The sequence below is a fragment of the Marinomonas aquiplantarum genome (assembly GCF_003314975.1).
In the GTDB taxonomy this organism is placed as follows: domain Bacteria; phylum Pseudomonadota; class Gammaproteobacteria; order Pseudomonadales; family Marinomonadaceae; genus Marinomonas; species Marinomonas aquiplantarum.
In genome coordinates, this window is sequence record NZ_QNRF01000002.1 from 1 (window position 1) to 115,343 (window position 115,343).

At 44.8% G+C, this 115,343-nt stretch carries 110 protein-coding genes, 1 rRNA gene and 2 pseudogenes (1 of these 113 running past the window's edge); 57 read left to right on the forward strand and 56 right to left on the reverse strand.

The window, feature by feature from the left end:
* The 10 genes from rrf to DFP76_RS03380 form a co-directional block, all read left to right on the forward strand.
* A 5S ribosomal RNA gene (gene rrf, locus DFP76_RS03335) occupies positions 1-89 on the forward strand; the annotation flags it as partial.
* A gap of 820 nt (positions 90-909) precedes the next feature.
* Positions 910-4,080, forward strand: coding sequence for an ATP-binding protein (locus DFP76_RS03340; protein ID WP_245931861.1), 3,171 nt, complete (start codon positions 910-912; stop codon positions 4,078-4,080).
* 11 nt (positions 4,081-4,091) lie between these two features.
* Positions 4,092-4,439, forward strand: a complete 348-nt coding sequence (locus tag DFP76_RS03345; protein WP_245931862.1) for an Hpt domain-containing protein — start codon at positions 4,092-4,094, stop codon at positions 4,437-4,439.
* A 237-nt stretch (positions 4,440-4,676) separates the two neighbouring features.
* The gene (ugpB, locus tag DFP76_RS03350) at positions 4,677-5,978 is read left to right on the forward strand and encodes a sn-glycerol-3-phosphate ABC transporter substrate-binding protein UgpB (RefSeq protein WP_113873267.1); all 1,302 of its coding nucleotides are present in this window, start codon (positions 4,677-4,679) and stop codon (positions 5,976-5,978) included.
* Positions 5,979-6,061: 83 nt separating this feature from the next.
* On the forward strand, positions 6,062-6,937 hold the full coding sequence (ugpA, locus tag DFP76_RS03355; RefSeq protein WP_113873268.1) for a sn-glycerol-3-phosphate ABC transporter permease UgpA: 876 nt from the start codon (positions 6,062-6,064) through the stop codon (positions 6,935-6,937).
* Positions 6,937-7,785, forward strand: coding sequence for a sn-glycerol-3-phosphate ABC transporter permease UgpE (gene ugpE, locus DFP76_RS03360; RefSeq protein WP_113873269.1), 849 nt, complete (start codon positions 6,937-6,939; stop codon positions 7,783-7,785). Before ugpA ends, ugpE begins: the two co-directional genes overlap by 1 nt.
* Positions 7,786-7,789: 4 nt before the next feature.
* Positions 7,790-8,854 carry a sn-glycerol-3-phosphate ABC transporter ATP-binding protein UgpC gene (gene ugpC / locus DFP76_RS03365; RefSeq protein ID WP_113873270.1) on the forward strand — a complete coding sequence of 355 codons (1,065 nt, stop codon included), beginning with the start codon at positions 7,790-7,792 and terminating at the stop codon, positions 8,852-8,854.
* 7 nt (positions 8,855-8,861) lie between these two features.
* Complete coding sequence (locus DFP76_RS03370) at positions 8,862-9,608, forward strand: glycerophosphoryl diester phosphodiesterase (RefSeq protein WP_113873271.1); 747 nt, start codon at positions 8,862-8,864, stop codon at positions 9,606-9,608.
* A gap of 9 nt (positions 9,609-9,617) precedes the next feature.
* Entirely contained in the window at positions 9,618-10,376 is a 759-nt protein-coding gene (locus DFP76_RS03375; RefSeq protein ID WP_113873272.1) for a DeoR/GlpR family DNA-binding transcription regulator, read from the forward strand.
* A gap of 6 nt (positions 10,377-10,382) precedes the next feature.
* Complete coding sequence (locus DFP76_RS03380; protein WP_113873273.1) at positions 10,383-11,186, forward strand: HAD-IIB family hydrolase; 804 nt, start codon at positions 10,383-10,385, stop codon at positions 11,184-11,186.
* Positions 11,187-11,190: 4 nt separating this feature from the next.
* Here DFP76_RS03380 and DFP76_RS03385 read toward each other — a convergent pair whose 3' ends face one another.
* On the reverse strand, positions 11,191-11,973 hold the full coding sequence (locus tag DFP76_RS03385; RefSeq protein ID WP_113873274.1) for an IclR family transcriptional regulator: 783 nt from the start codon (positions 11,971-11,973) through the stop codon (positions 11,191-11,193).
* A 131-nt stretch (positions 11,974-12,104) separates the two neighbouring features.
* Here DFP76_RS03385 and DFP76_RS03390 point away from each other — a divergent pair, with 131 nt between their 5' ends.
* From DFP76_RS03390 to DFP76_RS03400, 3 genes are all read left to right on the forward strand, one after another.
* Positions 12,105-13,289 carry a GAK system CofD-like protein gene (locus tag DFP76_RS03390; RefSeq protein ID WP_113873275.1) on the forward strand — a complete coding sequence of 395 codons (1,185 nt, stop codon included), beginning with the start codon at positions 12,105-12,107 and terminating at the stop codon, positions 13,287-13,289.
* Positions 13,290-13,466: 177 nt separating this feature from the next.
* Positions 13,467-14,480 (forward strand): response regulator, encoded by a 1,014-nt coding sequence (locus tag DFP76_RS03395; RefSeq protein ID WP_113873276.1) that lies wholly within the window; start codon positions 13,467-13,469, stop codon positions 14,478-14,480.
* Positions 14,477-14,944: a nitrogen regulation protein NR(II) gene (locus tag DFP76_RS03400; protein WP_113873277.1), complete on the forward strand. Its 468-nt coding sequence runs from the start codon at positions 14,477-14,479 to the stop codon at positions 14,942-14,944. The genes DFP76_RS03395 and DFP76_RS03400 overlap by 4 nt, the downstream gene beginning before the upstream one ends.
* Positions 14,945-15,030: 86 nt before the next feature.
* Here the strand turns inward: DFP76_RS03400 and rimK are convergent, their stop codons facing one another.
* Both rimK and DFP76_RS18235 read right to left on the reverse strand, forming a co-directional pair.
* Positions 15,031-15,933 (reverse strand): 30S ribosomal protein S6--L-glutamate ligase, encoded by a 903-nt coding sequence (gene rimK, locus DFP76_RS03405; RefSeq protein WP_245931880.1) that lies wholly within the window; start codon positions 15,931-15,933, stop codon positions 15,031-15,033.
* Positions 15,934-16,008: 75 nt separating this feature from the next.
* Positions 16,009-16,413, reverse strand: a pseudogene (locus DFP76_RS18235) (ATP-dependent zinc protease family protein); the annotation flags it as partial.
* Positions 16,414-16,642: 229 nt separating this feature from the next.
* Here DFP76_RS18235 and DFP76_RS03410 point away from each other — a divergent pair.
* Positions 16,643-17,563, forward strand: coding sequence for a D-hexose-6-phosphate mutarotase (locus tag DFP76_RS03410; protein ID WP_113873278.1), 921 nt, complete (start codon positions 16,643-16,645; stop codon positions 17,561-17,563).
* 79 nt (positions 17,564-17,642) lie between these two features.
* Here the strand turns inward: DFP76_RS03410 and DFP76_RS03415 are convergent, their stop codons facing one another.
* Entirely contained in the window at positions 17,643-18,419 is a 777-nt protein-coding gene (locus DFP76_RS03415) for an exodeoxyribonuclease III (RefSeq protein ID WP_063332431.1), read from the reverse strand.
* A 117-nt stretch (positions 18,420-18,536) separates the two neighbouring features.
* Here DFP76_RS03415 and pyrE point away from each other — a divergent pair, with 117 nt between their 5' ends.
* Entirely contained in the window at positions 18,537-19,184 is a 648-nt protein-coding gene (gene pyrE, locus DFP76_RS03420; RefSeq protein ID WP_113873279.1) for an orotate phosphoribosyltransferase, read from the forward strand.
* Between the two features lie 31 nt (positions 19,185-19,215).
* Here the strand turns inward: pyrE and slmA are convergent, their stop codons facing one another.
* From slmA to coaBC, 4 genes are all read right to left on the reverse strand, one after another.
* A complete protein-coding gene (slmA, locus tag DFP76_RS03425) occupies positions 19,216-19,809 on the reverse strand; it encodes a nucleoid occlusion factor SlmA (protein ID WP_113873280.1) in 594 nt (197 codons plus the stop codon).
* A gap of 56 nt (positions 19,810-19,865) precedes the next feature.
* A complete protein-coding gene (gene argB / locus DFP76_RS03430) occupies positions 19,866-20,774 on the reverse strand; it encodes an acetylglutamate kinase (protein ID WP_113873281.1) in 909 nt (302 codons plus the stop codon).
* A 321-nt stretch (positions 20,775-21,095) separates the two neighbouring features.
* Positions 21,096-21,554, reverse strand: a complete 459-nt coding sequence (gene dut, locus DFP76_RS03435; RefSeq protein ID WP_113873282.1) for a dUTP diphosphatase — start codon at positions 21,552-21,554, stop codon at positions 21,096-21,098.
* Positions 21,555-21,563: 9 nt separating this feature from the next.
* On the reverse strand, positions 21,564-22,793 hold the full coding sequence (gene coaBC / locus DFP76_RS03440; RefSeq protein WP_113873283.1) for a bifunctional phosphopantothenoylcysteine decarboxylase/phosphopantothenate--cysteine ligase CoaBC: 1,230 nt from the start codon (positions 22,791-22,793) through the stop codon (positions 21,564-21,566).
* A 94-nt stretch (positions 22,794-22,887) separates the two neighbouring features.
* Between coaBC and radC the strand changes: the two genes are divergently transcribed.
* The 9 genes from radC to DFP76_RS03485 all read left to right on the forward strand — a co-directional run bounded on the left by radC (position 22,888) and on the right by DFP76_RS03485 (position 30,596).
* Complete coding sequence (gene radC, locus DFP76_RS03445) at positions 22,888-23,562, forward strand: RadC family protein (protein WP_113873284.1); 675 nt, start codon at positions 22,888-22,890, stop codon at positions 23,560-23,562.
* A 209-nt stretch (positions 23,563-23,771) separates the two neighbouring features.
* Complete coding sequence (gene rpmB, locus DFP76_RS03450; RefSeq protein ID WP_013659714.1) at positions 23,772-24,008, forward strand: 50S ribosomal protein L28; 237 nt, start codon at positions 23,772-23,774, stop codon at positions 24,006-24,008.
* 11 nt (positions 24,009-24,019) lie between these two features.
* Entirely contained in the window at positions 24,020-24,190 is a 171-nt protein-coding gene (gene rpmG / locus DFP76_RS03455) for a 50S ribosomal protein L33 (RefSeq protein WP_011978459.1), read from the forward strand.
* A gap of 112 nt (positions 24,191-24,302) precedes the next feature.
* Positions 24,303-25,121, forward strand: a complete 819-nt coding sequence (gene mutM, locus DFP76_RS03460; RefSeq protein ID WP_113873285.1) for a bifunctional DNA-formamidopyrimidine glycosylase/DNA-(apurinic or apyrimidinic site) lyase — start codon at positions 24,303-24,305, stop codon at positions 25,119-25,121.
* 209 nt (positions 25,122-25,330) lie between these two features.
* The gene (locus DFP76_RS03465) at positions 25,331-26,320 is read left to right on the forward strand and encodes a BMP family lipoprotein (protein WP_113873286.1); all 990 of its coding nucleotides are present in this window, start codon (positions 25,331-25,333) and stop codon (positions 26,318-26,320) included.
* A gap of 237 nt (positions 26,321-26,557) precedes the next feature.
* The gene (locus DFP76_RS03470) at positions 26,558-28,114 is read left to right on the forward strand and encodes an ABC transporter ATP-binding protein (RefSeq protein ID WP_113873287.1); all 1,557 of its coding nucleotides are present in this window, start codon (positions 26,558-26,560) and stop codon (positions 28,112-28,114) included.
* A complete protein-coding gene (locus DFP76_RS03475; protein WP_063332443.1) occupies positions 28,111-29,208 on the forward strand; it encodes an ABC transporter permease in 1,098 nt (365 codons plus the stop codon). Before DFP76_RS03470 ends, DFP76_RS03475 begins: the two co-directional genes overlap by 4 nt.
* Before the next feature lie 10 nt (positions 29,209-29,218).
* A complete protein-coding gene (locus tag DFP76_RS03480; protein ID WP_113873288.1) occupies positions 29,219-30,187 on the forward strand; it encodes an ABC transporter permease in 969 nt (322 codons plus the stop codon).
* A gap of 1 nt (position 30,188) precedes the next feature.
* The gene (locus DFP76_RS03485) at positions 30,189-30,596 is read left to right on the forward strand and encodes a cytidine deaminase (RefSeq protein WP_113873289.1); all 408 of its coding nucleotides are present in this window, start codon (positions 30,189-30,191) and stop codon (positions 30,594-30,596) included.
* A gap of 78 nt (positions 30,597-30,674) precedes the next feature.
* Here DFP76_RS03485 and ppk1 read toward each other — a convergent pair whose 3' ends face one another.
* The 3 genes from ppk1 to DFP76_RS03500 all read right to left on the reverse strand — a co-directional run bounded on the left by ppk1 (position 30,675) and on the right by DFP76_RS03500 (position 36,122).
* A complete protein-coding gene (gene ppk1, locus DFP76_RS03490; protein ID WP_113873290.1) occupies positions 30,675-32,900 on the reverse strand; it encodes a polyphosphate kinase 1 in 2,226 nt (741 codons plus the stop codon).
* A gap of 179 nt (positions 32,901-33,079) precedes the next feature.
* Positions 33,080-34,069 (reverse strand): porphobilinogen synthase, encoded by a 990-nt coding sequence (gene hemB / locus DFP76_RS03495; RefSeq protein WP_181799783.1) that lies wholly within the window; start codon positions 34,067-34,069, stop codon positions 33,080-33,082.
* A gap of 130 nt (positions 34,070-34,199) precedes the next feature.
* A complete protein-coding gene (locus DFP76_RS03500; protein ID WP_113873292.1) occupies positions 34,200-36,122 on the reverse strand; it encodes an ABC-F family ATP-binding cassette domain-containing protein in 1,923 nt (640 codons plus the stop codon).
* A 200-nt stretch (positions 36,123-36,322) separates the two neighbouring features.
* Between DFP76_RS03500 and hslO the strand changes: the two genes are divergently transcribed.
* The gene (gene hslO, locus DFP76_RS03505; protein WP_113873293.1) at positions 36,323-37,198 is read left to right on the forward strand and encodes an Hsp33 family molecular chaperone HslO; all 876 of its coding nucleotides are present in this window, start codon (positions 36,323-36,325) and stop codon (positions 37,196-37,198) included.
* Between the two features lie 18 nt (positions 37,199-37,216).
* Here hslO and DFP76_RS03510 read toward each other — a convergent pair whose 3' ends face one another.
* Positions 37,217-37,618, reverse strand: a complete 402-nt coding sequence (locus tag DFP76_RS03510; protein WP_113873294.1) for a CBS domain-containing protein — start codon at positions 37,616-37,618, stop codon at positions 37,217-37,219.
* A gap of 405 nt (positions 37,619-38,023) precedes the next feature.
* Between DFP76_RS03510 and mqo the strand changes: the two genes are divergently transcribed.
* The gene (mqo, locus tag DFP76_RS03515; protein ID WP_113873295.1) at positions 38,024-39,520 is read left to right on the forward strand and encodes a malate dehydrogenase (quinone); all 1,497 of its coding nucleotides are present in this window, start codon (positions 38,024-38,026) and stop codon (positions 39,518-39,520) included.
* A gap of 76 nt (positions 39,521-39,596) precedes the next feature.
* Complete coding sequence (locus DFP76_RS03520; RefSeq protein ID WP_113873296.1) at positions 39,597-39,860, forward strand: hypothetical protein; 264 nt, start codon at positions 39,597-39,599, stop codon at positions 39,858-39,860.
* A gap of 95 nt (positions 39,861-39,955) precedes the next feature.
* Here DFP76_RS03520 and DFP76_RS03525 read toward each other — a convergent pair whose 3' ends face one another.
* Both DFP76_RS03525 and rho read right to left on the reverse strand, forming a co-directional pair.
* On the reverse strand, positions 39,956-40,684 hold the full coding sequence (locus DFP76_RS03525; protein ID WP_113873297.1) for an NAD(P)H-flavin reductase: 729 nt from the start codon (positions 40,682-40,684) through the stop codon (positions 39,956-39,958).
* Positions 40,685-40,793: 109 nt separating this feature from the next.
* Entirely contained in the window at positions 40,794-42,059 is a 1,266-nt protein-coding gene (gene rho / locus DFP76_RS03530; protein WP_063332452.1) for a transcription termination factor Rho, read from the reverse strand.
* Between the two features lie 520 nt (positions 42,060-42,579).
* On the opposite strand from rho, the gene DFP76_RS03535 reads away from it, so the two are divergent.
* Positions 42,580-44,097, forward strand: a complete 1,518-nt coding sequence (locus DFP76_RS03535) for a Ppx/GppA phosphatase family protein (RefSeq protein WP_113873298.1) — start codon at positions 42,580-42,582, stop codon at positions 44,095-44,097.
* Between the two features lie 40 nt (positions 44,098-44,137).
* Here DFP76_RS03535 and DFP76_RS03540 read toward each other — a convergent pair whose 3' ends face one another.
* Entirely contained in the window at positions 44,138-44,446 is a 309-nt protein-coding gene (locus tag DFP76_RS03540) for a hypothetical protein (protein WP_147084166.1), read from the reverse strand.
* A 372-nt stretch (positions 44,447-44,818) separates the two neighbouring features.
* Here DFP76_RS03540 and DFP76_RS03545 point away from each other — a divergent pair, with 372 nt between their 5' ends.
* Positions 44,819-46,849, forward strand: a complete 2,031-nt coding sequence (locus tag DFP76_RS03545; protein ID WP_113873300.1) for a hypothetical protein — start codon at positions 44,819-44,821, stop codon at positions 46,847-46,849.
* A gap of 128 nt (positions 46,850-46,977) precedes the next feature.
* On the opposite strand, the gene DFP76_RS03550 is transcribed toward DFP76_RS03545, so the two are convergent.
* The 3 genes and pseudogenes from DFP76_RS03550 to DFP76_RS03560 form a co-directional block, all read right to left on the reverse strand.
* Positions 46,978-47,361, reverse strand: a complete 384-nt coding sequence (locus DFP76_RS03550) for a septal ring lytic transglycosylase RlpA family protein (RefSeq protein WP_113873301.1) — start codon at positions 47,359-47,361, stop codon at positions 46,978-46,980.
* A 296-nt stretch (positions 47,362-47,657) separates the two neighbouring features.
* Positions 47,658-47,933 carry a helix-turn-helix domain-containing protein gene (locus DFP76_RS03555; RefSeq protein ID WP_113873302.1) on the reverse strand — a complete coding sequence of 92 codons (276 nt, stop codon included), beginning with the start codon at positions 47,931-47,933 and terminating at the stop codon, positions 47,658-47,660.
* Positions 47,930-48,253 (reverse strand): annotated as a pseudogene (locus DFP76_RS03560) (type II toxin-antitoxin system RelE/ParE family toxin). Before DFP76_RS03560 ends, DFP76_RS03555 begins: the two are co-directional and overlap by 4 nt.
* A gap of 123 nt (positions 48,254-48,376) precedes the next feature.
* Here DFP76_RS03560 and DFP76_RS03565 point away from each other — a divergent pair.
* The 5 genes from DFP76_RS03565 (at position 48,377) to DFP76_RS03585 (ending at position 51,457) form a co-directional block, all read left to right on the forward strand.
* Positions 48,377-48,613, forward strand: a complete 237-nt coding sequence (locus DFP76_RS03565; RefSeq protein WP_113873303.1) for a Trp family transcriptional regulator — start codon at positions 48,377-48,379, stop codon at positions 48,611-48,613.
* Positions 48,603-50,006: an anthranilate synthase component I family protein gene (locus DFP76_RS03570; protein ID WP_113873304.1), complete on the forward strand. Its 1,404-nt coding sequence runs from the start codon at positions 48,603-48,605 to the stop codon at positions 50,004-50,006. The genes DFP76_RS03565 and DFP76_RS03570 overlap by 11 nt, the downstream gene beginning before the upstream one ends.
* Complete coding sequence (locus DFP76_RS03575) at positions 50,003-50,665, forward strand: anthranilate synthase component II (RefSeq protein ID WP_113873305.1); 663 nt, start codon at positions 50,003-50,005, stop codon at positions 50,663-50,665. The genes DFP76_RS03570 and DFP76_RS03575 overlap by 4 nt, the downstream gene beginning before the upstream one ends.
* Before the next feature lie 133 nt (positions 50,666-50,798).
* Entirely contained in the window at positions 50,799-51,155 is a 357-nt protein-coding gene (locus DFP76_RS03580) for a type II toxin-antitoxin system RelE/ParE family toxin (protein ID WP_113873306.1), read from the forward strand.
* Positions 51,155-51,457 (forward strand): helix-turn-helix domain-containing protein, encoded by a 303-nt coding sequence (locus DFP76_RS03585; RefSeq protein WP_113873307.1) that lies wholly within the window; start codon positions 51,155-51,157, stop codon positions 51,455-51,457. The genes DFP76_RS03580 and DFP76_RS03585 overlap by 1 nt, the downstream gene beginning before the upstream one ends.
* Before the next feature lie 374 nt (positions 51,458-51,831).
* Here DFP76_RS03585 and DFP76_RS18195 read toward each other — a convergent pair whose 3' ends face one another.
* From DFP76_RS18195 to DFP76_RS03595, 3 genes are read right to left on the reverse strand one after another with little or no spacing between them, the layout of a single operon-like run.
* Positions 51,832-51,945 carry a type II toxin-antitoxin system RelE/ParE family toxin gene (locus DFP76_RS18195; protein ID WP_220150977.1) on the reverse strand — a complete coding sequence of 38 codons (114 nt, stop codon included), beginning with the start codon at positions 51,943-51,945 and terminating at the stop codon, positions 51,832-51,834.
* Positions 51,946-52,086: a hypothetical protein gene (locus DFP76_RS18075; protein ID WP_181799784.1), complete on the reverse strand. Its 141-nt coding sequence runs from the start codon at positions 52,084-52,086 to the stop codon at positions 51,946-51,948. It abuts the gene before it with no gap.
* 13 nt (positions 52,087-52,099) lie between these two features.
* The gene (locus tag DFP76_RS03595) at positions 52,100-52,312 is read right to left on the reverse strand and encodes a hypothetical protein (RefSeq protein ID WP_147084169.1); all 213 of its coding nucleotides are present in this window, start codon (positions 52,310-52,312) and stop codon (positions 52,100-52,102) included.
* Between the two features lie 197 nt (positions 52,313-52,509).
* On the opposite strand from DFP76_RS03595, the gene DFP76_RS03600 reads away from it, so the two are divergent.
* The 3 genes from DFP76_RS03600 to DFP76_RS03610 are packed head-to-tail and all read left to right on the forward strand — an operon-like array spanning position 52,510 to position 54,879.
* On the forward strand, positions 52,510-53,160 hold the full coding sequence (locus DFP76_RS03600) for a GDSL-type esterase/lipase family protein (protein WP_245931864.1): 651 nt from the start codon (positions 52,510-52,512) through the stop codon (positions 53,158-53,160).
* Positions 53,161-53,181: 21 nt separating this feature from the next.
* Positions 53,182-54,030, forward strand: a complete 849-nt coding sequence (gene dapF / locus DFP76_RS03605; RefSeq protein WP_113873310.1) for a diaminopimelate epimerase — start codon at positions 53,182-53,184, stop codon at positions 54,028-54,030.
* Positions 54,031-54,054: 24 nt separating this feature from the next.
* Positions 54,055-54,879 (forward strand): AraC family transcriptional regulator, encoded by an 825-nt coding sequence (locus DFP76_RS03610; protein WP_113873311.1) that lies wholly within the window; start codon positions 54,055-54,057, stop codon positions 54,877-54,879.
* 21 nt (positions 54,880-54,900) lie between these two features.
* On the opposite strand, the gene DFP76_RS03615 is transcribed toward DFP76_RS03610, so the two are convergent.
* Positions 54,901-55,491, reverse strand: a complete 591-nt coding sequence (locus DFP76_RS03615; protein WP_113873312.1) for a LysE family translocator — start codon at positions 55,489-55,491, stop codon at positions 54,901-54,903.
* 177 nt (positions 55,492-55,668) lie between these two features.
* On the opposite strand from DFP76_RS03615, the gene DFP76_RS03620 reads away from it, so the two are divergent.
* Both DFP76_RS03620 and DFP76_RS03625 read left to right on the forward strand, forming a co-directional pair.
* Positions 55,669-56,007, forward strand: a complete 339-nt coding sequence (locus DFP76_RS03620; RefSeq protein ID WP_113873313.1) for a hypothetical protein — start codon at positions 55,669-55,671, stop codon at positions 56,005-56,007.
* 5 nt (positions 56,008-56,012) lie between these two features.
* A complete protein-coding gene (locus DFP76_RS03625) occupies positions 56,013-56,588 on the forward strand; it encodes a cysteine hydrolase family protein (RefSeq protein ID WP_113873314.1) in 576 nt (191 codons plus the stop codon).
* 44 nt (positions 56,589-56,632) lie between these two features.
* On the opposite strand, the gene DFP76_RS03630 is transcribed toward DFP76_RS03625, so the two are convergent.
* From DFP76_RS03630 to DFP76_RS03685, 12 genes are all read right to left on the reverse strand, one after another.
* Complete coding sequence (locus DFP76_RS03630) at positions 56,633-59,062, reverse strand: TonB-dependent receptor (protein WP_113873315.1); 2,430 nt, start codon at positions 59,060-59,062, stop codon at positions 56,633-56,635.
* Between the two features lie 94 nt (positions 59,063-59,156).
* Positions 59,157-60,122 carry a FecR domain-containing protein gene (locus tag DFP76_RS03635; protein WP_113873316.1) on the reverse strand — a complete coding sequence of 322 codons (966 nt, stop codon included), beginning with the start codon at positions 60,120-60,122 and terminating at the stop codon, positions 59,157-59,159.
* Positions 60,109-60,642, reverse strand: a complete 534-nt coding sequence (locus tag DFP76_RS03640; RefSeq protein ID WP_113873317.1) for a sigma-70 family RNA polymerase sigma factor — start codon at positions 60,640-60,642, stop codon at positions 60,109-60,111. The genes DFP76_RS03635 and DFP76_RS03640 overlap by 14 nt, the downstream gene beginning before the upstream one ends.
* Before the next feature lie 104 nt (positions 60,643-60,746).
* Positions 60,747-61,514, reverse strand: coding sequence for a Fe(3+) dicitrate ABC transporter ATP-binding protein FecE (gene fecE / locus DFP76_RS03645; protein WP_113873318.1), 768 nt, complete (start codon positions 61,512-61,514; stop codon positions 60,747-60,749).
* Positions 61,515-61,517: 3 nt separating this feature from the next.
* Positions 61,518-62,480 (reverse strand): Fe(3+) dicitrate ABC transporter permease subunit FecD, encoded by a 963-nt coding sequence (gene fecD / locus DFP76_RS03650; RefSeq protein ID WP_113873319.1) that lies wholly within the window; start codon positions 62,478-62,480, stop codon positions 61,518-61,520.
* Positions 62,477-63,424, reverse strand: a complete 948-nt coding sequence (locus DFP76_RS03655; protein ID WP_245931865.1) for an iron chelate uptake ABC transporter family permease subunit — start codon at positions 63,422-63,424, stop codon at positions 62,477-62,479. Before DFP76_RS03655 ends, fecD begins: the two co-directional genes overlap by 4 nt.
* A gap of 54 nt (positions 63,425-63,478) precedes the next feature.
* The gene (locus DFP76_RS03660; RefSeq protein WP_113873321.1) at positions 63,479-64,366 is read right to left on the reverse strand and encodes a Fe(3+) dicitrate ABC transporter substrate-binding protein; all 888 of its coding nucleotides are present in this window, start codon (positions 64,364-64,366) and stop codon (positions 63,479-63,481) included.
* Between the two features lie 116 nt (positions 64,367-64,482).
* A complete protein-coding gene (gene gntR, locus DFP76_RS03665; RefSeq protein WP_220150978.1) occupies positions 64,483-65,478 on the reverse strand; it encodes a gluconate operon transcriptional repressor GntR in 996 nt (331 codons plus the stop codon).
* 78 nt (positions 65,479-65,556) lie between these two features.
* On the reverse strand, positions 65,557-66,060 hold the full coding sequence (locus tag DFP76_RS03670) for a gluconokinase (RefSeq protein WP_113873322.1): 504 nt from the start codon (positions 66,058-66,060) through the stop codon (positions 65,557-65,559).
* A 78-nt stretch (positions 66,061-66,138) separates the two neighbouring features.
* Positions 66,139-67,455, reverse strand: coding sequence for a TRAP transporter large permease (locus DFP76_RS03675; RefSeq protein WP_113873323.1), 1,317 nt, complete (start codon positions 67,453-67,455; stop codon positions 66,139-66,141).
* Entirely contained in the window at positions 67,448-68,005 is a 558-nt protein-coding gene (locus tag DFP76_RS03680; RefSeq protein ID WP_113873324.1) for a TRAP transporter small permease subunit, read from the reverse strand. The genes DFP76_RS03675 and DFP76_RS03680 overlap by 8 nt, the downstream gene beginning before the upstream one ends.
* A gap of 82 nt (positions 68,006-68,087) precedes the next feature.
* A complete protein-coding gene (locus tag DFP76_RS03685; RefSeq protein WP_063332479.1) occupies positions 68,088-69,104 on the reverse strand; it encodes a TRAP transporter substrate-binding protein in 1,017 nt (338 codons plus the stop codon).
* Positions 69,105-69,387: 283 nt separating this feature from the next.
* On the opposite strand from DFP76_RS03685, the gene DFP76_RS03690 reads away from it, so the two are divergent.
* Positions 69,388-71,253, forward strand: a complete 1,866-nt coding sequence (locus DFP76_RS03690; protein WP_113873325.1) for a DUF294 nucleotidyltransferase-like domain-containing protein — start codon at positions 69,388-69,390, stop codon at positions 71,251-71,253.
* The gene (locus tag DFP76_RS03695; protein WP_113873326.1) at positions 71,253-71,915 is read left to right on the forward strand and encodes a 3'-5' exonuclease; all 663 of its coding nucleotides are present in this window, start codon (positions 71,253-71,255) and stop codon (positions 71,913-71,915) included. The genes DFP76_RS03690 and DFP76_RS03695 overlap by 1 nt, the downstream gene beginning before the upstream one ends.
* 47 nt (positions 71,916-71,962) lie before the next feature.
* On the opposite strand, the gene DFP76_RS03700 is transcribed toward DFP76_RS03695, so the two are convergent.
* From DFP76_RS03700 to DFP76_RS03715, 4 genes are all read right to left on the reverse strand, one after another.
* On the reverse strand, positions 71,963-72,772 hold the full coding sequence (locus DFP76_RS03700) for a UDP-2,3-diacylglucosamine diphosphatase (protein ID WP_113873327.1): 810 nt from the start codon (positions 72,770-72,772) through the stop codon (positions 71,963-71,965).
* 87 nt (positions 72,773-72,859) lie between these two features.
* On the reverse strand, positions 72,860-74,629 hold the full coding sequence (locus DFP76_RS03705; RefSeq protein ID WP_113873328.1) for a GGDEF domain-containing protein: 1,770 nt from the start codon (positions 74,627-74,629) through the stop codon (positions 72,860-72,862).
* Positions 74,630-74,846: 217 nt separating this feature from the next.
* The gene (locus tag DFP76_RS03710; protein WP_113873329.1) at positions 74,847-75,029 is read right to left on the reverse strand and encodes an RSP_7527 family protein; all 183 of its coding nucleotides are present in this window, start codon (positions 75,027-75,029) and stop codon (positions 74,847-74,849) included.
* Positions 75,030-75,136: 107 nt separating this feature from the next.
* Entirely contained in the window at positions 75,137-76,030 is an 894-nt protein-coding gene (locus DFP76_RS03715) for a helix-turn-helix domain-containing protein (RefSeq protein ID WP_113873330.1), read from the reverse strand.
* Positions 76,031-76,294: 264 nt separating this feature from the next.
* Between DFP76_RS03715 and pobA the strand changes: the two genes are divergently transcribed.
* Positions 76,295-77,491, forward strand: coding sequence for a 4-hydroxybenzoate 3-monooxygenase (gene pobA / locus DFP76_RS03720; RefSeq protein ID WP_113873331.1), 1,197 nt, complete (start codon positions 76,295-76,297; stop codon positions 77,489-77,491).
* Between the two features lie 90 nt (positions 77,492-77,581).
* Here pobA and DFP76_RS03725 read toward each other — a convergent pair whose 3' ends face one another.
* The 8 genes from DFP76_RS03725 to DFP76_RS03760 form a co-directional block, all read right to left on the reverse strand.
* Entirely contained in the window at positions 77,582-78,601 is a 1,020-nt protein-coding gene (locus DFP76_RS03725; protein ID WP_113873332.1) for an LPP20 family lipoprotein, read from the reverse strand.
* On the reverse strand, positions 78,601-79,230 hold the full coding sequence (locus tag DFP76_RS03730; RefSeq protein ID WP_181799785.1) for a penicillin-binding protein activator LpoB: 630 nt from the start codon (positions 79,228-79,230) through the stop codon (positions 78,601-78,603). The genes DFP76_RS03725 and DFP76_RS03730 overlap by 1 nt, the downstream gene beginning before the upstream one ends.
* Before the next feature lie 63 nt (positions 79,231-79,293).
* Complete coding sequence (locus tag DFP76_RS03735) at positions 79,294-80,967, reverse strand: COG3014 family protein (protein WP_113873333.1); 1,674 nt, start codon at positions 80,965-80,967, stop codon at positions 79,294-79,296.
* Between the two features lie 246 nt (positions 80,968-81,213).
* Positions 81,214-81,687, reverse strand: a complete 474-nt coding sequence (secB, locus tag DFP76_RS03740; RefSeq protein ID WP_113873334.1) for a protein-export chaperone SecB — start codon at positions 81,685-81,687, stop codon at positions 81,214-81,216.
* Between the two features lie 72 nt (positions 81,688-81,759).
* Complete coding sequence (gene grxC, locus DFP76_RS03745) at positions 81,760-82,014, reverse strand: glutaredoxin 3 (protein WP_113873335.1); 255 nt, start codon at positions 82,012-82,014, stop codon at positions 81,760-81,762.
* Between the two features lie 8 nt (positions 82,015-82,022).
* Positions 82,023-82,442 carry a rhodanese-like domain-containing protein gene (locus DFP76_RS03750; RefSeq protein ID WP_245931866.1) on the reverse strand — a complete coding sequence of 140 codons (420 nt, stop codon included), beginning with the start codon at positions 82,440-82,442 and terminating at the stop codon, positions 82,023-82,025.
* Positions 82,443-82,618: 176 nt separating this feature from the next.
* Positions 82,619-83,422: a DUF1338 domain-containing protein gene (locus DFP76_RS03755; protein WP_113873336.1), complete on the reverse strand. Its 804-nt coding sequence runs from the start codon at positions 83,420-83,422 to the stop codon at positions 82,619-82,621.
* Between the two features lie 107 nt (positions 83,423-83,529).
* Entirely contained in the window at positions 83,530-84,420 is an 891-nt protein-coding gene (locus DFP76_RS03760; protein WP_113873337.1) for a LysR family transcriptional regulator, read from the reverse strand.
* A 162-nt stretch (positions 84,421-84,582) separates the two neighbouring features.
* Between DFP76_RS03760 and amaB the strand changes: the two genes are divergently transcribed.
* The 12 genes from amaB (at position 84,583) to DFP76_RS03820 (ending at position 99,079) form a co-directional block, all read left to right on the forward strand.
* Positions 84,583-86,127 carry an L-piperidine-6-carboxylate dehydrogenase gene (amaB, locus tag DFP76_RS03765; protein WP_113873338.1) on the forward strand — a complete coding sequence of 515 codons (1,545 nt, stop codon included), beginning with the start codon at positions 84,583-84,585 and terminating at the stop codon, positions 86,125-86,127.
* Between the two features lie 29 nt (positions 86,128-86,156).
* On the forward strand, positions 86,157-87,428 hold the full coding sequence (locus tag DFP76_RS03770) for an NAD(P)/FAD-dependent oxidoreductase (protein ID WP_113873339.1): 1,272 nt from the start codon (positions 86,157-86,159) through the stop codon (positions 87,426-87,428).
* A gap of 128 nt (positions 87,429-87,556) precedes the next feature.
* Entirely contained in the window at positions 87,557-88,465 is a 909-nt protein-coding gene (locus DFP76_RS03775; protein ID WP_113873340.1) for a LysR substrate-binding domain-containing protein, read from the forward strand.
* Positions 88,466-88,556: 91 nt separating this feature from the next.
* Positions 88,557-90,086, forward strand: a complete 1,530-nt coding sequence (gene gpmI, locus DFP76_RS03780) for a 2,3-bisphosphoglycerate-independent phosphoglycerate mutase (RefSeq protein WP_113873341.1) — start codon at positions 88,557-88,559, stop codon at positions 90,084-90,086.
* A 7-nt stretch (positions 90,087-90,093) separates the two neighbouring features.
* Positions 90,094-91,230, forward strand: a complete 1,137-nt coding sequence (locus DFP76_RS03785) for a murein hydrolase activator EnvC family protein (RefSeq protein WP_113873342.1) — start codon at positions 90,094-90,096, stop codon at positions 91,228-91,230.
* Positions 91,231-91,252: 22 nt separating this feature from the next.
* Complete coding sequence (locus DFP76_RS03790) at positions 91,253-92,524, forward strand: S41 family peptidase (RefSeq protein ID WP_113873343.1); 1,272 nt, start codon at positions 91,253-91,255, stop codon at positions 92,522-92,524.
* Positions 92,525-92,529: 5 nt separating this feature from the next.
* Positions 92,530-93,657, forward strand: a complete 1,128-nt coding sequence (locus DFP76_RS03795; RefSeq protein WP_113873344.1) for a divergent polysaccharide deacetylase family protein — start codon at positions 92,530-92,532, stop codon at positions 93,655-93,657.
* A gap of 444 nt (positions 93,658-94,101) precedes the next feature.
* Entirely contained in the window at positions 94,102-95,217 is a 1,116-nt protein-coding gene (locus DFP76_RS03800) for a branched-chain amino acid ABC transporter substrate-binding protein (RefSeq protein ID WP_113873345.1), read from the forward strand.
* Positions 95,218-95,299: 82 nt separating this feature from the next.
* Complete coding sequence (locus tag DFP76_RS03805) at positions 95,300-96,211, forward strand: ABC transporter permease subunit (RefSeq protein WP_063332502.1); 912 nt, start codon at positions 95,300-95,302, stop codon at positions 96,209-96,211.
* Positions 96,211-97,491 carry a high-affinity branched-chain amino acid ABC transporter permease LivM gene (gene livM, locus DFP76_RS03810; RefSeq protein ID WP_113873346.1) on the forward strand — a complete coding sequence of 427 codons (1,281 nt, stop codon included), beginning with the start codon at positions 96,211-96,213 and terminating at the stop codon, positions 97,489-97,491. The genes DFP76_RS03805 and livM overlap by 1 nt, the downstream gene beginning before the upstream one ends.
* On the forward strand, positions 97,488-98,369 hold the full coding sequence (locus tag DFP76_RS03815) for an ABC transporter ATP-binding protein (protein ID WP_113873347.1): 882 nt from the start codon (positions 97,488-97,490) through the stop codon (positions 98,367-98,369). The genes livM and DFP76_RS03815 overlap by 4 nt, the downstream gene beginning before the upstream one ends.
* Entirely contained in the window at positions 98,366-99,079 is a 714-nt protein-coding gene (locus DFP76_RS03820) for an ABC transporter ATP-binding protein (RefSeq protein WP_113873348.1), read from the forward strand. The genes DFP76_RS03815 and DFP76_RS03820 overlap by 4 nt, the downstream gene beginning before the upstream one ends.
* A 109-nt stretch (positions 99,080-99,188) precedes the next feature.
* On the opposite strand, the gene tsaC is transcribed toward DFP76_RS03820, so the two are convergent.
* The 5 genes from tsaC to glnA form a co-directional block, all read right to left on the reverse strand.
* Complete coding sequence (tsaC, locus tag DFP76_RS03825) at positions 99,189-99,746, reverse strand: L-threonylcarbamoyladenylate synthase type 1 TsaC (RefSeq protein ID WP_113873349.1); 558 nt, start codon at positions 99,744-99,746, stop codon at positions 99,189-99,191.
* A 120-nt stretch (positions 99,747-99,866) separates the two neighbouring features.
* Positions 99,867-100,247: a DUF3461 family protein gene (locus DFP76_RS03830; RefSeq protein ID WP_113873350.1), complete on the reverse strand. Its 381-nt coding sequence runs from the start codon at positions 100,245-100,247 to the stop codon at positions 99,867-99,869.
* Positions 100,248-100,389: 142 nt separating this feature from the next.
* A complete protein-coding gene (ntrC, locus tag DFP76_RS03835; RefSeq protein ID WP_013797468.1) occupies positions 100,390-101,823 on the reverse strand; it encodes a nitrogen regulation protein NR(I) in 1,434 nt (477 codons plus the stop codon).
* Positions 101,820-102,905, reverse strand: coding sequence for a nitrogen regulation protein NR(II) (glnL, locus tag DFP76_RS03840; RefSeq protein ID WP_113873714.1), 1,086 nt, complete (start codon positions 102,903-102,905; stop codon positions 101,820-101,822). The genes ntrC and glnL overlap by 4 nt, the downstream gene beginning before the upstream one ends.
* A 205-nt stretch (positions 102,906-103,110) precedes the next feature.
* Complete coding sequence (gene glnA, locus DFP76_RS03845) at positions 103,111-104,517, reverse strand: glutamate--ammonia ligase (RefSeq protein WP_113873351.1); 1,407 nt, start codon at positions 104,515-104,517, stop codon at positions 103,111-103,113.
* 332 nt (positions 104,518-104,849) lie between these two features.
* Between glnA and thiI the strand changes: the two genes are divergently transcribed.
* Positions 104,850-106,301, forward strand: a complete 1,452-nt coding sequence (gene thiI, locus DFP76_RS03850; protein ID WP_113873352.1) for a tRNA uracil 4-sulfurtransferase ThiI — start codon at positions 104,850-104,852, stop codon at positions 106,299-106,301.
* Positions 106,302-106,366: 65 nt separating this feature from the next.
* On the opposite strand, the gene modF is transcribed toward thiI, so the two are convergent.
* Positions 106,367-107,818 carry a molybdate ABC transporter ATP-binding protein ModF gene (modF, locus tag DFP76_RS03855; protein ID WP_113873353.1) on the reverse strand — a complete coding sequence of 484 codons (1,452 nt, stop codon included), beginning with the start codon at positions 107,816-107,818 and terminating at the stop codon, positions 106,367-106,369.
* Positions 107,819-107,945: 127 nt separating this feature from the next.
* Positions 107,946-109,418 carry a ketol-acid reductoisomerase gene (gene ilvC, locus DFP76_RS03860; RefSeq protein ID WP_113873354.1) on the reverse strand — a complete coding sequence of 491 codons (1,473 nt, stop codon included), beginning with the start codon at positions 109,416-109,418 and terminating at the stop codon, positions 107,946-107,948.
* A gap of 225 nt (positions 109,419-109,643) precedes the next feature.
* Between ilvC and ilvY the strand changes: the two genes are divergently transcribed.
* Together ilvY and DFP76_RS03870 are read left to right on the forward strand one after the other, a co-directional pair.
* Complete coding sequence (gene ilvY / locus DFP76_RS03865; protein ID WP_113873355.1) at positions 109,644-110,537, forward strand: HTH-type transcriptional activator IlvY; 894 nt, start codon at positions 109,644-109,646, stop codon at positions 110,535-110,537.
* Between the two features lie 143 nt (positions 110,538-110,680).
* Entirely contained in the window at positions 110,681-111,883 is a 1,203-nt protein-coding gene (locus DFP76_RS03870) for a sugar transporter (RefSeq protein ID WP_113873356.1), read from the forward strand.
* Here DFP76_RS03870 and DFP76_RS03875 read toward each other — a convergent pair.
* The 3 genes from DFP76_RS03875 to gshA form a co-directional block, all read right to left on the reverse strand.
* Positions 111,880-113,502 carry a GGDEF domain-containing protein gene (locus DFP76_RS03875; RefSeq protein WP_181799786.1) on the reverse strand — a complete coding sequence of 541 codons (1,623 nt, stop codon included), beginning with the start codon at positions 113,500-113,502 and terminating at the stop codon, positions 111,880-111,882. The two genes, DFP76_RS03870 and DFP76_RS03875, sit on opposite strands and share 4 nt — an antisense overlap.
* Before the next feature lie 19 nt (positions 113,503-113,521).
* Positions 113,522-114,913: a bifunctional metallophosphatase/5'-nucleotidase gene (locus DFP76_RS03880; RefSeq protein WP_181799787.1), complete on the reverse strand. Its 1,392-nt coding sequence runs from the start codon at positions 114,911-114,913 to the stop codon at positions 113,522-113,524.
* A 405-nt stretch (positions 114,914-115,318) separates the two neighbouring features.
* Positions 115,319-115,343, reverse strand: partial view of a glutamate--cysteine ligase gene (gene gshA / locus DFP76_RS03885; RefSeq protein ID WP_113873359.1) — the 3' portion only. Its footprint extends 1,568 nt past the window's final position; the window shows 25 of its 1,593 coding nt (coding positions 1,569-1,593); its start codon lies beyond the right edge, outside the window; its stop codon occupies positions 115,319-115,321.

Sequence of the window (115,343 nt, forward strand, 5' to 3'; positions counted from 1 at the left end):
ACCTGATCCCATCCCGAACTCAGAAGTGAAAAGCGCCATCGCCGATGGTAGTGTGGGGGATCCCATGTGAGAGTAGGTCGTCGTCAAGCTTTAAATTAAGAAGCCCTGATAGGTTATCCTGTCAGGGCTTTTTTACGTCTGTCGGAAAGTCAAACCTAGGATCTTGCAAAGGGTTATACCCCTAAGTCGTTGGCAGTAGCAAGAACCTGATGTAGGTACAGGGATCTGCTCCCTGAGATACCATCGCCGATGGTAGTGTGGGCCTCATGATGAAAGGAAAGCATGTGAGAGTAGGTCGTCGTCAAGCTTTATATTAAGAAGCCCTGATAGGTTATCCTGTCAGGGCTTTTTTACGTCTGTAGGAAGGGCAAAGGTACGATCTTACAAGGGGTCAGACCCCTAAGCCGCTTGCACAGACAAGAACCAGATGATCCCAACCAGCGACGCCTTGCGTCACTGCCGTCGTCAGCGGCTTACGCTGCTTGGGATCTTGCTCATCTAGTCACATGCATAAGTCTTATGGGCTCAAGCTATCCGATATGATGCTTTGTCGACAAACCAAGTCTCTTGTTCCTTCCCCTTATGTCTTCAAGGGGAAGGTTAGGATGGGGTTAGTCCAGCAACCTCAATCCAATCAGATTAACTTCAAGACTCGGTTACTTTGATAGCCTAGCCCGTTTTGTTCTTTCCCAACCAGCGATGCCTTGCGTCACTGCCGTCGTCAGCGGCTTACGCTGCTTGGGATCTGCCCCCTGAAATAATTAAGATGGGGTTAGCGACTTAAGCTACTTTGGATTGAGTATCTCTATCTATTTGTAAGCTTCTTTATTACATAACATAACTAATATCTTACTTATGCCTTGATCCAGCTTGTCTATGCTTAGATGACTTATGACAAGGGATAGGATTATGATAAAAATCGTTAAGATTATTTTGCTGACTGCACTGGGTTATTCCGTGCTGGGAGCACTTGGTCTGGCGGTTGCCATATCTCCAGGTTATTCCACGATTATCTGGCCTGCCTCTGGATTAGCACTGGTTGCTGTAGTCTTTTTTCCTAAATTTGCCCCATTAGGCGTCTTCCTAGGCTCTTTGTTCATCAATGTTTCCGCTACTTGGCTAAATCATCAAGAGTTTGCTCTGGCGTTACTTGCTTGTATCGCCACGGGAGCCGTATTGCAATCTTGTGTAGGTGGCTATTTAGTACGTCGTTTTGTTGATGTCTCTCGTTTGTTTCATCGTAGTCGTCAGGCTCTGCGTTTTGTGGTTCTGGGGGGAGTTTTATCCACCTTAATAGGGGCAAGTGTAGGGGCTTCATCGTTATTATTGTTTGGGGCTATAGATTACGCTCAATATTGGACAAACTGGAGTGTTTGGTGGGCTGGAGACATGATTGGTGTCATCTTTATCGTGCCTTGGTTAGCGGTATTTTTACCTTCTTTGTTTGGTGAATATTTTGATCGTCCAATGCGCTTAATGAGTGGTCTCGTTGTGGTTTTGTTGATGATCGCTATTTTGTCCTGGGGAGGGAGTTACGCAGAATGGAATCGGCAAGTTAAGGAGTTTCAGTCCAACGCAGAACTGTTAGAGGTCTCTATTTCAAATCGTATTAAAAATGCAGTGGATATGCTTTACGGTTTTGTTGCTTTTATTGATAGCAGTGAAGAAATTAATGCGGAAGAGTTTGCTTTTTTTTCTGACCGAGTAATGCAAAGAGATGATTCAATTGTTGGAGTTTCGTTGAACTTTTCTGTGCCGGGTGACGATATTTTGAACTTTGAAAAAAGTATTCAAAACTTTTATCCGGGTCGAGAGTTTAGGGTAAAAGAAAGGTCTTCCACTGGCGCTTTAGTTCCTGTTACTCCTAGAGATCGGCATATTGTAGTGACCTTTATTTCGCCGCTTGAGCGTAATAGTGCTGCCCTTGGATATGACGTCTATTCTCAAGCAGACAGACAGTTTGCTTTGGATCAGGCGATTCAAAGCAAACAGGTTTACCCTACGTCTCCTTTACGGCTTGTACAGGATACGAAAGGGGTTTTGTTGTTTTTACCTTTCTTTGATCAACAAACAGATACTTTCTTAGGCGTGGCTGCGTCAGTCATCGCTTTATCTACGTTAACAGACACCATTGTTCAAAAAGGTCGTTTATCAAATACGGATTTGTATTTAGTAGATGAGTTTGGTCACAGCGGTTCGCCTGTGTTAGTGGCTAAAAATAGAGAGGCGGGTTTAGCTGTTTCTGATTTGGTGCTGGCTTATGAGCAGGGCGATTTTCAACACGCTGTAAAAGTTGACATTCGTGTTGGTGCGAAGACTTGGCACCTTTATCAAGTGAGTCGAAGTTATTTCTTTAAACAGCCTTGGATTGTCCAGTTAGTTATAGCGTTTAGCCTATTTGTGGCGGGCTTATTTGGCTGGTTTTTATTGATTGTAAGCAGTCATGCTGCCGATGTTGAGAATAAGGTTCGGCGGCGTACCAAAGACCTTCAGTTAGCGAATGATAATCTTAAGCTGTCTGAACTTAAGCAGAGCAAAGCTAAAGAAGAAGCGGAACAAGCAAACCGAGCGAAAAGTGAATTTTTAGCAAATATGAGCCATGAAATTCGTACGCCATTAAACGGTGTGATTGGTAGTTTAACCTTGTTGTTGAATGGCAAACTGAGAGCGGATCAAATTCATCTGGCAAGGTTGTCAAAACAAAGCGCTGAATCTTTGTTGGATATTATAAATGATATTTTAGACCTTTCTAAAATTGAAGCTGGCGCGATGGATATTGAAAAAGCACCATTTTCATTAAGCGCTTTAGTCGAAGAAGTGGCTAACATTGCTAGCCTCAAAGCGGAAGATAAAGGTATAGCATTAAATGTACCGGCTAACTTGGTGCCCAATCTAGTATTGCAGGGGGATCGTGTAAGGCTAAAACAGGTCATGATGAATTTGGTGGGCAATGCGGTTAAATTTACCCAGGTTGGCGAGGTGAATTTAACGGTCACTATTGACCGTCAAGCAGGTGACGAGCATGTTTTATCGTTTAAGGTTGAAGACACTGGGGTTGGTATTGCGGAGGACGCGCAATCGCAATTATTTCAGCGTTTCAAACAGGCCGATGGCTCTACGACCAGACGCTTTGGTGGGACAGGTTTAGGGTTGGCCATCAGCAAGGACATTGTGGCGGCGATGGGAGGGGAGATTCGTTTAGAGTCTCAGAAAGGGGTAGGGTCAAGTTTTTATGTGCAAATCCCTATCCAAGTAAACTCAATTGAGGCGCCACAGACAGTGAGCTACGATGCTAGCGTAACGCTCATTTATCAAAATGATACAGGACGCTCTTATGTTGCCAGTTTGCTTGATTCATTAGATTGTAAGGTGACGACTTTCGCGGATTTAAGTGAGGCTTTAGGCAGTGGAAATATGCTGGAAAGGCTGCTTTTGTTAGATTCTGATGTCTTAAAGGATGCCTCATCTGATGAGATTTATGAGTTGGAAAAAGTGTGTCTAGAGAAGCAAATTCAACCCGTTTTATTGCGATCTCGCTCCATGTTTAAATTTAGTGATAAAATGACGGCAATGTCTGTAATGAAGCCTATACTTAGCAAGCCGTTATTAGATGTTTTAGAAAGTTTAAAACCACCCGTTTTAGGAGAAGTTATGGCGACCAGTAGCAATAACTCAGCGCCAGATAATCGCCCTGTTTTTAATGTCAAAGTGTTGTTGGCGGAAGATAATTTGACGAATCAGATAGTCGCGCGGGGGTTATTAAACCTGTATGGCGTCGAGGTAGTGATTGCTGAGGATGGTGAGCGTGCAGTGAGTTTGGCTAAGCAAACCAAGTTTGATTTGGTCTTGATGGATTGTCAAATGCCGGTGATGGATGGCTATGAGGCAACGCGTCATATTAGGCTGTTTGATGGTGCGGAAACACCAGCGAATGTGCCTATCATCGCATTAAGTGCCAACGCAATGAAAGGGGATCAGGATGAGTGCTTTGCTGCAGGTATGGATGACCATATTGCTAAGCCTGTATCCCAGGATAAGCTAGTGGAAGTTCTAACGAAATGGCTTAAATCAACAGACTAGGTAGTAAGACTATGTTGGATGTAATCATATTTGATAGTTCAGACTTTGAAAGTCGCCTTGCTCGTAATGAAGAGCTGATGACTCTCGTGGCGGCGGAGTTCCTGAAAGAGGCGACGGGTCTGTTAGCCTTACTAGATACATATATCATGGAGCGAGACTGGCATAATCTAGGGGTGGTCACAAACCGCTTGAGAGGCGCAGGTTTAGAGGTATCTGGTTACCAGTTTTGCGAAAAGCTTAATGATTTGCAACGTATTATCGACAAGCAAGCGGCACCTCAATTAAATACAGTAATGTCGGCTTTAAATACCGAATTTGATCGTCTCTCTTTGGCTTTAAAACACGAAATTCTAAAATAATTTGTTCACTCGCTATTTTTAGCCTCTTATTTTCTTCCTATTAAGCCCTTTCAAATTAATAGTAAACAAGGTGTAAGCATCTGTTTATCCTCTGTTTTATGGTTTCAATCTTCGTTTTCAATTTCATTTGAGTGTATTTGTGTTTCAAATGAAACTTATCTATCATCAAATTGAAATATTTAGTTTCTATAGTCGTTCTTTCTTTTCTAAAAACAACTCATTGTGAGGAACACGGAAATGTATAAATTGAAATTGGCGTCAGCGGTGATTGGACTCTCTATTGCAAGCTCCGGCTTTGCGGCAACCGATATTGAATGGTGGCATGCAATGGGTGGTGCGAATGGTGAAAAAGTAAATGAGATCGCCAAAGCATTTAATGACTCTCAAGATGCCTATACCGTTAAGCCTGTTTATAAAGGAAATTATACGGAAACCATGACGTCCGCTATTGCGGCTTTCCGTGCCAAAAAACAACCACACATAGTACAAGTATTCGAAGTGGGTACGGCCAGCATGATGTCCGCAAAAGGGGCCATTTACCCTGTTTACGAATTAATGCGTGAGTCTGGTCAATCATTCGATCAAAGTGGTTTTCTAAGTGCCGTTACGGGTTACTACTCTGATCAAGAAGGCAACATGTTGTCTATGCCATTTAATAGTTCAACGCCAGTTCTGTATTACAACAAAGACCTATTTGCTAAGGCTGGTATTCAGAATCCACCAACGACTTGGGAAGAAATGGAAAGTGTTTCTCAGAAGTTGTTGGACAATGGCGTTAAATGTGGCTTCACCACTGCGTGGCAGTCTTGGGTTCAGCTAGAGAATTTCAGCGCTCGTCATAATGTACCTTTTGCAAGTGAAGCAAACGGTTTCGGTGGCTTGGATACGAAACTGACATTCAATGGTCCATCGCAGGTCGCTCACATTGAAAAAATGAGTGAATGGCAACAGAACGGCATCTTTAGTTATGGTGGCCGTCGCAGTGACTCCGCACCAAAATTCTACAGTGAAGAGTGTGCGATGTTCATGAACTCTTCAGCGGGTTACGCTGGTATTAAGAAAAACGCCAAGTTTGATTTTGGTGTGTCACAGCTTCCTTATCAAGGCAGTGCGATCTCTGAGCCGAAGAATACCATCATTGGTGGTGCGTCTCTTTGGGTGCTGCAGGGTCATAAAAAAGAAGAGTACAAAGGCGTTGCGTCTTTCCTAAGCTTCTTGTCTCGTGCAGAGGTGCAAGCAGATTGGCACCAGTTCTCAGGCTACTTGCCAATTACTCGTGCTGCCTACGACCTAACCAAAGGGCAAGGTTTCTATGCCCAAAATGTTGGTACAGAAACTGGTGTGTTGCAGATGACTTCAGGTACACCAACACCAAACTCTAAAGGTTTACGTTTAGGTAACTTTGTACAAATTCGTGACATCATTAATGAAGAGTTAGAAGGTGTTTGGGCAGGACAAAAATCTGCTCAGGCTGCACTAGACGAAGCGGTTAAGCGCGGTAACGTGTTGCTGCGTAAGTTTGAAAGAGCCAATAAGTAATTAGCGTTAGTTAATTACGGTGTGACCCTCGCTCATAATGAGCGAGGGTTTTGTATTTGAACTTATAGCAAGGCGCGGTATTAATGTCTGTGTATTTTCCTCATAAAAAATTACCCTATCTGTTGGTTTTACCTCAGCTTGTTATCACTCTTATCTTTTTTTTATGGCCAGCAGAGCAAGCGTTTGAACAAGCTTTCTATCAAGAAGACGCGTTTGGCTTAAGCCGAGAATTTGTTGGCTTCGATAACTTTGTTTATCTGTTTAATGATCCACAGTATTACAAGTCTATTTGGGTCACTTTAGTGTTTAGTTTCTCCGTTGCCTTCTCTGGTTTGGCTATCGCGCTTTGGCTAGCGGTAATGGCGGACAGAGTCATTCGCGGCAAACTGACTTATCAAACTTTACTGGTTTGGCCTTATGCAGTCGCGCCCGCTTTGGCTGGTGTACTTTGGTGGCTGTTATTTGATCCTAGTATGGGGCCGGTTGCTCTTTGGTTGCAGTACTTTGGTGTCGATTGGAACCATTTCTTAAACGGTGACCAAGCAATGACCTTGGTGGTCATTTCGGCCACATGGAAGCAAATCAGTTATAACTTTCTGTTCTTTTTGGCTGGCTTACAAGCTGTGCCTCGTTCTCTTATTGAAGCAGCATCGATTGATGGTGCTAGCCCGTTTAAACGCTTTTGGACCATTGTTTTCCCATTGCTTTCACCGACGACCTTCTTTTTGTTGGTGATTAATCTAGTGTACGCCTTTTTTGATACCTTCGGGGTAATTGACGCGACCACTCAAGGTGGCCCTGGTGTGAGCACAGCCACCATGGTGTACAAAGTCTTTAATGATGGTTTTATCGGTTTAGACATGGGCAGTTCAGCGGCTCAGTCTGTGGTGTTGATGTTTTTGGTTGGCGTTATGACGGTGATTCAATTCCGTTACATTGAACGTAAGGTGGAATACTAATGATAGAAAATCGTCCTTGGCTTACCTTCATCAGTCATTTTTCATTATTGCTCGGAATTGGTGTCGTCGCTTTGCCTGTTTGGGTGGCGTTGGTGGCATCGACTCACCCCAGCTCAGCATTTGGTGCCGGTGAAATTCCATTGTGGTTTGGTGATCAAGCGCTTGAGAACTGGCGATCTGTGTTTTTAGGGGAAGCCAGCTCCGGTGTGGATGTGCCTGTTTGGTATATGATGCTGAATTCTTTCATCATGGCGCTTGGTATTACCGTTGGTAAGTTGTTTATTTCATTGCTATCGGCTTACGCCATTGTGTTCTTTCGTTTTCCCTTTCGCGGGGCGTGTTTTTGGGTGATTTTTATTACCCTGATGCTACCCGTAGAAGTACGTATAGTACCGACTTACGAGGTGGTGGCGAATTTGGACATGTTGAACAGTTATTCGGGTTTGATCTTGCCTTTGATTGCCAGTGCGACGGCGACTTTCTTATTCCGACAATGCTTTATGACCATGCCAGGAGAGTTGATTGAGGCGGCGCGAATTGATGGTGCGGGCCCGATTCGATTCTTTTTCGATATCCTGCTGCCTATGTCTCGTACCAACATCGCTGCCTTGTTTGTGATTATGTTTATTTACGGTTGGAATCAGTATTTATGGCCTGTGATCATCACCACAGACGATGCTTACTACACCTTAGTTATGAGTATTAAACGTATGTTGGCAGTGGATCAGGGCGATATCGAATGGAACCATGTCATGGTCACGACGCTGCTCGCCATGATTCCACCAGTCGCCGTCGTGATTGGTATGCAGAAATTGTTTGTGAAAGGCTTAGTGGACGCGGAGAAATAAGAAAATGTCAGATGTAGTATTAAACAATATTGGTAAAACCTACCCCAATGGGTATCACGCGATTCCAAGTATCGATCTGACGATAGAAGAAGGTGAGTTCATTGTTCTGGTTGGTCCGTCAGGTTGTGGTAAGTCAACTTTACTGCGAATGGTGGCAGGGCTTGAGACCATTTCTCAAGGTGATTTGATGATCAAAGGGGCAAAGGTTAACGATAAAGAGCCCGCGGATCGTGACATTGCCATGGTGTTCCAGAACTACGCCCTTTACCCTCATATGACAGTGTATGCCAATATGGCTTACGGCTTGAAGAATCGAGGTGAAAGTAAAGAGGTCATTGCTGAAAAAGTCACTTCTGTAGCGAACATGCTGGGGCTAGAAGAGCTGTTAGAGCGTAAACCTAAGCAGTTATCAGGTGGTCAACGTCAACGTGTTGCTATGGGGCGTGCGATGGTGCGAGATCCCAAGGTGTTTTTGTTTGATGAACCGTTATCGAACCTAGACGCTAAATTGCGAGTGCAGATGCGAGTCGAGATTCGCCAGTTACAAAGAAAATTGGGTACGACCACTTTGTATGTCACCCATGATCAGGTAGAAGCCATGACGCTGGCTGATCGACTGGTGGTGCTGAACAAAGGCAAAGCTGAGCAAATTGGCACGCCGATGGACTTGTATAATAAACCTGCCACGCCTTTTGTCGCTGCCTTTATAGGCTCACCTTCAATGAATTTGATTGGTGCCAATTTAGATGAGCAAGGTATCCGTTTATCACAAGACCTTCACTTACCTTTGGTGCATCAGCATAGAGGAAGTGTGGTATGGGGCATTCGCCCTGAGCATTTGGACGTCGTGGATGAGCAAAATGCGGATTTCGCTTTGCGCATTCAGGCGGTAGAATCGTTGGGAGCTGAAACCTTAATACACGGCACTGTGGATCTGGGCGTCAAGCAAGAGCCTATTGTGGTCCGATTATCCGGTCCTCATTGGCCAGAAATAAATTCGTTATTGTGGTTGAAAGCACCAATGGAACATTGGCATGTTTTTGATGCAGTAACTCAACAACGTTTGTGAGAAATATATGACGACCAATACCGTCTTAGACACCAAAGTTATGGGGCATCGTGGTGCGGCTCTATTAGCACCAGAGAATACCTTATCTTCTATCCGCGCAGCAGCAAAAGCAGGCGCGACTTGGGTAGAGATAGATGTGTACTTGATCGCCGAAGGCGGTTTGGTGATATTCCATGATGATACCTTAGAGCGTTGTACTGATGGCGCGGGTGAAACTCGTTTGGCCTTGCCTGCTGAGGTGGCAAAACTGGATGCCGGTGGGTATTTTTCAGCGGAGTTTGCTGGCGAAAAAGTCCCAACCTTATTGGAAGCATTGGAATGTATTCAGTCATTGGGTCTTGGTTTGAATTTGGAAATCAAACACGATGGAGCAGACGTTGAAAACATTGTGCCTGCTGTTATGGCGGCTCTGCGCGAGCATTGGCAAGACAATGATAAGCTGATCATTTCAAGCTTTAATCATTCAGCCTTGTTGCTGTGTTATGAGATTGCTGATGGCCGTCATCTTGCGCAACTGTATGAAGCCATTCCTGAAAACTGGCAGACGGAGCTTGCCAACATTGGCGCCTATAGTTTGAACTGTGATTACTCCTTATTAACCAAAGAACAGGCGCAAGCCGTGAAAGCGGCGGGCTACAAGTTATTGTGTTATACCGCGAACGATGCCGATTCTGTTACCGATCACTGGGATTGGGGAATGGATGCGGTGATCACAGATGACCCTAATAAGTTTGCTGCCATGATGGTTGGGTAAGGGGTGATTGTGGCTTTAAGCGACCGTCAAAACCAGATTCTTAATTGGGTTCAGCAAGAAGATGCTTTATTGGTGGAAGACATGGTGGCGCACTTTAATGTGTCATCACAAACCATTCGTAAAGACATTAACTTGCTGGCGGAGCGTCATTTAGTTCGCCGAACGCACGGCGGTATCGCACCCTTATCCAGTTCCGAAAATTTACCATTTGATCATCGCCAACTGCTAAACGGTGATGCTAAAAATAGGATCGCTGCCGCGGTCGCTGATGTTATACCTGATGGGGCTTCGGTCTTTTTGGGGATAGGGACAACCGTGGAGTATGTGGCGAAAGCATTGATTCGACACCAGAATTTGCAAGTTTTTACCAACAACCTGACGGTCGCAAGTATATTTGGTGGGCAGCCAAATATTCGAGTGCGTGTTTTCGCAGGTAAATTGCGTCATCAACACTATGATTTAGTAGGAGAAGAAACGCTTTCTGGTCTGAGACAATACTATTTTGATTATGGTGTGTTGGGTTGCGGAGGGTTAGATGAAGCGCAAGGAATCTTAGACTTTGACCCAGAAGAGGCCGCCGTGAGTCGAGTGTTGGTGGAGCAAAGTCGACACAGCTTATTGGTGGTGGATAAACATAAGTGGGGACGAAAAGCTTCGGCTAGAGTGCACAACTTCTCCTCGATTGATCAAATTTACACAGATGCACTGACAGAAAAACAAAGTCAGTTACTCACCCTTCATGGTGTGAAGATAACCCTTTGTCATTAGGAGACTATGCCTATTACTTCTCTATCTGCGCTGACAAAGCAGGATTGTCAGCAGGTACGCTTCGTATTAACTGATTTTGATGACACCCTGACGTGGCAAGGGCAATTGCCGGTAGCGACATTACAAGCATTGTCTGAATTGGCTGCACATGGCATTAAGGTGATACCGGTTACCGGAGGCTGTGCCGGTTGGTCAGACATGATTGCCCGCGCTTTACCTGTGGAAGGCGTGATTACCGAAGGTGGTGCTTGTTTTATTGGTCGTGATGCAAACCAAGCATTGCGCTATCAATTCTGGCGTGATGAAGCGCTCATGAAGGCTAATAAAGAAGAGATTCTACAGCAAGTGGAAGAGGTGTTGATCGCTTTTCCATCGTTACGTTTAGCGCAAGATCAGGCGTATCGTTTAACCGATGTGGCGATTGATTATGCGCAAGATGTCCAGCCGCCAGCGCTAGCAGAAAAAGAGGCCTGTCTTACCAAATTGCTTGAGCTTGGCTTAAATGCACGTGCCAGTTCAATTCATATCAATGTTTGTTCACCAGGATACGACAAGTTTTCCATGGCACAACGTGTACTCAGTGACATCTACGGCTTGAGTCAATCCGAACAGCAACATCAAGTTTTATACGTAGGAGACGCACCAAATGATGAAAGCATGTTTGCGCGTTTTCCATTGAGTGTGGGAGTGGCAAACATTGCACACCATCTGCCGCAAATGACACATCACCCCAAGTACCAGACAAGCCAACCCGGCGGTTTGGGGTTTGCTGAACTCGCCCAGGTCGTTTTGGCATCTCGTTCAATTTGAGTACTTACTCTTCATCAGAATAGTCACATGCCCCGAGGTGTTTTGAAATCACTTCGGCGGCCAACTTTACCGATTTTTTCATCTCTTCATAAACATCATCATGAGTACGAAATGCAGGGGCAGTCACACTGATGGCTGCAACAACTTCATGACGTGAGTTAAAAATAGGGGCCGCGGCACACTTGATGCCTATTTCGTGCTCTTCAAGGTCAAGTGAAATACCAGTGTCTTTTATTTGTTGTAAATTGTCTTGCAGCGCTTCTGGTGTGGTGAGTGTATGCTCAGTATGGCGGATAAAGGCCTGTTCACTAATGATTTGTTGTTGTGTTTGTGTTGGTAAAAACGCCAACATCGCTTTGCCGACACCAGTGCAATAAACAGGGCCTTTTTTGCCAACAGCGGAATACAGTCTGAGGCTTTTAGGGCTTTCTAATTTATCAATGTAGATGACATCAGCACCATCAAGAACCGCCAAATGAATGGTTTCTTGAGTGCTAGACCATAAATCACGCATTGGTGAGGCGGCCACATCGCGGATATCTAAGTTAGCCCAAGTGCGATGGGCTAAAGCCAGCAATCCATACCCTGGATAATAAGCTTGCTTGTGTTCATCAAAGCGCACTAAGCCATGCTCCAATAACGTATTGAGCTGGCGATGGGCTGTGGCTTTAGGTAGTTCAGACAGGTCAACCAGTTCGGCAAAGCGTAACGGCACTGGAGAAGTACACACATGATTTAGCATAGTGAGTGCTTTGCTAAGAGAAGAACCAGTTGGTTTTTTTTCCATGATCTTTCCTGTCTGTAAAACATGTTATGGTTAGAATGCGTTTTATCTTAACATTGTCAGTTAAGAGAATATATTTTAAAACGCTTTTTCGTTTTCGGTAGGGTCAAGAGTCAATAGACGGAGTGGTTAATATGGCGGATGCTTTACGTATCTGGCGACGCATGGTGATGCCAGATCTTGTTCGTGTGCATCGTTATCAGAGTTTGCCTGAGCAAGGGCCAAAGGTGCTGTTTTTTAGTGGTGGTTCTGCGCTGAATAAAATCAGTCGAGTCTTTAAAGAATACACCCATCATTCTATACATTTGGTGACCCCATTTGATTCTGGTGGCAGCTCTGCGAGGTTGCGAGCGGCGTTTGATATTCCTGCGGTAGGAGATTTGCGAAGTCGCTTGATGGCATTAGCGGATGAAACCGTTCTGGGACAACCAGAAGTGTATGCGTTGTTCACCCATCGTTTAAGTCATACGGGCTCCATGGCTGAGCTAAGTGCGCAATTAGATGCCTTGGTGAAAGGTGAGCATGAACTAATCGTTAATATACCAAATCCGATGAAGGCTTTGATTCAAACCCAATTGGCTGTGACTCAGGCTGAAATCGATGAAGCGTTTGATTTACGTGGAGCAAGCATTGGAAATCTGATTATGGCGGGTGGCTTTTTAAACAATCAGCATCAGCTTGACCCAATCGTATTCTTGTTTTCTCGTTTGATCAAAGCGCTTGGGGAAGTGAAAACCACTCTGGATGCTGATTTGCACTTGGGTGTTGAGTTGGAAAATGGCGATGTGGTGTTAGGGCAACACAATATAACGGGCAAAGAAACGTCGGCGCTGGCCAGTCCGATCAAACGTATGTGGCTGAACAAGGGATTGAAGCAACCGCAACCAACCAATTGTCAGATTGCCGATGATCGAAAAGATGCCATCGAAACAGCGGACTTGATTTGTTATCCTCCCGGTAGCTTTTACAGCAGCTTATTGGCTAATTTAATGCCGCAGGGCGTTGGTCAGGCCATTTGTCAAAATCCCAACCCAAAAGTTTATGTACCGAATTTAGGGATGGATCCTGAGCAGTTGGGTTTGTCTCTTACGGAGCGGGTTGAGCGTCTCATCGCGGCCATCATAAAAGATGTGCCAGAACATGCGAACTATTCTGCATTAGATTACGTATTACTTGACGATCGCTACGACTATGGCGAATTGGATTTTGATAAACTCGCCCGACTCAATGTGGCGGTGATTAAAACCCCTCTTATCACTCACAAACCTGAAAAGTACGATGAAAGGCTGGTAACTAAGGCCTTGTTGTCTCTTGTGTAAAAGCGACTGTTAACAACTTGTGCTACTTTTTAGTAGGAAGAGAATAAATATTAGTAAAAAGGCAACGACACCAGATTGAAGTGGGATAAAAAAAATTACGAGACGTAACACTTTTGTGTTTTTCGAAACATCACCTTAGCTGCCATAGTAGAGATACTAGATAACAAGAGAACTGTCATGAGTACAAAGGTACTGATATGTGATGATTCAAAAATTGCAAGGAAGCAGCTGGCAAAGGTTTTGCCAAATGACTGGAGTGTCGAAATTGAATTTGCTGAGAATGGTCAGGATGCGCTGGAGCAAATAGCAGCGAATGCGTTTGATGTCTTATTCTTAGATCTGAATATGCCGGTAAAAGACGGCTACGAAACCCTCGAAGCGCTTCAAGAGGTTGCTGATGCACCTGTGGTGATTGTGGTGTCTGGTGACGTCCAGCCAAAAGCCATTGAGCGAGTAAAAACCATGGGCGCCGCCGCGTTCCATAAAAAACCCGCGGCAGCAGAAGACATACGCACATTACTGTTAGCGCTAAAGCTGTTCTCGCCAAACGCTCAAGCGAGTGAGACGCCAAATGACGTGGTCACCGCAGCAGAAAGCTTTACTCTGCAAGAAACGCTACAGGAAGTGTCTAATATTGCCATGGGGCGCGCTGCCAGTGTATTAGCGGAAATGCTCAATGTGTTCATTAAGTTGCCTGTGCCTAGAGTCAATATTCTAGAAGTGGGTGAACTGCAAATGGCACTAGAATACAGTGTGAAAGAGGACAGTTGCTCTGCCGTATCACAGGGCTTTGTAGGCTCTGGCATTGCGTTTGAAGCTTTGTTAATTTTTAACGATTCCAGTTTTCCTGACATGGCCACGCTACTGGGAATGACGGATGCAATTTCTCGTGAACATGAAACGGAACTCTTAATGGATGTGTCTTCTGTGCTTGTTGGGCCTTTTATGGCCGCAGTGGGTAAACAGTTGAACATTGATTTTAGTCATGGCCACCCAACCTTGCTTGGTCAGCATGTCAGAATTGCGGATTTAATTAATGTGAAAAAAGCGTCGTGGAAACGTACCTTAGCGGTCGAGATTGTTTATGAAGTGGAGAACTACCAGATCAATTGTGATTTGATGTTATTGTTCACAGAAGATTCTGTACCAACATTAGAGCACTTGTTGTCATTTCTGGCGGAGGACGAATGAGTATGCAGTCTGATGGCTTAGCCGATTTTCACTGGATGTTTGATCTACTACACCATATTGACGTGGGGCTGGTGGTATTAGATCGACAATATAAAATACAGTTGTGGAATAGCTTTATGGAGAATCACAGTGGTGTGAGTTCTTCTATTGCTAAGCAGCAATCTTTATTTACGGTATTTTCTGACCTTGAACAAAGTTGGCTGCAACAAAAATTGGATAATGTGTTTGGTTTGAAAACTCCCATCTACATTTCTTGGGAACAGCGACCTCATTTATTCAAATTTAAGTGTTATCGCCCACTGACTAGTATTGCAGATTATATGTACCAAAATATCGCAATACGTCCTATCTCTGGCCCTAATGGGGCGATTAATCAAGTCTGTTTAGTGGTGTATGACGTCACAGATGTGGCGACTAACAAGATGGCCTTCGAGGCCATTCGTCAAGGTTCAAGCAAGGCCTAACGAAAAAAGCCACCTTAAGGTGGCTTTTTTTATGATACGGCACAGGCAATAAACTTAGCCTTGTTGGTGAACTTGGCTGGTTAGGATTATTTCTTGTGCAACAGTTGCTTCTCAATCGCCATAATCATTCGGCTTGCAATGTCTTCATTCGTCGCGGTTTCTATGCCCTGTAAACCTGGAGACGAGTTTACTTCTAACAGCAATGGGCCTTTATTGGAGCGAATGATATCGACCCCAGCTACTCGTAAGTCCATCGCTTTTGCGGCCTTGATGGCGATGCGCTTTTCATCTGGCGTGATTTTAACCAGCTCAGCATGACCACCTTGATGGATATTGGCACGGAACTCTCCCGGTGCGGCGACTCGCTGAATGGACGCCACGACTCGACCATCAATAACAAAGCAGCGTAAGTCTTTACCACTGGCTTCTTTGATAAACTCTTGGACTAGAATATTGGCGTTTAAACTCTTAAACGCATTAATCACACTGTCTGCCGCTTTGCGGGTTTCAGCCAGTACCACGCCTTTACCTTGAGTGCCTTCTAAGAGTTTGATGATAAGCGGTGCACCGCCAACCATATCGATCAAGTCGCCTGTGTCTAATGGTGAGTTAGCGAACCCTGTTGTGGGGATGTCTAAACCGTTATCCAGTAGCAGTTGTAGGGAACGAAGCTTGTCTCTTGATTGCGAAATAGCAATAGAAGTATTCAGGCAATAAATGCCTAAGGATTCAAACTGACGAAGTAAGGTGCAAGCGTAAAATGTCATGCTTGGACGAATGCGTGGGATGACGGCATCCAGATCATTCAATACTCGACCGCCTCGGTAGTGAATTTCCGGTGTGGTTGCATCCAATTTCATATAGCAGTTTTTGATGTTTAAAAACTGGATCTCATGACCACGAGCTTCGGCGGCTTCAATAATACGACGATTACTGTATAAGTCCGGGTTGCTAGCCAATAGCCCGATTTTTAGACCGCCGGTACGAATATCTGGTGACTTGTATAACTCTGCAAGCACGTCTTGAGAGCGTTCACCTAGTAGACATTGACCTTCTGGATCGACCAAAATGCGTCCTGTCATGGCCTCTCGGCCCAACAGCATGCGATATCCCATGCTGTCGCGATCAGTCAGAGTTACTTCCACTGACCAAGATTTTTCCCCCAAAGAGATAGGGACGCGAATAACATGACGTTTTTCTTTGTCACCGTTGGAGCTCTTGATAAAGCGTTGGTCAATGATCTGAGCTTCGCAGTGGACTTTTGTCTTGCGATTGTCTTGTAGTGGGTGGACATCAAAGCTCACCCACTGCTCGCCATTGCGCGGAAAACTTTGAATGTTCACGGCATGTAATGACGAGGTTTTGGCTCCTGAATCCACCTTGGCTTTGATGGCGGGAATATTAAGTGACGGAAAGGCACACCATTCATCACTGCCAACAACCATTTTGGCTTCGTTCATTTGGTTCATAAACTTTTAACTCTATAGGAAATAAGGAAGAGACAGGAAGCCTAAAATGACCCTTATGGCCATCTATTCTTCCCGTGCTTTATAGCCTAAAAGGTGTGTCAGGTTAAGCGTTTTTTCATTCCTTTTGTAATAATTTTGAGGTTCGAATTTTCGTTATAAACACAAACTATTGTAATCGTCATTTGTGGGGTTACTATGTGCGTATAAGAAATAGCAACTGGGGTGATAAATGAATGGCCAACTAATGAAAGAGTTGGAAGAGCTGGGTGGGGAAATACGTCCAGCCAGCTTAAAAAAGTGTGATGAAATCATCATAGATCAACCAGGCTTTAGCGCCGTTATTGCTCTATGGGGCGGGCACTTGGTGAGCTTTACGCCATCAGGTCAGCCTGATCTCTTGTTTCAATCAGAAAATAAAGGCGGTGAAGGTCGCTTTGGGCGTCGCCATTTTGGGGTGCCTGTGTGCTGGCCTTGGTTCGGTGCCAATGAAGAACAGGAAGATTTTCCCGCGCACGGATTGGCGCGTTATTTTCGTTGGGAATTTATTGAAGCAGGGCGCTTTAAAAACGGCGATGTAAAAATTGTCATCCGTCTGGCGTCAGAAGACCACCCATTGATTGAAGAAATGTGGCCTTATGCCTTTGAGCTGCGTCAGGTGTTTCGTTTCTCTAGCAAAGGTTTTCGCATTAACTTTACCGCGGCCAATCTATCCGATAAGCCAATGCCGGTAAGCGAAGCCCTGCATACTTATTTCCATGTAGCGGATAACAAAACAGCGCAAGTGCATGGTCTAGATCAAGTTACTTATATTGATAAGTTTGATGAAGGGCGTGAGTTTCAGCAGCAAGGCGTGGTGACGCCTTGTAACCACATGGATCGAGTATATGTCTCTTCACCAGAAGAATGCGAGATACATGATCCAGACTTGCAGCGCCGCTTGATAATTCAAACGGAAGGCAGTGGCAGTACGATTCTTTGGAATCCAGGCGGGAAATTAGCAAAGAAACGAGCGGATATGGACAAAGAGGACTATCGTCGCTTTGTGTGTGTTGAAGCCGGTAATGCTTTGTCTGATGCTTATGTGATTGCGCCAGGTGACATTCACCAATTGAAGCTAAAGGTGAAACATAAGCCGTTAACGGAAGACTAGACTTTCTGTTGGCTGTCCCATTAAAAAAACCGCTGGATACTTTATGCATTCAGCGGTTTTTTTGTGATCTCTTAAACACTTAGTCTAAGTTGTATTCCATAATCAATGGCGCGTGGTCAGAAAAGCGCTGACCTTTGTAGATGGTGCCGCCTTGAATTAAGTTTTTCAGACCTGGTGTGGCGATTTGATAATCCAAACGACCACCTTCATCTAACTTCCAAGCGCGCTCATAGTCAGGCCACCAAGTGTATTGCTTGTCTTGCTTATTCACTTGACGGAAAGCATCGATGTATTCCAGCTCGTTAAAGATTTCATTAATCCATTTGCGCTCTTCTGGTAAGAAACCAGAGTTACGCTGATTCACAAACCAGCTACTGACGTCGATCGGAGAGCGAGCCACATTCGCTGTGCCGCAGAAAATAAATTCGCGACGCTTACGGCGAGTTTTAATCAAATGATTCTTAAAACCTTCCATAAAGCGATATTTGTGTTCTTGCAGCGCTTCTTCGTGATTCGATCCGTGCGGTGTTAAAAAAGCACCAATGCTCACCTTATCAAAATCTGCCTGAATGAAACGACCTTCAAAGTCACATTCAGGAAAGCCCATGCCAGTCATAATGGCTTTTGGCATGCTCTTACAGTAAATGGCAACCCCAGCTTGATCTGGGTTTTCCATCGAATCAAAGAAATATGTGTTGTATTCAGGTGGAAAGAAAACGCTGTCATTTAGGCTGCGTTCATCGACCTGTATGTCTTGTAGACACACAACATCTGGGTTCTGACGAACCATCCATTCAAAAAAGCCGCGATCGGCTGCTTGTTTTATACCGTTTACATTAAGGCTGATGACCTTCATTTCTGGTCCCTACAATTCCTAGCCGTGTGTTATATTAGCGCCTATCCTAAGTTAGCATGGCTTTTTATACCATCTTGGTGACGCTGTGTTGTGAATTTTTATCTTTCTGGAGCCGGTATGAAACCTTACCAAAGAGACTTTATCGAATTCGCTATTGAGCAAAACGTTTTGCGCTTTGGCGAATTTACACTTAAATCAGGCCGCGTAAGTCCTTACTTTTTTAATGCAGGCTTATTTAGCTCAGGCCAAGCATTAGCGAAGTTAGGCCGTTTTTACGCTGCCTCTCTCATGGAAGCAAATGTTCCATTTGATGTTCTTTTTGGCCCTGCTTACAAGGGCATTCCATTGGCTACGACCACAGCCGTTGCCTTGTATGATCATCATAATCTAGATACACCATACGTATTCAACCGCAAAGAAGCAAAAACTCACGGTGAAGGCGGCTCTCTAGTTGGCGCTGCTCTTGCTGGTCGCGTCATGATCATTGATGACGTGATTACCGCAGGAACCGCCATCCGTGAAGTCATGGCCATTATCCAACAAGCGAACGCGTCGCCTGCTGGTGTTCTTATCGCATTGGATCGTCAAGAACGAGGCCAAGGCGAATTATCTGCCATTCAAGAAGTTGAACGAGACTTTGGTATGCCGGTTATCAGCATCGTGTCGCTCAACGACATCATGACTTATTTGGCTGAGCAGGACTCTCCAGAGTTTGCCCAGCATTTGGACGCGGTAAAAGCTTACCGAGACCAGTACGGAATCTAACTATAGTGCTAAGGCTCAGCGTGGCTGAGTCTTAGCGATTCTGCATCAAGTTTTGTGCCAAGATAGGCCATTGCTCTTGCCAAGCTTCCATAGGCTTAGTTTTGAACTCACTGCGTACGTAATGACGCACTTTGCCTTCAATCACGGCCAATAAAAAATCTGCCGTTGGTGCGACCCCCATTTTAGATCGTAAGCCTTGCTTCAAGTCGGCTTCGCGAATCACCTGCTTCAGCTGTGTTTCGATGCGATCAAACAATTGTGCAATACGCACTCTGAGGCGTTCCGTCTCACCAGACAAAGCGTCTGCTGTGAGCAATCGACACATGCCTGGGTTCTGCTGAGCAAATCCGAGAATCAAGGTCATCATCATTTCAATACGAGACACTACGTCACTTTCTTCTTGAATAATACGGTTGATACGAGAAAAAAGAGATTCTTCAATAAATTCGATCAAGCCTTCAAACATCTTCGCCTTACTTGGAAAGTGGCGATATAGCGCAGCTTCTGAAACACCGACTTGCTTGGCAAGTGCAGCCGTTGTGATGCGAGCACCTGGGCTGCTTTCTAGCATTTGTGCTAATGCTTGCAAGATTTGAGTGCGGCGATCGATTTTTTTATTGCTCATGGTCTCGTACCCAGTAATAACCTATTGTCGACATTTTGTTAATGATGTGAGCCTGACTAAACGCTTGCTTTGGTATTCGAGATCAATGTACCCACACCTGTGTCGGTAAAGATTTCCAATAGCGTAGCATGTGGTACTCGACCATCAATAATGTGTGCACTTGTCACACCAGAATTCACCGCCGATAACGCACAACTGATCTTTGGTAGCATGCCACCATAGATGGTGCCGTCAGCAATCAGAGCATCAACTTGTGCTGTACTTAACCCAGTTAACACATTGCCTTGCTTGTCCTGAACACCAGAAATATTTGTCAGCAACATCAGTTTTTCAGCTCCGACAGCTTCTGCGACCTTGCCGGCGACTAAATCCGCGTTGATGTTGTAGGCATGACCTTCTTCATCTACGCCAATAGGCGCAATGACAGGGATCAAATCACTGCTTTCAAACAGCTTAAGGAATTTGGTATCAACACTGGCGACTTCACCAACATGACCGATGTCTACTTGTTCTGGCGCGCTTGCGCCTTCGACTTGTTGTTTCACAAAAAGTTTTTTTGCTTTGATGAAACGGCTGTCTTTACCTGTGATACCAATGGCTTTACCACCGGCTTCACAAATTAGGTTAACGATTTCTTTGTTAACTTGGCCGCCAAGAATCATCTCCACGACGTCCATTGTCGCGGTATCGGTAACGCGCATGCCATTGATGAATTTTGATTCAATGTTTAGTTTTGCCAGCATATCACCAATTTGTGGACCACCGCCGTGCACCACAATTGGGTTGATGCCGATGGCTTTCATTAAAACGATGTCTCGAGCAAATCCGGCTTGTAGTGTTTCATCCGTCATAGCGTTGCCGCCGTATTTAATGACCAATGTTTTACCAGCAAAGCGTTGAATATAAGGCAGAGATTCACTCAACACCTTAGCAACATCTAAAGCAGACTCGCGAGAAAAAGCCACGTTTTAATTACTCCTGTTAGCCAAACGAAAAGGTTGCCTGTATCTAGTTCAGTAGATTGGAAGAGAGCTAGACATCCAGCGTTTAAATAGATTACTCCGCCAGGTTAAAACGATGACATACAAGGCGGGTAACGAGTGTAAGCAACCACTTAGGGTTGAAATAATAACGTGAACTTGGCGGATTAACTACAGAAAAATGTATGAAAATTACCAATTACTGACTTATGAAAGTAAAAAATCAGGCGGCGGATGAAGATGGTTGAGCTAGGCTGATCAGCAAGGGAAAAAGGGTGAGTTTTACTCACCCTTTTGGAGTGGGTTTTATTTTGTGCCAGTATGACCGAAACCGCCGGCACCGCGTTCGGTCTCTTCAAATTCCTTCACAATATCAAACTCCGCTTGTACTACTGGAAGCAATACAAGCTGTGCAACACGTTCACCAGGCTCGATGACAAAACTAGTGTTGCCACGGTTCCAACAGGACACCATTAGTTCGCCTTGGTAGTCTGAATCGATTAGGCCAACTAGGTTACCTAACACGATACCGTGTTTATGACCTAAACCAGAACGCGGCAAAATAGTCGCCGCCAGATTTGGGTCTTGAATATAAATGGACAGACCAGTCGGTAATAAAGTGGTTTCACCTGGTGCCAATTCGATGGACTTATCTAGGCAGGCTCTTAAGTCCAATCCTGCTGAGCCCTCGGTGGCATAGGTTGGTAATGGAATTTCGTTACCAATTTTATCGTTAACGATTTTTAGTTGAATAGCTTGTTTCATGAGAGTCTCTTAATCTGCTGATGAGGATTGAGTGTGTTGGTAAATATGTTCTACCAGCTGCATGGCCAGTTGTTGTTTGCTGGCTTTTTCTGGTGACCATGTTTTCTCGTGTGTGATCACGGTGACTTGGTTTTCGTCCTGATTAAAACCTATGTCACTGCGTGACACGTCATTGGCAATGATCATATCTAAGCCTTTGCGTTCAAGTTTGCCTTTCGCGTAGGCGATTACGTCTTGTGTCTCAGCGGCAAAGCCAACCATACAATTTGCGCCTTTCTGTTCGGCAATCGTGGCAATAATGTCAGGGTTTTTCACTAAGGTCAGTTGCAGTTCATCCCTGTTGGTTTGCTTCTTCATTTTTTGATGGCTTTGGGACTTCATTTTGAAATCCGCCACCGCCGCCGCCCCGATAAAGACATCTGCTGTTTTTGTCATGGCTTGTTGGCAAGCCGTTAACATATCATCGGCACTTTTTACCTTTACCAATGTCACGCCTTGAGGAGCGGAGAGAGTCACAGGTCCAGAAATTAGGGTGACCTTAGCGCCGCGTAATTGTGCCGCTTGAGCCAATGCATAGCCCATTTTACCGGAACTGTGGTTGCTGATATAGCGAACCGGATCGATGGCTTCCATAGTGGGGCCTGCGGTAATCACCCAATGTTGTCCGTTTAAGTCTTGTGGTATTGACTCTGCAGCCAGGTTGTCATTTAAATAGGTGAAAATATCGGCGGGTTCGGTCATGCGGCCAGGGCCTACATCGCCACAAGCTTGCGCACCATCGGCTGGGCCTACGCTCAGTACGCCTCGTTGAGCCAAGGTGTCCGCGTTTGCTTGAGTAGCAGGGTGTCGCCACATAGCTTGGTTCATTGCTGGAGCCAGTAGTACCGGCGCTTCAGTTGCCAAGCATAGCGTGGTCAATAAATCATTCGCCATGCCTTGGGCATAGCGTGCCATGAAATCCGCTGAGGCGGGAGCAATGACAATCAAGTCTGCCCATTTGGCGAGCTCTATGTGACCCATACCAGCTTCGGCTGTTGGGTCGAGTAGCGTGCTTCTGACAGGCTTGCCTGAGACGGCCTGTAATGTCATTTCCGTCACAAAGGCTTTGGCACCGTCTGTTAATACCACTTGAACGTCGGCGCCAGCTTTCGTCAGCAAACGAATTAATTCAATGCTTTTATACGCGGCAATGCCGCCAGTAATACCTAATAAGATGCGTTTTGCTGCTAGGTTTGACATAAAAAACTTCTCAAGTCGTTCAGTGATCTATATGGTTAGTTTTGTAGGCAGGAAGCCGAATACAACAAGATTATCATGGATCAAGGAGTAGATCATGAGTATTAAACACTGGCCAGAGCAGGAACGGCCTCGTGAAAAACTTATTCACCAAGGTGCAGCGTCGCTTTCAGATTCCGAGTTGCTAGCGATTTTTTTGCGTACGGGGTCTCATGGTTTAAGTGCCGTGGAAATGGCAAGGCAATTGTTACATCATTTCGGCGGTCTACGCGCTTTGCTGTCTGCTAGTCGAGAAGAATTTTGCCAAGGCTTTGGGTTGGGGGACGCGAAATACACTCAGTTGCAAGCCGTGCTTGAAATGTCAAAACGTCATTTACAAGAGCAACTCATGCGCGAAGCGGTGTTTTCCAGCGCGGAGCAGGTTCGTACTTATTTGTCCTCACAGTTACGTCATGAACAAAGAGAAGTGTTTGCCGTGTTGTTTCTAGATTCACAGCACCGTCTGATTCGTTATCAAGCACTTTTCCTTGGCACCATAGACGCGGCTGCGGTTTACCCCAGAGAAGTGGTGAAAGCTGCACTGCAACATAATGCGGCCGCCGTCATCATTGCCCACAATCACCCTAGCGGTGTCGCCGAACCCAGCCAAGCAGACATCAGTATTACGAGCCGAATTAAATCGGCGTTAGAGTTAATTGATGTGCGTTTATTGGACCATTTTGTAGTGGGCGATGGTTCGCCTGTGTCTTTAGCTGAGCGAGGTTTAGTATGAGGTTACTTGCTTCAATGAGCCTTAGAATCGGCTTGTTAAAACTAAATTGATCATTTTTTGATAAATGATTTGATTGAAGCTCAGTGCTGTGAGAGAATTCGCGCCGCTATTCCTCGGTACGGGATTTTTTTGGATCATCCGGATTCATGCTCCGCCTGAGGAAGTGAAGCACACTTCCAACAATTTCTGGATAGCAAAAGGTATTTAATATGTCTCGCGTATGTCAAGTTACTGGGAAGCGTCCTGTTACAGGTAACAACGTTTCTCACTCAAAGCGTCGCACTAAGCGCCGTTTTCTTCCTAACCTTCACTGGCACCGTTTTTGGGTTGACAGCGAAAACCGTTATGTTCGTATCCGTGTGTCTTCTAAAGGTATGCGTATTATCGATAAAAAAGGCATCGATGCAGTTCTTGCTGACATGCGTGCTAACGGCGAAAAAGTATAAGGAACTGAATCATGGCTTCTAAAGGCGCTCGCGATCTAATTCGCATGGTATCTTCTGCTGGTACTGGTCATTTTTACACAACTGACAAGAACAAGCGAAATACTCCAGACAAACTTGAAATGAAAAAGTTTGATCCTGTTGTACGTAAGCACGTTATGTACAAAGAAGCGAAAATTAAATAATTTTTGTTTCTTGCAAAAGAAGACCGACTCAATGAGTCGGTTTTTTTGTATCTAGTAGATATACTTTGTTCATTCGGTCAGTATTTTATCGGTCTTGTTATTGAGGTTTGTGATGCCTGAATTACCTGAAGTGGAAACCACGATGCGCGGTATTGAGCCACACTTGGTGGGGCAAAAAATCGCAAAAGTAGACATTCGCCAGCCACAATTACGTTGGTTGATTACTCCTGAATTAAGCCAAGATATTTTAGAGCAGGAAGTGGTAAAGGTATCTCGTCGTGGTAAATACATAGGTGTTCATACGGCAAAAGGTACTATGATTATCCACTTAGGCATGTCGGGCAGTTTGTACTTTGTGCCAGCGAATACGCCACCTTTGTTTCATGATCATGTGGATTTTCAAATCGCTGATACGGATCAATGGTTGCGTTATACAGATCCGCGTCGTTTCGGTGCTATTTTGTGGACCACTGATGACTGGCTAGAGCATGATTTGTTAAGTCACCTAGGCCCTGAACCTCTGTCGGATGAATTTGATGTGGATTACTTCTATGCCAAAGCCAAAGGCCGTAAAGTACCCATTAAAACCTTTGTAATGGACAGCAAAGTAGTGGTGGGTGTTGGTAATATTTATGCGAATGAAGCTTTGTTTATGGCCGGGATTCGTCCAACGCGTATGGCTGGAAATATTTCTAAAGTTAGAATGCGTAAATTACTTGAGTGCATTAAAATAGTGCTTGCCAATGCCATTAAGCAAGGTGGCACTACATTGAAAGATTTTGTTGGTGGTGATGGTAAGCCTGGGTATTTCAAACAGGAACTGGCGGTGTACGGCCGAGCAGGTTTGCCATGTACCCAATGCCAACAGGCTTTAACGGAAGTTCGTCAGGCGCAACGCAGTACTGTGTATTGTGTAAAATGCCAAACTTGACCTCTTGTTCAATTTAGGCACAAGAATTGCTGTAAATTAGCTTGATTTAGTCAATCAAATGGAAGTTTTTCGGGTGCCACTCGATGTTTGCGCAAAAACCTTGATTAAAATGTGCATATTTCGTTGCGGTATTGTTTGAATAGGTTTATTTTTGACCAGTTAGGCAAGGTTGTATTGCCTAGATTAATTACATAAAAAGAGGAATAGGAATGAAAGGTGTCTTTATTGCGTCAGTAACGGCGTTGGCCATCTCTGCAAGCATGGCTCAAGCAGCTGATCCAGCTGTGGTATACGACCAAGCGGGTAAATTCGATAAGTCTTTTAACGAAGGCGTATACAATGGCGTGAAAAAGTACACGTCTGAAACCGGTATACAAGTTCGTGAATTTGAGCCAAAGAACGAAGCTCAGGTAGAACAGGGTCTTCGTCGTTTAGCAAAACGTGGTTACTCTCCTATTGTTGCTGTTGGTTTCAACATGTCTTCTGCCGTTGAGAAAGTCGCGAAAGACTTCCCAGAAATTCATTTCAGCATCATCGATAGTGTGATTGATCTACCAAATGTTCAGTCTATCGTTTTCAAAGAGCACGAAGGTTCTTTCCTTGTCGGTGCGCTAGCGGCCATGGCTTCTAAAACTGATGCAGTCGGTTTCGTTGGTGGTATGGATATTCCTCTTATCCGTAAATTTGGTTGTGGCTACGAGCAAGGCGTGAAATACGTAACCTCTGGCGCAACAGTGTTACAGAACATGACGGGTTCAACGGGCGCAGCCTTTAACGATCCGACCAAAGGTTCTGAGCTTGCTAAGAGCCAGTTCTCTAAAGGTGCTGACGTTGTCTTCGCAGCGGCTGGTGGAACCGGTATCGGTGTTTACCAAGCAGCAAAAGACGAAGGTAAATTGGCAATCGGTGTTGACTCTAACCAAAACCATTTGCAAGCAGGTACTATGCTGACGTCTATGGTTAAGCGTGTTGATTTAGCCGCATACAACACTTACAAGAGCGCTGCAGATGGTTCTTGGAAGCCAGGTGTTGTGGTTCTAGGTTTGGCTGAAGGCGGTGTTGACTGGGCGCTTGATGACAACAACGCAAGCTTAATCACGGCTGACATGAAATCTAACATCCAAGATATTCGCGGTAAAATCATCGCTGGTGATATCCAGGTTCATGACTACATGTCAGACAACACTTGTAACTACTAAGTTATGATGAAGACAGTTGCCCGCTGCTGCGGGCAACTGTTTTTTTTGTGTAAAGTATTTCATTCATAATGCTGGACGCTGTTGAATAGAAATGAGAAAAGCCAACCTTATCCATGTTTTGATAAGTATGTGCTTTTTTAACTTAAGAGAGACTTGTAATACAAAACACCCTAAGGTGTTTTCGCTTTAGAGGTAGACTCTAAGCGTTCCATTTAAGCAGACGAATAACTTTTTGATATGACGAATAATACAGTGCCATTCGCAATAGAATTGCGAGATATCAGCAAACGCTTTGGTGCCGTTCAGGCCAACAAAGACATTTGCTTACAAGTTCCGGCTGGTACCATTCACGGCATTATTGGTGAAAACGGTGCGGGTAAATCCACTTTGATGAGTATCATTTATGGTTTTTATGAAGCCGATACCGGGTTCATCGAAGTAGACGGCAAACGAGTTGATATTCGTAGTTCACAAGACGCGATTGATGCTGGCATTGGCATGGTGCATCAGCACTTCATGTTGGTGGAAAATTTTAGTGTACTTGAGAATGTTGTCTTAGGTGCAGAGGGCGGTGCTCTACTAAAAGGTGGTTTGACTGCTGCTAGGGTGGAGCTTCAACGCCTAGCGAAAGAGTACAGCTTAGACATTGATGTAGACGCAATCGTTGAAGAACTTCCGGTTGGTTTGCAGCAACGAGTGGAAATCTTAAAAGCCTTGTATCGCGGTGCTCGCATCTTGATATTGGACGAGCCAACTGGGGTATTAACACCGCAAGAAGCAGACCATCTATTCCGTATTTTGAAATCCCTTAAAGAGCAGGGGGTGACGGTACTGTTAATTACCCACAAACTTCGTGAAATCATGGCCTCAACGGATAACGTTTCTGTTATGCGTCAAGGTGAAATGGTTGCACACCGTGAAACTCAGCATACCAATACGCAAGAGTTGGCTGAGTTAATGGTCGGTAAGAAAGTTCGTTTAACCGTGAATAAAGACGAAGCTCAACCGAGTGACGTTTTCCTTTCAGCGAAGAATTTAACGCAATTTGACAGCCAAGGTGTGAAACGCCTGAAAGAAGTCAGCTTGGAATTGCGTGCGGGTGAAATTCTAGGTATCGCAGGTGTGTCTGGTAATGGTCAGAGTGAGTTACTCAACGTCTTATCAGGTATCACGCCGATGAGCGAAGGCGAAATTCAGTTCGCGGGTCAAACCATTACGGCTAAAGCACCAAAAGATGCGGCGCAAATGCGTGATTTAAAAATGGCCCATGTACCGGAAGATCGTCATAAGATGGGGCTTGTTACAGGCTTTGAGGCTTATGAAGCTGCGGTCCTTGGTTACCATAACTCTGCTTCCTATAACGGTAAGATCCTAATGGATCATAAAGCCATGTTAGAGGAGTGTAAGGTGCGTATGGCGGATTGGGATGTACGTCCACCGAATCCGCACTTAAAAACCGCGAACTTCTCTGGTGGTAATCAGCAAAAAATCGTTATTGCTCGTGAAGTGGAGCAAAATCCAGATGTGTTGTTGATCGGTCAACCGACTCGAGGCGTTGATATCGGTGCGATTGAAAATATACACGAACAAATTGTTAAATTGAGAGACTCAGGCAAAGCTATTTTGCTTGTGTCAGTAGAATTGGATGAAATTATGGCACTGAGTGATCGCATCATAGTGATGTTTGATGGTGCAGTCGTTGGCGAACTTGACGCTAAAGACGCGGATGAACGAACCCTTGGTCTGATGATGGCAAATGCCTACAACAAAGAAGAGCAAGGAGTATCAGCATGAGTGAAGCAAAAGTGCCAGCTTGGGTAAACATTGCGCTGATTCCTTTTTTGAATATTTTATTGGCCTTTATTGTCTCTGGTTTGGTGATTCTAGCGATTGGTGAGAACCCGATTGAGGCGGCTGGCTATTTGGTCTACGGTGCTTTCGGTTATGACGAAGGGATTGGTTATACGCTGTATTATGCGACCAACCTTATTTTTACCGGATTGGCGGTTTCTGTTGCCTTTAAAGGTGGCTTGTTCAATATCGGTGGTGAAGGTCAGGCGTATATTGGTGGCCTAGGGGTCGGGTTAGTGTGTCTGGCTCTCGATCACACAATGCCGCTTTATATCATTGCGCCATTGGCAATTATTGGTGCTGCAGTATTTGGTGCCGCATGGGCTTACATTCCGGCTTATTTGCAAGCGCGTCGTGGTAGCCACATCGTGATCACCACCATCATGTTTAACTTTATTGCTTCTTCTTTAATGGTTTACCTAATCGTAAACTGGCTAAAAGAAGACGGCCGCATGGCGCCTAATAGCCGAACGTTTGAAGAAAACGCTTGGTTACCTTACTTACATGAACTTTTGTCGCCTCTGGGGATTGATATTGGTGATTCGCCATTGAACTTGGCCTTTATTATCGCCCTGATTTGTTGTGTGTTTGTCTGGGGATTGATCTGGCACACTCGCTGGGGTTATCAGTTGCGTACCTTGGGCACTAACCCAACGGCAGCACGTTACGCAGGCATCGATACCGCCAAGGTGACTATCTGGGCGATGTTGATTTCCGGTGGCCTAGCAGGGTTTGTTGGTATCAATGAAATCATGGGTGTAAACCACAACCTGTTGCTGAACTTCACCGCCGGTTATGGTTTTGCTGGTATTGCGGTTTCCTTGATGGGGCGTAACCATCCTATTGGTATTGTGCTAGCGGCCATTCTATTTGGTGCCTTATACCAAGGTGGTGCTGAGTTAGCATTTGAAATCCCGACCATCACACCTGAGATCGTTGTTGTGATCCAAGGTTTGGTGATTCTCTTCTCTGGTGCACTTGAACACATGTTTAAAGATCGTATCGAAGGCTTTTTTATTCGCAGAGCGGTAGCGTAGGGGAACCATTATGTTTGAAACATTAATACTTATGTTAGACGCGACCATGCGAGTGTCGACACCACTGATCTTTGCTGCTTTGGCTGGTCTGTATTCAGAACGTGCGGGCATCGTAGATATAGGTCTGGAAGGTAAAATTTTGGGCAGTGCTTTTGCGGCTGCAGCAGGCGCGGCTATTTTTGGCTCTGCTTGGATTGGTTTATGTTTTGGTATCATGGCGTCCATTTCGCTGGCAATGATCCACGGTTTTGCGTGTATAACGCACCGTGGTGATCACATTGTCTCTGGTGTCGCCATCAATACGATCGTCGCGGGTTTGACGGTTACCTTGTCTATGGACTGGTTTGGTATGGGTGGACAAACACCTACTTTATCAGGTGATGCCCGTTTCCTATCCATTACCTTGCCATTTGCAGACGCTTTAGCGGATGTGCCTGTGATTGGTTTGATCTATTCCGAATTGTTAAGTGGCCATAATATTTTGGTGTATTTAGCTTTTGCCATGGTGCCGATGACATTTTGGGTGGTGTATAAAACCCGTTTTGGTTTGCGTTTACGTGCTGTGGGTGAAAATCCACATGCAGTTGATACGGCCGGTATTTCGGTTGCCTTCATTCGCTACCGAGCCTTAATTGTGTGTGGTATTTTGTGTGGTTTGGCAGGGGCTTACCTGTCAACGGCGCATAATGCCGGCTTCCTAAAAGACATGAGTGCTGGTAAGGGTTATATGGCACTGGCTGCCTTGATCTTTGGTAAATGGCGTCCTGTCCCAGTGTTATTTGCTTGTTTGCTATTTGGTTTCCTAGATGCCGTTGCAGTTCGCATGCAGGGTGTGGTGTTACCTGGTATTGGTGAAGTGCCGGTTCAGGCTATTGAGGTCTTGCCTTATGTCTTAACTGTACTGCTTCTTGCTGGTTTTATCGGTAAAGCAGTGGGGCCAAAAGCGATTGGTCGACCCTATGTGAAAGAGCGAGCTTAATATGTCTGATGTAAAGCAAAGCGAGCAGTTGTTTGATCTTGCTAAAGCCGCGATGAGTCAAGCTTATGTGCCGTACTCCCATTTTACTGTGGGTGCGGCGATTCTGACGGCATCTGGTGAGCTTTATTCTGGCTGTAATGTGGAGAATGCTTCCTATCCAGAAGGCACCTGTGCGGAAGCTGGTGCTATTGCCGCCATGGTTCGTGATGGTCAGACACAGATTAAAGAAATCTATGTGATGGGTGAAGGCGAAGCCTTAGTGACACCTTGCGGTGGCTGCCGTCAGCGTATTCGCGAATTTTCTTCTGAGGACACCATTATTCACATTTGTGGACCAGAAGGGGTTCGTAAGTCTTTGACGATGAATGAGTTATTGCCTTTTTCGTTCGGACCAGAAAATCTCGCTTAAGCCAGCTATTAGTAAGACGAAAAAAAACCAGTTCACTTCATGAACTGGTTTTTTTGTTTTGGTAGACCTTAAAAAAAGCTAGCTTTGTCGTGTGCTATCAGCGAGTTCACTCAATAGTGCTCGTTGCGCACTGCGATATTCACCTTTTCTTGGCTTAGACAATTGGTATGAACCGTCACTTTGCAGAATCCAGCTTTGTGTATTGTCTGTTAAGTAATATTCCAGCTCTTTTTTCACACGACGTACTTGTTTGTAATCCTGTAATGGGAAAGCGACTTCAATTCGGTTATTGAGGTTTCGATCCATGCCATCGGCACTGGACAAATACACTTCAGGATTGCGATTGTTATAGAAGTAATAAACACGAGTATGTTCTAAAAAGCGGCCGATAATACTGCGCACTCGGATATTTGATGAAATGCCCTTAATGCCAGGGCGAAGAGTGCAAATACCACGTACAATCAAATCAATCTTAACACCCGCCTGTGACGCCTTGTACAAGGCCTGTACAAGTTTCTGCTCGGTCAAAGAGTTAACCTTGATAATGATGCGAGATGGATCACCGTTTTGCGCATTTTTTGCTTCGCGGTCGATCATTTCCAAAAGACGATTACGGAGTGTGAAAGGAGCATGTAGAAGCTTTTTCACCTTCAGCTCTTTACTCATTCCAGTCAGTTGCTGGAAAACCCGATGCACGTCATCCCCGATTTCCTTGTTACAGGTCATGAAGCTGTAATCTGTGTACAACCTAGCGTTACCTGCGTGATAGTTACCTGTGCCTAGATGCACATATCGAGTCAGGTTATTGCCTTCGCGACGCACGATCAAAATCATTTTGGCGTGAGTTTTATGACGCACGACACCGTACACCACAATGGCACCTGCGTCTTGAAGACGGCTGGCCAAGGCTAGGTTTTCTGCTTCGTCAAAGCGCGCGCGGAGCTCAATGACGACTGTCACTTCCTTACCGTTTCGAGCAGCTTCAACTAAAGCGTTTGCGATAGGAGAGCGAGCACCAGTACGGTAAAGGGTCTGACGAATTGCCACCACGTTCGGGTCCTTCGCCGCTTCGCTTAATAAATCGATAACAGGCGAAAAGCTCTCGAACGGGTGCATTAATAGGTAATCGCGCTGACGAATTGCTTCAAATAGTCCGCCTGCGCTCGCTAGCTTTCTAGGTAAGCCAGGAGAGAAAGGGGAGTACATCAAATCAGGACGATCGACTAACTCTAATACGGCCATTAAACGACTTAGGTTCACTGGTCCGTCAATTTGATATAAATCTTGTTGTTCAAGATCGAATTGTTTAAGTAAGGAGCTGACAATATGATCTGGGCAATTTTCTGCAATCTCAAGACGCACTGAGCTACCATAATGACGACTTTGTAATTCGGTTCTAAGTGCACCGGCTAAGTCCACACCAATGTCATCGGAATCCACTTCTAAATCGGCATTACGAGTGAGTCGGAATTGGTAACAACCTTTAACCGTCATGCCAGGAAACAATTGATCCGCGTGAGCGTGAATAATCGAAGACAGGAAGACCATGTTGTCACCGCCTTCACTTACATCGTCGGGCAGTTTCACCAGGCGTGGTAAAGAACTTGGCGCCGGAACAATGGCCAGTCCGTTTTCACGACCAAAAGCATCTCGTCCTTCTAGTTCAACCACAAAGTTAAAGGTTTTGTTCGCCAGCCTAGGAAAAGGGTGTGCTGGGTCCAAACCAATCGGGCTGATAATAGGCAGTACATTGTCTCTAAAGTAGCGACGAACCCAGTTGGATTGTTTATCTGTCCAGAGAGTACGGCGAATAAATTGCACATTCTCTTCGGCTAATTTAGGGAAGATGATGTCGTTGAGTATACGATATTGGCGACGTACTAATTTGTGGGCATGCTCACTGATTAGATTCAGCACCTTCTTCGGGTGCATGCCATCAGGGCCATTCTTTTCGCGGCTGTATTCCAGCTGGCTCTTTAAGCCGGCGACACGAATTTCGAAGAATTCGTCCATATTGGAGCTGAAAATACACAAAAACATCAAACGATTGAGAATCGGGTGGTTTTCATCCATGGCCTGTTCAAGCACACGGGCATTGAATTGTAGGTGACTTAACTCTCGGTTGAAATACAGTTCAGGATCGCCCAGATCAATTTCTTCTGGTAAACGTTCCTCAATGGCCATCTTGGTCGGGTCTTGTGGTTGCTCTGGAATTGGCTCAAGAACCAACTCTGCATCCAGTTCCATCGGCGGTGCGGTAGGAACGTCCTTTTTTTCAACTTCGTTAACAGGCTGCTCAGACATGTGCTTCTATTCTCTCCAAATACCTTTATATGTTGTTGGTATTCCTTGTCTTTGCCGCCTTCAATTGTTGAAGGCAGCAATAAACAAATTACACCAATGCCGCCTGCTGGTCACCAGATTCTCTGGTTTTATTTCAATATTTATAAAATTAAAGAAGTAGGAATCAGTCCTTGTCTTCTTTAACCTTTTAGCAGGCGAGCTGCGTCTTTTGCGAAATAGGTTAATATGCCGTCTGCTCCGGCGCGTTTAAATGCCAGCAGCGATTCCATCATCACCGAGTCTTTATCTAGCCAGCCTTTTTCAAAAGCGGCCATGTGCATGGCGTACTCACCGCTAACCTGATAGGCGAAGGTGGGCACTTCTAATTCACTTTTAACACGACGAACGATGTCCAAATAAGGCAGTCCAGGTTTCACCATCACCATGTCGGCTCCTTCGTCTAGATCCAGCATGACTTCTCGGATGGCTTCATTGGAATTCGCCGGATCAATTTGATAGGTGAACTTGTTGCCTTTGCCGAGGTTGCCGCTTGAGCCAATCGCATCGCGGAATGGACCATAGTAAGCTGATGCGTACTTTGCGGCATACGCCATGATCAAGGTGTTAATGAAACCTTCTGTTTCCAATTCTTCGCGGATTTCACCAATACGACCATCCATCATGTCTGACGGGGCAACCACATCAGCGCCCGCTTGAGCATGAGACAAAGCTTGCTTTACTAGCGTGTCTACCGTCACGTCATTTAAGACATAGCCATCATCGTCGATAATGCCATCTTGTCCATGTGTGGTATAAGGATCAAGGGCCACATCCGTTAACACGCCAAGCTCTGGAAAGGCTTGTTTTAATGCACGAACCGCTCGTTGAACTAAACCATCTGGATTATAGGCTTCTTCGGCAAGGAGCGATTTTTTATCCGCTGCGATGACCGGAAATAAAGCCACAGTAGGGATGCCTAACTCGACCAACTCTTTGGCTTCATCTAATAGGAAATCAATAGAGACACGCTCAATGTTTGGCATGGAAGGAACCGCTTCGCGAACTTGCTCCCCTTCAATAATAAACATTGGGTAGATCAGATCGTCTGCAGTGAGTCGATGCTCACGCATCAAACGACGAGAAAAATCGTGCTTACGCATGCGGCGCATACGAGTGTATGGAAAGGTCATCCACATATCTCCTTTTCGCAGTGTAGGAATGTACGTTAGTTATGTGACAATAATAAGACAGAGTCATGAGGAAAGCCTTGCGATTAGGCAATTCGAGAGGCTTTACCCCATTATTTACTCAGTTAGCAGTTTATTGGAGTTCTGCTTCCGCTGCTTCGAGTTCTTCTTGTGCTTCAAACCAAGCTTCTTCGCTTTCTTCTAACGATTTCTTCCATTGTGCCTCGTCGCTGAGTAAGGCTTGTAGAGTGTCTTTTTGACTTGCTTCATACAGGCTGGAATCGGCCATTTTCTCAGAAATAATATCCAGCTTGCTTTGCGCCATTTGTACGGCTTTTTCATGTTGTTCTATTTGTTTGCGAAGTGGTCGTAGCTTCTCACGAAGTTCCGCGGCTTTACGTCGTTCTTCTTTGCGATCAACTTTGTCTACTTTGACTTCCTGCTCACCTTTTTCTTCTCTTAGGGATTGAGCTTGTCGTGCTTGTAACCAAGCATGATACGCGGCCAGATCACCATCAAAAGCTTGAATCTGATGGTCAGCGACCAGATAGAACTCGTCCACTGTACTGTTTAACAAATGACGATCGTGTGAAACCAGTAAAATCGCCCCTGGAAACGCTTGCAAGGCTTCGGTTAAGGCTTGGCGCATTTCGAGATCCAAGTGGTTAGTTGGCTCATCGAGAATCAGCAGATTGGGTTTAGTCCAAGCGATTAACGATAGGGCTAGACGGGCTTTCTCGCCTCCAGAAAAGCCTTTTACAGCACGCAACGCATCGTCTCCAATAAAGCCAAAACCGCCTAGGTAGCGGCGAATATCGCTTTCTAACACTTTGGGTGACAGCCTTTGTATGTGCAAAACAGGGGAGGCTTCCAAATCCAGCGCGCTGAGTTGGTGTTGTGAGAAATAACCAATGGCTAGGTTTTCGCCTGTGACTCGATCACCGGATAAGAGTGGAATTTCCCCCACAATGGATTTGATTAAGGTTGACTTACCCGCGCCATTCGGACCGAGTAAACCAATGCGTTGACCATCACGGATGGCGAAGTTGGTGTTGCCAAGTTGTTGTGTTTGGACTTGTTGTTCTGATGTGTAGCCGAGATTCGCTTGAATCAGGTTAATCAGCTGTTGAGAGGTCTTTTCGGCCACGGGAATACTGAATTCGAATTGGGAATCAATGTGCGCAGGTCCGATGAGTTCCATTTTCTCCAGCATTTTTAAACGGCTTTGAGCCTGCTTGGCTTTGTCTGCTTTGTAGCGAAAGCGATCCACATATTGTTGTAGGTGGGCTCGCTTGGTTTGTTGCTTTTCATAGTTGGCTTGCTGTTGGGCAAGATGCTCCGCTCGTTGGCGTTCGTAGTCTGAATAGTTACCTTTATAAAGCGTCAGCTTCTTCTGGTATAGGTGCACAATGTGGCTACATATGCCATCGATGAAGTCTCGGTCATGGGAAATCAGCAATAGGGTGCCTGGATACTGACGTAGCCAGTTTTCCAGCCACATGACGGCGTCTAAGTCTAGGTGGTTGGTCGGCTCATCAAGCAGTAAAACATCAGAAGGGCACATTAACGCTTTGGCTAGGTTTAGTCGAATACGCCAACCACCGGAGAAATCCGACACAGGTTTGTGCATGTCTGACATTTTAAAGCCGAGACCTTGCAGCAATGTCTCGGCGCGAGATTCTGCTGTGTAGCCTTGCGCGGTTTCAAATTCCGCGAGCCAAGAGGCATGCGCATGATTATCCCCAGTGGTTTCGGCTTTGAGGATGTTCGCTTGTATTTTTCTGAGGTTGTCGTCGCCATCAAGACAGTAATCCAATGCGGATCGTTGTGTTTCCTCAACTTCTTGCGCCATAAATGCAATACGACGTTGGCCCGGCAAGATGACTTCGCCTGTGTCCGCTTGTAACTCGCCTTTGATCATGGCAAACAGAGAAGACTTACCGGCACCATTGGCGCCGATAAGACCGACTTTCTGGCCTTCAAATATGGTTAGGTCAGCTTCTTCCAATAAGAATTGCGTACCACGTTGTAAACTGACTTCGGTGAATTGAATCATATAAGCGAATTGTCTCTTACCTCAAAAAACGAGGACTAATGTCTGTGTGGGGGTATTTTAGAGCGCCCTAATAAGAAACGAAATAGCAAAGGTGATGGTTACACTGTTTTAAAGTGGATGATTGCTTTTCGCGAGGGTAAAATGGCGCGCATCTATGTTATGAATTTTATCATCAGCTTTGAGCTGAGAAGGTGCTTTTTGTGAATAATTTATCAGTGAATGAGATTCAACGCTTTTCGTTTGATCACACTAATGTGCGTGGCGAGCGAGTGTTGTTGAACAGTGCGTATCAAGAAATCATTCAGCGTAAAGAATACCCTTTACCATTGGAAAAACTGTTGGGCGAATTTGTCGCCGCCATTGCTTTGTTGCGCGACATTATCAAGATAGATGGTGTTTTGTCCATGCAAGCCAAAGGGAATGGTTTCCTGTCTACTTTGATGACGGAATGCGATGAATTCCAAAACTTGCGCGGCATTGTGCAATGGGATGAGGAGCAAACCGTACCAGACACGCTTTCGCTGAAAGAGCTGCTGGCTGGTGGGTATTTGGTGATCACCATTCAGCCTCGCAATGGTCAGCGTTATCAAGGCATTGTGGAAGTGGTTGGTGATACTTTGGCAGAATGTCTTGAGCAATATTTCTTGCAGTCTGAGCAGTTACCGAGTCGGGTTTGGTTAGCCGCGAACGGATCTCAATGTGGTGGTTTGTTCTTACAGCGATTGCCGCAAGAGCAAGCCAAAGCGGGTGATACCGATGCTTGGGATCGTTTTACACATCTTGCCTCAACGGTATCAGAAGATGAACTGTTGGGATTGGATACGGAAACCTTGCTGCATCGTTTGTATCATGAAGAAGAAGTGCGCATGTACGACTCGAAACAAATGCAGTTTGGTTGTTCATGCTCTCGTCAACGTATGCTAGATGCCGTAATGTCGTTAGGAGCTGAAGAAATTCGTCAGCTGCTGATTGAGCAAAGTGCCATCAAGGTCGACTGCCAATTCTGTGCAGAGCAATATGAATTCAAAGAAGCCGATCTGGTCGATATGCTAGGAGATCAGGCGCAAACGCACTGAGTTTGCTCTTTCCTATGATCAATACTTGGCGTGGTTGACCAAATCTCGCCAAGTGATGATACCGATTACATGATCTTCCTCGTCGACGACGGGGAAGCATGAAATATCCACTTTTTTTAACCAAGCCAGAATCTCTGTGATTGGAGTGTCGGCTTTCACACGGATTGGCTGACGTGTCATGATTTGATGGGCGGCACGATTCAATGTGTCTAGGTCTCTTGCTTGCTCTGACACACTGTCAATGAATGGGCTTACCAAGCGTAATATGTCTCGGTCCGAGATGATGCCAACCAGACGACCATGTTCGGTAACCGGCAGGTGATGAAAACCATGTTGCTGGAGTAGGTTTTTCACTTCAGGCACTCTTTCGTCCATGTCGACACAGATAACATTGCTCACCATAATGTCTTGGGCTTTCATTGCTTAAGTCTCCATGCCAGTGAAAATTGAATTTCGTGCAGTGATAACGAATATTATGAATTAATTATAGATGCAAAATCGAAGCAAGTTTTTTGTTAATGTCTTAAAAATCCTATTTCTTGTCGCTAAAGTCAATAAAATGTCATAGATCGTGTTGCTCAAAATGTGAATATATCTACAAACTTAGACTAAGGTCTCAAGACATTGGTGACAAAATCCGTATAATCACTTTTTATCCACTTAGAATCCTTTTTGGCTTGTTTATTTTTTAATCTAGCTGCTTGCCAATGCAAACAAAAGCATTCTGAGGAACCGAGAAGAAAGTATTGCAGTACCTCCTCTAATAATAACTAGCTGCTGGCCAAAAGCCCCCTTTCTACATCAGTCTCAACTTTACAATTGGGTATGACACGGCGAAATTTTATGACTTCAAATTTAGTAGACGTTTTACTCGTCGGCGGCGGTGCTATGAGCACCACACTAGGCGTATTGCTAAAACAACTTGATCCTAATATGTCCATCTTAATGGTGGAGCGTTTAGACAGTGTCGCAAAAGAAAGTACGGATGGTTGGAATAACGCAGGGACAGGACATGCCGCGTATTGCGAATTAAATTACACCTCAGAAAATTCAGATGGTTCAGTGAACATTGATAAAGCGGTGAGCATTAATGCTGCTTTTGAAGTGAGCTTACAGTTCTGGTCTTACCTAGTTGAAAAAGGGTTAATGCCAGCGCCGAAAGAATTCATCAATCGCGTACCTCATCAGAGCTTTGTTTGGGGTGAGCGCAATGTCAAAATGCTAAAAGCACGTCATCAAGCCATGAGTGCGCATCCGGCGTTTAAAGAAATGCAGTACACGGAAGACCGTGAGACCTTGGCGCAATGGATGCCGTTAATTATGCAAAATCGTGGTTCAGACGAACCGCTTGCTGCGACCCGTATTGAGCATGGGGCAGACGTTAACTTTGGTGCCATTGCTCGTAACATGAGTAAATTGCTGGAAGGGACTGATCAGTTTGAACTTAGCTTGAAGAGTGAAGTGACAGACCTTGAGCAAGGTTCAGATGGTCGCTGGAAAGTCACTTTGGATGTGAATGGCAAAGAACGAGTTGTAGACGCCAAGTTTGTTTTCTTGGGTGCTGGTGGTGGCGCGTTGCCGTTGCTACAAAAGTCCGGTATCAAAGAAAGCAATGGCTATGGCGGTTTTCCTGTTAGTGGTCAATGGCTGGTTTGCGATAAACCAGAGTTGGTTGAGCAGCACTACGCTAAAGTATATGGTGCGGCTCCAATTGGTGCGCCGCCTATGTCAGTACCCCATTTAGATACTCGTATCATTGATGGGAAAAAAGCCATTTTGTTCGGGCCTTTTGCAGGTTTCACCACGAAGTTCTTAAAAACTGGCTCATTCTTGGATCTGCCAAAGAGTGTTCGCTTCAACAACATCAAACCTATGTTGAGTGTCGGCAAGAACAACATGGATCTGACTCGTTACTTGATCAGTGAGGTGATGCAATCCCATAAAGATCGTTGTAACTCTTTGCGTCAATTTTACCCAGAGGCAAAAGACGAAGATTGGGAGTTGGCGTACGCAGGGCAGCGAGTTCAGATTATCAAGAAAGACGAGAAGGGTGCAGGCAAACTGGAGTTTGGTACTGAAGCAATCACATCATCAGACGGTTCTTTGGCTGCTTTGCTGGGGGCGTCACCTGGTGCATCGACTACGGTGAATACCATGATTGGCATTCTTGAGCGTTGTTTCGCTGATCGTTTAAATGACAGTGAATGGCGAGCGAAAATGAAGCAAATGGTGCCGTCTTACGGCGAGTCATTGGTTGAAAATACGGACTTGTTACTGACGATCCGTGATCGCACCCTGTCAACATTGGAATTAAAGCCATAAGCCGGTTTTAATGTCTTTCAAAAGCTGGGAATGTGGCCCAGCTTTTTTGTATCCGTCAAATAAGTAGAGAGAGATTATGTCAGTAACCTTTGCCGATCGGGCAGATCAGCTGTGTGATAAATTGCGCGAACTAGAGCATCAAGCAGAAGAAGGAGATCAACTCTTTTATTGTGCTTATCTATTAGGCTTGCTGGGGTTGCACAGCAGTGTAGAAGGAGAGGGTGCGGATGAATTTGACTTCGCCTTTGAAGGGACTCTGAAAGAAACACTTGAATCCGAAGGCGTATCAGAAGCGGATCAGCAAGAAATCTTGCAGCTTTGGAAGTCTGTGATAGCGTAAGCAGTCGTTCTTTCTATGCCATAAAAAAAGAGAAGTCTTGGACTTCTCTTTTTTGTTTTTGCTTTGCTGACGTTTTATTGTCTTTGCAGCCAATATTAAAGCTGTGGCTTTTCTGGTCTTGGGGCATACGCAAAGACATCTGAAAAACAATTGTTCTCCTTCAGGCCTTTTGCTTCAAGCTGGTCTAATGTGCCATAGACCATGCCGACTGAACCGCTGATGAAAGCCGCGCTGTCTGACAGATCTGGGTGATCGGCTAAAATGGCTTCATACAACCAGCCCGTACGACCGTTCCACTCATCAGAACCATCATTAACCACAAGGTTCACAGACACATTGTCATGTTGCCTTGCACTTTCTAACCAAGCTTCTGCAAAGGCATCTTGTGGTGTTCTAACGCCCCAATAAAATGATATTTTGCCTTCAAAGTGACGCGCAACTAAGTCACTGAATAGACTTTTTACTTGAGCAAAGCCAGTACCGCCAGCAATAAGTAAGATGTGTTCAGAGGCCAGGCTCAGAGCTTCACTTTCTAGGTGGCAGTCTCCACCTGGTGCTTTTAGGCTGACTTCTGACGATTGTCGAAGATGTGCCACGACCTTGTGAGCAAGGGAGTCGGGATCACTAACAAGAATGTATAAGGTCAGAAGTGGCAATTCGCCAGGCGCACTACCAATGGAATAAGGGACTTGCTCGCCCGTTGGTAGCTGGATCATAACGTATTGACCCGCGATAAAAGAAAAGGAATCCATTTCCAATGTGACTTGATAAACATCTTTATTAACCAGTTCAACAGCCTTTACCTTGGCGGTCACTTCATTCATGTTGTTACTCCGTCGCACATTTGTCAGCCAAAAGACAAATGTCAGTTATGCTTTCTAGAATGGAAAAAAAACCACTTTTAAAAAGTGGTTTTTCAGGTTGTGTATCGACTTACTTATTCTTGCCTTTCATTGACTCGAAGAATTCGTCATTGGTCTTGGTGACTCGAAGTCGATCAATGAGGAACTCGGTAGCGGCAATGTCTTCCATAGGATTAAGTAGTTTACGAAGAATCCACATGCGTTGCAGTTCATCTTCGGATGTCAGTAGGTCTTCACGACGCGTACCTGAGCGGCGAATATTGATAGCTGGGAAGGTTCGTTTCTCAGCAATCTTACGGTCAAGGTGAAGCTCAGAGTTACCTGTACCTTTAAATTCTTCGAAGATAACTTCGTCCATTTTGGACCCAGTATCTACCAGTGCTGTTGCGATGATGGTTAAACTGCCACCTTCTTCAACGTTACGCGCCGCACCGAAGAAACGTTTTGGACGTTCAAGGGCATTGGCATCCACACCACCGGTTAAGACTTTACCTGAAGAAGGAATGACGGTGTTGTAAGCACGAGCCAAACGGGTAATAGAATCTAGCAAAATGACAACGTCTTTTTTGTGCTCAACCAAGCGCTTGGCTTTTTCGATAACCATTTCAGCCACTTGAACGTGACGTGCTGGTGGTTCATCAAAGGTAGAGGCAACGACTTCACCGCGAACGGTACGAGACATCTCAGTTACTTCCTCTGGACGTTCATCGATCAAAAGAACGATCAAATGACATTCCGGATTATTGCGAGTAATGGAATTCGCAATGTTTTGTAGCATAAAGGTTTTACCGGCTTTTGGTGGTGATACCACCAAGGCACGTTGACCTTTACCCATTGGGGCAACCAGATCAATGATGCGTGAGGTAACATCTTCGGTTGAGCCGTTACCCGCTTCCATGGCCAAACGGTCATCAGCAAAAAGAGGCGTTAAGTTCTCAAATAAGATTTTGTTGCGAACACTGTCTGGCTTGTCGAAATTAATTTCGTTTACTTTTAGAAGGGCAAAGTAACGCTCGCCGTCTTTCGGTGGACGAATTTTCCCCGCAATGGTGTCACCTGTACGAAGATTAAATCGACGTATTTGGCTTGGCGAAACATAAATGTCGTCTGGCCCAGCTAGGTAAGAACAATCTGGCGATCGAAGGAAACCGAAGCCATCTTGTAAAATTTCAAGGATACCATCGCCATAGATGTCTTCCCCACTTTTTGCATGACGCTTAAGGATGGAGAAAATAACATCTTGTTTGCGTGAACGAGCCATGTTGTCTAGGCCCATTTCTGATGCGATTTCTAAAAGTTCGTGTACTGATTTCTGTTTTAATTCGGTAAGGTTCATAAACGGGTTTGTATTAGCTCATTTGAGGAAAATTGACAGGATTAAAAGGGCTTTTTATTAAGCCAGACTAATCTGTGTCTGGAAGTATCTAACAATGTATCAGCCACTCGGCACCAAAGAAACGAGCAATGTTTTTAAGGTATGCTCTATTTATAAGGGCCCGGATAGGGCTAAGCCAATACAGCGCGAAACAATTTGATTGGAGTCTTTCAGAGGCCATTTATAGTTGGCTCTTCATCAAGACCATCCATACTATAGATCGACTTAAAGGCAAGGTCTATAGAGAAAACTAGGAAAAAAGCAATTTCTGGTAATTTTTTGATCAAAATAGGGTTTTTAGGGGGGTACAGAGGGAAAATAGTCGTTTGTTCTCTTGATTTTCTTAGAAAAGGTTTGATCAGCGATAAAAAAAGCCATCAATCTTATGGTTTTTATGAGTTGATCCATCAATGCTTCTTCAGTTAACTGATATACTCTCAACTCAACACCTTTTTGATTTCAGCAAGATAAGGTTTACTGGATGCAGTCTCTCTTTTTGCAACAATCTCATGATTTCCCTTTCGAAAAAATAGCCGCCATTGACTTGGGCTCCAACAGCTTCCATATGGTGGTTGCTCAAGTGACGCACGGGCAGCTTCGTATCACTGGCGAGTTTGGTGAAAAAGTACAACTGGCAGCAGGCCTAGTAGATGACCATCTAGATGAGGCATCACAACAGCGCGGTCTGGAATGCTTGGCGCAATTTGCTCAAGTGATTGAAGACATGCCACCTGGGTCTGTACGAGTAGTGGGCACCAACGCCTTACGTGTGGCCAAAAATCGTTATGACTTTATTGGCAGTGCCATGGACATCATGAGCCACCCGGTGGAAATCATTGCAGGGCGAGAAGAGGCTCGATTGATTTACGTCGGCGTCTCCAACACCATGGATCATGGTGAATCAAAACGTTTAGTGGTCGACATTGGTGGTGGTAGTACCGAGTTTATTATTGGTAAGCAACTGGAGCCTATTTTAACGGAAAGTTTGCACATGGGCTGTGTGAGCTTTGCTAAACGTTTCTTTCATGACGGTGTGATTTCAAAATCAAACTTTCAGAAAGCGGTGACGGCGGCTCGTCTTGAGCTACTGAGTATTCAGGATGATTATCTAGATGAAGCTTGGGATGTCTCCATTGGTTCGTCTGGTACTATTAAAGCAGCGTTTAATATAGTGAAGGAAAATAATTGGGGAAAGAAAGGCATCACGCCGAAAAACCTCAAGCAAATCCAAAAGGCCCTATTTCAAGCTGGACATGCAGATAACATTGACCTAGTCGGATTGAAACCCGAGCGAAAAAGTACTTTTGCCGCAGGCATCGCTATTTTAACGGCGGTGTTTGAGTGTTTTGACATTAAGCAGATGGACTTTTCTACTGGGGCGCTCAGAGAAGGTGTGTTGTACGACATTATGGGTCGTTACGCGGAAACCGACATTCGTGAGCGCACCGTTAACTACATGCTGAATCAATACCATATTGATACCGAGCAAGCGAAATTAGTCACTCAGACCGCACTCTCCGCGTTAGCTCAGGTGAAGGATGATTGGGGGTTGAGCAGTATTTCGAGTGAAGACTTATTGCGCTGGGCTGGTTTGTTGCATGAGGTTGGTGTGGGCATTTCGCACAGCCGTTATCACAAACATGGTGCCTACATTATTAGCGAATCTGATATGCCGGGCTTTTCGCAACAAGAGCAACAAGCGCTGGCGAACTTGATCTTGCGCCATCGTCGTAAGTTCACTCAATCTTTGGGCTATCGTTTTACCAAAGGGGATCAGCAGGATCTGGATCGACTGTCGATCTTGTTGCGTTTGGCTATTTTGCTGCACCATGATCGCAAAGAGGGTGACATGCCTATCTTTACGTTGAAGGCGTCTGAGAAAAGTTTGCATGCAGAGTTTTTGGCGGATTGGTTAGACAGTCGACCTTTGACTTTGGCTAACTTACAGCGTGAAGCCGAAGTGTTGGCTCCAAACGGTTACACACTGACGTTTGAATAACCATAAAAAGCTCAGCCAACATCCTTCGTTGTGATGTTGGCTAGTTCAGTTTTTCGATTGTGCGGTACAAGGCCGCCACTTCTTCCCTTTGTAGACCACTGACTCGTGACATTCGGCCAATGCTGGAAGTGACTTGTACGGATTCCTTACCTTCTTCTTCTTTCTCCTGTTTATCTCCTTTGGTCTCATCTAATTGAGATTGGGAGGAGGCTAAAAGTTGTTTCGCTTGTTCAGATAAGTCTACTGCTGGTTCCCGCTCTTGTTGTGATGAGGTTTGCGGGCGCACTTCTACCGCCGGCTGTATTGTCGGTATGGTAAGGCGATTTAGTGGTATGGATGAGATTGACACAGTAGTACCTCGGTAGCCATCTAAGACACAACTTTGCAAATAAGCTTAGTACAAAGATTAACTTTCTGATCGAAATAGTGTAATTTTTTGTTATTAATATGTAAGTATTGTCATCTGTTCTGAAAAATCGCTGTGATTTGAAAGGAATAAGCCTAATTGGAGAGCTTATACAAAAGATTGACGATACCTGACAAAAATTTTGCGTTCTGCCTCATCATGTTCGTGCCTTTGTTATATAAGGATGATATTGTTTGAGTATAGATATTGAAAAAAACGTGCATTTAACAGAGCAAAAAGTTTGTTTTCTTAATGCCTTAGTAGCGATAAGCAGATCGCCTGTTGTAAGTAGATTGCTTCAAAAAAGGATGCCACATGAGTCAAGACAACCTGCCAATAGAACACCTCTATTATACGGAACCGAATCTAGAGAAAATCTTAGAAAATTTGGACGTTGTTCGCGGTCAGATTCACCCACCGGTGACGACAGAAGGACCACAGAATGTTGATCAGGTATTTCCGTCAGTCTGTCTGATTGGCTTAGGGCGTTGTGGCTCTAATATCGCTTTGGATGTGGCGTCTTTGGTATACGATGCGCGTGCAAACTACATGCGTGAAGTGGAAAACCAAGAGCTGCTGGACACCGAACGAGAGTTCCGTCCGATGCGCTGGATTCGCAAGCATTTACCCATCGAAGGCAAAGATGGCTTCAAGCCAGTATTCTTAATTGAACCGATCGTCTTACTGGGTGACTTAGATAAAGACATTGAAGGACGTATTCGTTTTTCAAACCAAGAAGGCCGTGAGCAGTTCTTGGAAGAGTACAAAAAATTACAAATCATGGACTTATCCGAAGTGCATGCTGGTGGTGCTGGTAACGCGCCTATCCTAGGTCAATACCTAGCGAAAATCATTCTAAATAAAGATACGTCGACCTTCCGTAACGAAGATTGGAAACACCTGCATTCTTATTTGGTGGATTCTTGTGGTATCAAAGCCAACCAATCTCGCTTGTACTTCTACATCTTTAGTGCGGGTGGTGGTACAGGTTCAGGTATGGCCTCTGAATTTGGTTTGGCTCAGCAATTCTCCTATCTTAGTAAAACCTTTGATTACCGTTCTGACCAATCGCAATTGGTGGATAAGCGTCACAGCTTTGTCTTTGAGCCTATTTTTACCTCTGGTATTTGTATCCTACCGAATATTTCCGGTAAGAACGTGGAAATCTCAGAAGCCTTGCACATCAATGCTGGTCGTCTGTTGACGAAATACATCTCGGAAGAATGGAATTTCTCTTACAACGAAGAGCGTGAAGAAGACGAAGTGCCTGCCGATGTGATGGAACGTATTCGTCCTTGGAACTCCATGATGCTAATTTCAAACGATATTATGCGTTATGCGGAAGAAGAAGATGGTGGCGATGCCGATAGTATTGATGTGAATACTATGGAGAAATACGCGAACCAATATATCTCTCAGCAGATCTTCAACATCCTGACGGCTCAAGCGGTGACAACGGATTACGATGAGGATTATTTCCGTCGTGCGGGGATTGATATTTCCGAAACCATTCGTCTTGATGCCAATGACTTGTTTATGAGTTTGGCTGGCCCAGTTGCTGTCGCATATGCCGAGAGCGTAGTGGGTCCTGGTGTTCATCAGGATATGGTCGACATTGATGACCTGTTCTGCCGTTCTATTGAGTTGCCTCACTTTAATGAAGACACATCAGCGATTGAAGGGGTGAGTGTATTGCCTGTTGAATCGGATCGTTACCGTCAAGCCATTAAAGATTTCCGTAAGAGTGGCTACGACATTTCTAAATTAAGTGATTTGCACTTCTTTAAGAACTGTTCCTCCATTGTGTCGATCATCTCTTTACCACGCGACTTCAAGTTGTCTTTCACTGCACTAAACCGCTTGAAAATGCACTTGAACCGTCTGTGTCCAAACACCACGCTTAAGCGTTACGCCTTGGTGATTGGTGCGTCAGCGAATCTATCATTAACTACCCTGATTGCTAAGAGTCCATGTTTGAGTGATGACTTCTTAACCCTTATGGTGGCTTACATGAAGCGTTGTTTCGCAAAAGATGATTACCGTTACACGGATGAAGTGGATCAAGCGATCATTGATATGATTCAAATGGAAGACTTTGATGACAGCCTGGTCGATAAATACTTCAATAGCCACGAGAATCCAGCCAAAATTTTGGATACCAACTGGTACGCGATCAAGCCAATGTATGAGAAGAAGTACCGTGAGTTGATCGACAATACGCAGCAGTTCGTTTCCATTAATGACATTCGTTTGGACATTGATAACGTCAGAAACGCCATTAAATATCTGCGTGAAATTTACCGTCACCGTATCAGTAAGACTAACGTCCTTACCCTTAACGGCTAAGGGTTCTGAGCTTATTGAAAACGCCTGCTGGCTCACCAGCAGGCGTTTTTTTATGTCATATGGTTATGAAAAGCAGGGCCAGCAATTCTGTTTTTTTCCTCGCGGGCATTAAGCATAGGATCAATTCATTAGCGTCCAATCACTTCTACCTTCACATCCACAACACCGACACGAGTATCGGCGATACGCTGAAACGCCGCTTTACTCAGATCGATTACACGACCGCGAATAAATGGCCCACGATCGTTCACACGTACAACGACACTTTTCCCATTATCTAAATTGGTCACCCTTACCCGAGTACCAAAGGGTAAGCGCTTATGAGCGGCAGTCATGGCATTTTGATCAAATGGCTCACCGCTTGCTGTGGTTCGGCCATGGTATTTGTCCGCGTAATAACTCGCGCCACCTTCTTCCGCAAAACCAGCGGCATCCTTGTGACTGATTGGCCCGCTGGAACAAGCAGACAATAACAGTAGGGCACCAGACAAACTCACAAACCGAGCGAACATAAAAAAACTCCCAAATAAAAGCCGATGATTCTATGCAGCGAAGCCTATTAAAATCCAGCCTCTGGAAAGCCTTTTAAAAAGCTTTTCAGGAAAGTGACAGAAATAGGCACTCAGTAGACGAATAACTTACTATGGGGCTGTTTGGGAATAGTTGAGGGGATGGAGTCAGATCCCTTAAAGCGCTAATTTATTGAAATGACGGCTGTGGAGGGATCTGACCTCTTGAACTAATGATTTATCAAGCTCAACACATCTCTAATTTGGGTAGATAAGCTTGTTTGCTTGTGCAAGTGGAACTAAATCTTATGAGAATTGAGTGACAGTTCAAAACCACAAGCATGGGCGTATTTTAGTAATGTCGTCCAGCTTGGGTTGGCGTTACCGCGTTCTAATCGGCTGATGTTGCTTTTTTGCGTATTCATGAGTTTTGCCAATTGCTCTTGGGTTAAACCCGCTTGGCTTCTCATCGACAGGAGTTGATCAATAAAAGCAAATTCGCTTTCAAGTTTTTCATATTCAGCTTGAACTTCAGGGTTCGCCAAAGCTCGTGTTTTTAGGTTTTGTAGACTCATAATGACTGAACCTCTTGTTGTCTGCGTTTAGCTAGCTCTAACTCATGTTTCGGTGTTTTCTGTGATTTTTTTACAAAGGCATGTAAAAGGATTATTCGTTGGCCCTTTAAATAGCAAAATAAGCCACGACCAATGCCTTCTTAGGCTTTTGCCCGTACTTCAAATAAACCATCGTCTATCGATTCGGTATGAGGCGGTCCAAGGTTTGCGCTATGCTTTTCCATTAGCTCTAAGAGCCTGATCATTCGCGCTTGTATTCTTGGTGGCATCTTGAGAATGGATTCGTCAACGCTACTATAAAATTCTATTTTCCAGTTCATGGTTCCCTCCAGGCTGTTATCATAGATGATAACTTCGACTTTATTTATTTTCTATCTGTTGATTAATAAAATATAAAACTATATTGTACTAGTACGTGAATACATGAATGGTAAATCCTGCCTATGCAGCCATTAATAGAATTTTTAAGCCAAGTCGATGATCAAGCTTTGTTAGAAAAGCGTCTGCGTGCTTTGTTGACGCCGAATGAAATTAACGAGATGTTGCATCGTCTACAAATTTTGTCCTTGTTGGAGCAGGGTGTGCCTCAACGGGATATTGCCAAACAGTTAGGGGTTGGTATTGCCACAGTGACACGTGGCTCCCGAGCATTGAAGGAATTGAAAGAAAATGAGTCCTGAACAAAACAAACAACCGCCTCGCATCGAGCTGCCGCGTAAACCTAAGTACGTGACCATCAGTTCGGATTGCGATTTTTTTGGTTTATTTAAAAAGATAGAAAAGCGTTTTGAAAACTGCTTTATGTTGGAGTCTCTTGGGGAGGAAAGTTTTATTTCTCGTCATTCCATCATTGGTTTTGATCCTGAAAAATTGTTGTGGGCCGAAGGCAAGCAGCTATTCATTCAAGAGCGTGATGGCGCAACGCAAGCGTATGAGTCGGACAATCCTTATTATTTATTGCGTAGTATCGTGCCACAAAACATCTTGTCTCGAGGCTTTGCGGGTGGCCTGACAGGCTATATTGGCTACGACAGTATGAATTATTTTGAGCCGAGTTTAGACCTCCAAGCCAGTGAGATGTTTGATGCGTTTCGCTTTGGTTTGTACACAGATGGGCTGATTCTAGACAAGATGACTGGCGAGGTTTTTTATTTTTATTATGAAGACAATCGCTTGGATTTGGTCAACCAAATGATGGCAGAAACGACGCCAGAAAATGGGCCTTTGGTGGTGCGACCTTTGGGAGAATCCATGACCAAAGACGATCACGCTGAGGCGGTGGCTAAGGTCAAACAAGACATCATCGAAGGTAAGATTTTCCAGTGTGAAGTGGGCTTTAAAAAGTGGTTCGAATTGGAAGGGGACACCATCAACCTTTACGAGGAATTGCGTGAAGTAAATCCTTCGCCGCAGATGTATTACATCAAATTTGCCGAGCAAAAGGTGATTGGTGCGAGTCCTGAGTTGTTGTTCCGCGTGCGTCAGGGGGAAATGGAAACTTTCCCATTAGCGGGAACGGCGAAGCGCGGTGTGGATGAAAAAGAAGACACGGCGTTGGCGCGCGCTTTGCTGAACGATCCGAAAGAAATTGCCGAACACAATATGATCGTCGATCTGCATCGTAACGACATTGGACGCGTGGCGCGTTTTGGTACAGTGAAAGTACGCTCGCTAATGGACATCAAACGTTTCAGTCACGTGCAGCATATTTCCAGTGAGATCGTTGGCATTATGGCGGAAGAGCATGACATGTTTTCTGCCTTAGCCAGCAATTTCCCGGCTGGTACGTTAACCGGTGCGCCTAAAATTGAAGCGATGAAAATCATCGATGATCTAGAAGGTGATGGTCGTGGCCCATACGGTGGTGCGGTTGGTCAGTTTTCTTTTAACGGTGATTGTATGTTTGCGATTCCGATTCGTACCGTGTTTGCCAATGGCAATAAAGCCTATGTGCAAACCTGTGGCGGGAATGTTTACGATTCCAATGCGGAAGACGAATATGAAGAAATTCAACGTAAGTTTGCCGGAACCAAGCGAGTATTAGACAGTTTCAGTGAAGGAGCGAAAGGGTGAAAATTTACATCATAGACAATTACGATTCCTTCACTTACAACCTGTACCAATTTATTGGTGAAGTGTTGCAGACAGAGCAAAGTCAGGGGCGTATCGAGCAGTTTGACGTTATCGTGAAACGCAATGATGAAGTGACGTTAGAAGACATTCGACAAGCCGCCCCAGATCGCATCATCATTTCACCTGGGCCGGGTTCACCAGACGATAAGGCCTATTTTGGTGTGTGTGCTGATGTCATCTTAGAGTTTGGGAAAACCACTCCTTTGATGGGCGTTTGCTTAGGCATGCAGGGGATTTGTCATGTGTTTGGTGGCAAGGTGGTCAAAGCGCCATTGCCCATGCATGGTAAAACCAGCCCAATTCAGCACAATGGTGAAGGTATATTTCATGATATTCCAGATCAATTGGAAGTCATGCGTTATCACTCGCTGATTGCGCAAGCAGAAAACTTTCCTGAGGTGTTGGAAGTGACCGCCGCCGTGGGCAGTTTGAGTGCCGAAGCGTTTGCCGACCTTAATGGTATTCGTCAAGGTGGCGAATTTGAGATCATGGGTGTGCGCCACAAAGAGTATCCGATCCAAGGCATCCAATTCCATCCAGAATCCTTTGCGACTGAAGGTGGAAAAGACCTGATTAAGAACTTTCTGTTTCAGCTTTGATGAGTTAGAAAATACTCGATTCTTGAAGTAATAGAAAAGCAGTACTCATTGTTGGGTGCTGCTTTTTTTAATTGAAAATATAGCCTTAAGGCTATATAGTTTAAAAGCTATTATTTTATGTAAAAGGGAATTTATGTGGAGTATAGAAACTACGGACGTGTTTGATGAGTGGTTTGAAGCTTTGGATGACACTGATAAAGAAAACGTGTTGGCAACATTGCTTTTGCTACAGCAAAAAGGACCGCAATTATCTAGGCCTTATGCTGATGCTGTGAATGGCTCGAAGTTCACTAATATGAAAGAGCTAAGGACGCAAAGTAAGGGTAAACCTATACGCTCGTTTTATGCATTCAATCCAAGCAGAACGGGTATTTTATTGTGTGCTGGAGAGAAAACAGGGAAAGATAAGCGATATTATGAACAGATGATTCCAGTTGCAGATAAAGAATTTGAAAAGCATTTACTGGATCTAAAAAGTCGAGGTGAGTAATGGCTAGAACACTTGATAAATTAATTTCAGATCAGAAGCCTGAAATAGTAAAAAATGCCCGTAAAAAAGCGGATGACATGGTACTTGGTATTCATCTCGCTGAGTTGCGTGAACGCATGCAAATCACACAAGAGGATATGGCAAACACGCTAGGCGTGAAGCAGCCAACGATTGCAGGTATGGAGCGTAAAGGACGAGATGTAAAACTATCTACCTTAAAACGTTATGTAGAAGGTGCTGGTGGCAAACTAACGTTGGATGTTGAGTTGCCAGATGGCAGCCATTACGGGTTTAAATTATAAAACTGAGTGGGCGCTCAGGCGCTTACTTGAAAGGATGCAGTTAATGAAAATGATGTTTGGTTTACAAATATATATTTCTTAGGTGATGAGCATTTCGAACAGCAGAATTGGAATAAAATTAGTTTTGATCTTGGCGGATTTCAGAATGAACTCATCTGTGATATCAACCAGTCAGAAATAATTAATATAAGAGGAACTAACCAAACAACGTGTATGGATATTTCTGTTTTATAGGCAGAACTCGAAGCACTTTTATATCATCGCTTTCAATACGATAAGCCACTAGCATGGCTATTTCAGGAATGATTAGTAGTCTACCCTTCATGCCAGCCCGTTCAACGCCCATCGATGGTTGATAAGACAAGTTGGGGACTTTATGTAGCGAGGATGTCGTCGGTTTTATCAGCGACAATAGGGTTAAACTGGTATAGATATTCGAAGATTTTCCCTCTGTCTTGCTGGGCTTCCTTTTCCCATAAAATCATCATTTACCCTCTTGCTCTGATTTTGGCTTTGAAGCTTTCCATCTGTGCATTCGCTTCTTCATTTGAAATAAATTCAGCGGAGCCTTTTTCCATTTTTTCGAAGGCGAGATTGACTTGCTCTGTTACCCATGAGTTATGAGACATGCGCTTCCTTTGTTCATTGGCGAGTTGTTCTATCGACGGGTTGTTTCGAATCGAACACTACAAACGGCGTTTCGACGGTCGCAATTAAGCGATTCGCAACTGGCTCCCAACTGGTGAAACCCAGGAAAAGCATAGCTAGTAGAAGAATGGCTTGAGCGGTTCTCGGACGACGATTGATCAACAGCAAAGCCAGCGCCATCATCAGCAAGGTAAGTGGAATAGGCATAAGCCACATGCCGATAAATTTTTTTAAATAAAACAGTATCATGCTGAGTGATTCATGACTTTTGGTCATACTTTTAAAGAAGTTTAAGCATAGTCTGAAGTCGGATCAGCGGCTGGGGATTGATCTTTGCAATTGACTGTGGATTGATAGAGGATGAATGAAAAATACCTAGGCACACCAAGAGAGGGAAGATGTTTATGACGCCTGTATCATTGCAAATGATGCCGCAACAAGCGATATGGTGGCTGCCAAGACACCAAGCGAAATTGCAGGAAAAGGCGGCCATGGATAGAGTTGATCTGGTGTTTCTAGGAGACTCCATTATGCAGGCCTGGGAGAAAGAAGGAAAAGCCATATGGGAAGCCAATTATCGGTCGAGAAACACGCTTAATTTGGGGTTTAATGGCGACCGAACTGAGCATGTATTGTGGCGTTTAGCGCATGGCGAAGTGGATGATATATCTCCTAAGCTGGTGGTGTTATTGATCGGCACGAACAACACGGGTCATCGAATGGACGATCCGCAGGAAACTGCTCAAGGAATTAAAGCCATCTTGAACTTGTTGGCAACAAAATTACCTCATACCAAAGTGTTGTTATTGGCGATTTTTCCTCGTAGCGCACGACCGACACAAAAACTCAGAGTATTGAATCAGCAGGTTACTGACCTCATTAAAGACTATGCGGATGATCAAACGGTCTTTTTTGTCGATCTGAATCATCATTTCTTGGATCAAAATGGTCATTTAACCAGTAATGTGATGGATGACTTTCTGCATCCTAATGCACATCAATACGAGGTTTGGGCACAGGCAATGGAACCCTATATCGAAAGATTAATGTCCTAATTCAGGTTTTAGAGGTAGTCAGTGAAGTTTCGAAAATATCATGCGTTGGGGAATGTGTATTTGGTGGTGTCACCGGATGAGTTTCCAGATGAGCCAGCGGTGTTGAAAATCAAGAACATCTGCCATAGTCATTATGGTGTCGCATCAGATGGGGTGTTAATCGGACCATTTGAATCGGATGTGGCGAACTTCGGTTTGCGTATTTTTAACCCCGATGGCAGCGAAGCAGAAAAGAGTGGCAATGGCCTGCGAATTTTCTGCCGAGCCTTGTGGGATTTGGGGCTGGTGAAGGATCAAGAGTTTACCATTGAAACCCTAGGTGGCGTGGTTAAGGCTCAGGTGCTTGAAAGAGGGAAGCGAGTCAATGTGGAAATGGGGCAGGTGTCCTTTAATAGCCAAGACATTCCGATCTGGGGCGACCCTCGTGAAGTGTTATTGGAAGAATTAAATGTGATGGGGATGCAGCATTTTTACAGTGGTGTGACCATAGGCAATCCTCATTGTGTGATCCTGACGGATGAAGCGACGGAAACCAAAGCGAAAGAGTTTGGCCCATTAATTGAACATCATCCGAATTTCCCCAACCGTACCAATGTGCAGTTTGTGCAGGTGATTGACCGACATCGCATTGCGATCCAAATTTGGGAACGTGGCGCAGGTTATACCTTAGCGTCGGGCAGTAGCAGTTGTGCTGCCGCAGCCGTGGCGTATAAGTTGGGACTGTGTGATGCCCGTATTGAAGTCATGATGCCTGGTGGTCAAATCGACATAGACATTAGTGATGATTTTCGCATCAGTATGAACGGTCCTGTCACGTCTGTTTGTCATGGTGAGATTGATGAAGAATGTTTGGCTCAGGTCTTTCATTAGGTCGATTTAAATGAGGAAAACGATATGAAACCATCTACCCATCCTATTTTCTGGCGAGATGATCGTTTGCCTTTTGTTGAGCTTAGGCAAGTCCTCGATGGGCGTCGGGTGAGTTATGCGCCTCACTCTCATGAAACTTGGTCTATTGGTGCTATCTTAGCTGGCCAAAGTGAATTCCTGTGTGTGAATCGGCTGCATGCAGTGCAAAAAGGGCATTTGGTGATGATGAACCCTGATGAAGTGCATGCCTGTAATCCGTTGCAGGATTCTGCTTGGGCTTATTACATGATGCACCTAGATAAAGATTGGCTCGCCAGTATGTTATTTAATCATCAATTGAGAGATCAGAGCGAGTGGCAAAATACTCGCTTAGATACTTTGTTCGATGAGCCTTTATATGAGGGTTTTGTCTGTCTGTGTGGCCAATTGATGCGTGATGATCTTAACCACAAAGAGAAGCTGCAATCATTGATTAGTTGGGTGTGTTCGCTATTTTGCCGACTCAATCAAAGTGAGGCATCTATGTCGACTAGTTTGCCGCATAATCCTCTGTATCAAGTGGCCAATTATTTAAACGAACATTGCTTAGATGACACGCCCATCGCCGAAATTAGTCAGCAATTTGGCTACAGTACGAGCTACTTGGTGCGCGCATTTAAGCGCCATTTCTATTTAACGCCTCATGCTTATCGTTTAAATCGTCGCGTTCAATTAGGTCAGAAAGCACTGAAAACAGGCCAAAGTATTGTGGATGTTGCTCACAGTGTGGGATTTAATGATCAAGCCCATTTTCAGCGGGTGTTTAAACAGCGTGTTGCCGCCACCCCTGACCAGTATCGTCGTTCTTAAAGCAGCCTAAAATCAAAACCATTAAATCAAGATATAGACACTACTGCCTGCCAATAGCGTCGCAAGACTTCGGTTGAGCCAACGCATTTTTGCTGGGCTTTGGAAGTACTGACCGAGCAGTATGCCCATGGCAACCCAAGCGCCTAAAGAGAGCCAGCATATGGGCAGGTAAAGTCCGGCGAATATTAGGATATCGTTGGTGTCTGCGTTGGGAATATATACCGCAATGCCGGAAACCGAAGCGAGCCAGGCTTTTGGGTTGATCCATTGAAGAATGGCACCGGTCATGAAGCGAGGCGCAGATTGATTTTGATGTATGCTCAAATCCCCTTGATCACGCCATAACTGGAAGCTTAGGTAAAATAAAAAGCCAGCCCCCAGCCATTTTAAAATGTTGGTGAGTTGCGGTAAGACATCGAGAATTTGATGCAAACTAAACCCTATGAGCAAAAACAGTAAAATAAAACCAAGGCTGGCCCCTGTGACGAAATTAAGTCCGGCCTTCGCACCATAGCGAGCACTGCAACTAAGAGAAAGTAGGTTTACCGGTCCAGGTGAAAGGGAAGCGGCTAAGGCAAATAACGACATGGAGATGATGAGAGATAAGGTCATAATGACATCCTTGAAAAGTGAGTAAAAACATACCTCAGTATCTAGCTATCAACGTTTGGGGTATTGAACAAAATTGACCTGATGGTTTTCATCTCAAAATCAGCAGAGTATGCTCAATGCAATGAATGCAAAGAGAGCTCGGGTGTTAATAATCGGATAAATGGTCAGGAATGGATTATGTTGAAACAGGTGTTTTGGGTGGTGATCATCATGTTGTCGCAGGCTGTCATGGCGCAGGCGCAGTCGACAAACGAGCCGTCATCGAGTCTCGATCAAACGGTCTTTGAGCTTGAACGTAGCAATGCTATTTTGCAATTATCGAAAGCTTCTTCGGAAGAGTTAAATGCTTTGCGAGATGAAATGGTGGCGGTAAGCGATCAGGTTGATGTCTTATCAAATCTGCTGTTTCTGTTAGTGGTGGCGTTCTGCGTCTTGGGTTGGCGATCCCACAAGCAAAACCAGCGTCTCGAGCAATTAGAGCGTCAGCTAACGGAAGGGTTGAATGTGAAGGAGTAAATGTCATGAATCACGTTGGTTTAATGATTATTGATATGCAGCAAGGCATGTCTTGGCCACAAGCTGGGGAGCGTAATAACCCGCAGGCTGAGCGCAACATAGCCGAACTTTTGGCTCATTGGCGAGCCAGCCAAGCGCCTGTTGTTCATGTTCGTCATTTATCGACTGAGCCTGATTCCTTGTTTTGGCCGGAGCAAGACGGGGTTTTGTTCCAAGAAGCGTTTGAGCCGCTAGACGATGAAAAAGTGATCGAAAAAAGCGTGCCAGATGCCTTTATCCATTCCGAGCTTGCTGATTGGTTAGCAGAGCAACAAATAGACTCTTTAGTGATTGTGGGTGTCAGTACGAATAATTCGGTAGAGTCGACGGTGCGCTCCGCAGGTAACTTGGGCTTTATGGTCTATGTGGTGGAAAACGCCTGTTTTGCCTTTGAAAAAGAAGACTTTTTTGGTCTGCTACGCAGTGCGGATGAAGTGCATGCCATGTCTTTAGCGAACCTGCACGGCGAATACGCCACCGTGATTAGCCAAGATGAAGCCTTCGCTTTATTGCCAAAAGACAAAGTAGAGTTGGGTGGTTAATAGAAAGACCAATCAAGGAGTTGGTCTTTCTATTAACAAAGAGGTTAAAACTCAGTGGATAAAGAGAGTTTGATTTCTCTTGGGTTGCCTTGGGTTAGATAATTGGTAAATCCTTCTTTCGAAGATGCCCAATAGCTTTCATTGGTCAAATTGGTAATATTTAATCGCCAAGTTACAGGCTGTTGTCCAATAAAGGATTGATAGCGAGCGTTGATGTCCAATCGAGTCCAAGGATCTAGTTTGAAGGTATTAGCCGAGTCAACATACTGAGGTCCACTGCGAATAATCTTACCTCCTAAACTGAATCCAGTGATTTGTGGAAGCTTATATTCTGCCCCTAATACAACGCGATATTGACTAATGTTGGGAGCGTAATTGCCATCATTTGCACCATTTTGCGTGTCTTCAAGTTTTGCATTTAACCAAGTGGCAGAAGTATTAATGCGTAATCCTGTCAGGGGCTCGCCAAAGATATTGAGTTCTAATCCTTGGTTACGCTGTGTGCCATAGTAATCGTAAATATTGTTAGCGCCTGCGTAGGCCTGTGGTTGAGTGATTTCAAACAGTGCCGCACTGGCCCCTAATGTACCGTTTTCAAACTTAATGCCTACTTCATTTTGCTTAGAGTGGTAGGGGGCTAAGTTGCTTCCAGCGTTGGCGTAGCTCTCTGAGCTGGCAATGATTTCACCTTGTTGTAAAGCTTCAACATGGTTGAAATACAAAGAAATTTCATCTGAAGCCTTGTATACCAATCCGTAAATCGGAGATGTTGCAGAATCATCATAGCTGCTTTCTGGATCGCCATCATAACTGTAGTTATCTACATTAATGGTTTGGTGGCGTAAGCCTAAAGTGAGAAGTAGTTCCTCTTCCCAAAAGCCTAGTGTATCGGCAAAAGAAAGCCCTTGGTTATGAGTTGCTGAACGGCGCTTTGGGTTATCCATATTACCACCGGACCAAGTGGTACTTGGGTAACTTCCGTCTACTGGATCATAAAGGTTGGTATTGCTTGAACCAGACATGGTATAGGCTGTGTAGGTTTTATAGGTTAAGTCTGAGTAACTTAAATTTAATTGATGACTAATAGAGCCTGTTTGAATATCTCCGATCAAGCCTAAGGTGCTTGAAATCGTATCTGACTCGTAAGGTACGGATAAACGATACATGGTTGCTGTGCCGTCTTCACTGGACACAGTAGGAGATCCATAATCACCATATTCCTCATTATGATTAATGCCCAATGCTCCCTTTATTGCCCAATTATCACTTAATTGATAATCGGCTTTTAGCATGGTGAAAAGGGTTTCTAACTCAGAGTTAGCCCAAGATGGGGCATAATTTTTCCAGCTAGCTGGAGGTGATAGCTGAGTTAAAGCAGATCCTATGTAAACTACAGAGCGTCCAGCATCGATGGTTTGCTTTTGATATCCCATGTCGGCTGCAATACTGAGATGTTCATGCTGATAATCCATACCAAGGCTAATAGAAGTTTCACTGCGACTTTCATTATCGATGGCACTGTCACCGCCCCTATGTAGAGCGTTGACTCGTACCCCCCATTCGTTAAGGTCGCCATATCGTCGAGCTACATCGGTGCTGACACCTATTTGACCTTCTAGTGTGGTATCTAAAGTAATGGCATTTAGATGTTCTTCTGCCCTTTTAGGCTCTAAGTTAATGGCTCCGCCAATGCCTGTGCCGCCAGGAGTTACGCCGTTCACAAAAGTATTTGCGCCTTTGAGGAGTTGCACGCTTTCTACTGCATTAGTGGAAACGACTTGTCTTGGCAGTATGCCGTAAAGACCACTATACGAAATAGCGTCACTGTCTAATTGGAAGCCTCTAACCATGAAAGACTCAGCATAATTGCCAAAGCCAAAACCAGATTGAACGGAAGCATCATTGTCGAGAACTTCTGCGATGCTTTCTAATTGCTGATCTTCAATCGCTTTATTGGTATAGGACACTAGACTGAAAGGTACTTCTGAGCTGTCTTGCAGGCCAAAAATACCTAAACGGCCGCCAGATTCAATCTGTCCTCCTTTATATTCAGATAACAGTGCTCCGCTGATTTCTTTGGCTGAGATTGCCAGTCCAGACATAGTGTAGTCAGTTTGATTGAGTAGGCGATAAGTGCCATCTGGGCTACTGGTCAGTATGAGAGAGGTGTCTGCTAGTAAAGCATCCATTAATTCAAACGCCGTGAAATCGCCCGATATAGCTTGGTTTTGAATATCTTGTGTAAGTGCAGGATCAAACGCCAAAGGAATTTGATTTTCATACGCTAATTTGGTCAGCGTTTGTCCAAGGTTCCCTGCGGGAACTGACATCTGCTGGCGACTTGCTTGTTGCGTGTCGTTTACTTCAGCCATAGCAGCTACACTGGCCAGCGATAAACAAGTACTAAACAGAGCGGTTGTTATGGTTTGATGAAGTTTGTTTTTAGGGTGAATCTTGATTTGCCTTAATTGCATGGCTAGTTCCTATGATAAGTGGTCTCTTTTAGTAACAGGCCACTTGAAACTGAAAAAAGTATCAGCAAAAAGGAAAAAAGTGCTTTAAAAGACATTATCTTTTTTCTAGTGATACCCAATACCCTGCAAAATGTTTTTTGACTTCAATGGGGTAGGTGTGTGAAAGCATAGTCAGAATGATATTGGTATCTGAGTTCGGAAAGGCCCCTGAAATGGCAAGATCAGCAAGGTTTGGCGACACTCTTATGATGCCATGACGATATCGAGAGACTTCTTTTATGAATTGCGCTAACGGCATGTTGTTGACCGCGATCATATGATCTAGCCAGGAAGTAGACAGGGCTTTGATCGGCGTATTAGAAATAAGTGAGAAGCGAGACAAACTGGCTTCTGTACCAGCAGAAATAACAATGGGGTGGTTTGCCTGTTTCTGGTGAGGCAAGGCGTAAACGTCGCCTTTTAGTGCAACCACTCGGGTGATTTGTTGTTCTTGTCGTACCGCTATATTTTGACCAATAGGAGTCAACTCAACTTCTTGTGTGTTTACTAAAAAAGGGCCATATCTGTGTGGGTTGGAAGCAATTTGAACGTCGATTTCACCCTCTTTTAGGGTTAGTAAACGTTTTTTTTTGCTTAATTCAATATTAAAAGCAGTGGCTGTATTGAGTTTGATGGTGCTGCCATCTGGTAGGGTCACTTTTTTAAATTCCCCTTTTGCAGTGCGATAGTCAGCAAACCATTGTTGATGTTTAACTGCTTGGTAGCCCCCCCATAAGCTTGGACCAGCGGCCAGCAATAAGGCTAATTTACCAATCGCATATCGACGCTCTGAACTGTCAGGACGATTCAGTACTTTAATGGCCATGTCTTTGGGGAGAGACTCTATATCTCCCATGAGCTTTTCAGCCATCAGCCAAGCTTTTTGATTTGCTTTGGATGTATTTTTCCAGTGCTCAAAGGCTATCTTATCTTGATACGACAATGGCGCTTCTTGCTGTCTAATTATCCATTCAGCTGCTTGCTCTAGGCTTGAGTTAGGAGAGGTTTCAGGTGGTTTCAAGGATGTCGTCTTCCATTATACTTAAACACTGAATCAGGGCTTGTTTCATGTAGCGCTTAGCGCTGATAAGAGAAATGCCCATCTCATCTGCAATTTCTTTATATTTCATACCTTCAAGTTGATGCATTAAAAAGACTTTTTTTATATGGCTAGGCATAGCATCTAGAAGAATATCAACCTGCTCCAGTGTTTGGAGCAAAATCAGGCGGTACTCGTCAGAAGAGGCTGCTGCGTCTGGCATAGTACTCAAATAATTAAGATAGCTTTGCTCGAGTGATTTTCGACGATAAAAGTGGCTGATGATGCCTTTTGCGACGGTTGCTAAATAGGGTCTAGGTTCCTTAATCTTATCAATATTATGGCGCGAATGAATGCGCAAAAAGGTATCCTGAGCGAGATCCGCAGCGTCAAAGTGATTGTCTAAGCGTTTACGTATCCATGTATACAGCCAGCTATGGTGATCTGAATAAAGAAAATGCAGCTTTGCATGCGGCATTTTTGAATCCACGAGAGGTGGCATGGAGTAACTCCTAGGAATCGTTAAAAGACAAATGCAAATGATAATGATAATTTATACCATTTAACTATTTGGCTGTTTTTTTGTCAATGTAAGAATATGATTTGCTACTCCACTACGCACATTGGGGTCTTCGCGATAGGATCTTGATGAATTTGCGCCTCCAGTGAGAAGACAGACTTTAGTAGTTCTCGGGTGAGTACGTCGGTCGGCAAACCTTGTTGAATGATATGCCCTTCTTTCATCACGATTAGATGATCACAGTAACGGGCGGCTTGGTTAATGTCGTGCAAGACTGTAATGATGGTTTTACCTTGCTGATTCAGGCGTCGCAACAAATGCATGAGTTCCACTTGGTGGTTGAGGTCCATATAGGTGGTTGGTTCGTCGAGTAATAGATAAGGCGTATCTTGCGCCAGTGTCATGGCCAGCCAAACACGTTGACGTTGACCTCCCGACAGCTCACTCACCAATTGTTCTGCCAGTTCGGATATGCCAGTTTCTTGCATGACCTGATGGATAATCTCTTGATCTGCTTGATTGGTTCTGCCCCAGAATCCTGTGTAGGGGCTGCGGCCATAGGCGACTAAGTCTTTGACCTTAATGCCTTCTGGGATCGGCTGGGTTTGTGGTAACAGTGCGATTTGTCTGGCCAATTGTTTGGAGGGAATCTTATGTAAAGCTTTACCTTGCCATTGAACCTCGCCTTGCATGGGCGTTAATAAACGCGCTAAGGCTTTTAACAGCGTGGATTTACCACAACCATTTGGTCCCAGCAAAGCGATGATTTTGCCTTCTGGTAGGTTCAGATCAATGTGTTTCACAATGGCTTTTTGATGATAGCCAACCGATAACTGTTGAGTGCTAAGTGACATAAATTATTTGGACCTCAAGAGTAACCACAAGAAATACGGTGCCCCAATAATAGCGGTCATGATGCCGGCGGGGAGTTCTATTGGTGGATCTATGGTTCTGGCTGCCAGATCGGCAAGTAACAGCAAAATTGCCCCAACCAACATGGTCGCAGGGAGCAAGGCTTGATGGCGACCGCCGACCAGTTTGCGGGTTAAATGAGGTGCGACTAAACCTAAAAAGCCAATCGGACCACAAATGGCGACGCAAGACGCAGTTAATCCTACTGCAATTGCTAGGGCGGCTAAGCGAACGGTGTTGGTATGAGTCCCTAAGCTGGTGGCGTGTTCATCGCCAAGGTGTATCAAATTAAGTGGTTTGGCGAGCCAAAGTGCTGCGGGTATTAATACCAGCCAGGGCAAGAGAAGGCTCAATTGCGTCCAACCACGTCCCCATAAGCTGCCTGTCAGCCACAAAAGAGCGTTATTAATCTCCAAGGGTTTGACCAGCATAAGAAAATCCACACAGCTGGCATAAAGGGCAGCGAGAGCAACCCCAGTGATGGCTAATTTGACCGTGGTGCTATGTTGGCCGCACAAACGCCATAGAATAATGGCGGCTAAAAAGCTGCCTAATAGGGCAACAAGAGGTAGCCATTCAATGGCGGCATCAGGGAAAAAGGTCATGTAAATCACTGCCGCTAATCCGGCACCATGACTGACGCCTAGAATGTCTGGTGAGGCTAATGGGTTGCGAATAACCCCTTGTACCAATGCCCCGGCCAGCGCCATCATTGCACCAACCAACAGGGCAATGATGATTCGCGGAAATCGGTATTCATGAATGGTGAAGTGGTTTGGGTTGGTATGGTCCCAAAAAGCGTCGACAATCGAATCTAATGGCACAGAGACTGCGCCGAAGAGTAAATTGGCGATGACTAAAAACAGAGTGATGAGGCTGAGAATAAAAAAATAGGAAACGAGTTTCATAAGGTTTTCTTTCTCACCATATAAATGAAGAAAGGCGCGCCAATTAAGGCGAGGATGGCACCCGCGGGCGTTTCCATGGGAAAGATAATGGCGCGACTTAGCGTATCTGCAAGGGCGACTAAGCTGGCACCCAATAAGATCGCGATGGGCAGAAAGCGTCGATGATCTTGTCCGATAAGCAGTTTGGCCATATGAGGTACCAACAAGCCGACAAAACTGATTGAGCCGACTGCGCCGAGCGATGCACCGACTAACAAGAGCACGAGAAAACTCCCGATCAGTTTCACAAACCCGATGGACACACCTAAGTTTCGGGCATTGTCATCACCTAATTGCAGTAGGTTTAGGCTGGGCGACAGTAGGCTTGCCCCCAATAGTCCAACAACAGCCACAGGCCAAAAAGCGTCAAATGTCTGCCAACGAGCGTCCGTTAAACTGCCTGCCAACCAAGTGATGACAGCGGAGGCCTGATCTTCTTCAATAATCACTAGGGCCTTGGTTAAGGCTGCACACAGTGCAGAAATCGCCACCCCAGCAAGAACAAGTCGACCTTGCTCGTTGCCCGTGCGCCAACCACTGCCAAGCAGCATCACTAAGCTCCATGCCAAGCCGCCGCCAATCATGGCGGCCATAGTTGTACCGAGTAAGCCAAACCAAGGGGTGATGGTGGAGACTAAAGCCATGCCGAGAGCGGCTCCCGCGTTAACGCCTAATACGGAAGGTGAGGCCAGTGGATTAAGAGTGAGTCCTTGCATAATGACCCCAGCGGCGGCCAAACAGGCACCAACCAACAAGGCAACAAGCACTCTGGGCAAGCGCAAATCTCGTACTATGTGTTGTGCAATGCTGTCCTGATCAAACTGATACAAGGCTTGCAGCGCATCAAGAGGAGAAATAGTAATGCTCGACCAAGTAAACAAGCTAAGCCAACTGATTAACAGCATAAGACTGGCCAATGCTAGGCATTGGCCAGTGAGCGTAAAAGAAGACGATTTCATCTAGGGTACAAGTATGTCCACTAAGTCCTGGCTCATACGTTCGGCCGCCATAATGCCTCGGCATCGAGACCAGGTATTCTGATTAACTTGATAAATGTGATTTTGACGCGCCGCTTTTAGTACGGAAAACAGTGGTTCGTTGCGCCACTTATCGATGATGCTTGGAGTGACGTAATTACCAATGATGAGGTATTCCGGATTGATCGCAACCAGTTGTTCCAAACCGGTTTGACGATACGCGGTATCATCACGACCGGTTTCTGCATTGGCCAAGCCCAAAGCATGAATGACACCGCCGGCATAAGAGTCTTTAGTGTGTAGAAACAATGCATCATCTCGTGCAACGCCGAATTGTACTTCAATATCTTGAGGTAATTGCTGGGCATATTGCGCCATGATTTTTCTGTGCTGCTGTAGTCGCGTTTGCATGGCTTGGTCTTTACCTATGACCTTACCTATGATGGCAGCGGCCTTTAAACTGTCTTCGTAGGTTTCGCGACGAGAAGGCAGAATTAAGGTTGGGGCAATTTTTTGCAGATCAGCATACACGGCTTCGTGTCGACTAATATCGGCAATGATTAAATCGGGTTTCAAAGAGGCAATGACTTCCATGCTGGGCTGCGAGCGAGTGCCAACGGATGTCCAGCTGCCAATCACTTCTCTCACTTCTTTAAGGACGCGATTGGCCTCTTTGTCATCGGCAATGCCTACCGGACTGACACCAACAGCGGCGAGCGCATCCGCGAAAGAGAATTCTAAAACGACAATACGTTTGGGTTGATAGTCCAGTGTGAAAGAGCCTTTGCTGTCCTCTACCGTCACCGCTTTGGCGGTAAAGGACGTGAGAATAAAGCAGGTAGACAGGATGATGGAAAGCAAACGTTTCATGATTTCGCCTAATAGGTTAAAGAATATATTAATGATAACACTTCTCAATCAATTTTTGTCAGCTAGGTGTGAAGGATTTACGAGTAAAGCGGTGGTCTTTAACCAGTAAGGATGGTCTAAATACTTTCGCCAATATCAATTTTGAAGGGGAGATCGATCACGGCTTGTGTAATTGGGTTGCCTTGTAGCCTTGATAATAAGTGTTCGGCGGCCAGTCGTCCCATGTCTTCTCGTGGCGTGATGACAGTGGCTAATAACGGCACCATGGCGCGTGAGATGTCATGACCATGAAACCCTGCAATGGCAATGTCTTCAGGAATGCGAATGCCAGATTTTTGGCAGGCATAGAGTGCGCCAATGGCTAAGTCATCGTTGGTGCAGAAAATACCATCGGTATCTGGTTGTTGGGCTAGTGCTTCTTTTAGAAAGTTTGCTCCCATGGTAAAGGATGAGGCGCTGTGAGTTTTTAGGCACAAAGGTGTTAGACCGTGGTCTGTCATGGCGGTTTCATAGCCACGAATTTTGAACAAGGTTCTTTGGTCCATTCGGGCAGCAAAATAGACAATTTTTTGGCGACCACGTTTTATCATGCATTCTGTCATGGCATAAGCGGCGGCTTGGTTGTCGATGCCAATGGCTTGCTCGATAGGAGGTGATACGGAATCCATGATTTCGATGACAGGAATGCCGGCCACTGCGAGCATTTTCCGCACACGGTCAGTGTGATAGCTTTCCGAAATGATTAATCCATCCACACTGTAGGACAGCAAGGTCGCAATACGAGACTCTTCGGCCTCTTTGCTATAACCATAGTGGGCCAGCATGGTTTGATAACCAGCGGGTTCCAAGACACTTTCGATGCCTCTTATGACTTCAGAGAAAACCTGGTTGGTTAAAGAGGGCAGTAACACGCCAATGGCGTGGCTTTTTGACTTGGATAAAATGTCCGGTGCGCGATTGGGAATATAGCCAAGAGTTTCTAACGCCGCGGAGATCTTTTCTTGTAAAGGTGCTGAGACAGAGTCAGGTGTTCTTAAATAACGGCTCACCGTCATCTTTGTTACACCGACTAAGTCTGCAACATCTTGTAATGTAGGGCGTTTATTCTTCATCTTAATGGCCATATCCATGATTTGTTACGAGTAACATTACCATAAGCAAATCATGGCAAGGAAGAAAACTCACTCAAATTATGCCTTTTGAGCATAACCTTGGAGTCCATTCATGGCTTCTTTTAAGACGACCTCAGCTTCTTGTGAAATATCAATCACAATGGCTTCTTCTGTAGTTGGTTCAATTAATGTCTCAAACTGGCTTTCCAACATGCCGCGGCCATTGAAGTAATGTCCATTACGTTTTTGATGACGTTGCCAAATGGTATCGATGTCGCCTTTTAAATAAATCATGGCGACGTCATCAAGTCCTCGGCGTAATATTGTCCGATATTCAGGCTTTAAACCAGAACAAGCGATGACAGCGGTAGGGTTTTCATGCAGCAGTTGGTTTAAACTTGCCAACCAGTCTTTGCGGTCTTCATCGGTTAATGGTGTGCCTTCACTCATTTTGGCGACATTTTCAGGGCTGTGAAAATCATCACCGTCAAAAAAAGGGTAACCTAATTGATCCGCTAGGCCTTTACCTATTAAGGATTTCCCGGATCCAGAAACACCTAATACAACAATTCTTTTCGTCATTCTGTTATTCCTTAATCGCCTTGCTAGTTGGCAAGGCGAGGTCTTCGTATAAGCTTCGTCAGACTTTTGGTTTTGTGTTTATTGCCACCAAAGCGCCAATTCTGGGAAGAAAATGACGAGCGCTAGAACGGTGATTTGCAATCCAATAAAAGGCAAAAGTGAGCTAAAAATTTCACCTAAACTGATGTCCTTTGGTGCCACGGATTTCAAATAGAAAGCGGCGGGGCCGAAAGGAGGTGAGAGGAAGGAGACCTGCATATTTAGGCAGAACACCACACCGAACCAAATTGGATTTAGACCCAAGCCGGAGATGATGGGCACAAAGATTGGCATGGTTAGTAGGGCGACACCGACCCAGTCTAGGAACATACCAAGCACTAAGAGTACGAGCATCATGATTAAGACGGTGCCCATAACGCTACCACCACTCAAGGCAAGAATGGTTTCTTCAACGAAATCAATACCGCCCATTAGGTTGTAAACACCGACTAAGGCAGTGGCACCAATGCCGATCCAGATGATCATGCCACAGGTGCTCATGGTCGCCTTGGCACTGTCTTTTAACATGCCTAGGGTTAATTCGCCGCGAATTGCCGCACTGATCATAATCCCTACCACACCTAATGCAGAGGCTTCGGTCACAGAAGCGATACCAGTGTAAATACTGCCAAGTACCGTCATCACAGTAAGTAATGGAAAGAGTAAGGCTTTGAAGTAATTAACATCTTGCTCGGCTGCCAGTTCTTCTTCACTTGGCAGAGGCGCGTAATCTGGGTTTAAGCGACAAATGATGAGAACGTAGGCCATGTAGAAAAAGGCCAAGATTAACGCTGGTAGGAAGGCGGCTTTAAACAAGTCACCGATCGAAACGCTGGCGGTTAGTCCATAAATGATTAACACAATGCTAGGCGGAAGCATGGTTCCTAAAGCGCCACCAGCACAGGTCGTACCGATCGCCAACTTACGGTTGTAGCCCAAGCGTAGCATTTGCGGTAAGGCTAAAATCCCTAGCAATACGGTTTCGCCACCGATAACGCCTGACATAGAGGCCAAGACAATGGCAACCAGCAAGGTTTGTACGGCCACACCGCCGCGCAAACGACGCCCAAATACTTTCATGGCGTCAAATAAGTCACGGGCGATACCAGATCGGTCGAGTAGGGCTGCCATGAGCACAAACATCGGCACAGCGAGGAAAACATAACTGCCGACAAAACCATAAAGACGGCTCGTAATCAGTGGTAGAGCGCCAAAGCCAAACCAACCAATAGCAAACACCAAAGCAACTAATGCGGTGACAAATGCCAGCTGCATGCCCGTTAATAGTAAGAGAATCATAGAGCCAAGCATTAACAGGCTACCGTAGCCAATGCCTAAAGCCGATAAATCAAACATTGTCTTGTTTCCTTAGGCCGTTTAATTCTTGTAGCAGATGTAAGATAAATTGAATAAACATGATGCACAGGGTGACAAAAATCATGCCTTTCACTAACGCTGGGAAAGACGGATCAAAGGCTGAACCTGAGGTTTCAAGACGAATGTCGCCAAACGGTGTAAACCAAGAATCTTGCACCATTTGATAAGCCGCCCAACTGAGTAGACCGGAGAAAACAATGCCCATAATGTGGTGGAAAACATTAAGCCAGCGGCGCACACGATCCGAAACCAAATCGTAAATCAGCACCACACGGACATGCTTGTTGGTAGACAGGGCATAAATACCACCATAGACAAACAAACAGCCGCCGAGGAAGGATGCGGTTTCATGAACCCAAATAGTGGGAGCATTAAATAAATAGCGCATTAAGACTTCGTAAAAGGATATCGCGACAGTAAAAATAAAGAGCAAACTCAACATATTACCAAGCTTATAAATTAAGCGGTCAAGGGCATTGCGAGGCTGCTCTGATGAATCTTGTGAGTCTGGGGGAGTTTGATTTTTCATGATCTTGATCCAATAGGAAAACAGGCGTCAATAAGAAGACGCCTGTTTGGCTGCAAGCAAACTAGTTAAAACAGTCGAATGCTTATAGAAGACCGTTTTGTTCTAGGTAAGACGTAATAGAGTCATAGACTTTCTGTGCATTTTTTGAACTCTTGGCAAATTCTTCCCATTGAGTTCGAGCAATGGCACGAAACTTCTTACGTTCTTCTGCAGACCAATCATGTATGGTGATGTTTGGATCTGCTTGAGCGGCTTTTACCGCTGCTTGGTCAGCAATGCGCAGTTGGGTAGTCATATCCTGAGCAAAATCGCGAACCGAAACGGTTAAGATGGTTTGTAAGTCGGCTGGTAATTTATCCCACTTTTTCTTATTCATCGAAATATCGATTAATGGTAGAGAGTGGAAACCAGGTTGCACTGGGTGAGCGGCAATGTCGTTCATACCGGCTTTTTGGTTAGTTGAGAAAACGGTGTAATCCGCCGCGTCGATGACGCCTTTACTCAAACCAGTAAACACTTCAGAACCAGGTAGGTTAACAGGCGCTGCGCCAGCAGCGGCAAAGACGCGCTGAACCAAACCTTCAGGTGCTCTTAGTTTAAGACCTTTAAGATCTTCAACACCATTTAACGGTACACGAGAAACCAAAGATTCAACACCAGTAGTTGAACCGCCAATGAATTTAACGCCGTAAGGTGCGTACAATTCATTCATTAGCTCGTAACCACCACCGTAGTTAATGTATTGCAGTAGTTGCGAAGTATTTGACCAAGCTCCCACTGTGTTACCAATTAAACCAAAGGCTGGATCTTTGCCTGAGAAAAATTCGGTCGCCGTGATTTGACCATCCAGAATGCCCATCTTGATGCCATCTAATGTTTCAGTATGTTTAAAGATACTGCCAACAGGAAGAAGGTCGATCTCAACTCGGCCACCGGTCATTTCTTTGACACGGTTTACCCATTCTTTTTGAACTTGAAAGTTCTTATCACCCGCTGGGTCAGAAGATTGGAATTTGAAGGTATAGTCTGCGGCGAAGCTAGGTGCGGATAATGCGCAAGCTAGAGTGGCGCTTAACAAAGTGGTGCTGAGCTTTTTCATAGTATGGTTTCCCATTGATTATTTTTTTAGGAAATTCAGAGTTAACCAATAACAAATGTTACCGGTAACTAGCGGGTGAATGTTACCGGTAACTTTTTGTCTTAGTCAAGGTGATTTTGGATAAAAAATTCATATCGTATTGAGATGCTTGATATCTAAGGAAATATTTTTTTGTTTAGACGGAAAACCTAGAGTGATCTTGTTAGACATTGGTCTAAACTGGATTTAGCTCTGTAACAGAAAGGCGCACAATGTGCTTTACACAAAATAAGAAGAAATCAATATGGCCGCCATCGACATTCCTGAAGTGCATAAATTTATTGAGTCCACTCCACCTTTTGCCAGCTTGAGTGATCAAGAGCGCAAGCAGCTTCTCTCTGGCGTTGCCATGTTGTATGTGCGACAAGGTCAGACGTTGGTATTAGAAGATGAGGCGGCGACTGTGCATTTGATTCGTCGTGGTGCCTGTGAAATCCGCACGCCAAAAGATGGTTTGGTCGATCAAATTGCCGATGGCGAGTGTTTTGGTGTATCGAGTGTGATGGCGCAGAATCCTGATGGCTTAAAAGTGGTCGCGATGGAAGACAGCTTGGTGTATCGATTTGATAAGAGTCGATTTCAAGACATGTTAAAGCAGAATGATGCATTTGGGCTTTTCTTCGAACACACTCAACTGCACCGGCGGCGAAAATTGTCACGTCGACGGGACAGTGAGTTGGCTTCACCGGCACTGCAATTATCGACCTCAATTTCACATATTATGACTCGTCAGTTAGTCCAAGCCGATCCCAGTGAAAGCGTTCAAACCATTGCCATGCGAATGACAGAAGCTAGAGTGAGTTCGATATTAATCCTTGAAGAAGACGCCTTGCTGGGCATTGTCACAGATCGTGATTTGAGGTCACGGATATTAGCGTTAGGAGGTTCAGCGCAAGCTGTTGTGGCGGATATTATGACTCACTCCCCAGTCACTTTGTCGCCAGACGCCTTGGTCATGCAAGCGCAAACCCTGATGAGTGAACGCAACATACACCACCTGCCGATTGTTGAAGAAACAGGGGAAGTGGTTGGTATGTTGACGGCAGCGGACTTATTGCGACATCAAGAATTGAGCCCTCTGTTGTTTATTAATCAGATTCATCGACAAACGTCGGTGGAAAGTTTGGCTCGTATTTGCCAGCAGTGGCCAACCTTGATCATCAATTTGATTGTTACCGATATGAAGCCTGCTGACATTGGTAAAGTGCTGGCGACTGTCAGTGATAATCTGACAAAACGTTTGATTGAATTGGCTGTGGTGGCTTTGGGCGAGGCGCCAATGGACTTTCAATTCTTGGTGTTTGGTTCCCAAGCTCGTCAGGATCAATCTTTGGGCAGTGACCAGGATAATGGTTTGATGTTGGAGAGAGAGCCAGATGCGACAGAAGCCGCTTATTTTGCGGATTTATCAGAATTTGTCTGCAAAGGTTTGGCATCTTGTGGCATTCGTCTTTGCCCTGGCAACATCATGGCCAGCAACCCTCAGTGGCGTAAAACACAACAAGGTTGGCAGCAAGCATTCGCACAGTGGATAAAAAGCGCCGCTCCCAGTGCGTTGTTACATGCCAGCATTTTCTTTGATATTCGCTGTGTGTTTGGTGACGATGCTCCGGTAAAGCGATTGATTGAAGGTATGCAGGTCGAGGTTGCGCAAAACAGTATGTTTCTTGCCACACTGACTCGTACTGCGATTGCGACAAAACCGCCATTGGGCTTCTTTCGCCATTTCCTATTGGAGTCTTCCGGTGAACACAAACATCAGCTGGATTTGAAACATCAGGGATTAGCTTTGATTAATGATTTAGGCCGCTTATATGGTTTATCTTGCAAGGTCTATCGGGAGTCGACATTAGAGCGAATAGAACAGGCCATTCGTGAACACCTTATAAGCGTTGATACAGCTCGGAATTTAATGGATGCATGGGATCATTTAAATGGTCTACGGCTTGAAGCGCAAAGCCGTCATTGGCAAGTGTCGGGGACCGCGAGTGCTTACCTGGATCCGAAGAAATTAAGCCCTTTAGAGCGAAAGCACTTGAAGACTACTTTTAGCATCATTAGCGATGTACAAGACATTGCTCAACAGAGATTTCTTCGAGGATACAGTTGATGTGGTGTCGTCTTTTATCATGGATTAAACATTGGCGGCAGCAGCGGCAATCTTTGCTCCGGAGATGGTCGGATTGGGAATATGTGGTGCTGGACATTGAAACGTCAGGGCTGGATGCAAAGCAGGACCATATTGTGAGTCTAGGCTGGGTTTGTATTAAACAAGGGGTGATTGATTTAGACAGTGCTCGTCATCTGGTATTGGACACGGCAGAGGTCGGTGAAAATGTCGGTATTCATATGATTACCGATGCGGATATTCAGCAATACGGAAAAAAACAAGAAAGTGCATTACGCTATTTGAGACATTTTCTGCGAGGGCGAATTTTGGTGGTACACCACGCACCGTTGGAAATTAGCTTTCTTAAGACTGCCTGGCAAAAGCATCTTTTGCCTGCTTATGGATTAACCTGGCTCGATACTTTGATGTTGGAAAAGGTTAAGGCGGATCGAGCGCAACAACCGATTCAAGAAGGTGGCTTTCGTTTGAATCATTGTCGGGAGCGTTACGGCTTGCCAGATTATCAAGGGCACGATGCTTTAACCGATGCGCTGGCGACGGCAGAGTTGCTATTGGCACAAATTGCTTACCAAGGGAAAAACTGCCGCCTTTATGATTTGAGTCTGATGGCGGGAGGGCGAAGCCGTCTATCACCTCGTTAAACAAGGCGATAGACGCTGAAAAATACACTTGTTTTCTTAGTGTCTTCTTAGGCCGTATTGCGTGAATAGCTTGGCGCTAAATCCCATTCTTCTGGCTTAGGTTCGGTGCCAAGGTGCTTAGGGTTTTCAGACCAGTGTAGCAGACTCAGTTCGCCGGAAGAGGACTCGGTGAGAGCCGTACAATGCTCGACCCAGTCGCCGTCGTTACAATACAGAATGCCTTCTTTCATTTGAAAAGAAGCAAAATGAATGTGTCCGCAAATGTAACCATCTACCTTGTGACTTTTGGCGGACTTCAGCGCAGCAGTCTCAAAACGTTCGATGAACTCTTTGGCCTTGCCTATGTGACTTTTAAGGTAGCCAGCAAGGGACCAGTAAGGCAGACCGAGAAAGCGTCGAACGCCATTAATGGATTGATTAAGCGATAACATTAAGCCATGAGCTTTGTCACCAATGGCCAACATCAAAGGGCTAATTTTCACCATCTGATCAAACTCGTCGCCATGGCTAACATAAAAGCTTCGACCATCTGCTGTGTTGTGACGAGCATGCAATTGGATGTCTACGCCAGATAAGGTTTGACCGGCAAACTGACGAAAGAAGGCGTCGTGATTTCCTGGGATGTAAATCACCTTGGTACCGGATTTTGCCATCGCCAATACCTGTTCCACCACTTGATGATGAGCATCAACAAAATACGCTTTATGGCGCATGGCCTGTAAATCGATGATGTCGCCTACCAAGTATAAGGTGTCCGTCTCAATGCTTTGTAAGAAGTTCAATAAATGAACCGCCTGACACGCTTTGGTACCTAAATGTACATCGGAAATGAACACGGATCGAAATCGAGTTTGCATAATCGCCTCCTTAAAGGGTATTGCCCTGTTAAAGAACAGATTAAAGAGGCTTTATGACAGACTTGTGAGTGCTTTATGACAGTTAGATCACAATTCACCAACGGTTTGTTTGGGCTCCGGGATCAAGCGGGGTTGCAGGTGAATATGATTACCGCCTGTCTGCTTCGCTTGTTTTTTGGCTTGTGCGGCCAGTTCCGCTACTTGGTGATGATTGCGACAATGTGTTGGGTGTACAACGCCAATAGCGAGACTTAGGATAGGATGAAAACGAGTGTCACCATGACGGTTTTTGGTCCAAACGCCCCCTTCCGCTAAGGTTTCCTGAGTGTAAAACTCCCTTACCTTAATCGCGAAAGCATCGAGTATTTGTTGACACTGTAATTGCCAGTCGTGATCGCCAAAAATTACCACAAAGTCGTCTCCGCCAATGTGGCCGATAAAATTATTCGGGGCGACTAACTCCTTGATTAGAGAGCCGACTAATTGAATGACGGCATCGCCTTTCGAATAACCAAAAAAGTCATTAAACGGTTTGAAATCATTGAGATCAAAATAAGCGACATAAAAGTCATCTTGGGTTTCTAAACGGCGACTGACTTCTCGATGAATGGGCACATTGCCCGGTAGTAATGTTAACGGATTGGAGTAAGTCGCGTTTTGAATTTTCAACTCTGTAATGCGTTTCAGAAGGTCTTTTAAATGCCCTGTTCCTAAGAACTTACCCTCACGAACCACGATGATCTCGTTGTTTAGGGTATCGGCTTCTTGGTTAGTGACCATAGTAGAAACGCTGGCCAAACTGACATTGCTTTCTACAATCAGTACATCATCACTTAATAAGTTAGTCACAGGTTTGTGTTCATACAAAGCGCGACCATAAGGCGTCGAAAAAAGCTCGTGTAGCTGGTGACGACGAATCACACCGATTGGCTGATTGTTTTGGTCTAATACGGGAATAGCAATTAAATCTGGGTGCTTTTTAAAACACAACGAAGCTTCATCTAACAGACTGTTTTGCTGCAAACTTGGAGTAGGGCGACACAGTATTTGTACCGTTTCGGAATGGTCATGTTGAAACTGTGAGCGTCGTTGTGCTTGTTTTACTAAATAAGGGTGAGTACTAAAGGCCGGTGTTTCGGTTGGGCGACCTAAGAAGTAGCCTTGCCCTAGCGTGATGCCAATCTCGATTAATTGATCCAGTTCTTGCTGATTTTCGATGCCTTCAGCAATTAATATGCAATTCAAACGCTGTGCAATGGTGAGGATTGAGCGTACAAATTCGCGTTTGATTTCATCTTTGTCGATGCCTTGAATAAAATGCTTATCCACTTTGACGATGTCGGGTTGCAACTCAGACCACAGTTGTAGGCCAGAGTAGCCCACTCCCAAATCATCGATAGCCACTTGGAAACCCATTTTACGGTAATGCTCAACACTGCTTCTTGGTAAGCCATTGTGATCGTATGGATGTTGTTCAGATAGTTCGATCACAATGTCTTTTTGATCTAGTCCTAAGTCATTGAGAATACCTAATGTCATGCCTGATTGGTGCTCTGGTGAGCCAAGCAGTGATGCACTGACGTTTAAGAATAGTCGACCTTTAAGGTTGAGTTTGGAGAACTTACTAATGGCTTTCTCGCGGCACAACAATTCTAAGCGGTGTAATTGCTCTTCCTTCAGCGCTAAGCTAAAGAGCGCATCAGGGGAAAAAAGCGCAGAATTTTTAGGACCACGGGACAGGGCTTCGTGACCATAGATTTCACCATTACTCAAATCATAGATAGGTTGAAAATAAGGTGTGATCAGCCCATTGTTGAGTATCTTTTGCAGTAAGGCAGCTTCGTCTATTTGACTCATTTTCCCTCTAATACATCTTGGTGAATAATTAGTAGAGAATTTTATGTCACATTTATGACAATTTAATGAATGGGAAAGAGGAAATAAAGACGATAATAAGGATGAACAGAAAAGGTGAGATAGGGGACAAAAAAGTACTAACCTGTTACCGGATCGATTTTTTATTTTAGCCTTTCGATCATCGGGAACATGAGGTTAGTCGAGCGACACAGAAAGCTTAGTGTTGTGACGCAGACTTGAAAGGACGAGCAATGGTTAGACCAGTGAAAAATGCTTTAACACGAGACGTCACTTTTTTGATTGCTTGTGCGTAGTAGGCACGGCGAAGTTCGTAAGCTTTTTCTACATAAAAGTCAGCGTCTAAGTTACCGAAAGCATCGTATTTGTAATCGTTTTTCATAGTGTATCTCCAGAAAAATTAATGTTTGTTTTTACACTACGAATTATAAAATTTGACCAATTATTCAGCAAACGATCAATTTTCAGCTAATAGGTTAGAAAAATTCATCAAATAGAAGTTTGGTTACTTAATACGCGAAACTTTCCTGGGGGGATGCCGGTGGCACGTTTAAAAAAACGAGAGAAATAGCCAGGATCTTTGAAACCTAAATCATAACTGATTTCATCTACCGAGCGAGCGGTGTAAATTAAGCTGCGTTTGGCCTCAATCAACAGCCTTTCATGCGCTAGTGCCAGCACACTCTTATTGAATGAGGCTTTGCTTAATCGGTTTAAGCGGCTGGTGGAGGTACTGAGTGCTTGAGCGTAATCTTGTGTGCTCCAGTGTTCTCGAAAATGGCTTTCTATTAATTCTTTTAGCCTTTGAATACGGCTACTCTCAGTCACTTCCGTTGCACTTTCATCGCCATTATTTTGCTGTTGTCGATGCAGAATGAGCAAAATGGCTTTGATCAGATATTCGCTCATCAAAGCACGATCTTCTCGAATGTAGGAAGACTCACTTTCCAGTTGTTGAATCAATGGCCATAACTCTGAAAAGCTATTGCGGTTGCCATTAAAATTAATATGACAGGCTTGGCTCAGCAATGGTTTGATGAATTTTGCGGCTTTTTCCTGATAAGCGTCTTCTAGTAATGGTTCCGCAATGCTAATGACCCGCCCGTCGGTATCTGGCGCGAAATGGAAGCTATGTACAACGCCTGCGGGTACGATGATGGCCCAAGCGCCCAGTAAATTTTGTTGTTGATCGTCTAGTTGAACCTTGGCTTGCCCTGACTTTAGGATCAAAATTTGGAACAGCTGAGCATGTCGGTGAGGGCTGATTTTCCAGCCGAGATTGCTGCTTCTGTCTTCTATGTCTTCAATATGGAAAAACTCTGGATCATTGATCCAACTGGACTCTCCATACAAACCGAAGTGTGGAATCTGATTTTTTTTCATAAGCTATTTTTACATTTTTATTTTATATAAGCTGACTTTTATATTGCTTAAAATAGGATGGAAAGCCAACAGTTATAAGGCTTTCACGTAAGAAAGATATTTTCACTCTATTCTTCTGTGATCAAAAAGTACAATTTTTTGATCATTTTTCACCTAACCAAGAGATCCCTTGGCTTCTATGATGAAGATCAAATAGTGCTGTTATTTAGCATCGAAGCTAAAAAGCCAGCACTAAACAAAAACAATAAATGAAGGTGAGAGAGCATGAAAACTCAAGTGGCAATTATTGGAGCAGGTCCTTCTGGGCTATTGCTGGGACAGCTTCTTGCAAAGCAAGGTATTGATAACGTTATTATTGAACGTGTTTCTGGCGAGTATATATTGGGACGTATTCGTGCCGGTGTATTGGAGCAGGGCATGACTGACTTGCTACGAGAAGCAGGTGTTGGCGAGCGTATGGATCGTGAGGGGCAGGTTCATAAAGGGGTTGAACTAGCCTTTAACAATAAGCGCGTACAGATTGAGTTAGAAAAGCTCACCGGTGGCAATACGGTTATGGTGTATGGCCAAACGGAAGTGACTCGAGACTTGATGGAAGCTCGAGCCGAGAAAGGCTTAACCACCTACTACGAATCCAGCAATGTGGTCTTGCATGATGTGAAATCGGCAACCCCTTATGTCACCTTCGAACAGGACGGCAAAGAGCATCGTTTGGATTGTGATTACATCGCAGGTTGTGATGGCTTCCATGGGGTTTCTCGTCAAACCATTCCAGAGTCATCCCGCAAAGAATTTGAGCGAGTGTATCCATTTGGTTGGCTTGGTATCTTGTCTGACACACCACCAGTGAATGATGAGCTGATCTATTGTAAAACCGATCGCGGTTTTGCCATGACCAGTATGCGCTCAGCGACTCGTTCACGTTACTACATTCAAGTACCGCTGACGGACAAGGTAGAAGATTGGAGTGATGACGATTTTTGGACAGAACTTAAGAATCGCTTGCCAGATGATGTGGCTGAAAGATTGGTGACAGGGCCAAGCATTGAGAAAAGTATTGCTCCTTTGCGTTCTTTTGTCTGCGAACCAATGCAGTATGGTAATTTGTTTCTTGTCGGCGATGCGGCGCACATTGTGCCACCAACTGGGGCGAAAGGTTTGAACTTAGCGGCCTCGGATGTAGCGACCTTGAATAAAATTATGACCCGAGTGTATAAAGAAGGCGATAAAGAGTGCATCAATCAATACTCTGAAATTTGCCTACGTCGAGTCTGGCACGGTGAGCGTTTCTCTTGGTGGATGACCAATATGCTGCATGACTTTAGTGATGAAGGCAGTAAAGACGCGGAAACCCACGGACGTTTCATGAGTTCGGAATTGAATTTCTACACAGATACAGAAGAAGGTCGTCGAGTCATTGCGATGCAATACGTAGGCTTACCTTACGAAGATCTCAAATAGTTTGTTGCAGGCCATTTGATGGCATTTAACAGGCTTTTAAACAAAAAACGACTCCTAAAGTGAGTCGTTTTTTTATGCCTGCATCCTGTTTCATTCTAAACGGGTTAGCCAAGTGAACATGGCGCTAATGGCTTGTTTCGACCAATTCTCAGTGGCGGCATCTGCGGCTCTTTGTGCGTCTTTAGCAATGCCTCGGGCGCTGACTGTCCATGAGGCTAAGCGGGCATTGTTTGGACCAAATAAGGCAAGACTGCCTTCCTCAAACACATAATGACGTCCAGATTGCTGTTCGCTGTGTTGACTGGTATTGCTCTCTAAGCGGAACAAGGCTGGGCTTTTTGGTGTCATACCAAATTCGGATAAGGCACTGGCGAGGGCATTGGCTTGTTGTGTTTTTGAAGGATCAACACCGTAGCTCAGCAGTGCTTGATTGAGTTGTTGTTCAATGCGGATAACCTCATCACTGGCACGACCCGCTAGGGTGCGTTCAGTTGAATAAAGTTGTAATTCTTCGACATAAGATTGGCGTTGTGCGAAAGCGGGGATCAATCGCATGTAGGTTTGCCAATCCGCTGGCGCAGCGTCTTCACCAAGTTTTGTAGTGAGTGATTCTGCATTGTTGATAATATTCTGGTCCAGATCGCGAATAGCACTTTTTAGTCGGCTAACAATGCGCGAGCGATCAATGGATTGTAGGGCGTACACATATTGTTTGCCCACGTATCTTTCTTCATTGATCGCTTGTTCTAACTCAATTGGGGCCGTAGCCACTTGTGTATAGGCCGTTTGTACTTTTGATACCTGCTCTTTGCCGTTATTAGACGAGACTTGAGTGTTCTGCGTATTGATTTGGCTGACTTGAGTCGTCAGTTGCTGGGCAATTTGTGCATTGCCGCTTTGTTCTGCCTGATTAAAGGCTAAGGCCAGATTGTCTATTTTAGGCGCACTACCAACACCATAAAGATGTGTTTGGCTTTGAGGTGGCGAGCTGACCCAGCTGGGTAGTGTTTCTGTATCTTTAGACGATTGATTGAAACTGCTGAAACACCCCGAAAGGCTGGCCGCTAAGGCGGCCATAAAGAGACATTGTATGACCGAAGGTTTCGTCATTAGAAGAAACCTTTATCAGCCAATTTTTTGATTTTCTTTTGACCATTCCATACTTCGCGATTAGTGGTCATGTCGATAAGTTTAAGATCGACTTGATAGAAGCTGACACGTTGTTCGCCGTTGGAGTCAACAATGGAGTTGATGGTACCAGAGAGGGCGAAGCCTGCTCCTTGCTCTAGACCAAATTCAGCCGCAGTTCCAGATGCCGCGTTGAGTTCTTGGTCTTCTCGTTCGCTACGAACATCATCACGTTCCGCTCCTGAGACCACAAAGTCCACTTTACCTGAACGAATGAGACTACGTTTGATGTCATTAATAAAGGTATCGACCGGAATGTGCTCGGAGGATTTATTGCGGATCGATTGAACAATAACCGTTGGGTTACCTTTTTGGTTGAAGTTGAAATCTCGGAACCAAGGGAAGGTCAGCATGTCAGACATCATTTCTTCAGCCACCAGGCGAGAGTCTGTGTCGTTCCAGCGATCAGATAAAGCAACTTCTTCGTTATCGCCAAGACGCTTAACACTGCCGCTTGAACAGGCTGTGAGTAACAATGCCATGAATAGGGTAAATACAGTGCGACAAGAAAAAGCTTTCCATGTCACTGATGATAATTGCTGAATTTTCATAGTCTTTTCCTTACATCACCTTAATAGGAGCTTAGTGAATCCGCTCTGGTTAGTTTAATCCATTTAATATGGGTTGCGTAGGTTCCATACTTTTATTTTGTTGGCTTCCAAAGAGATCTCGCCAAGCGAAAAGTCTTTGCCATTGGTCTGATAGGTCGGTTGGTATTGGCCCGCTTTTAGCGGTGTTCGGGTTAGGCGAACTTGTGCTGGTAGTGTTAACCAGTTTCGAGTGTCGGCTGCTGATGTGGCTAAAACCGATATTTGACCAATAAAGTTGAGTAACATGGCTGCGCCTTCGTCTTTGACCTCGGATGTGATGCGAAATGCTAGCCAGCTGCGAATAAACTCACGGACCATGCTTTCGTATATGTCTCTTTGAGCATTCGCTAGTTGCTCTTGAAAAGCGATATCCGCCAAAGAGGTCATGCGTAAGCTGTCATTCTTTTTAATTTGCTTGGAGACGGTTAAGTGGGTGTCATGTTGGTCTAGGGTAAAGCGACGATAATAAGGTACGGTAACACGGATGCTTTGTTGTGTGAGCAGGGTATCAATATTTGACTGTTCAAGTTGCTGCCAGATTCCTGAGCCAAGGATGACGCGTTTAGTGAATACGCCTGAAAAAGCGCCCCAAGCCCCGCCAGCTTTGTAATTGGCAATCATATTCAGCGGGTTGATGTCAGCATATACCATGGTAAACCAACGAAATGCATCGTTGTCTTCCATTCTTCCGCCGCCATGTAATGGCTCAAGTACCAGAGAGTATGCCCAAGGTTCGGCGTATAAAAGGAGTGACATTTCGCTTTTATCGGGCACAAAACCTTGATGCTCAAGTACCACGAGTTCTGCACTGTCTGGTTGATAGGTCTGCAGTGTTTGCTGCATGTCAGGAGACAAGTTTGCTTGGATAGCTTGGGTAATTTCAGCACTGTCGAAGCCTGTTTTTTTCATCATTCGGATGGCATCTAACCAAGCACGTTCAGCAGTGACTTCGGGAAGGTTGTATTGTTCCGCATAGCCATTTTGATACAGCTCAGCGGCTTTTTGATAGCTGATACGAGCATCATCGTACTCGCCGCTAATTTCATATTGTAGGCCTTCCATATATCGTGCCCAAGCATCGTCACGATAGAGGAATTTATCTCTATCTAAACGGCCTGTGTAAAAACGGCTTAACCAGGAAATGGCTTTTTCGTAAAAAGCGCGGTCTTTTTTTGCGTCGAGTTGTTCATAACTTGGCGTTTGAGCTCGGATTTCGTTAAGTTTGATGTCAATGCGACGCGCTTCAACTAACGCGGAATCTAATAGTTGTCGTTGTTTTGGTAATGATTCTGCTTGCTCGGCTAGGGCAAGGTAGTTAAGCGATTTTAAATAACTAATGTAGACCCGTTCGACCCCCGAGCCGCGGTAATTACTTTGTCGTGGGTTTGAGATGAGTGCCCAAGTGCGATTTGATAAGCTTTCTTCGAGGAAGGTATCACTCAATCTTTCGGCTTTTTCTAGTAGGGCATTACTGCGTTCAAAGTCACCTTGGTTTTGCGCTAAACTGCCAATCTCCATATAGTAAAGCAACTGGTCTTGTGAATTGTCCAAGGCATCAGTGAGGTTGTTCTCAGCGGCTTTCCATTCACCTTGCTTGGCAAGCGATAATCCAACTTCAATGTCATCTCGGTAGGTCGCACAGCCAGATAATAAGGTGGTGATGATCAAACAGACAAAGTAAGTTAACAGCTGGTTCACTCTACATCCCTTTTCCTAAAAACTGATTGACCACCAACAGCCCAAACAGAGCGAAACAAGCTAAATACAATAGTAGCCATCGGGCTTTTAGACAATATGGACAAGGTTTCTTTTTCTTTCTCATCACAGCTTCCATTTGAGATATTGATCAGACCTTATGAGTAAAAGGTTTTCTTATGCTATAAAAAAAGGAGGCGCGTGGCCTCCTTTTTTTACACGAACTTGAATCAAGTTCAAATGCGTTTGTTACTGAGCGGTTTCACTTTGCTGTTTTTGTAGGCTTTCAACGTACAATGCATCAAAGTTGATTGGTGCTAGCATGATCGCAGGGAAGCTGCCTTTTACAACCATTGCATCGATGTTTTCACGAGCGTATGGGAAAAGAGTAGCAGGACAAAATGCGCCAAGAGCGTGGTGCAACTGTTGCTCATCCAGACCAGAAATCACAAATAGACCACCTTGTTGGACTTGAACTAGGTAGCCTGTTTCGTTGTTGTTTTTCACTGTTACTGTGATCTCAAGTACCACTTCGTAAACATTTTCACCAACTTGACGGCTTTTTGTGTTTAATTCCAAGCCAACTTCTGGTTTCCACTCTTCTTGGAAAATCATCGGTGCGCGAGGCGATTCGAAAGAGATGTCTTTCAAAAAGACACGTTGTAGAGACAATTGTGGTGCTTGCGCTTCTTGTGTTTCTTGAGTTGCCGCTGTTTCAGCCATGCTAGTTCCTTGTTTAAATCATTTCACGTTGTTATTTGGTTTTTTTATATTGCTTGCGTTTTCGAGCGTATTTTATTGAGACAATAAAGCGTCTAATTTTTGTTCACGTTCAAGGGCGAAAAGATCATCGCAGCCGCCAATATGTTGTTCACCAATCCAGATTTGTGGAACGGTGTGACGGCCACTTTTTTCCATCATTTCTTGTCGTAAAGCACGCTCGCCGTCGACACGGATTTCATTAAACGCGACGTCTTTTGTGTTTAGAAGTTGTTTTGCTCGAACACAAAAAGGGCAGTAATCACTTGAATAGATAGTTACAGTGGCCATATTTCACATTAACCTTTCACTAATGGCAGGTTCGACGATTGCCATTCAGCAATGCCGCCTTGCATCTTATAAACCTTGCTATAACCTTGTTTCTTAAGGTCTTTAGCGCTAGGGCCAGCCGTAATTCCTGACTTGCACACCAAGATAATGGGGGCATCTTTGTGTTTCTCAAGACGGTGTAGGTTGTCTTTCATCTTCGTCGCAGGAATGCTGATTGCGCCAGTGATATGGCCAGCATTAAATTCTTTCTCAGTACGAATGTCGACAACAACGGCTTCTTCATTATTCATCAAAGTGGTGGCCGCCGCAGGAGTTATGCCCTGAGCACCGCCTTTTTGTTCAACAAAAATCAAGGTAATCAGGATAGCGAAAAAAACCGCGACCATTTCCCAGTGGTTGATCGAAAATTCAATAAGTTGATTCATCATAATAGTAAAGCCCATGTTTAAACTGCGAGCATTATACACGGCAAGATGAATCGGTACATACTCTCATGAGCCTTGAAAGGGGCAAATTGCTTGATTACAGAATAGGCTCGAAAATCATGATGCCATTTTGAGCCTATTTTGGGGACGACACTTTTTAAAATACGTATTTTATAAAGCTACTTTGTATTAGTTGAATCGAAAATTTTATCCGCATTACCCTCAATGAAGCTGTCAAATAAGTTGCCATCCGGCATTTTGTGACGTTCTGCAAACTCATAGAAACAGCTTGGGATCAGCGCTTTTTGTCCATCGGAAAATAGGTAGTCGACTTTATCCGCCATGGTTGAAGATTGCTCCAAGTAGGATTGTGGAGAGCCTTTTATTAAACCGCCAACGTCATTAAGTACATAGCCTTGGTTGATTAAGGTTTGGTTAACCGTCGCAATGCTGTCAAATGTGGAAAGGTGATTAATGCTGACCGTAAAGTGATTGGCCTGCAATCCCATGGTGATTAACCAAGCAGCGTATTCACTGTGTTTGGCTAAGGTTAAATAGTCCGCTTGTGTGGGTTTAGGCCAAACTAATCCAGCATAAAAAATACTTGGATCTTGAACGGCATCAGAGGGGATTTGAGCAACATAACGAGCAATAATGTCTTGGCACTCTTGTGGCAGCTCGTCTATTAATAATTCTGAAAGAAAAATTTTAGGCGCGTTTGAATCATCGTTATGACGGTAACAGCGTGCCTTTAAATGTTTGTTTTCAAAACGAAAGGCGCCATAAGCCTGATAACCGAGCGCAATCAATTGTGGCTCAAGTTTTTCCAGAGAGATGGGCGAATTGTTAAAGGTTCGAAAAGCTACGTGATCGTTTATCACTTGCTCCCCATAACCTTCAAAGAGGGTTTGAATGCTCAGCGCTTGTGGTGTGACTTGTGTGTATTTTTGCCATAAAGCAGCGAAAAAATCCTGATAGGTCATGGTGTTGCTCCAAATATATCGTCTTTACATTACTCTACTGCATTACCAAGGACTTCGACAAAAGCTAAAAAAGCATCTGATGATGCAGAAAAGTTGTGCGACCTGAATCAGGAGGTGTGATTTCGCTCTGGACGTAGCGCATTTTCTTTTGCTTTGGTCGGTACGAAGAGTTGCTGTTTTGCCGCTAATATGGTGTTGATTAGGTGAGCGGGAAAGCTTCGAGACTTTTGATGCGCTAAGCCAACCACTCGCTTCAGTTTTACGTCGTTTAAGGGTCTGAGACATAAGTCTTTTCGACCGCGCGATGAATGCTCAGGGATCAATGAAATCCCTAATCCAGCGGCAACCAGATCCAGAGCGTATTCTTCGGTTTTGACTTGTGCTCTGACATCGGTGGTGAGTTCTTGTTTTTGCATTAAATAATGCCATGACTCAAAGATGTCGCATGGTGTTCGAGAGATAAAAGGTTGTTTGTCGATTTGTTTAATGGATAAGGAAGGAAAGTCGGATAACCAGTGGTCGAGTGGCATGGCGATGACATAATCGTCTTCCCATAAAGGGTAAAACACGTCTTCTTCCGTAGTATAGCGATGACAAGTAAATCGTAGGTCGGCACTTTCCGATTCGTCGACCAGTTTTAAGGTCAACCCGGAGACTTCATCCAGCATGGTTTTGATGACTTGGCTTATCAAGGCACCGGATAGAAATGGCGCAAGCGAGATAGACAAGGAGAGCGGAGTTGGTGTCTGATGAAATAGCTGACGCATGCTGCTCATATCATTCACCATTTTACAGGCGTGGGGATAAAGTTGCGTGCCACTGTCGGTGGCCGATACGCCTTTTGAATGTCTCACAAAAAGCTTGGTGCCGAGGTCTTCTTCTAGTTGGCTGACGGTGTTTGAAATCGATGGTTGGGCCACAAAACAGCGTTTGGCGGCAGCGCTAAGGCTGCCTTCCTCGTACACAGCAATGAAATAACGCAAAGATCGAATGTCCATCAGAACCTCAAGGAAAAGCTGAGTCTTCAATATACCTATAGGTTTTGGGGGATGCTATAGGAAAAAACTAGACCACCAGCAGAAAAAGCATATTTCTCATTTCTATCTTGGCTGGGATAAGGTGAAAGCATCTTCCGAATTAATCTATAAAAGAGGCAAAACATGTCACAGACTTGCTTAGAAACCTTGGGCGTCAACAAACTAAAAGAGGGTGATACTTACTATAGCGTGATGACTGGAAATACTATGTCATTAGGCCAAGGTAGCGCTTTTTCTGCCCACAGCCCAATTGATGGAAAGGTACTATCAAACTTTTTGAACGCCACGCCAGAGCAATTAGGTGAGGTTAACGCCGAATTGAAAGCGGCTTTTAAAGCCTTGCGTACTATTCCTGCGCCGCGCCGAGGTGAGCTGGTTCGTCGCATTGGTGAAGAGGCGCGTAAGTATAAACATGAATTAGCACAAGTGATTGCGCTGGAAGCGGGAAAAATTATGCCAGAGGCGTTGGGTGAAGTGCAGGAATGGATCGATGTCTGTGATTTCGCTGTCGGTCAGTCGCGCATGTTGCATGGCTTGTCTATTGTCTCTGAACGCCCAGGCCACCGCATGATGGAACAATGGCAGCCACTTGGTCCTGTGGCGGTGATTACAGCCTTTAATTTCCCTATGGCGGTTTGGTCTTGGAATGCCATGTTAGGGCTAATTTGTGGTGATCCAATCTTGCTCAAGCCGTCTGAAAAGGCGCCACTTTGTGCTTTGGCTATGTATCAAATTGCGCAGAATGTGTTGGCGGATATGCCTGACATGCCTAAAGCCTCTGTTTCTGTGATGATTGGCGACCGTGACCTTGGCGAAGCCATTGCCGCGAGTGACACCTTTCCACTTGTGTCGGCGACAGGGTCGACTGCCATGGGACGCGCCGTGGCTCAAACGGTGGCTGCGCGTTTAGGTCGCTCATTGCTCGAACTAGGTGGTAACAATGCGATGATTGTCTCAGACACAGCGGATTTAGATTTGGCATTACGCGCCATTGTGTTTTCTGCGGCAGGCACCGCAGGGCAGCGTTGTACGACGTTGCGACGTTTGATTTGTCATGACGATATTGTGGATGGCTTAGTGTCTCGCTTGGCGAAATCTTATTCGTCTTTGCCGATTGGTAATCCTTTGGCAGAGGGCACTTTGGTTGGGCCATTAATTGATGCGGGAAGTTATCAACGGATGCAGACGGCTCTTGAGTCGGCGAAGCGACAAGGTGGTGAGATTGTGTGTGGTGGTGAACGTGTCACCGAAGGCGTGCCTCAGGGTGGTTATTATGTCAAACCGGCCATTGTTCGCATTTCACATGACGCCCCAATTGTTCATGAAGAAACCTTCGCGCCCATTTTATATGTTCTAACGTACACAGATTTTGCGGATGCCATTGAAATCCAAAATGAAGTGCCGCAGGGCTTGTCGTCAGCCGTCTTCACAGAGAGCATGCGTGAAGCCGAATTCTTTATGTCGCCAGCGGGATCTGACTGTGGGATCGCGAACGTCAATATTGGTACTTCTGGCGCTGAGATCGGTGGCGCATTCGGTGGCGAGAAAGACACCGGCGGTGGTCGTGAATCAGGCTCTGATGCTTGGCGAAATTATATGCGCCGTACAACCAATACCGTGAACTATGGTGGTGACTTACCGTTAGCACAAGGCATTGTCTTTGAGTGAATTTGGTCCGGCTTAGTGGGGGTTGAAAAATGATGGGATCCGGTTGTCAGTCCCTGTGGCGAGCAAGTGCGACAGATGCACCTCAGTTGAGAGCTTTAGAGGGATCGCATCAGGTCGATGTGGTGATTGTTGGTGGTGGTTTTACTGGGCTATCGACGGCATTGCATTTGGCAAAAGAAGGTATTGCGGTGCTATTACTGGAAGCGGATGAGCTTGGTTACGGTGGCTCAGGGCGGAATGTGGGCTTGGTCAATGCCGGAGTGTGGCTAGAACCGGATTTACTCGATAAACAGCTTGGCAAAGAGGCTGGGCGTCAAATGTATGATGCACTTGCAGCGGCACCAGAGTTTGTATTTAAACTCATTGAGGAATATGACATTGATTGTGAGGCGACTCGTAATGGCACTTTGCATGCGGGCGTTGGTCAGGCAGGCTTGGCGCAATTAGAGCGTCGTTTTGCTCAGTTAAAACAGCGTGGGGCACCTGTTAGTTTATTGGCTGCAAAAGACGCTCAAGCGCGCATCGGCTCAGATAAGTTTAATGGAGCTTTGTTTGATCCCAGAGCGGGAACCATTCAGCCCTTGTCTTATGTTCGAGGGTTGGCCAAAGCCGCTTTAAAAGAAGGGGCGAAATTATTTGAGTGTTCCCCTGTGACCGATTTGACGTCATCGCAAGGCAACTGGTTAGTCAAAACACCGCATGGGGAAGTGGCAGCCAATAAGGTGATTTTAGCCACTAATGCCTACTGCCAACATGGTGTAGCGAATCAGTCGAGTAAATTTGTCCCCATCGCATACTCTCAATTAGCGAGCCAGCCATTAACTTCTTCTCAGTTGGCTCAGGTGTTGCCTAATAAAGAGGGCGTTTGGGACACTTGTACTGTGATGAGTTCTTTTCGTTTAGACCAGCGAGGACGGCTGATTTTTGGCGGCATGGGAGCAGAAGGGCGAGTCTTGTCAAATTGGGCATCCCAAAGAGTAAGAGAGCTCTTTCCTGCGCTGGGCGAATTGGCTTGGGAGTACAGTTGGACGGGAAATATTGCCTACAGTGCAGATCACTTGCCTCATTGTCAGCAGCTGAAAGAAGGTTTGTTGAGCATTTCTGGCTACAGTGGACGAGGTATTGGCCCCGGTACTGTGATGGGGATGGAATTAGCGCAATGGATAACGGGGCAACGAGAAACGTTGTCCATACCGATGACAAAGCTTAAAGACATTCCATTTCGTGAAATTCAACGAATTTTTTATGAACTGGGGGCGCAAACGTATCACCTTGGACAGCAAGTACATGCTTTGCGTTAGCGGTTGTTGAAATGCTTGCATCTTTTTGGTGCGATTTTACGCGTTATTTGCTTATTACTGGTTGGGAATTTTGGCGTTATAGGATACAGTGGTTGACTTATGTTTCCAGCGAATGAGTAGCGCCTAGCATGCGTCGTTATATCCCATCCTCTACGGCTTTGAAGTGTTTTGAAGCGTCGGTTAGACATTTAAGCTTTACCAAGGCTGCAGAAGAGTTGCATTTGACTCAAAGTGCCGTCAGTCGTCAAATTCGCAATCTTGAAGAGTTTCTTTCCCGCGACCTTTTTATTCGGCTTAATAAGCGACTGGTGCTGACGGGAACAGGGGCGGCTTATTATAAAGAAGTCGTACCTCTGCTGGATCGAATGGAAAACGCCTCGTTACGAATGTTACATCGTGAAGACGAAAAAACCACTTTAACCTTATCGGCTTTACCTACCTTAGCATCATATTGGTTAATGCCATTGTTAGCCGAGTTTCAGCGCCTTCATCCACAGTTCCAAATCAAAGTTCGTTCATTAGACGATGCTGCTAAAATCGACCCTGATGCGGTGGATGTGATTTTGCATTACGGTGGCGATCACTGGCCGAGAGCCGTGTCTCACCAGTTAATGAGAGAAGATGTTTTAGCTGTGTGCTCTCCGTTGTTGCTAGAACGAATGGACGTGAGTAAGTCTGTCTGGCAAGCAGAAGATGTGACTCAATTTCCATTTTTGCATTTGTCGTCGAGAATTAATGCATGGCCAGATTGGATGGTATCGCAAGGTTTAGAAAGTGGTTCGTTTGCGGGGGCTTCGTTTGCGCATTTTCATATGCTTTTGGAAGCCGCGAAGAACAGCATGGGGGTGGCTATTTTACCTTGTATTTTAGCGCAAAAAAGTCTGGCCAGTGGTGAACTGGTCGCACCGTTTGGTGGGCCTGTGGCGACGCCCCATGAATACCTGCTGTCGTATCCAGTTGATAAGGCCGACCTTGAACAAGTGGTGGTTTTTCGTGATTGGCTTTTAGCGACGTTAGAGCACCATAAACAAAATTAATGGCCTGAATAGGTTGGGCAGTCTGTAACAAAATTACATGCCTGTGATAGTATCAAATAATAATCATGATCAATTTACGGGATAGATTACCATGAACAAAAAAACCACAGCACTTTTCATCCTTGATGGGTGGGGCTACAGTGAAACCTCTAAATCCAACGCGATTGAAGCAGCAAATACACCTAACTGGGACAAGCTTTGGGCAAATTACCCTCATACTTTGATCAAAACGTCTGGTTTAGCCGTGGGCTTACCTGATGGTCAGATGGGCAACTCAGAAGTGGGTCACATGAACCTTGGTGCGGGTCGAGTGGTTTATCAAAACTTCACACGCATCGGTAAAGCCATTGAAGATGGTTCGTTTTTTGAAAATTCTGCATTGGTGAATGCTGTAGATAAAGCCGTAGCAGCCGGAAAAGCCGTTCATATTTTAGGCTTGTTATCGGATGGTGGTGTACACAGTCATCACGAACAAATCATGGCAATGTGTGAGTTGGCTGCGAAGCGTGGCGCGAAAGCCATTTATGTACACGGCTTTACGGATGGTCGCGATACGCCGCCTCGTTCTGCACAAACGCCAGTTGCAGAACTTGAGAGTAAGCTGGTTGAATTGGGCGTTGGTAAAATCGCGACCTTGACCGGGCGTTACTACGCCATGGACCGAGACAATCGTTGGGAGCGAGTTCAAACTGCGTACGATGCCATTGTATTAGGTAAAGGTGAGTTTCAAGCCGAGACGGCTGAACAAGCGGTTCAAGCGGCTTACGAGCGAGACGAAAACGATGAATTTGTAAAAGCGTCTGTGATTGGAGACGCCGTTAAGGTTGAAGATGGTGACGCCATCGTGTTTGCTAACTTCCGTCCAGATCGCGCTCGTCAATTGACGCGTGCCTTTACGGATCCAAGCTTCGATGGTTTTGCGCGTGAAGTGTTGCCAACCCTTTCTGCTTTCGTGACCTTTACAGAGTATGCGTCTGATATTGCAGCAGATGTGGCGTTCCCACCCGAGTCACTAAAAAATACTTTGGGTGAAGTGTTAGCGAACCAAGGCAAGAAGCAATTACGTATTGCGGAAACCGAAAAATACGCACACGTTACTTTCTTCTTTAATGGTGGTGAGGAAGCGTTGTTTGATGGTGAGGAGCGTGAATTGATTCCATCACCCAATGTCGCAACCTATGACTTACAGCCAGAAATGAGTGCCCCAGAAGTCACAGATAAGCTGGTGGAAGTGATCGAAGCTGGCAAATACGACACCATCATTTGTAATTTCGCCAACGGCGACATGGTAGGGCACAGTGGTATTTTTGACGCTGCGGTAAAAGCGGTGGAAGCAGTGGATGCCTGCCTTGGTCGAATTATGGCGGCATTAGACGTGAACGGCGGACAATGTTTGATTACGGCGGATCATGGTAACGTTGAGCAAATGTTAAGTGAAGATGGTAGCCAGCCTTTGACATCGCACACAAATGGTCCTGTGCCTTTAGTGTTGTATTCAGCGGCTCAAGGTGTTGGTCTTAACGAAGGCTCTTTGTGTGACCTAGCACCCACTTTGTTGGATATGATGGGCATGGACATTCCTAGCGAAATGACAGGCGTGAGTCTTTTAACGCGCTCATGAGGCCATAATGATAGGGTTTATACGTTCATTTCTATTGTGCTTTCTTCTGCTACCAAGCGTGAGCTTGGCGGCAGGGGAACCACAGACGCCAGAGGAAGCGAAACAGCAGATTCAAGCTTTGCAAAAAGATTTGAAAAAGCTCAATAGCTGGCTGAAAGAAATCAAATCAGAACGTTCGGATGTGGAAAAGCAACTCGAAGGAAAAGAGAAAGACATTCAAGAGCTCTTGAAGAAGATCCAAAGCATTCAAGACAGTCTCAAAAAAGGCGAACAGCAGCTGAGTGAGTTGAGGATTCAACAACGGTCTCTGCAATTAAGCATCCAGCAACAAAATGATCAAATAGCCGCCCAATTAAGGGCGGTTTATCGTTCAGGCAAAGAAGAAAGTATTAAGCTCTTTTTAAACGGTGATAATTCAGAAGATGCACAGCGATTAGTGCAGTATAACCGTTACTTTTCGAATGCTCGTCAGTCATTGATTAATGGTTTTATTACCGAAGTGAATGATCTCAATTTGGTTGAAAAAAGCATTCGCAGTCATCGTGCCCAGCAAGCGCGAGAAGAAGTGGAGCTGAAAGCACAACGTAAAAGCTTACTTTCTCAGCAGTCTCAGCGACGTACCTTGTTGGCTAAGTTGGACAGTGACCTTGCCAAAGGGGGTCAAAAAGCTAAGCAGTTGAAACAAGACCAGCAAAACCTACAAGCTTTGTTGCAGCAATTGGAAGAAGCCTTAGCCGATATTCAAATCCCCGACCCTGAAATTCCCTTTGCTTCGCTTCGCGGTCAGTTAGTTAACCCATTAAAACGTATGGCAAAACTGCCTTCGAGTGGCGGTATTGATTTAGGGGGCGTCACTCTAAAAGCTCAAGAGGGTGATCCAGTGCGAGCGATTTCACAAGGTCGAGTGGTGTTCGCGGATTGGATGCGTGGTTTTGGCTTTTTGCTGATTTTGGACCATGGTGACGGCTATATGTCTATGTACGGTTATAATCAAAGTTTACTAAAAGAAGTTGGCGAATGGGTTGGCGCTAATGATATTGTAGCCATGGCTGGTAGTACAGGTGGTCGCCCTGATAGCGCCTTATTCTTTGCGATACGACACAATGGTGCGCCGCTGAACCCATTGTCTTGGGTATCAGGTTAAAGAACAGTTTATAGGAATGAATATGGTCAATTTTCTGCGTTATGGCATGTCGGTATGTTTGTTGGCGAGTTTTACGCCCGTTGCTTTTGCTGCTGACGCAAACCAAGATTCTGTTTTACCCACGGCGGAAATCCAATCCTTCGTTGAAACCTTCGAAACCATTCGTGAAGGGTATGTTGAAGTCATGTCAGATGAGGAAATTCTTCATAAGGCCTTAAAAGGCATGGCGGCAGGGCTTGATCCTCATTCTGAGTACTTTACCAAAACTGAGTTGGTTGAATTTAATGAGCTGACGTCAGGTAATTATGCAGGCATTGGTGTTGAAGTAGAGATGAAAGACAAGCGTCTGACGGTTGTCACGCCAATTGATGGTTCCGCCGCCTCTGAAGCTGGGATTTTACCGGGTGATGTGATCGTGCGTATTAACAACACACTGATTACAGATTTAGGGATGCAGGATATCATCACCTTGATGCGAGGCGAGGTGGGCACTGAGGTGAGTCTAGATATTGAACGCAATGGTGAGATTCAGCAATTTGAATTGACGCGACGTTTGGTTGAAGATGCTAGTGTTTCCTATAAATGGTTGGAAGATGCCATTGCGTATTTCCGTATCAGTCAGTTCCAAAGTGATACCGCTGATGAGTTTAATAACGCCATCAAAGCGTTAAAAGCAGAGAAAAGCATTCAAGGTGTGGTATTGGATTTACGCAATAACCCTGGCGGCGTATTACAAAGTGCCGTTGGCGTGGTAGATGCCTTTATTGATTCCGGCATGATTGTTTATACCGATGGGCGTCATGACATGTCGAAAAGTCAGTTTGTGGCAAGCCGTCGTACGACCTTATTTGAGAAAGTGCCTTTGGTCGTATTGGTTAATGAAGGCTCAGCTTCTGCCTCTGAGATTGTTGCCGGTGCCCTACAAGATCATCAGCGAGCGGTGATTTTAGGGACGGAAACTTTTGGTAAAGGGTCCGTTCAAACGGTGGTGCCACTGTCTAATGGCGATGCTGTGAAATTAACCACAGCCTTGTATTACACGCCAAATGGTCGCTCTATTCAGGCGCAGGGGATTCAGCCAGATTTAGTGGTTCCGCAAGCCAGCTTGAGCTTTGATGAAGGGCAATTTTTTGTCAAAGAGGCTGAGTTAAAAGGCCACCTTGGTAATGGCACTGGGGGCGAGGAGCGAACCAGTGCGGATGTGGAAACCGGCATTGCTGAACTGGCGAAAACAGATTTTCAATTATTCCAAGCGGTCACCTTGTTAAAGACGCTTCCTAAACTCATTCAATAATCGTGATGTACCCTGTGAAAACATGTCTAATGGACGCCGGTGCTAAGCTGGCGTCTTTGCTTATATTTTTTATTTTTAGTAATGCGTTTTTCTTGCCCGCGGCTTGGGCCGTGGACAATTATGTTACTTTGCAACAGCCTGCTAAAACGGAAGAGGTTTTCGATTTAAGTGAGTATTTGGCGCTACCTGAGCAAAAAATGCCGAAACAGCCAGAGTGGCTTGGCCCAGTTTTACCTGTCTCGCCTGAGCCAAAAAGTCTTGAGCAGTCGTATCCTATTATTGATTCAGAGCACACTTGGCAACCTATCATAGCGCCAATTTTACTCTCACCTGAAACAGTACCCAATGTTTTATCGGCACCAACACTGACTCAGCCTGATAAAACGTCTTTCGATAAGGCTGACTTGATGGCCACAAAAAAAATTGTGGATGAGCATCCTAAACCTCCTAAGATTGCGATTCTAATCGATGATTTGGGGTACAACCGTCGTGGTATGGAATCGTCTTTAGCGTTACCAACTGAGGTGGCCTTAGCTATTTTGCCTGAAACACCTTATGCCCACCAAACCGCAACACGGGCGCAAGCGCAATTACGTACAACGTTATTGCATGCACCGATGGAAAATCAAAGAGAGTTAAAGCTTGGGCCAGGTGGGCTTTATGCCAAGATGTCTGAGCAAGAATTAAAAGCGGTGCTGATTAAAGACCTTGAAGGCCTTCCTGGGATTCAAGGGGCGAATAATCATATGGGCAGTTTGTTGACAACGAAGCTAGAATCCATGAAATGGGTGATGGAAGTGTTGAAAGCACGTTCCCTGTTTTTTATCGACAGTCTAACCAGCCCTGACAGCGTGGCGGAGAAAACGGCAAAAGAGCATGGCTTGAGAACCGTTCGTCGAGATGTTTTTTTGGATAACATTCGTACGGAAAAAGCCATCGACAAGCAATTTTCTCGTTTATTGAAGCTGGCTCGTCGTCATGGAAGTGCGTTGGCTATTGGCCATCCTTATCCTGAAACCATGACCTATTTACAGCATAGGCTGGCAGATTTACAGCAAGATGGCGTGCGCTTAGTGGCACTTTCAGAGTTGCTTGAATCGTCAATCCCCTCTGTGGCTGTAAAAAATAAGTGACCCAGACTTTTTCGATATAAAAACCGTACTTTTTTGCAATTTTTTTCCTGCACTTTGTACTAAGTTATAAAGGCTGTATTGATCTATCTTTAAATACAGTGTCCAACAGTCTTCCTTATTTGTCTTCATACCATGTTATGGCGCGGTGCGAAGGCTTTCTCACGTCAGTCATAAATTCCATTTTTCTGTGCTTTTCTAGTGGATTCATCTCGCTATATGTTTTTATGTGGTGGATTATTTTAATTTTGTTGGAAATAGCAGTGCACCACTATTGACCAAACTTTAAACAAACATTAATGTGTAGCTTTATTCTAGTGCACATTTCTTGAATAATTGCATGGCAGTTTCCTTTTTCAATACAAGATTTAGGGTTTAGTATTGATTGGAACGCTTCTTGCTTTTGGATAATAACGATAAAACACAAAACGAGTAGAGGCTTTTCTTATGTCAAATGCGGTAATTAGAAAAACATTGGTATCTCTTGCTGTCGCAGGTTCAGTCACACTGGCGCATGCGGACGTGGTCATCGGCGTTGCGGGTCCTCATACAGGGGCTTATGCAGCATTTGGTGCTCAGCTATGGAATGGGGCTTCCGCTGCTGCTAAAGCGATTAACGACGCTGGCGGTATCGATGGTGAAATGATTAAACTGGTAAAAGCGGATGATGCTTGTGAACCTAAGCAAGCCGTCTCTGTTGCTAACCGCTTGGTGGATTCTGATGAAGCCGTCGCTGTGGTTGGTCACTTCTGTTCTTCTTCTTCAATCCCAGCTTCTAACATTTATGAAGAAGCGGGTGTATTACAGGTAACGCCTGCCTCTACTAACCCTGGTTATACAGATCGAGGCTTGCCAAATGTGTTCCGTGTATGTGGTCGTGATGATCAGCAAGGTGATGTTGCTGCCAGCTATATTGTAGACACACTAGGAGCAAAAAACGTCGCTGTTATTCATGACAAAGGCACTTACGGTAAAGGTTTGGCGGATGCCATGAAATCGACTTTGAATGCTTATGGCGTGAAAGAAGTGCTGTATGAAGGTCTGACTCGTGGTGAAAAAGACTTTAACGCCCTAGTGACGAAAATCCGTTCCGTTGATGCTGACGTCGTTTACTTCGGTGGTCTGCACTCTGAAGCCGGTCCGTTTGTTCGCCAATTGCGTGAGCAAGGTTCCAAAGCGGTATTCATCTCTGGTGACGGTATTGTATCGGAGGAATTTGTGTCAGTTGCTGGCTCGCCTAAGTATGTCGATGGTGTTTTGATGACCTTTGGTGCGGATCCAACCTCTTACGCCGCTGGTAAAGAAGTTGTGAATCAATTCCGTGCTGATGGTATCGAGCCAGAAGGTTATGTGATGTATTCCTATGCTGCGATGCAAGTGGTTGCGGAAGCGCTTAAACAAGCGGATCTGGATCCGATTAAAGCCGCTGACTGGCTACATGGCCATAAAGTGGAAACGGTTATGGGAACCAAGTCTTTTGATGAAAAAGGTGACTTGCTGGTGTCTGACTACGTGATGTACGAGTGGGATGACAAAGGCAAATACAGCATGCTAGACATGTAATTTACTGCTCTCTAAAAATCATGGGCTGGCCGAATATCGCTGGCCCATGTGCCTTTCTGTTTATGTTCCCAAGAGGTTTTTGATGGATATCATTCTCCAGCAACTGGTTAACGGGCTTTCCCTTGGCTCCGTGTATGGGCTTATTGCGATTGGGTACACCATGGTTTATGGGATCATTGGTATGATCAACTTCGCCCACGGCGATGTGTACATGGTGTCCGCTTATGTAACGGCAATTGCGATTGCATTGCTTTCTTTCTTTGGTATTGAGTCTTTTCCTGTTGTTATCCTAGGTACACTCATTTTTACGATTTTTGTGACGGGCGTTTATGGCTGGGTGATCGAGCGTGTGGCTTACCGTCCTTTGCGCGGCTCTAGTCGTCTTTCTATCTTAATTTCAGCCATCGGTATGTCGCTGATTTTGCAGAACTATGTACAAATCAGCCAAGGTGCAAAACAGCAAGGGGTGCCAACTTTATTGTCTGGTGCAATTCGTTTTGATGTGGGTGATGGCTTTGTACAGCTGACTTATATGAAGCTGTTTATTTTGTGTGCTTCCTTTATTGGTATGGGCGTGCTGACCTATATCATCCAGAAAACCAAATTAGGTCGTATGTGTCGTGCTACTCAACAAGACCCTAAAATGGCGTCTATTTTGGGTATAGATACCGACAAGATCATTTCAACCGTATTTGTTATTGGTGCCACTATGGCAGCTTTAGCTGGTGTTCTAGTAACCCTTGATTATGGCGGTTTTGATTTCTATGTCGGGTTTATTATTGGCATTAAAGCCTTCACCGCTGCGGTGTTAGGTGGCATTGGTTCGTTGCCTGGCGCTATGTTGGGCGGCATCATTCTCGGCCTATCTGAAGCCTTGTTTGCTGGCTTGATTAGCTCAGATTATAAAGACGTTTTCTCTTTCTCTTTGCTAGTCATTATCTTGATCTTCCGACCAAGTGGCCTGTTGGGTAAACCTGAAGTGGAGAAGGTGTAATGAGCCAAGCAGTGGTAAGTATTAATTACAAAAAAAGTGTAATAGATGCCGTTATTGCAGGGTTATTGGCGCTCATCGTCTTTGGTCCCATTGTCGGCATTGTGCTAGATGGTTATGACTTTAATGCAGAGCCAGAACGTCTGATGTGGATTGTATTGACAGTGATGGCTGGTCGTTTGGCTGCTTCTGTCTTTTTCCAAACATCGAAAGGGGCTGCATTCCTATATAAACACAGTTCAAAAGAGGAAGGTGTGCATGTGTTGCCACCGGGTCATAAATCCAAATTACGTTGGATTATTCCTCTGACCATTGTCATTGCTTTACTCGTGCCCTTTATTGCTTCGAAGTACATTTTGACCGTGGTGATTTTAGGGTTGATCTATGTCCTGTTGGGGCTTGGCTTGAACATAGTGGTTGGTCTTGCTGGGTTATTGGATTTAGGCTTCGTAGGGTTTTATGCCATTGGTGCTTATGGATTGGCGTTGGGGTATGAACACCTTGGACTAGGGTTTTGGTCTATGTTGCCGATTTCGGCCATTATTGCCGCCATATTTGGAGCCATTCTTGGCTTTCCAGTGTTGCGTATGCACGGTGATTACTTGGCTATTGTGACTCTTGGCTTCGGTGAAATCATTCGCTTGGTATTGACCAACTGGACGGAAGTAACTCAAGGCCCTAATGGCATGAACGCGCCTTTACCAACCTTTTTTGGTATGGAGTTTAAGCGTCGTGCTAGTGAAGGACATGTGCCTTTCCATGAGTTTTTTGGTATCCCTTATAGCTCCGTTTATAAATATATCTTTATTTATTTAGTGTTGTTGTTGGTGGTGTTAGGGGTTCTGTATGTTAAAAAACGCCTTACTAAAATGCCTATTGGTCGCGCCTGGGAAGCCTTGCGTGAAGATGAAATTGCCTGTCGTTCATTGGGTTTAAATCATGTGTTGGTGAAGCTGTCAGCCTTTATGATCGGTGCATCCACTGGTGGTTTGGCAGGGGTATTCTTTGCTACTTACCAAGGTTTTGTTAACCCTTCATCCTTTACTTTCTTTGAGTCTGCATTGATTCTCGCCATTGTCGTATTAGGTGGAATGGGCTCGACCTTGGGTGTGGTCATTGCCGCTTTTGTTCTGACCGTTGCACCTGAATTATTGAGGGAGTTTGCTGACTATCGTGTGCTTGCTTTCGGTATGTTGATGGTATTAATGATGATTTGGAAACCTCGTGGTCTAGTGCGTATGACTCGTACTGGTGTAGAGCAGCGTGAGGGGAATGTAAAATGAGCCAAGACAGTATCTTAAAAGTAGACAATTTGGTCATGCATTTTGGCGGTATTAAAGCGTTAAATGATGTGAATTTTGAAATCAAACGAGGCTCGGTTTCAGCATTAATTGGTCCAAATGGTGCGGGTAAAACCACGGTTTTTAACTGTCTGACTGGTTTCTATAAAGCCACTGGCGGTAACATTATGTTGGATGCTTGTGGTAAAACCACCAGTGTGATTCAAGTCTTGGGTGAACCCTTTCAAGCGAGTGACTTTTTAAACCCAGTTGCTTTTGCGAAGCGTCTTAAATATAAGATGTTTGGTGGTTCGCACTTGGTAAATCGCGCTGGCTTGTCACGTACTTTCCAAAACATTCGTTTGTTTAAAGAAATGTCGGTGGTTGAAAACTTGTTGGTGGCGCAACACATGCGTGCAAATCGCAGTTTAATCGCTGGTATTTTGAATACCAAAGCCTATAAAAAGTCAGAAGAGGAGGCGCTCGAGCGGGCTTTTTATTGGCTTGGTGTAGTGGATCTGAAAGATTTTGCCAATCGCTTGGCTGGAGAGCTTTCTTATGGTCAGCAACGTCGTTTGGAGATTGCTCGTGCCATGTGCACCAATCCAGAAATCGTTTGTCTGGATGAGCCTGCAGCGGGCTTAAACCCTTCTGAAACAGAAGCCTTAACCAAGATGATTCGTGTTTTGCGTGATCAGCACAATACCACAGTATTATTGATCGAGCATGACATGGGCATGGTGATGAATATCTCTGACTACATAGTGGTTTTGGACCACGGCGAGGTGATTGCAAAAGGTGGTCCTGAGGACATTAAGTCGAATCCAAAAGTCATCGCGGCTTACTTGGGAGCAGAAGAAGGTGAAGAGGTGACGTTATGAGCAGCTTGATGGAATTTAAAGAGGTTGATGTTCATTACGGTCCAATTCAAGCTCTGAAAAAGGTCTCTTTGTCAGTAAACGAAGGGGAAATTGTCACATTAATTGGGGCGAATGGGGCGGGTAAATCGACCCTGTTAATGTCGATATTTGGTCAGCCAAGAATTTCCTCTGGTGAGATTATTTATCGTGGTGAAGACATTTCTAAAAAGTCGTCACACTATGTGGCTTCGCATGGCTTGGCACAATCGCCAGAAGGTCGACGTATCTTCCCAGGGATGAGTGTGGAAGAAAATCTGTTGATGGGGACCATCCCAATTGGTATGGATCATGCGGAAGAAGACATGCGGAAGATGTTTGACTTATTTCCACGTCTAGAAGAGCGTCGTAATCAACGTGCCTCTACTATGTCTGGTGGTGAGCAACAAATGCTAGCGATAGCTCGAGCCTTGATGAGCCGTCCGAAGCTGCTGCTATTGGATGAGCCTAGTCTGGGTTTGGCCCCCATTATTGTGAAGCAGATCTTCGAGATTCTGAAAGACGTTGCCAGTACGGGGATGACCATCTTTCTAGTGGAGCAGAATGCCAACCATGCTCTGAAGCTAGCTGATCGTGGTTATGTCATGGTAAACGGTGAGATTCGTATGTCAGGGACCGGTGATGAGTTACTGGTTAACCCTGAAGTGAGAGAGGCTTATTTAGGCGGTCACTAAGTCTGATAAGAGTTAATAAAAACGGCGTCTTGTTATGCACAAGGCGCCGTTTTTTTATGGATGTGAATAACTGTTTGGGTTTTCAACAGTGTTATCAAACATGGAGGGCTTAAGCTCTAAACAACTTGCCTGTCATTATGTCTTTAACTTGAGAGGGTTGATCGGCTTGCCCTAGCGGTGCTTGGTAAATAGCATCGATCTGGTCGCCAAAGTAATGCTGAACCTCTTCTGCTGTCATGGCTGGCTCAAGCCCTGCAGGGTTGGCAGAGGTGGATACCATAACGCCGCCAAACGCCTGACAAAGCGTTTGTACTGGTTGGTGTTGTGTCAGTCTAATGGCAACACTCTGGTGCTCACCACGTACCCAACTTGGCGTGATTTGAGTGTCTGGAACAACCCATGATGTTGGGCGATCTGTGGTGCTGATTAAGCGCTGTGCTGCCTCTTCCGATAGGGTTTTCATCCATGGCTCTAGCTGAGAAGGCTCGCCAGCGATGAGGATCAACCCTTTGGCTTGCGGTCGAGATTTTAACGTTAAGATTCGTTGTACCGCTGCTTGATTAAACGGATCGCATCCTAGCCCCCAAACAGCTTCAGTAGGGTAGGCAATCACACCACCTTGTCGAAGGAGGCTGGCAAGTTCAGTCGTGGAGGTTATGAGTTTCATGATAGACCAGTAAGAACGTTGGAAAAAGGAGGTGAATTGTAGCGATAATGACTGATATGAGCCAGTATTGGCTGGGCTTAGAGCCTCAGCCAATGGGCAGTTTAAGACTCAAGTTGAGTCTTATGACATGGCATCAATTTTTTCTTTGATTTCGTTAATCTTGCTGTTAACGACTTTTTCAAGATGCTCAAGTTCTTTGATTAAATCTTCTTTAGATGCTTTGCTTTCGTGCTGCTTACCAACGATTTGCTCAAGCTCTTCCATGGCTCGTAGGACAACAAGAGAAGGCTCTTGTACTTGACGATAAGTTTGTTGACCACCATCAGCCAATACCGTTTTTGTTGAACGCCCAAACTTGAATTTTTTACTTTTAGGTAACAAAGAGCCTTTTTCACGACGGTAATAGATTTTTAAAACGTCATGGCCAGCTTCATAGCGTAGAGTGAATTTTTCAATGTCTTGAATACTGGTGACGCCCATTGACTGAAGTGTTGGATACATATGAGTTTTCCCTATTTTTAGTGTACAAAGCCTATCCTTAATTAGTATGGGATTGTGGCCGGAAAAGCAAGTTTAAATTGGCTTGAAGATGAGAAGAAGCCAGTCACCTTGATGTGACTGGCTTTTTTTGAAGTGGAGAGAGTTACTCGTCGTCTTGCTCGGCGTGATCTATATTGAGCTCTTTGATTTTACGAGTCAGGGTATTACGTCCCCAGCCAAGCAATAACGAAGCGTCGCGACGACGTCCACCGGTGTGAGCAAGTGCCGTTTCAATCATAATGCGTTCGAATTTAGGCACGGCTTGATCAAGGATGCCTTTTTGACCCGTTGCCAAGGTGCTGTCGACCCAGTTCTTCAAGGCTTCTTCCCAAGAAGAGAAAGGTTGTTCATTCGGAACAGCGGTTAACAACTCTGGTGGTAAGTCTTCGACTAAGACTTCACGACCTGATGCCATAACAATTAACCAACGGCAGGTGTTTTCCAACTGACGAACATTACCCGGCCAGTCTAGTTGAGTAAGGTAGTTTTCCGTTTCTTTTGTTAGCTGTTTAGGTTCAACCGACAGCTCTTCAGCGGCGCGGCTCAGGAAGTGACGGGCCAACTTTGGAATGTCTTCGCGACGTTCTGCTAGTTTAGGCAGGTGGACACGAATAACATTTAAACGGTGGAATAAATCTTCACGGAAGGAACCTTTCTGTACCAAGGTTTCGAGGTCTTGGTGTGTGGCTGCAATGATACGCACATCCACTTTAACTGGCGTATGGCCACCGACACGATAAAACTCGCCATCGGCTAGAACGCGTAATAGACGAGTTTGCGTTTCAGCCGGCATATCACCGATCTCATCTAGAAATAATGTCCCGCCATTGGCTTGTTCAAAGCGACCGCGTCGTTGCGTGTTGGCTCCGGTAAAGGCGCCTTTTTCATGACCAAATAGCTCTGATTCAATCAAATCGTGTGGAATGGCGGCCATGTTTAAAGCGATAAAAGGATTAGCGGCTCTTGGACTGTGGGTGTGCAGGGCTTGGGCGACTAACTCTTTACCCGTGCCTGATTCGCCGTTAATCAGCACTGTAATGTTGGAGTTCGCTAAACGGCCAATGGCACGAAAGACTTCCTGCATCGCAGGGGCTTCACCAATGATTTCTTTATCGACTTGTTGCTCGACTTCTTCTTCCATGTCTTCTGTACTGGGCATGGCGTTTTTATGGTGGAGCATGGCGCGTTTCACTAGGCTTACCGCTTCTTCCACATCAAATGGCTTTGGCAAATATTCAAATGCACCGCCTTGGTAAGATGCTACAGCACTTTCTAAGTCTGAGTGTGCTGTCATAATGATGACAGGCAAATAAGGGTAGTCACTTTGCAGCTTTTCAAGCAGTTTTAAACCGTCCATTCCTGGCATGCGAATGTCACTGATGATGGCGTTGGGCTGCTCTTTGTCAATCATGTGTACTAGGTTTTCAGCGGAATCAAACAGACGACATTGAATGCCTTCTTGTTCTAACGTTTTTTCTAAAACCCAGCGAATGGAGCGGTCATCATCAACAATCCATACGGTTTCTTCAGTTGTCATAAGTGTTTCTCCTGCTCTTGGACTGTCGTCTCAATGGGTATTAATATGTTGAATTCTGTACGTTGTGGTTCGCTGTTGCACTCCACAATGCCTTGATGTTGGTGAATCACGGATTGGGCGATAGAAAGGCCTAATCCTGTTCCATCGGCACGGCCACTGACCATGGGGTAAAATAAGGTGTTTAGAATGCTGTCTGGAATACCAGGACCGTTATCTATGATGCTGATTTTGCAGACTAAACGATGACGCTTTGAGCCAATAGTGAATTGGCGTAAAGTGCGTGTCACGATTTGAATGGTTTTGTTGTGATTGCTGTCATCGGCCATTAAGGCTTGCATGGCATTTCGAGTAATGTTCAGCAAGGCTTGTATTAATTGAGATTCGTCACCGACTAGGTCTGGAATACTTGGATCATAGTCTCGAATGAGCTTAATTTGATTATCGGTTTCAACGGAAATCAATTGTCTGACGCGCTCAATGACTTTGTGAATATTCAGCTCTTTATTCTTGGGTAGTTGGCGTGGCCCAAGTAAACGGTCGACTAAATCTCGTAATCGATCTGATTCCTCAATAATCACTTGGGTGTAATCTTTTAATGCTTCATCTGTAAAGGCTCGACTGATCAATTGCGCTGCGCCGCGAATGCCGCCTAGCGGGTTTTTGATTTCGTGAGCTAAGCCTCGTACTAATTCTTTACTGGTCTCATGGTTGGCAATGATTTCATCTTCCTTCGAGATGCGCTTCATTCTGTCTCTTGGGTAAAGTTCAATGATCAGGCTTTCGGTAAAATTAGAAGAACCCATCACTGGGGTGACGGTGTAGTCACAGAACAACTTTTTGCCATTGCTGCATTCAATTTCGGCTTCGCGTTTAGTAAAAGGGTGGCCGGATTCGATGGCTGACATTAAGGCTTCAATGCTTTCTTCACCTTCACGAAAAGCAGCACTTAAGTCATTTCCATAGATGCGACGACGACTGACCGCTAATAACATTTCGGCGGCTGGATTAAGGTACTCAATCTCTAATTTGCTGTTTAATTCAACCACTGCCGTGGATAAATGATCTATTAATAAACTGTACACACTCATCGCCTCTTTTCTGACCTTAATCTAACTGCAAAAAACGAACCAACATTGGGCAATCCAAAACCGCTTATTTATCAAGTCTTTTATTTTTCATGCAGGGGATGTTTGCACAATTATAGTGCATTTAACGGCGGCTGAATTTTCTAGTGCAAAAAAAAGCCCCGATCTGTGTCGGGGCTTTTGAATCAGAAATTATGACGGATTACACGCTGTAGTAAAGATCGAATTCTACAGGGTGAGTTGTCATAGAAACGCGCAATGCTTCTTCTGTTTTCAGGTCGATATAAGCATCGATCATGTCATCAGAGAATACGCCACCTTGAGTTAAGAACTCACGGTCTTCGTCTAGACACTTAAGCGCTTCTTCTAGGCTGCCAGCCACTTGTGGGATAGCCAATGCTTCTTCTGCTGGAAGATCGTAAAGGTCTTTGTCAGCGGCATCGCCTGGGTGAATTTTGTTTTTGATACCGTCAAGGCCAGCCATCAACATAGCGGCGAAAGCTAGGTATGGGTTAGCGGTTGGATCAGGGAAACGTGCTTCAATACGCTTACCTTTAGGGCTTGCAACGTATGGAATACGGATAGAAGCAGAACGGTTACGAGCTGAGTAAGCCAGCATAACAGGTGCTTCAAAACCAGGAACAAGACGCTTGTAAGAGTTAGTTGAAGCGTTGGTAAACGCATTCAATGCTTTCGCGTGCTTAATGATACCGCCAATGTAGTAAAGGGCTGTTTCAGATAGGCCTGCATATTGGTCACCAGCAAATTGGTTAACGCCATCTTTCCAGAAAGATTGGTGAACGTGCATACCAGAACCGTTGTCACCAACGATAGGTTTAGGCATGAAAGTCGCTGTTTTGCCGTAAGCGTGAGCAACGTTGTGTACGCAGTACTTAAGCACTTGTACTTCATCCGCTTTTTTAACCATAGTGTTAAATTTAACACCGATTTCGTTTTGACCAGCCGTTGCTACTTCATGGTGATGAACTTCTACTTCTAGACCCATTGTTTCCATCGCGCCACACATTGCAGAGCGTAGGTCGTGATGAGAATCTACAGGTGGTACTGGGAAGTAACCGCCTTTAACGGTAGGACGGTGACCCATGTTACCGCCTTCGATTTTAGAGTTAGATGCCCACGCGGCTTCTTCTGCATTGATTTCTACAGAACAGCCTGACATGTCAGCTTTCCAACGAACGTCGTCAAATACGAAGAACTCTGGCTCAGGACCAAAGAAAGCCGTGTCGCCAAGACCTGTTGATTTTAGGAATTCTTCTGCACGCAATGCAACAGAACGTGGGTCACGGTCATAGCCCTGCATAGTAGAAGGTTCGATGATGTTACAACGAACAATAACAGTAGGCTCTTCAGTGAAAGGATCGATAATAGCCGTATCATCCTGTGGCATCATAATCATGTCTGATTCGTTAATGCCTTTCCAGCCAGCGATGGAAGAACCATCAAACATCTGACCATTTTCAAAGAACTCTTCATCAACAGTAACAGCCGGAATTGAAACGTGCTGTTCTTTACCTTTAAAATCAGTAAAACGAAGGTCAACCCACTTCGCGTCATGCTCGGCAATCAAGGCAAGGGTCTTGTCTGACATAGTTATTCTCCAGTCGTTGTTAAAGCAAAATAGCTTTTCGTTTGATAGTGCTTCAATGCAAAGCACGATTTCCCCAATATAAAGCACAAGCTGTGCCAGAAGTTTGTGCGAATGAAAAAAACCATAAAAAACAAATAGATATACTTGTTGGTTATTTTTTGTGCACAGAATGGTGACCACTTAAAGGGCGCAATACGATCATAATGCACCAAAAATGAACATAAAAGATCAACATGTTCTTTTTTGGTGCGAATATAAAGTTTTCGTATCCCTGTCCTTTTCTTTATAATGCGCTCTCTTTTTAACCACTTGGTATTTAACCCGCAAGCTCTATGAAATTTATCGTTAAGTTCTTCCCTGAAATTACCATCAAAAGTCGTCCTGTCAGAAAAGCGTTCATCAAACAGTTGAGACATAATCTCAAGTTGGTGTTAAAGAAATATGACTCGGAGGTGGTGGTCGCAGGAAACTGGGACTTCATCGAAGTATTGTCTAATCGTGATGAGTTACGTGAGGATTTTACGGATGCGCTTTCACGAGTGGCTGGCATAGCCCACTTCCAGTTTGTTCGAGAATTCCCTCTGACGACCTTGGATAACATTGTCGACGAGGCGTTATCTTCCTATGCAGAGGATCTAAAAGACGCGGTGTTTGCGGTGAGAGTAAAACGTGTCGGTAAGCATGACTTCTCTTCTGTTGAAGCTGAGCGTTATATTGGCGGATGCCTAAAAGCCAAAAGTGGTGCGCTGGGTGTGCGCTTGAAAAATCCAGATGTCTTAGTCCCAATTGATATTCGCGATGGTCGAGTTTGGATGATTGAACAACGTATCGAGGGGCTAGGTGGTTACCCATTAGGGTCACAAGATTCTGTTTTGTCACTCATCTCTGGTGGTTTTGATTCTACGGTGAGCTCTTATCTGACCATGAGTCGTGGGTTGAAAACGCATTTTTGTTTTTTCAACCTAGGCGGTGATGCCCATGAAATTGGTGTGAAGCAAGTCTCGAATTACATTTGGGAAAAATACGGATCCTCTTTGAATGTTAAGTTCATTACCATTCCTTTCGAAGCGGTTGTTGGCGAGATTCTGACTAAGGTCGATAATTCCGAAATGGGTGTCATACTGAAACGTATGATGCTAAGAGCGGCGTCAGAAGTCATGGCAGGCGTTGGAGCCAAAGCCTTGGTAACGGGTGAAAGTGTGGCGCAGGTTTCCAGTCAAACTTTAATCAATTTAAAAGTCATCGATCAGGTAACAGATGAGTTGGTGATTCGTCCTCTTATTACGTCTAACAAACAAGAAATCATAGATAAAGCGATTGAAATTGGAACCGCGCCGTTTGCCGCTAGTATGCCAGAGTTTTGCGGTGTGATTTCTGTCAAGCCGACCACGCGAGCCAAGATGCATCGCATTGAACGAGAAGAAGGCAAATTTGATTTCGCAGTGCTAGAAAAGGCGGTTGAAGACGCGAGAGTCATGTCGATTCAAAATGTGATGGACGATGTAGAGAAGCAGTACCAAGGCGAAGTACCTGTGGTACGCATGCCGGTTGGCGATGAAATCATCATAGACATTCGTCATCCTGATGAGGCAGAAAGAAAGCCATTAAAAGTCAGTGGCCGTCCTGTTAAAGCCATTCCTTTCTTTGCGCTGGAATCTGGCTGGTCCGATATGCCTGCAGATACTACCCACTTATTTTACTGTGGCAAAGGCGTAATGAGCCGTATCCATGCGTCTTACCTACTAGGAAAAGGCTATAGCAACGTAGGCATTTACCTTCCTTAAATCTCCTTCCAGATTGCAAAAGCCAACTCAATGAGTTGGCTTTTGTGTTTCTGGGAAGCGTAAACCTAACTCTTCTTCAACGCCAAGTAGTTTTCAATGCCGTTAATTTTGTCTTCAGCATGATGGTTAACGTACAGTACGGTGGTTTCTGAGCCTGAACAGATTTTTTCGATTAAGGCTAAGACCAGTTGGCGGTTCATGTCGTCCAAGCCAAGGCAGGGTTCATCAAGAATTAACAATGGTGGATGTTTGACCATGGCGCGAGCGATGAGTAACAAACGTTGGTCACCGTAAGACAATTTGTTAAAAGGCTGATCTGCTCGATCACGCATGCCTAATAAAGCAAGCCATTGATCCGCGATGGCTTTTTGCTTATCGCTTGGTTTAGTGTACATACCAATGCTGTCGTGAAGCCCTGAAATAATAACATTTCGACAACTGGTGCTGACACGGTATTCCCATTGTAGTGATGTTGAGACGTAACCAATAAACTGTTTAATCTGCCAGATGCTTTCGCCGTTACCTCGTTGAAAACCGAAGACGAAAATATCATTCACATAACATTGTGGGTGATCACCTGTGATCAGAGATAACACGCCTGTTTTGCCACTGCCATTTGGGCCGCTAAGCTGCCAATGTTGCCCTTTTTCAATTGTCCAATTGAGCTTATCGACAATAACCGTGTCACCGTACTTTATGGTGATGTCTGTCAGTTTGACAAGCGGTTGGTTTGGATCAAGTTCGGGCAGTTGGTTTGCTGTATCAATGCCTGGGATGGTGAGTTTAGTGGTCTTTAGGTGGAACAGTTGAGCGAGTTCCTCGAAAGCTATTTTATCTTGTTTATCAATGGTTAATGCCAGACGACCAGAGTCGATATGGTCATCGTTGTGAGACTTTTCCATGTAGGCCACATGGGTGATGAAGTCAGGCATTTCATCAAAACGATTTAATACCAAGACCATAGGTATGCTGTCTACAATGGACGCAAGGTGATTTTGCAGCATCGTTAAAGTGTCAGCATCTAAGCCATCAAATGGCTCATCTAGGATCAGTAGATCGGGTTGACTACAGAGGGCACGAATCAGCATGACCTTGCGGGTTTCCCCAGTTGATAGCTTGCGAAAAGCGCGATCTTGTAGCGTTTGAAGACCGAATTTTTGAATCAAATCGTTGGCTAAATCGGAATCTCGACAATTCTCAAAGAGGATTTCGTGAACCGGTGTCCCTTCTGAAATCACGTCCAAGATGTCGGCATCGTCTTTTTTTAACTCGCGGGCGATAAGCTCCGCTTGTGCTTCAAAAGAAACCAAGGCAGGGCGTTTTGGCAACCCTGTTATGGTGCCATGTTTAACGTCACCAATACCGGCTAGTAGGGCGGCGAGGGCAGACTTTCCAGAGCCATTCGAACCAGTAATTACCCAATGTTGGTTGGCTTGTATGGTCCAATGAATGTCATTCAGTTCAAAGTCTTCATTAAAGTCGACGGTGAGCTGGTTTAAATGAATGCTGGAGTTCATATTCGCCTTCCAAAAAGTAAATGAGTTAAAGTACACACAAAAAAGCCGAGATGTATTTCTATAAATAATCTCGGCTTTTTGATGTTATGAGTCGTTAATATGCGATGTTATGATCGCAATAATCGACTTATACGATTTTCTTCATGTCCGCCATGTGACCGCGAAGAACTCCACCAATGGCTTCCACTGGGTGGCTACGTAGCGCGGCATTTACTTCGATCAAGCGAGCATTGTCTACGCCAGTATCTTCAAGATCTAGACCTTTACCGATCACATCCGTTTTGATGCCTTTCATGAAGTCACCTAGCAAAGGTAGGCAAGCGTGGTTGTATAGGTAACAACCGTATTCTGCTGTATCAGAAATTGTCGCGTTCATTTCGTAAAGCTTCTTACGAGCGATGGTGTTCGCGATTAGTGGCGTTTCGTGTAGAGACTCGTAGTAAGCAGACTCAGCGATGATGCCCGCTGCTGTCATAGTTTCGAATGCTAGCTCAACACCCGCTTTCACCATAGCAACCATCAAGATACCGTTATCGAAGAACTCTTGCTCAGAGATTTCAACGTCACCTGCTGGTGTTTTCTCGAAGTTAGTCTCAGCGGTTTCTGCACGCCAGCCTAGTAGATTCTTATCATCGTTCGCCCAGTCTTCCATCATCACGCGAGAGAAAGTACCGTCGATGATGTCGTCTTGGTGCTTGTTGTAAAGCGGACGCATGATGACTTTAAGCTCTTCAGACAGATCGAATGCTTTGATCTTAGCTGGGTTAGAAAGACGATCTAGCATGTTTGTCACGCCGCCGTATTTCAATGCTTCCGTGATGGTTTCCCAACCGAACTGGATCAACTTAGAGGCGTAACCTGGGTCGATGCCTTCTTCAACCATTTTGTCGAAGCAAAGGATAGAACCAGTTTGCAACATACCACAAAGGATCGTTTGCTCACCCATAAGGTCAGATTTAACTTCTGCGATGAAAGAAGACATTAGAACGCCTGCTTTGTGACCGCCAGTCCCCACAGCGTAGGCTTTTGCTAGAGCAAGACCTTCGCCTTTAGGATCATTGTCTTCGTGAACTGCGATCAGTGTTGGAACACCGAAACCACGAACGTATTCAGCACGTACTTCAGAACCTGGGCACTTAGGTGCAACCATGATAACGGTTAGGTCTTCACGGATTTGCATGCCTTCTTCTACGATGTTGAAACCGTGAGAGTAAGATAGGCAAGCGCCTTGCTTCATAAGAGGCATAACCGCTTTCACAACAGGCGTGTGTTGCTTATCAGGTGTTAGGTTCAATACCACGTCAGCTGTTGGGATTAGGTCTTCATATGTGCCCACAACAAAACCGTTTTCAGTGGCGTTTTTCCATGACTGACGTTTTTGAGCAATGGCTTCAGGGCGCAAAGCGTAAGACACGTCTAGACCAGAATCGCGTAGGTTAAGACCTTGGTTAAGACCTTGAGCACCACAACCGATCACAACAAGCTTTTTGCCTTTAAGCGCTTCTACGCCGTCAGCAAATTCAGAGCTGTCCATGAAACGACATTTGCCCAATTGTTCTAGTTGCTCGCGTAGCGGCAAGGTATTGAAATAGTTAGCCATGATAAGCCTTTCCTAATTTGTTGTGTTGGTATCCGTAATGAAGACACACAGATATGAAATGTTTGTTACCAAGCTAAAAGTCAGTTGGTAACCGATGGAAGTTACTTTAATGGATTGAGATCTTTTCGTAAATTGATATATTTGCAATACAGTATCCCATTTTTTGCAACATGACAGTGTGGACGGTATGATGGTGGTTTAATTAGCTACAAGTGGTGAGTTAGTGTGAATATTAAAGCCATTAAACACTTTTTAGCTTTGGCTGAAAGTCTGCATTTTGGTCGTGCTAGTGAAGAGTGTCACATCAGTATTTCTGCTTTATCACGCAATATTCGTCAACTTGAAGACGAGGTGGGTGTTGCTTTGTTTGCACGAGATAATCGTACTGTAACCCTCACACAAGAAGGTAAAAAATTTCTGGTGTATGCCCGCGAGGCGAGTAGTCAATGGCGCTTGATTCGCCATGAATTGTTAGACGATTCCGATCAATTGCATGGAGAAATTAGCATTTATTGCTCAGTAACAGCCAGTTACAGTTTTTTGTTCGAACTGTTGAATCGTTTTCGTCAAGTGCACCCAGGCATCGAGATTAAACTTCATACTGGCGACCCGGATGAGGCCATTTCTCGTATTTTGGATGGCAAAGAAGATTTAACCATCGCCGCTCGCCCCAACAATATGCCACGCAGTTTGGCGTTTAAAGGTATTAGCTTTTCTCCTTTAGTGTTTATTGCGCCAAATGAGCAACATTTACCCAGTGTGCCTATGACTCCCCCAGATTCTGCTGAGGCATGGGCAAATGTCCCAATGATTCTGTCTGAAGCTGGGGTGTCGCGTCATCGTATTGATGATTGGTTTTATCAGCAAAATATTAGTCCCAAAATTTATGCTCAAGTAGCAGGGAATGAGGCCATTGTGAGTATGGTCAGTTTGGGATTCGGGATAGGTGTGGTGCCTAAGATTGTATTGGACAACAGCCCTTTGCAAGATCGAGTGAAAATATGGCCGGTGCTACCAGAATTAGCGCCCTATGATATTGGTTTGTTTACTCTACAGAAAAACCTTAAAAACCCCATGGTTTCTGCATTTTGGGAACTTATGGCCGAGCGACGTACTTAAATTAAACTTATGGTTCTTTAATTTATCTTAAATCGTCATTTGTCGAAAAAATCCATAATTCGCCTATTTCTTTATTGGTGAAAAAATGGACAATGTGCGCCTCATTTGCACTTACTCTTCGATAGGTTTTTTCATACATTAATATGACTGCGATTCCCCCACTAGAGGAGACGGTTTCCCGCCGTGTCCAATATTTACGTGTCTTTATTCTAGGCTTCAGTGCGTTTATTTTTAATACCACTGAATTTGTGCCTGTCGGCCTGTTATCAGACATCGCCGACAGCTTCGCTATTGCGCCTGCACAAGTGGGTTGGATGCTGACGATTTACGCTTGGATTGTAGCGGTCATGTCTTTGCCTATGATGCTGCTGACACGTAACTTTGAGCGTAAAACTCTTTTATTAAGTCTTTTTGTGCTCTTTATCGTTAGCCATTTGTTAACCGTCTTTGCATGGAGCTATGGTGCTTTGTTGGTCAGTCGGATTGGTATTGCTTTTGCGCATGCGATCTTTTGGTCAATCACCGCTTCGATTGCGATTCGTGTTGCGCCACCAGGGAAAGAAACCTTTGCGCTCAGTGTGTTAGCAACAGGCACTGGCTTGGCCATGGTGCTAGGTGTTCCTGTGGGTCGAATCATCGGGCAATTATTGGGCTGGCGGATGACCTTTGCTGTGATTACTGTCATTGCGATTATAGTGGCAGTGGTTTTGTTTAGCTTGTTACCAAAGTTGCCGAGCTTGTTTTCTGGCTCTCTGAGTAAAGTGCCTGAAATTTTGAAGAACCGTATTCTGTTAGGAATGTATGTTTTTATCTTTGTGATTTTTTCAGCGCACTACACTGCATACAGCTACATTGAGCCGTTTCTCCAGCAGATAGGTTTGGTAAGCGAGCATTTCACTACGCTGATTCTGTTGCTTTTTGGGGTTGCAGGTATTTTTGGCAGTATTCTATTTAGCCAATTAGGTGATCGCGCGAATACTCTCATGCTGGTGATCAGTAGTATTGTGGTTACCTTTTGTATGTTGAGTTTATTCTTTACGGTGCAGCATTCTACCTGGTTGATTGTGGGGATATTGTGTTGGGGAGCAGCGATGATGATCATCGGTCTTAGCATGCAGATCAAGGTGTTAAGCATCGACAGCAGTGCGGCAGACATCATTATGTCGCTGTATTCCGGTATCATTAACTTAGGGATTGGTGCAGGCGCCTTAATTGGTGGTCAGGCTATCTTTTTGCTGGGCTTACCAAGTGTTGGTTTTACTGGGGCGGTGTTAGGTGTTGTGGCTCTGGTGATTTTGACCCTGTTGCTGAAAGCGATCCGTCGTCGTCAAACCACCACACATTAGATTAACTCATTATAGTGCGTTGCTTGATTACGCCCTTGTGCTTTAGATTGATAGAGTGCTTGATCCGCTTGTTTCATTAATCTGTCAGAGTCCGCTGTTTGCTCTGGTGAATGGGTGACGATGCCAAGGCTGATGCTTAGATGATTGGCGATATGGCTTTTCTTATGCTCAATATTGGCTGTGGCGATGGCTTGTATGCTTTGTTGTGCTTTATCTTTAGCGGCGGTCCTATCATGGCTCGGTAGAATCGCTACGAATTCTTCTCCACCGTATCGAGCAACCAGACCGTAATCACCTAGGGTTTGTTGTAGGACATTGGCCACTTTTTGTAAGGCTACATCGCCTTTAAGGTGACCATAGGTATCGTTATATTGTTTAAAATAATCGATGTCGATGAGTAGGATAGAGAGTGGTTCTTGTACTTGCTGACTAGTGGCTAGGTCGACTTGCAGTTTTTGATCAAAAGCACGGCGATTGGCAATATTCGTCAAGCTGTCGGTTAATGAAAGCGTTTCTAAACGATGGGTTTGGTCTTTGATGGTGGTAGAGAAGTGCTCAAATGCCTCAAACAGTTCGTCTATTTCATCCGCCTGAGTGTTGTGTCCGGTCTTTGGTGTGGCCATGCCTTCAAGCTTGTTCGTTAACCGTTTGAGGCGAGAAATCACTCTGCGATAGTGAACTAATATAGCCCCTATCATGGCGGCAAAAATGAGTAAGGCTGTCATTAGCCAGTTCTTTTGTTTTTCTATATCTTTTGTTAAATCCAGCACTTCTTGCTTTAAATTAGCCGTTTCATTGAAGGCCAACTGATCATTTACGTTGGTGTAGTCTTCGACCAATTTGCGAATGAAATGTTCTCGACCTCGGGTACGACCGGCGATTTTAAGATAACTCTTTTGAAGGCTAATTAAGCCTTGTTCCGAGACGAGGGTTAGGCGTAATTGATCATTAAATTGCCGTAAAAATACTTGCAAGTTGGGAGGGGATTGCTTGGCATAGGTGTCCAACGTGTCTAATAAGGTATTGGCCTTTTTTTCGAGTAATGACAGTTCATTCAGGCGTTCCAAATGGGCACTTTGATAAGCTAGCCCATTGCTTTTACTAAAATTAAGTTGCCACAGCGTGAGTGCCTCGCTGTTATAGTGGCTGGCAAGTAGGTGCTGATTGGCATTGGTTTGAAAGTGAATAAGGTGATCCAGCGTATTTGCAATTTGCTCCGCTAGATTGAGTTTTTGATCAATAAATTGTGTCAGTTGGCTGACTTCTTCTTGAAGGCTTTTTAGCTGCAGGGCTTCTGTGGGATTGTTTCTCGCTCTATACGCTTGCTCGGCCGTTTCATTTATTTTGATTTGGACTTCTTGTTGAGCAATACGGCGAGCGGCAGGATTATTTGCTTTGGTTAGCTGCTCAATTGCCAAAAAAAGCTCCGCGGATAAAATGGCCGTTTCGCTGGCATTTGCCATAGAGGGAAGGGTGTTATTAGACAGTTCGTGCAGAATACTCTGGGTTTCTTCGAGTTTTTTCTGCAGCACATAGCCAACCGCAATAAACAGCACAATGACAACGAGTAAGAGTAGGCTGAATTGCTTTTTTAACGTTATTTTAAATGGCCAGTGCAAATGAGGCTCCTCTCTTTTTTTAGTGTATGTCTTGTAATCGGCCATCTATTTTTGGGGAAATGATTTTTTCATTATATATCTTTTCTAATATTAGATCAGACAGGATTAAGCTGGTGGTTTTTTTGTAATCTAAATGCAGGTTTTTGGTAAACATCTCAAATCCATCGCCCCCGTTTTTAAGGTAATCAAGGGTCGCTAATTTATAGCTTAATTCGGGATCGATTGGCCTGCCTTTAAATGTCACTGACACTAATCTGTTTCCAATGGGTTGGCTGCTGTCATAGATCACCTGTAGGCCTGATACTTGAAGAAACTGTCCGCTGGTTGTGGCTAAACCTGATAAACCGTGTTCTAAGGCAGTTAGTATTTGTTGACCTTTAGCTTCAATTAATACCATGGTATTGCGATAAGGCATGATGCTGCGGATGTCTTTGATAGAAAGCTGGCTACCCGCTGGATAGAGTCTATTACCTCGTAATGTGCCACTATTAAATAGACTGATGTCTGCTCCCGTGAAGTCTTTTAGGGTATCTGCTACAAAATTGGCAAAAGCATTTTCTGTGGTTCTTATATCATGTCTGACCAGGTTAATGTTTGTGCTGGTGGTGCCTATATTTTTCGATAATAAGGTGCTTAATCGGCTCCCGTAGTCCATTTCTTGAGACAACACGTCTGCTTTAGATACTAAGGTTCTAAGATCAACTTCTTGCTTAGTAATTTGCCACTCACTGTGTTTCGCATCGGTTGGTGTGATGTCTAAGGTCAGCGCGTAAGCGGCTCGACTTAAGATCATATTACGAGGATGATGCGGGTGGTTATAATAGGGTGTCAGATGAAAGTTTTGATCAACAAATAATGCCAGATCTATGATGCCCTGTTCGAGCCATTCATCTACCTGAGGTGAGTAGGAGGAGTAGTGTAAGATAATAAAGTCTATGCCTTGCTGCCTTAATGTTTGAGCTGTTTTCTGCACAGCGTCCTGTGGGGGCAGAATCTGCACTCGATCAGTGGGGTATTTTTTGGCAATGCTAGGATCAACAACAGACAAAAATCCAAGTCTGACTTTGTTTTGTTGGAGTATGCTGTAGGTTCTTAGACCTTCAAGATTGCCATTTGTTAAAGGGTCGTACAAGTTGCTAGACACAATTGGAAATGAGGCTTCGTAAGAGCGTAATGTCAGCTCATCTTCTTGATAGCTGAACTCGCGTTTTGAGACCCCCATGACACTGGGACTGAGGCTATTTAATAGATCGATAATATGTGAGCCACGATCCATTGACGATAACATACTAGGCCCCAAGCTTTCGCCACCAAAAATAAAAAAGACATTGTCTTTTTGCTGTCTCTGTTGCTTAACCAAGGTTGCTAGTTGTGCATAAGTACCTTGTTTTACATCATTAATGACAGACATTTCAGCGTCGAATATAAGCGTAAATGAAGAGTGTGCCCAAGCACTGTGGGTGATTAGAAAAGAAGCCAATAGGGCAACTAAACTTTTTTTTATGGGTCGCCAAGCTGTTTGTATGATAAGCATAAATTATCTGTTTTAACTCAGTGCAGGGTTCAAAATGGATGCCTTTTTACTGTCTACCCTTCAAGTTATAGCATACTAAGACGCTTTTAGGAGGAGTTTCTCTAAGTTGAGAAAGCATGAGTTAGTGTCGAGTTCAGGAGGTTAATAACTGCTTGCTATCCATCTTTGATGGCTTTAATTAGGCTGGGAAAAAATTGTTTGCTAGCGAGAGCGACGGCCTAAAAAGACGATAAAGCAGAATCAAATCGTCATTAAGAAGGTTTGATTCTGCTGCAAGCGGCATTACTGTGGGGTGAGATACCCTTTT

Excerpts from the sequence above, each read along its gene's own strand:
- DFP76_RS03340 (WP_245931861.1), top strand. The coding sequence starts at position 910 with ATGATAAAAATCGTTAAGATTATTTTGCTGACTGCACTGGGTTATTCC.
- DFP76_RS03345 (WP_245931862.1), top strand. The coding sequence starts at position 4,092 with ATGTTGGATGTAATCATATTTGATAGTTCAGACTTTGAAAGTCGCCTT.
- ugpB (WP_113873267.1), top strand. The coding sequence starts at position 4,677 with ATGTATAAATTGAAATTGGCGTCAGCGGTGATTGGACTCTCTATTGCA.
- ugpA (WP_113873268.1), top strand. The coding sequence starts at position 6,062 with ATGTCTGTGTATTTTCCTCATAAAAAATTACCCTATCTGTTGGTTTTA.
- ugpE (WP_113873269.1), top strand. The coding sequence starts at position 6,937 with ATGATAGAAAATCGTCCTTGGCTTACCTTCATCAGTCATTTTTCATTA.
- ugpC (WP_113873270.1), top strand. The coding sequence starts at position 7,790 with ATGTCAGATGTAGTATTAAACAATATTGGTAAAACCTACCCCAATGGG.
- DFP76_RS03370 (WP_113873271.1), top strand. The coding sequence starts at position 8,862 with ATGACGACCAATACCGTCTTAGACACCAAAGTTATGGGGCATCGTGGT.
- DFP76_RS03380 (WP_113873273.1), top strand. The coding sequence starts at position 10,383 with ATGCCTATTACTTCTCTATCTGCGCTGACAAAGCAGGATTGTCAGCAG.
- DFP76_RS03385 (WP_113873274.1), bottom strand. The coding sequence starts at position 11,973 with ATGGAAAAAAAACCAACTGGTTCTTCTCTTAGCAAAGCACTCACTATG.
- DFP76_RS03390 (WP_113873275.1), top strand. The coding sequence starts at position 12,105 with ATGGCGGATGCTTTACGTATCTGGCGACGCATGGTGATGCCAGATCTT.
- DFP76_RS03395 (WP_113873276.1), top strand. The coding sequence starts at position 13,467 with ATGAGTACAAAGGTACTGATATGTGATGATTCAAAAATTGCAAGGAAG.
- DFP76_RS03400 (WP_113873277.1), top strand. The coding sequence starts at position 14,477 with ATGAGTATGCAGTCTGATGGCTTAGCCGATTTTCACTGGATGTTTGAT.
- DFP76_RS03410 (WP_113873278.1), top strand. The coding sequence starts at position 16,643 with ATGAATGGCCAACTAATGAAAGAGTTGGAAGAGCTGGGTGGGGAAATA.
- DFP76_RS03415 (WP_063332431.1), bottom strand. The coding sequence starts at position 18,419 with ATGAAGGTCATCAGCCTTAATGTAAACGGTATAAAACAAGCAGCCGAT.
- pyrE (WP_113873279.1), top strand. The coding sequence starts at position 18,537 with ATGAAACCTTACCAAAGAGACTTTATCGAATTCGCTATTGAGCAAAAC.
- slmA (WP_113873280.1), bottom strand. The coding sequence starts at position 19,809 with ATGAGCAATAAAAAAATCGATCGCCGCACTCAAATCTTGCAAGCATTA.
- dut (WP_113873282.1), bottom strand. The coding sequence starts at position 21,554 with ATGAAACAAGCTATTCAACTAAAAATCGTTAACGATAAAATTGGTAAC.
- coaBC (WP_113873283.1), bottom strand. The coding sequence starts at position 22,793 with ATGTCAAACCTAGCAGCAAAACGCATCTTATTAGGTATTACTGGCGGC.
- radC (WP_113873284.1), top strand. The coding sequence starts at position 22,888 with ATGAGTATTAAACACTGGCCAGAGCAGGAACGGCCTCGTGAAAAACTT.
- rpmB (WP_013659714.1), top strand. The coding sequence starts at position 23,772 with ATGTCTCGCGTATGTCAAGTTACTGGGAAGCGTCCTGTTACAGGTAAC.
- rpmG (WP_011978459.1), top strand. The coding sequence starts at position 24,020 with ATGGCTTCTAAAGGCGCTCGCGATCTAATTCGCATGGTATCTTCTGCT.
- mutM (WP_113873285.1), top strand. The coding sequence starts at position 24,303 with ATGCCTGAATTACCTGAAGTGGAAACCACGATGCGCGGTATTGAGCCA.
- DFP76_RS03465 (WP_113873286.1), top strand. The coding sequence starts at position 25,331 with ATGAAAGGTGTCTTTATTGCGTCAGTAACGGCGTTGGCCATCTCTGCA.
- DFP76_RS03470 (WP_113873287.1), top strand. The coding sequence starts at position 26,558 with ATGACGAATAATACAGTGCCATTCGCAATAGAATTGCGAGATATCAGC.
- DFP76_RS03475 (WP_063332443.1), top strand. The coding sequence starts at position 28,111 with ATGAGTGAAGCAAAAGTGCCAGCTTGGGTAAACATTGCGCTGATTCCT.
- DFP76_RS03480 (WP_113873288.1), top strand. The coding sequence starts at position 29,219 with ATGTTTGAAACATTAATACTTATGTTAGACGCGACCATGCGAGTGTCG.
- DFP76_RS03485 (WP_113873289.1), top strand. The coding sequence starts at position 30,189 with ATGTCTGATGTAAAGCAAAGCGAGCAGTTGTTTGATCTTGCTAAAGCC.
- ppk1 (WP_113873290.1), bottom strand. The coding sequence starts at position 32,900 with ATGTCTGAGCAGCCTGTTAACGAAGTTGAAAAAAAGGACGTTCCTACC.
- hemB (WP_181799783.1), bottom strand. The coding sequence starts at position 34,069 with ATGACCTTTCCATACACTCGTATGCGCCGCATGCGTAAGCACGATTTT.
- DFP76_RS03500 (WP_113873292.1), bottom strand. The coding sequence starts at position 36,122 with ATGATTCAATTCACCGAAGTCAGTTTACAACGTGGTACGCAATTCTTA.
- DFP76_RS03510 (WP_113873294.1), bottom strand. The coding sequence starts at position 37,618 with ATGAAAGCCCAAGACATTATGGTGAGCAATGTTATCTGTGTCGACATG.
- mqo (WP_113873295.1), top strand. The coding sequence starts at position 38,024 with ATGACACGGCGAAATTTTATGACTTCAAATTTAGTAGACGTTTTACTC.
- DFP76_RS03520 (WP_113873296.1), top strand. The coding sequence starts at position 39,597 with ATGTCAGTAACCTTTGCCGATCGGGCAGATCAGCTGTGTGATAAATTG.
- DFP76_RS03525 (WP_113873297.1), bottom strand. The coding sequence starts at position 40,684 with ATGAATGAAGTGACCGCCAAGGTAAAGGCTGTTGAACTGGTTAATAAA.
- rho (WP_063332452.1), bottom strand. The coding sequence starts at position 42,059 with ATGAACCTTACCGAATTAAAACAGAAATCAGTACACGAACTTTTAGAA.
- DFP76_RS03535 (WP_113873298.1), top strand. The coding sequence starts at position 42,580 with ATGCAGTCTCTCTTTTTGCAACAATCTCATGATTTCCCTTTCGAAAAA.
- DFP76_RS03545 (WP_113873300.1), top strand. The coding sequence starts at position 44,819 with ATGAGTCAAGACAACCTGCCAATAGAACACCTCTATTATACGGAACCG.
- DFP76_RS03550 (WP_113873301.1), bottom strand. The coding sequence starts at position 47,361 with ATGTTCGCTCGGTTTGTGAGTTTGTCTGGTGCCCTACTGTTATTGTCT.
- DFP76_RS03555 (WP_113873302.1), bottom strand. The coding sequence starts at position 47,933 with ATGAGTCTACAAAACCTAAAAACACGAGCTTTGGCGAACCCTGAAGTT.
- DFP76_RS03565 (WP_113873303.1), top strand. The coding sequence starts at position 48,377 with ATGCAGCCATTAATAGAATTTTTAAGCCAAGTCGATGATCAAGCTTTG.
- DFP76_RS03570 (WP_113873304.1), top strand. The coding sequence starts at position 48,603 with ATGAGTCCTGAACAAAACAAACAACCGCCTCGCATCGAGCTGCCGCGT.
- DFP76_RS03580 (WP_113873306.1), top strand. The coding sequence starts at position 50,799 with ATGTGGAGTATAGAAACTACGGACGTGTTTGATGAGTGGTTTGAAGCT.
- DFP76_RS03585 (WP_113873307.1), top strand. The coding sequence starts at position 51,155 with ATGGCTAGAACACTTGATAAATTAATTTCAGATCAGAAGCCTGAAATA.
- DFP76_RS18195 (WP_220150977.1), bottom strand. The coding sequence starts at position 51,945 with ATGATGATTTTATGGGAAAAGGAAGCCCAGCAAGACAGAGGGAAAATC.
- DFP76_RS18075 (WP_181799784.1), bottom strand. The coding sequence starts at position 52,086 with ATGTCTCATAACTCATGGGTAACAGAGCAAGTCAATCTCGCCTTCGAA.
- DFP76_RS03595 (WP_147084169.1), bottom strand. The coding sequence starts at position 52,312 with ATGCCTATTCCACTTACCTTGCTGATGATGGCGCTGGCTTTGCTGTTG.
- DFP76_RS03600 (WP_245931864.1), top strand. The coding sequence starts at position 52,510 with ATGACGCCTGTATCATTGCAAATGATGCCGCAACAAGCGATATGGTGG.
- DFP76_RS03610 (WP_113873311.1), top strand. The coding sequence starts at position 54,055 with ATGAAACCATCTACCCATCCTATTTTCTGGCGAGATGATCGTTTGCCT.
- DFP76_RS03615 (WP_113873312.1), bottom strand. The coding sequence starts at position 55,491 with ATGACCTTATCTCTCATCATCTCCATGTCGTTATTTGCCTTAGCCGCT.
- DFP76_RS03620 (WP_113873313.1), top strand. The coding sequence starts at position 55,669 with ATGTTGAAACAGGTGTTTTGGGTGGTGATCATCATGTTGTCGCAGGCT.
- DFP76_RS03625 (WP_113873314.1), top strand. The coding sequence starts at position 56,013 with ATGAATCACGTTGGTTTAATGATTATTGATATGCAGCAAGGCATGTCT.
- DFP76_RS03630 (WP_113873315.1), bottom strand. The coding sequence starts at position 59,062 with ATGCAATTAAGGCAAATCAAGATTCACCCTAAAAACAAACTTCATCAA.
- DFP76_RS03640 (WP_113873317.1), bottom strand. The coding sequence starts at position 60,642 with ATGCCACCTCTCGTGGATTCAAAAATGCCGCATGCAAAGCTGCATTTT.
- fecE (WP_113873318.1), bottom strand. The coding sequence starts at position 61,514 with ATGTCACTTAGCACTCAACAGTTATCGGTTGGCTATCATCAAAAAGCC.
- fecD (WP_113873319.1), bottom strand. The coding sequence starts at position 62,480 with ATGAAACTCGTTTCCTATTTTTTTATTCTCAGCCTCATCACTCTGTTT.
- DFP76_RS03655 (WP_245931865.1), bottom strand. The coding sequence starts at position 63,424 with ATGCTGTTAATCAGTTGGCTTAGCTTGTTTACTTGGTCGAGCATTACT.
- DFP76_RS03660 (WP_113873321.1), bottom strand. The coding sequence starts at position 64,366 with ATGAAACGTTTGCTTTCCATCATCCTGTCTACCTGCTTTATTCTCACG.
- gntR (WP_220150978.1), bottom strand. The coding sequence starts at position 65,478 with ATGAAGAATAAACGCCCTACATTACAAGATGTTGCAGACTTAGTCGGT.
- DFP76_RS03670 (WP_113873322.1), bottom strand. The coding sequence starts at position 66,060 with ATGACGAAAAGAATTGTTGTATTAGGTGTTTCTGGATCCGGGAAATCC.
- DFP76_RS03675 (WP_113873323.1), bottom strand. The coding sequence starts at position 67,455 with ATGTTTGATTTATCGGCTTTAGGCATTGGCTACGGTAGCCTGTTAATG.
- DFP76_RS03680 (WP_113873324.1), bottom strand. The coding sequence starts at position 68,005 with ATGAAAAATCAAACTCCCCCAGACTCACAAGATTCATCAGAGCAGCCT.
- DFP76_RS03685 (WP_063332479.1), bottom strand. The coding sequence starts at position 69,104 with ATGAAAAAGCTCAGCACCACTTTGTTAAGCGCCACTCTAGCTTGCGCA.
- DFP76_RS03690 (WP_113873325.1), top strand. The coding sequence starts at position 69,388 with ATGGCCGCCATCGACATTCCTGAAGTGCATAAATTTATTGAGTCCACT.
- DFP76_RS03695 (WP_113873326.1), top strand. The coding sequence starts at position 71,253 with ATGTGGTGTCGTCTTTTATCATGGATTAAACATTGGCGGCAGCAGCGG.
- DFP76_RS03700 (WP_113873327.1), bottom strand. The coding sequence starts at position 72,772 with ATGCAAACTCGATTTCGATCCGTGTTCATTTCCGATGTACATTTAGGT.
- DFP76_RS03705 (WP_113873328.1), bottom strand. The coding sequence starts at position 74,629 with ATGAGTCAAATAGACGAAGCTGCCTTACTGCAAAAGATACTCAACAAT.
- DFP76_RS03710 (WP_113873329.1), bottom strand. The coding sequence starts at position 75,029 with ATGAAAAACGATTACAAATACGATGCTTTCGGTAACTTAGACGCTGAC.
- DFP76_RS03715 (WP_113873330.1), bottom strand. The coding sequence starts at position 76,030 with ATGAAAAAAAATCAGATTCCACACTTCGGTTTGTATGGAGAGTCCAGT.
- pobA (WP_113873331.1), top strand. The coding sequence starts at position 76,295 with ATGAAAACTCAAGTGGCAATTATTGGAGCAGGTCCTTCTGGGCTATTG.
- DFP76_RS03725 (WP_113873332.1), bottom strand. The coding sequence starts at position 78,601 with ATGACGAAACCTTCGGTCATACAATGTCTCTTTATGGCCGCCTTAGCG.
- DFP76_RS03730 (WP_181799785.1), bottom strand. The coding sequence starts at position 79,230 with ATGAAAATTCAGCAATTATCATCAGTGACATGGAAAGCTTTTTCTTGT.
- secB (WP_113873334.1), bottom strand. The coding sequence starts at position 81,687 with ATGGCTGAAACAGCGGCAACTCAAGAAACACAAGAAGCGCAAGCACCA.
- grxC (WP_113873335.1), bottom strand. The coding sequence starts at position 82,014 with ATGGCCACTGTAACTATCTATTCAAGTGATTACTGCCCTTTTTGTGTT.
- DFP76_RS03750 (WP_245931866.1), bottom strand. The coding sequence starts at position 82,442 with ATGATGAATCAACTTATTGAATTTTCGATCAACCACTGGGAAATGGTC.
- DFP76_RS03755 (WP_113873336.1), bottom strand. The coding sequence starts at position 83,422 with ATGACCTATCAGGATTTTTTCGCTGCTTTATGGCAAAAATACACACAA.
- DFP76_RS03760 (WP_113873337.1), bottom strand. The coding sequence starts at position 84,420 with ATGGACATTCGATCTTTGCGTTATTTCATTGCTGTGTACGAGGAAGGC.
- amaB (WP_113873338.1), top strand. The coding sequence starts at position 84,583 with ATGTCACAGACTTGCTTAGAAACCTTGGGCGTCAACAAACTAAAAGAG.
- DFP76_RS03770 (WP_113873339.1), top strand. The coding sequence starts at position 86,157 with ATGATGGGATCCGGTTGTCAGTCCCTGTGGCGAGCAAGTGCGACAGAT.
- DFP76_RS03775 (WP_113873340.1), top strand. The coding sequence starts at position 87,557 with ATGCGTCGTTATATCCCATCCTCTACGGCTTTGAAGTGTTTTGAAGCG.
- gpmI (WP_113873341.1), top strand. The coding sequence starts at position 88,557 with ATGAACAAAAAAACCACAGCACTTTTCATCCTTGATGGGTGGGGCTAC.
- DFP76_RS03785 (WP_113873342.1), top strand. The coding sequence starts at position 90,094 with ATGATAGGGTTTATACGTTCATTTCTATTGTGCTTTCTTCTGCTACCA.
- DFP76_RS03790 (WP_113873343.1), top strand. The coding sequence starts at position 91,253 with ATGGTCAATTTTCTGCGTTATGGCATGTCGGTATGTTTGTTGGCGAGT.
- DFP76_RS03795 (WP_113873344.1), top strand. The coding sequence starts at position 92,530 with ATGTACCCTGTGAAAACATGTCTAATGGACGCCGGTGCTAAGCTGGCG.
- DFP76_RS03800 (WP_113873345.1), top strand. The coding sequence starts at position 94,102 with ATGTCAAATGCGGTAATTAGAAAAACATTGGTATCTCTTGCTGTCGCA.
- DFP76_RS03805 (WP_063332502.1), top strand. The coding sequence starts at position 95,300 with ATGGATATCATTCTCCAGCAACTGGTTAACGGGCTTTCCCTTGGCTCC.
- livM (WP_113873346.1), top strand. The coding sequence starts at position 96,211 with ATGAGCCAAGCAGTGGTAAGTATTAATTACAAAAAAAGTGTAATAGAT.
- DFP76_RS03815 (WP_113873347.1), top strand. The coding sequence starts at position 97,488 with ATGAGCCAAGACAGTATCTTAAAAGTAGACAATTTGGTCATGCATTTT.
- DFP76_RS03820 (WP_113873348.1), top strand. The coding sequence starts at position 98,366 with ATGAGCAGCTTGATGGAATTTAAAGAGGTTGATGTTCATTACGGTCCA.
- tsaC (WP_113873349.1), bottom strand. The coding sequence starts at position 99,746 with ATGAAACTCATAACCTCCACGACTGAACTTGCCAGCCTCCTTCGACAA.
- DFP76_RS03830 (WP_113873350.1), bottom strand. The coding sequence starts at position 100,247 with ATGTATCCAACACTTCAGTCAATGGGCGTCACCAGTATTCAAGACATT.
- ntrC (WP_013797468.1), bottom strand. The coding sequence starts at position 101,823 with ATGACAACTGAAGAAACCGTATGGATTGTTGATGATGACCGCTCCATT.
- glnA (WP_113873351.1), bottom strand. The coding sequence starts at position 104,517 with ATGTCAGACAAGACCCTTGCCTTGATTGCCGAGCATGACGCGAAGTGG.
- thiI (WP_113873352.1), top strand. The coding sequence starts at position 104,850 with ATGAAATTTATCGTTAAGTTCTTCCCTGAAATTACCATCAAAAGTCGT.
- modF (WP_113873353.1), bottom strand. The coding sequence starts at position 107,818 with ATGAACTCCAGCATTCATTTAAACCAGCTCACCGTCGACTTTAATGAA.
- ilvC (WP_113873354.1), bottom strand. The coding sequence starts at position 109,418 with ATGGCTAACTATTTCAATACCTTGCCGCTACGCGAGCAACTAGAACAA.
- DFP76_RS03870 (WP_113873356.1), top strand. The coding sequence starts at position 110,681 with ATGACTGCGATTCCCCCACTAGAGGAGACGGTTTCCCGCCGTGTCCAA.
- DFP76_RS03880 (WP_181799787.1), bottom strand. The coding sequence starts at position 114,913 with ATGTCTGTCATTAATGATGTAAAACAAGGTACTTATGCACAACTAGCA.